Source organism: Microbacterium trichothecenolyticum (assembly GCF_000956465.1).
GTDB classification, from domain to species: domain Bacteria; phylum Actinomycetota; class Actinomycetes; order Actinomycetales; family Microbacteriaceae; genus Microbacterium; species Microbacterium trichothecenolyticum.
Genome location: NZ_JYJA01000038.1, coordinates 57,672 through 173,014, shown reverse-complemented (window position 1 = coordinate 173,014; position 115,343 = coordinate 57,672). Strand labels below are relative to the sequence as shown.

Below are 115,343 nucleotides of genomic sequence, written 5' to 3'. Positions count from 1 at the left end.
CGTAGTTGGCGAGCACCGGCCCGGGTTCCGGGTCGACGAAGAGCCCCGCGGCCCACGAGACGAGCAGGTAGCCGTGCGCCACGCGGCCCGGGAAGAACGGGTTCGCGGCGGCCGCCTCTTCGTCCATGTGTGCGTAGAACAGGTCGCCGGTGAAGTTCGCGAACGTCTCGATGTCGTCGAGCGTCACCCGGCGCAGGGGCGACGCGATCTGGTCGCCGATCGCGAGTTCCGCGAGCGACTTGCGGAACGGGTGACGATCGGAACGGGATGCTGCGCCCTGATGCCACACGCCGGTCAGAGCCGTGAGCATCGCGGGCGAGCCCTGCACCGCGGTCCGCTGCATATGGTGCAGCACCGCGCGGATGCCGCCGAGCTCCTCGCCACCGCCGGCGCGGCCGGGCCCGCCGTGCACGAGGTGCGGCACGGGCGAGCCGTGACCCGTCGACGTGCGCGCGTCGTCGCGATCGAGGAACAGCATGCGTCCGTTGTAGGAGGCGGTGCGGGCCAGCAGCGTCGCGGCGACCGCGGGGTCGGCAGTCGCGACGCTCGTCACGAGCGATCCGCCGCCGCGCCCGACGAGATCGGCCGCTTCATCGACGGTGCGGTAGGCGAGCACGCTCGCCACGGGACCGAATGCCTCGACGTCGTGCACGGCCTCCGGAAGCGCGTCGGCCGCGCCGTCGAAACCGATCACGATGGGCGTGACGAAGGCTCCCTCGGGAGCCGGACCCATCGAGCCGTCGGCGAGCGTCACGTCCGGGGCATCCGTCGTTCCGAGCAGGATCCGGCCGCCCGCGGCCTCGAGCGCACCGACGGCGCGCAGCACCTCATCGCGCTGCGCGAGCGAGACGAGCGGGCCCATCGTGACGCCCTCGGCGTGAGGGTCGCCCACGACGACGCGCTCGGCGATCCTGTCGCGGAGGGCGGAGACGAGCGGCTCGACGGCGCCCGCCGGCACGATGGCGCGCCGGATCGCGGTGCACTTCTGGCCCGCCTTCGTCGTGAGCTCGACCATGAGCTGCCTGACGTACGCGTCGAATTCGGGCGTGCCAGGCACCGCGTCGGGTCCGAGCACCGACGCGTTGATCGAGTCGGTCTCGCTCGTGAACCGGACGCCCGGCGCAGCCTGCTCCCGGAGTCGGGATGCGGTCGAGGCACTGCCGGTGAAGCCGACGAGGTCGCCGAGCCCGAGATGGTCGAACAGCCCGGGAACGGCGCCGCTCACCAGCTGCAGCGAGCCTGCCGGCAGCTGACCGGTCTCGACGAGGATCCGCACCCATGCCTCGGCGACGTAGGCGGTGGGTGTGGCCGGCTTCACGATCGTCGGCACGCCCGCGAGGAACGCCGGCGCGAACTTCTCGAGCGCCCCCCATGTGGGGAAGTTGAAGGCGTTGATCTGCACGGCCACGCCGGGCAGCCGCGTGTACACGTGGCGCCCGAGGAACGAGCCGTCCTTCGACAGCGGCTCGACCGGGCCGTCGAGGTACACCTGGGCGTTGGGCAGCTCGCGCCGCCCCTTCGACGAGTAGGTGAAGAGCACGCCGATGCCGCCGTCCACGTCGCTCAGCGAATCGCGCGTGGTCGCGCCGGCGCGCTTGGACAGCTCGTACAGCTCCGCCTTGCGCGCGGTGAGCGCGATGGCGAACTCCTTCAGCAGCAGCGCGCGCTGGTGGAAGGTGAGGGCGCCGAGGCTCGCCTGGCCGACGGTCCGCGCGTGGGCGATCGCGCCGGCGAGATCGATGCCGTCGGTGCTGACGAGCGTCACGACGTCGCCGGTCGACGCGTCGCGCACTTGCGTCGCACCCGTCGCCGAAGCCGGCGTCCACCACGCGCCGCGCAGGTAGCTGGGGAGGATGCCCGTCGCTGTCCGCTCGATCATCACTGTTCACTCCATTCGTAGAAGCCGCGGCCGGTCTTGCGGCCGAGATGCCCGTCGGCGACGAGGCGCCGGAGCAGTTCCGGGGGCGCGAAACGCTCCCCCAGCCGGCGGTGCAGCTCCTCGGCGATGCCGAGTCGCACGTCGAGGCCGACGAGGTCTGTCGTGCGCAGCGGGCCGACCGGATGCCGGTACCCGAGCTCCATCGCCGCGTCGATGTCGGCGGCCGACGCGACGCCCTCCTCGAGCATGCGGATCGCCTCGAGCCCCAGCGCGACACCGAGCCGGCTCGACGCGAAGCCCGGGCTGTCGCGCACGACGATGGGCGTCTTGCCCAGTGACGCGATCCACACCTCCGCGTCGTCCACGAGCGCGGGGTCGGTGGCGGTGCCGGTGACGACCTCGACGAGCTGCGACGCCGGCACGGGGTTGAAGAAGTGCAGGCCCAGGAAGCGCTCCGGGCGGTCCAAGCCGGACGCGAGGCCATCGATCGAGATCGACGAGGTGTTGGTGGCGAGCGCCGCCTCCGGCGCGAGCACGCGCTCGGCGCGGCCGAGGGCCTCGAGCTTGAGCTCCAGATCCTCCGGGACCGCCTCCACCACGAGGCCGCAGTCCGCCAGAGCCGCAGCATCCGTCGCCGTCTCGATCGCCGCGGCGAGCGCGTCGAACCCGCGGTCGGTGCCGCCGCGCGCGACACTGCGGCGCACGCTCTCGAGAACGCGAGCGGATGCCGCCCCCGCCGCGTCTGCGTCGCGCTCGACGACGACCACGTCGGCACCGGCGAGCACGAACGCGTGTGCGATGCCCGCACCCATGCGCCCGCCGCCGATCACCCCCACCCGCTCAGGCACTCCCGAGGACTCAGCGCGATCCGTCGTACGTCGCTCGCTCGACGACCGGGGGCCGCCGTCCGCCGTGCTCATCACCGCTTCCTCTCCAGGAACGCGGTCATGCGGCGGTCCTTCTCCGGGCTCTCGAAGAGCTGCGCCTGCAGCTCCAGTTCGATCTCGGGGTGCGCGGCGCGCGGGGCGAGGAGCGCCGTCTTCGTGTGGCGGGTCGCGAGCGGATCGTTGCGTGAGATGCGGTCGGCGATCGCGTGGGCCGCGGGGAGGAGGTCGCCCGGCTCGAACAGCGACGACACGAGGCCCCATTCGACCGCGGTGTCGGCATCCAGGATCCGTCCTGTCAGCAGCAGCTCTGCGGCCCGCGCCTCGCCGACGATCTCGGGCAGGCGCCACGTCGCACCCGCGGCCGCGATGATGCCGAGTCCGGTCTCGGGGTTGCCGATCTTGAGGCTCGGAGAGCCGATGCGGATGTCGGCCGCGTAGGCGAGTTCGGCGCCCCCGCCGAGGGCGTAGCCGTCGATCGCCGCGATGACCGGCATCGGCAGGTTGCGCACCCGGGTGAACGCGCGGGTGTTGATGCCCCGGCGCGCGTCGGCCGCCCGACGCTCGCGCAGCTGCGCGATGTCGGCGCCCGAAGCGAACACACCGTCGGAGCCCGTGAGGATGAGCGTGCGCGGCTCGCGCTCGAGCTCGCCGCACAGCTCGTGCAGCCGGTCGATGGTGTCCTGGTCGATGGCGTTGCGCACCTCCGGCCGCGACAGCGTCGCGACGATGCGGTCCTCGCGGCGCTGGATCTTGAGCGGCTCAGGCATCGGCATCCTCTCGGTCCGCTCCGTCGCGGTCACGCGCCCATAATATCTGATCGATCGTTCAGTATTGCCACGTGGTGCGCGGTGTCGAAGTGGACCGGTGCGAGACTGGGCGCATGTCCGCGAGCACCGACGCCTCCCCCGCGCGACGCGGGCGGCCGGGTTACGACCGCGGCCAGGTGCTCGCCGTCGCCGTCGGCCTCTTCAACGAGCAGGGGTACGACGCGACATCCGTCGCCGATCTCGCCTCCCGCCTCGGCCTCACGAAGTCGGCGCTGTACCACCACTTCGACTCGAAGGAGCAGCTGCTCGCCCTCGCCCTCGCCGAGGCGCTCGACAGCCTCGAGGGCGTGCTCGACGAGCCGGAGGGCTCCGCCGGCGACCCGGCCGAGCGGCTCGGCGCGGTGCTGCGCGGAGCGGTGCGGGTGCTCGTCGACAAGCTCCCCTACGTCACCCTCCTGCTGCGCGTGCGCGGCAACAGCGATGTCGAGCGCGCGGCCCTCGAGCGCCGGCGCGCCTTCAACCACCGCGTGACGGCGCTCGTCGCGGAGGCGCAGCGCGCGGGTCAGATCCGCGCCGATGTCGACGGCGCCGTCGCCACCCGCCTGGTGTTCGGAATGGTCAACTCGATCGTCGAGTGGTACCGCCCCGGCGGTCCGGTCGACCGCGAGCGCCTCGCGCACGACGTGGTCGCCGTCGCCCTCGACGGCATGCGCACCCGCTGAAACGGACGGATGCCGCGGCCCGAGCCTGCACAGGGGCTCGGGGCGCGGCATCCGTTTCCGGAAGGTCAGGCCTTGGAGAGGCCGTAGATCGGACTGACGGACTGCTCGGCCTCGTGGTCCGGACCGAGCGGGATGCCGGAGCGGTCGCGCAGGAGCAGCGTCGCGATCAGGCCCACGACGGTCATGCCGGCGAGGTACCACGTGACGGACAGGGTCGAGCCGGTCGCCTGCACGAGGGCCGTCGCGATGGTCGGGGCGAACGCGCCGCCGAGGATCGCGCCGATCGCGTACGAGATCGAGACGCCCGAGAAGCGGATCGATGCCGGGAACAGCTCGGAGTACAGCGCAGCCTGGGGGCCGTACGTGAAGCCGAGGCCGATCGTGAGGATGGCGAGACCGAGGAAGAGCAGCCAGATGCTCCCGGTGTTGACGAGCGGGAAGAGCAGGAACACACCCGCCAGCTGCAGGATCCAGCCGATGATGTACGTCGTGCGGCGGCCGATGCGGTCGGAGATGAACCCGGCGGCCAGCGTCGACAGCAGCCACGTGACCGCCGAACCAGCGACCGCCCACAGCACCGGTCCGCGCTCGAGCGCGAGCGGACCCTCGGGGTTGGTCGAGTAACCCTGGATGTAGCCGCCCGTGGTCATGTAGCCGACGGCGTTGTTGCCGGCGAACACCAGCGCCGCGATGAACACGAGGAGCAGGTGCTTGCGGAAGAGCGTGATGATCGGCATCCGCGCCTTCTCCTTGCGCTCGGCGAGCTCGGCGAAGACCGGGCTCTCCTCGACACGGCGGCGGACGTAGTAGCCCACGAGGATCAGCACGACGCTGAGCAGGAACGGCACGCGCCAGCCCCACACGAGGAACGCATCCCCGGGGGCGATCATCGCCATCAGCGCCATGACTCCCGAGGCGAGCAGCAGGCCCAGCGGCACGCCGATCTGCGGCGAGGCGCCGAACGCGCCACGGCGCTGCTTCGGCGCGTGCTCGACGGCCATCAGGACCGCGCCGCCCCATTCGCCGCCGGCGGAGATGCCCTGGATGATGCGCAGGAGCACGAGGAGGATGGGCGCCGCGACGCCGATCGCCTCATACGTCGGCAGCACGCCGATGAGCGCGGTCGCCGCACCCATGAGGATCAGCGTCCACATCAGCACGACCTTGCGACCGTACTTGTCGCCGAAGTGACCGGCGAGGAACGCGCCGAGCGGGCGGAACAGGAAGCTCACGCCGACGGTGGCGAAGGCGACGATCGCGCTGTTGGCGCCGAGCGGCGCGAAGAACAGCTGGCCGAAGACCAGTCCGACCGCGGTCGCGTAGATGAAGAAGTCGTACCACTCGACGGTGGTGCCGACCACCGTCGCGAACACGACGCGACGTCGGTCCGTGGTGGACGCGATGGTTCCGGTGGGGGTGAACCCTGCTGTGGGTCCTGATGCGCTGCTCATGGTGACTCCTGTGTCGGGGGCTGACGGCGTCGTCGTCGGCGAACCCTTGGGGAATGGTTGCCGGATGCTGGACGATCATATACGATTTCGAATACGACGCAACAGGTCGCTTCGAGTAAGGGAGCTCATGGACGAGATCACGGTCCCCACGCCTTCTCCACACGCCGCTGGCGCGTCGCGCGGAGCCTCCGGGCGCGTGGGCCCAACCGCAGACCGCCGTTTCTCGGCGCTTCCCGGCCGCCCGGGCAAGATCATCGCCATCCACCTCAGCTACGCCTCGCGTGCGGATCAGCGCGGGCGGCGGCCGCAGCATCCGTCGTACTTCTTCAAGCCGTCGAGCTCCGTCGCCGCGTCGGGCGACACCATCGAACGCCCGGAAGGCACCGAGCTGCTCGCTTTCGAGGGCGAGATCGCGCTCGTGATCGGCACCCCGGCGCGTCGCGTCGGCCTCGCAGACGCGTGGGACCACGTCGCCTGGGTGACCGCGGCCAACGATTTCGGCCTCTACGACCTGCGCCAGAGCGACAAGGGCTCGAACGTGCGCTCCAAGGGCGGCGACGGCTACACGCCCGTCGGCCCGACGCTCATCGACGCCCGCACCATCCATCCCGACGCGCTGCGCGTGCGCACGTGGCTCAACGGCGAGATCGCGCAGGACGACACGGCCGCCGGCATGATCTTCCCGCTCGCGCAGCTCGTGGCCGATCTGTCGCAGCACTTCACGCTCGAGACCGGCGACGTGATCCTCACCGGCACGCCCGCCGGCTCATCGGTCGCGAAGCCCGGCGATGTCGTCGAGGTCGAGGTCGATGTTCCCGGCGGCCCGTCGTCGGGACGACTCGTGACGACGGTGTCGCAGGGCTCGGCGGCCTTCGACGCCGAGCTGGGCTCCCTGCCCGCGGTCGACGACCTGCAGCGCACCGAGGCCTGGGGCTCGCGGGAGGCGGCCGGGCTTGCGGCGGGCTCGTCTGCGGAATCAGGAGATCTGGCCGAGGCAGGACGTTTTGAAGCGCAGTCCCCTGTCTCCGCCACATCTCCTGTTCTGGCAGACGCGCTGCGCGCGAAGCTCGAGGCCGTCCCGGTCGCCGGGCTCTCGGCGCAGCTGCGCAAGCGCGGGCTGAACAACGTGCACGTCGACGGCGTGCGGCCGCTGCATCCCGAGGCCAAACTCGTCGGCATCGCCCGCACGCTGCGCTTCGTGCCGAACCGCGAGGACCTGTTCGCGTCGCACGGCGGTGGCTACAACGCGCAGAAGCGCGTGTTCGACGCCGTCGGCGAGGGCGAAGTGGTCGTGATCGAGGCGCGGGGCGAGGCCGGGTCGGGCACGCTCGGCGACATCCTCGCGATCCGCGCGCACGCCCGCGGCGCCGCCGGCATCGTCACCGACGGAGGGGTGAGGGATGCCGCGGCCGTCGCCGCGGTCGGCATCCCCGTCTACTCCGCCGGCGCCCACCCTGCGGTGCTGGGCCGCAAGCACGTGCCGTGGGACGCCGACGTGACGATCGCGTGCGGCGGCACCACGGTCCAGCCCGGGGACGTCATCGTCGGCGACGCGGACGGGGTCGTGGTGATCCCGCCGGGGATCGTCGAGGAGATCGTCGACGCGGCACTCGCCCAGGAGGACGAGGACGCCTGGATCGCCGACCGCGTCGCGGAGGGGCATCCCGTCGACGGACTCTTCCCGATGAACGCCGAGTGGCGCGCGAAGTACGACGCCCGCGAAGGAGACCGCGCATGAGCCCGACCGAAGCCGACACGCTCAGCAAGTCGCAGCAGGCGTACCGCTGGATCAAGGAGCGCATCGCGAACCAGGAGTTCACGCCGGGCTACCGCCTGGTGCTGGGCAGCATCGCGGGCGAGCTCGACATGAGCGTGGTGCCGGTGCGCGAGGCGATCCGCCAGCTCGAGGCCGAGGGGCTCGTCACGTTCGAGCGCAACGTCGGGGCGCGGGTGTCGATGGTCGACGACTCGCAGTACCGGTACAGCATGCAGGCGCTGTCGATCCTCGAGGGCACCGCCACGGCGCTGGCCGCGCGCCGGCTCACGGCCGACGACATCCGCAACGCCCGCCGCATCAATGAGCTCATGATCGAGACGCTCGAGCACTTCGACCCGCGCGCCTTCACGGCGCTCAACCAGGAGTTCCACGCAGCGCTGTTCGAGAAGTGCGCGAACCCGCGGATGCTCGACCTCGTGCACGCCGAGTGGGCGCGCCTCGGGCACCTGCGCGACTCGACCTTCAGCTTCGTGCCCGGCCGTGCCCAGGAGTCGGTGCGCGAGCACGAGAACATCCTCGTGCTCATCGAGACCGGGGCCCCTCTCGGCGAGATCGAGAAGGCCGCCCGGCGCCACCGCTCGGCCACCCTCGACGCCTACATGATCCACGAGCACCCTGACGAGGCTCTGGGCCTTCCAGCGTTCTGACTCGCGGATGCCGCGGGCAGCGGCATCCGTCCCCGACCTCCGACGAAGGAGCAGCAATGACCGACACCACGACAGCCGGCACCACCCGCGAAGCGCAGAGCGCCGGGGCGACGCGGCATGTGCCCGAGGGCCTGCCGAGCCGCATCCAGCACTACATCGACGGCGAGTTCGTCGACTCGGCCGACGGCGACACGTTCGACGTGCTCGACCCGGTGACGAACGAGACGTACGTGCTGGCCGCCGCCGGCAAGAAGGCCGACATCGACCGCGCCGTCGCCGCCGCCCGGCGCGCGTTCGCCGAGGGGCCGTGGCCGCGGATGCTGCCGCGCGAGCGTTCGCGTGTGCTGCACCGCATCGCGGACATCGTGGAGTCCCGCGACGCGCGTCTGGCCCAACTGGAGTCGTTCGACTCCGGCCTGCCGATCACGCAGGCACTCGGCCAGGCGCGGCGGGCGGCGGAGAACTTCCGGTTCTTCGCGGACCTGATCGTGGCGCAGGCCGACGACGCCTACAAGGTGCCGGGGCGGCAGATGAACTACGTCAACCGCAAGCCGATCGGCGTCGCCGGGCTCATCACGCCGTGGAACACCCCGTTCATGCTCGAGTCGTGGAAGCTCGGCCCGGCACTCGCCACCGGCAACACGGTGGTGCTCAAGCCCGCCGAGTTCACGCCGCTGTCGGCGTCGCTGTGGGCCGGCATCTTCGAGGAGGCAGGCCTCCCGAAGGGCGTGTTCAACCTCGTCAACGGGCTGGGCGAGGACGCCGGCGACGCACTGGTCAAGCACCCCGACGTGCCGCTCATCTCGTTCACCGGAGAGTCGCGCACCGGGCAGCTCATCTTCGGCAACGCGGCCCCGTTCCTGAAGGGCCTGTCGATGGAGCTCGGCGGCAAGTCGCCCGCCGTGGTCTTCGCCGACGCCGACCTCGACGCCGCCATCGACGCCACGATCTTCGGCGTCTTCTCGCTCAACGGCGAGCGCTGCACCGCCGGCTCCCGCATCCTCGTGGAGCGCCCGATCTACGACGAGTTCGTGAGGCGCTACGCCGCGCAGGCCGACCGCGTCGTGGTCGGCTACCCGCACGACCCGAAGACCGAGGTCGGAGCGCTCGTGCACCCCGAGCACTACGAAAAGGTCGTCTCGTACATCGAGATCGGCAAGTCGGAGGCGCGCCTGGTCGCCGGCGGTGACCGCCCGGAAGGGTTCGAGACCGGCAACTTCGTGCGCCCCACGGTGTTCGCCGATGTGGCGCCGGACGCCCGGATCTTCCAGGAGGAGATCTTCGGCCCGGTCGTCGCGATCACGCCGTTCGATACCGACGAGGAGGCCCTCGAGCTCGCCAACGGCGTGCGCTACGGCCTCGCCGCGTACGTGTGGACCAACGACCTCAAGCGCGCGCACAACTTCTCTCAGGCCATCGAGGCCGGCATGGTCTGGCTCAACTCGAACAACGTGCGGGACCTCCGCACCCCGTTCGGCGGCGTCAAGGCCTCCGGTCTTGGACACGAGGGCGGCTACCGCTCCATCGACTTCTACACCGACCAGCAGGCCGTGCACATCACGCTCGGCCCCGCCCACAACCCCACCTTCGGAAAGGCGGATGCCGCCGCCCACTGAGGCCGCAGGCATCCGATCCCCCTTCGACCCCACGCAAGGACGCGACATGACCCACCGTGATCAGATGACCCGCACCTCCTCCGGCTTCTACGTGAGCCAGGAGGCGCCGATCCTCTCCGACGACCCGATCCCGACGCCGAGCGTGCCCGCACCCGACATCCTGCGCTGCGCGTACATGGAGCTCGTGGTCACCGACCTGCTCGCGTCCCGCGAGTTCTACGTCGACGTGCTCGGGCTCTACGTCACGGAAGAGGACGAGAACACGATCTACCTCCGCTCGACGGAGGAGTTCATCCACCACAACCTGGTGCTCCGTCAGGGCCCCGTCGCCGCGGTCGCCGCGTTCTCGTACCGCGTGCGCACCCCGGAAGACCTCGACAAGGCCGTCGCCTTCTACGAGGAGCTGGGCTGCCGCATCGAGCGCCGCCACGACGGGTTCACCAAGGGCATCGGCGACTCGGTGCGCGTGACCGATCCGCTCGGCTTCCCGTACGAGTTCTTCCACGCCACCGAGCACGTCGAGCGCCTGTCGTGGCGCTACGACCTGCACACGCCGGGCGAGCTGGTGCGCCTGGACCACTTCAACCAGGTCACGCCCGACGTGCCCCGCGCCGTCAACTTCATGCAGTCGCTGGGGTTCCGCGTCACCGAGGACATCCAGGACGAGGAGGGCACGGTCTACGCGGCGTGGATGCGCCGCAAGCCCACCGTGCACGACACCGCGATGACCGGCGGCGACGGACCCCGCATGCACCACGTCGCGTTCGCCACCCACGAGAAGCACAACATCCTCGCGATCTGCGACAAGCTCGGCGCGCTCCGCCGCTCCGACGCGATCGAGCGCGGACCCGGCCGCCACGGCGTCTCGAACGCGTTCTACCTGTACCTGCGCGACCCCGACGGGCACCGCGTCGAGATCTACACGCAGGACTACTACACCGGCGACCCCGACAACCCCGTCGTCACGTGGGACGTGCACGACAACCAGCGCCGCGACTGGTGGGGCAACCCCGTCGTGCCGTCCTGGTACACCGAGGCCTCGCTCGTGCTCGACCTCGATGGCAACCCGCAGCCTGTCGTCGCCCGCACCGACAGCTCCGAGATGGCGGTCACGATCGGCGCCGACGGCTTCTCGTACACGCGCCCCGGCGAGGACTCGATGCCCGAGTACAAGCAGGGCGAGTACAAGCTCGGCCACCAGCTGTAAGGGGACACGGATGCTGCACCCCGACGACATCGCCCAGATCGCGGCCGACCTGGCAGAGGCCGACCGCACGCACTCGGTGATCCCGCGCATCACGGCGCGGTACCCCGACGCGACGGTCGAGGACTCGTACGCGATCCAGGGCGTGTGGCGCGACCAGAGCATCGCCGCCGGACGCACGCTCGTCGGCCGCAAGATCGGGCTCACGTCGAAGGCGATGCAGCAGGCCACCGGCATCACCGAGCCCGACTACGGAGTGATGTTCGACGACACCGTGTACCGCTCGGGCGCCGAGATCCCCGTCGACCTGTTCTCGAACGTGCGCATCGAGGTCGAGCTCGCGTTCGTGTTGAAGCAACCGCTCGAGGGTCCCGACTGCACCCTCGATGACGCCCTGGCCGCGATCGACTACGCGGTGCCCGCCCTCGAGGTGCTGAACTCGCACATCGAGCTCGAAGGGCGCACCATCGTCGACACGATCTCCGACAACGCCGCCTACGGTGCGATGGTGCTCGGCGATGTCCGCAAGCGCCCCGACGAGATCGATCTGCGCTGGGTCCCCGGCGTGCTCAGCCGCAACGGCGAGATCGAGGAGACGGGGGTCGCCGCCGGTGTGCTCGGCCACCCTGCGACCGGCGTCGCGTGGCTCGCGAACAAGTTCCACCAGCACGGCGCGCGGCTCGAGGCGGGCGAGATCATCCTGGCCGGCTCGTTCACCCGCCCCATGTGGGTGTCGCGGGACGATACCGTCAGGTGCGACTACGGACCCATGGGAGTGATCGAATGCCGCTTCGTCTGAGCCCGACCTTCCGCGACGCCCTCGCGAACGCCGACCGCCCGCTCGCGGGCATGTGGGTGTGCACGGGCTCGCCGCTCGTGGCCGAGATCTGCGCCGGCTCGGGCCTGGACTGGCTGCTGATCGACATGGAGCACTCCCCCAACGGCCTCGAGTCGGTGCTGGCCCAGCTGCAGGCCGTCGCCGCCTACCCGATCACCCCGGTCGTGCGCGTGCCGATCGGCGACGTCGTCACGATCAAGCAGGTGCTCGATCTCGGAGCCCAGAACCTGCTCGTGCCCATGGTGTCCTCGAGGGCGGATGCTGAAGCCGCCGTCGCCGCCGTGCGCTATCCCCCGCGGGGCACCCGCGGGGTGGGCTCCGCGCTCGCGCGCTCGGCGCGCTGGAACCGTGTCGACGGGTACCTCCAAGACGCCGACGAGCACGTCTCCCTGTTCGTCCAGATCGAGACGGCGGCCGGCGTCGAGGCGGCCGCCGAGATCGCCGCGGTCGATGGCGTGGACGGCGTGTTCGTCGGCCCGAGCGACCTCGCCGCATCGATGGGCGTGCTCGGCCGGCAGACGCACCCCGACGTCGTCGCCGCCGCCCACCGCACCTTCGACGCCGTCCGCGCGGCCGGCAAGCCCGCCGGCGTCAACGCGTTCGACCCCGCCACCGCCGACGCCTACCTCGAAGCAGGCGCGTCGTTCGTCCTCGTGGGCGCCGACGTCGCACTCCTCGCCCGCGGCTCCGAAGCCCTTGCGGCCCGCTTCGCCCCCGCCCCTGGCTCACCCGGGGAACGCGCCTCGTACTAGCCGGACCGCTGCAGGCGCAGCGTGTCAAGGCCGCCCGGGAGGCGGTCCGGACGTGTCACGCTGGGGCAATGAAGCGAGACGTCTCCAGCCGCATCGCCCTGAACGTCACCGAACCGGCCGAACTGGTCTTCGCGATCACGGCCTCGACTCACTACTCCCCCGACTCCGAGCACCTCGCCGCGAACGTGGACGGCAGGCCCGTCGAGATCGACGAGCTTCACGATGCCCACGGCACGCGCCTGCACCGGGTCATGGCGCCGGTGGGGGCGTTCGCGATCGAGTACAGCGCCACCCTTCACGCCGGCGATCGCGTGGGTGGCGACGACGATGTCGAGCGGTTCGTCTATAGGCGGCCGAGCCGGTACGCCGAGTCCGACGCGCTCGCACCCACGGCGACCGCCGAATTCCGCGGCATCGAGGGCGCCACCGAGCTCCTCGCCGCCGTCTCGTCGTGGGTCGGCACACGTCTGTCGTACCTCCCGGGATCCTCGCTGCCCACCGACGGCGCCGCGCGCACGCTGCTCGCCCGGCGGGGCGTGTGCCGCGACTACGCGCACCTGTGCGTCGCGCTGCTGAGGGGACTCGGCATCCCGGCGCGTACGGTCGCCGTGTACGCACCGGGGCTGAGCCCCATGGACTTCCACGCCGTCGCCGAGGCGTGGATCGACGGCGCATGGCGGGCGATCGACGCGACGACGCTCGCGCCGCGCTCGAGCCTCGTGCGCATCGCGACCGGCCGCGATGCCGCCGATACGGCGTTTCTCAACGTGTTCTCGGGGCGCGCCGACCTGGTCGAGCTGACGGTGACCGCGACGGCCGACGCACTGCCGGACGACGACGTCACCCAGCTGGTCTCGATCGCCTGAGCCCTCGCGCGCGGAGTCGTTCCACAGGCCCGACCCGACGTGGCACAGTGATGTCATGAAGAAGTGGGTCGTGCGGTTCGCGTCGCCGCTGGTGTTCAACATCGTCGTCCTGCTGGTCGTCGGCTGGCTCACGCCCGCCCGCGTCGGCTGGGCCGCGCTCTGGGCAGGCATCGTGCTGACGGCGCTCGTCATCTGGATCAAGCCGCTCGTCGAGAAGTGGTTCCGCTCGATGGCGGCGAAGTCCGCGAACCAGCGCACCAAGGCCGGCGAGAAGCTCGTCGAGTTCCTGCTGGCCTTCGCCGTCGCGTTCCTCGTCTGGATCGTCACGGTGGTCTTCACGGGAGTCTCCATCGGCGGCGGCATCTTCGGCGCGTTCTGGGGCTGGGTCATCCCGCCGGTGATCCTCCTCATCGGCTGGGCAATCTATGGCGCGATCGACGACAAGGTCGAGACCCACGCGGGCACGCTCCTCGACAAGGCGACCGGTTCGAAGGCTGCGGGAACGGATGCTGCGGCCCCGCCGATCCCCTGCCCCGAGGCATCCGCCGCCCGGCGCGAACTGAACGACGGGCTCACCGACGAGCAGCGACGCATGCTCGACGAACTCGGCAAGGGCTGATTCGGCCCGCCCTGTCGATCCGGGCGGGCGCCGATCGTCATGAGGGTGTCGATACCCCTCCAGAAAGGACGACGCCATGCGATACGCACTCCTCCTCCACTACCCCGAGATGACCCCCGAAGACATGGGCGACGACGCCTGGGGCGAGGGCATGCGCGAGTTCGACGAGTACGCCAAGGCGCTCGACGCGGCCGGCGTGCTCGTGTCGGCCGAGGTGCTGCAGCCTTCGGCCGTGACCACCTCGGTCACCGCGCCCGACGGCACGCTGCGCGTGCAGGACGGACCGTTCGCCGACACCAGGGAGCAGCTCGGCGGCACGTTCGTGGTCGATGTCGCCGACCTCGACGCCGCCATCGGCTGGGCCGGCAAGGCCCCGTCGATCAGCTGGGGCACCGTCGAGGTGCGGCCCAGCGCGACCCGCTTCGAGAACGGCGCCTGGACCCCGTTCGCGAGCTGATGCCGGCCGCATCCGACTCCCTCGCGGTCGCGGAGCGCACCGCGCGGGAGTCGTACGGCCGCATCCTGGCCGTGGTCGCCGCTGCCACGCACGACGTCTCGCTCGCCGAAGACGCCCTCGCCGACGCGTTCGAGCGGGCGCTGCGCACGTGGCCGGACGCCGGCATCCCCGCGAATCCCGAAGGGTGGCTGGTCACCGTGGCCCGCAACCGACTGCGCGACGCCCTCTCGTCGGCGGCCCGCCGTACGGGTGTGCCGCTCGACGAGGGGATCATCGCGGCACGCGCCGACGAGCTCGAGGTCGACGCGCTCAGCGCCCTCGAGCGCGGCGAGGCGATCCCGGACCGCAGACTCGAACTGCTCTTCGCGTGCGCGCACCCGGCGGTCGACCCCGCCGTGCGCACGCCGCTCATGCTGCAGACGGTGCTCGGGTTCGAAGCGGCCGAGATCGCCCGTGCGTTCGCGGTCGAGCCGTCCGCGATGGCCCAGCGGCTCGTACGCGTGAAGCGGCGGATCCGGGACGCCGGCATCCCGTTGCGCATCCCCACCCGCGCCGATATCCCCTCCCGGCTGCTGGCCGTGCTCGAGGCGATCTACGGCGCGTACGCGATCGGCTGGCTCGACCAGGGCGATGAGCCGCGCGAGTCGCTCGCCGATGAGGCGCGATGGCTCGCGGTGCTCACCGCGACCCTCCTCGACGACGAGCCGGAGGCGTGGGGCCTCGCCGCGCTGCTGACCTACGCGCAGTCGCGTGCGCCCGCCCGCGCAGACGTTCCGTGGCCGCCGCTCGACGAGCAGGACCCAGCCGAGTGGGATCGCGCGCTCATCGCGGAGGGCGCCGCTCTGCTGCGTCGCGCCTCGTCGCTGGGGCGACCGCTGGGGCGCTTCCAGCTCGAGGCTGCGATCCAGGCCGTGCACTGCGACCGCGCCCGCACCGGCTCCCTCGACGTCGAGGCGCTCGTGAAGCTGTACCGCGGACTCGTCGCGATCGCGCCCACCGACGGCGCCCGCGCCGCACTGGCCGCCGCGGAGGGACGGCTCGCCACCGGCGCCCCCTCGGCATCGGACGTGTAACAAACCGACCCGCGCGCGCCGTTCCGCCCGGCCCGTCGCCAAGATGGAGGGATCCGCGCAGCGACAGCACGCACGCGCGGACACTCGACTCCTGGAGGCACCCATGTCGCGCCGCATCCGTCTCGTCCGCATCGCCGCCGCCGGCATCGCCGTCGCGGCCCTCGCCCTGACCGGCTGCGCCTCCGGTTCCGCGCCGGCCAGCAGCGAGTCGGCCGCCGACGCGGGCTACCTCACGCCCGGCAAGCTCACCATCGCGACCGGCGAGACGGCGTACGAGCCGTACGTGATCGACGACGACCCCGCGTCGGGTGAGGGGTTCGAGGCAGCGGTCGCCTACGCCGTCGCCGAGGAGCTGGGGTTCGCCCCCGAAGACGTCGAATGGGTGCGGACGAGCTTCGAGTCGGCGATCGCGCCCGGGCCGAAGAGCTTCGACTTCAACATCCAGCAGTACACGATCACCGACGAGCGCAAGCAGGCCGTCGACTTCTCGTCGCCCTACTACGAGGCCAGCCAGTCGGTGGTCGCGTTGAAGGGCGGCGCCGCCGAGGGCGTGACCGACATCGCGGGCCTCAAGAGCCTCGTGCTCGGCGCGATGTCGGGATCCACCAGCGCCACGACGATCGAACAGGCCATCGCGCCCACCACCACGCCGCAGCTCTACAGCTCCAACGAAGACGCGGTCGCCGCGCTCAAGGCGGGACAGATCGACGCCCTCGTGCTCGACACCCCGACCGCCTACACCGCGGTGAACTTCTACATCGACGACTCCTTCACCGTGGGCGAGCTCCCGGCAGCGGGGGTACCCGACCAGTGGGGCCTGCTCCTGGCGAAGGACTCCCCGCTCACCGCGGACGTCACCGCGGCCGTCGACACGCTTCGCGAGAACGGAACCCTCGACGCCCTCGAGGAGAAGTGGCTCGCCGTCCTCAGCGAAGGCGTGCCTCAGCTGCAGTGACCGCGTCCGCTACGTTCGTTCGGTGACCCCGCACCAGCCCAGCGCGCTCGAGCTCGACCGTCGCGCCTACCGGCACCGCCGCTCGCGGCGGTCGGTGCTCATCGCGATCGCGTCGTCGATCGCGTTCGCGGTGATCGTCTGGGCGACGGTCATCAACACCGAGGGCTGGTCGAAGGTCCAGCAGTCGTTCTTCAACCTCGACGTCGCGATCCAGGCGCTGCCGAAGGTGTGGGACGGCTTCCTGATCAACCTGCAGGTCCTCGCCTACTCCGTCGTGACCGTCGCCGTCGTGGCACTCGTGATCGCCGTGCTGCGCACCCTCCGCGGACCGGTCTTCTTCCCGGCGCGCGTGGTCGCGGCCGGCTACACCGACCTCTTCCGCGGCCTGCCCTTCATCATCGTGCTCTACCTCATCGGCTTCGGTCTGCCGACCATCACGAACACGCGCATGCCGGTCGTACTGCTCGGGGTGATCGCGGTGACGCTCACGTACTCCGCGTATGTCGCCGAGGTGATCCGCGCCGGCATCGAAGCCGTCCACCCGTCGCAGCGCCTTGCGGCGCGGGCGCTCGGCCTCGGCTACGTGCAGTCGCTGCGCCGCGTCGTGCTGCCCCAGGCCTTCCGCAAGATCACGCCGCCCCTCATGAACGACTTCATCTCCATGCAGAAGGACGTCGGGCTGATCTCCATCCTCGGCGCGGTCGACGCCATCGCCGCGGCGAGATCCGTCGCCTCGCTCACCTACAACTTCACGCCGTACGTCGTGGCCGGGGTGCTGTTCATCCTGCTCGCGATCCCCACCATCCGGCTCACCGACTGGTACACCGCGCGACTGCGCGAGCGCGAGCAGGCGGGGGCGATCCTGTGACCGCCCTGCTGCGGGCGACCGGCATCCACAAGTCCTTCGGCGAGCGCGAAGTGCTCCGCGGCGTCGACATCGACCTGGCCACGCACGAAGTGGTCGCGCTGATCGGGGCGAGCGGATCGGGAAAGTCGACGCTGCTGCGATGCCTGAACCTCCTCGAGCCCATCGACGACGGGCAGATCTTCCTCGACGACGAGGACATCTCCGATCCGCGCATCGATGCGAACCGCGTACGCGCCCGCTTCGGCGCGGTCTTCCAGAGCTACAACCTCTTCCCGCACCTCACGGTGCTCGACAACGTCACGCTCGCCTCGCGCGTCGTGCACCGCACTCCCCGACGTGAGGCCGAGGCTCGTGCGCTCGAACTGCTCGGCCGCATCGGGCTCGCCGACCTGGCGCGCGAGCACCCCGACCGCCTCTCAGGCGGCCAGCAGCAGCGTGCCGCGATCGTGCGGGCCATCGCGACCGACCCCGAGGTGCTGTTCCTCGACGAGATCACCTCGGCGCTCGACCCCGAACTCGTCGGCGAGGTCCTCGAGCTCGTGCGTCAGCTCGCCGCCGACGGCGCCACGATCCTCATGGCGACGCACGAGATGGCGTTCGCGCGGGATGTCGCCCACCGCGTGGTGTTCCTCGACGCGGGCACGATCGTCGAACAGGGGCCGCCCGCCGACGTCCTTGCGGCCCCGCGCGAACCACGCACCCGGGAGTTCCTCGCCCGCTTCACCGCCTGAGTGAGGCCAGGCCGCGTTGTCCATATCGCGTGATCTCACCGAGCGCACCCGTTATGCGCGCGTATAACGCATCGCCTCGGCGAGATCACGCGATGTGAACGCGGTGGGGTGAGTCAACCTGTTGACTTACAGTGAGTCAACTGGTTTACTCAGTACGTGTCCGACCGCCTGACCTTCACCCTCCACGAGCTCATCGCGGAGATCGACGCGTTCGCCGACACCGCGCTTCAGGCGGGGTGGGGCGTGACGTTCAACCATTTCCAGTTCCTGGCCGTGCTGTACGACCACGAGCCCGTGGACATGACGACGCTCGCCCGCTGCCTCGGCGTCACCAAGGCCGCCGTGAGCAAGCGGGTGCCCGCACTCGTCGAGGACGGCTGGATCACGGCAGCGTCCCAGCCCGGTGCGGGTCGCAGCATCCTGCTCTCGCTCACCCCCAAGGGCACCGCCCTCGTGCGCGATGCCGGCGAGGTGCTCGAGCGCGAGTTCGCCGCGATGCTGACGCACCCGTCACTCGCGGGCGACCCGATCGACGCCCCTCGCATGAACGCCCAGCTCGTCGCCCTCACCGCCTTCATCCAGCAGCAGCCGGCGCCCGGCCCGCGTGCCGTCCACCACCCTCAGGAGACCCTCGCATGAACGCTCCCCGCATCCTCGTGATCGTCGGCACGCCCTTCGCCGGCAGCCTCAACCACTCCCTCGCCAGCTCGTACGCCGACGCCGCGCGCGCCGGCGGCGCCGAGGTGCGGGTCGTGGATCTCGCGAACGACGCCGTGCCGCAGCATCCGTCCGTCCGCGATGAAGTGCGCATGCCCCGCACCGACGCCGACGTTCCGCTCACGCCCGAGGTCGCCGCCTACGTCGCCGACGTCGACTGGGCGGACCACCTGGTGTTCTTCTTCCCACAGTGGTGGGGGTCGCTTCCGGGCGCCCTCAAGACGTGGATCGACCGCGTCTTCGTGCGCGGCTTCGCCTACCGCTACCGCCCGACCGGGCGACTGTGGGACAAGCTGCTCACCGGGCGCAGCGCACGCATCGTCATGACGATGGACTCCCCCGTGCTCTGGAACGCGTGGGTCTACCGCAACGCGCCGATCCGGTCGCTCCGCAACGCCACACTGGAGTACTGCGGCATCAAGGTCCGTGGGGTGACGCGCCTCGCGCAGGTGCGGCACAGCACCGGGGCCGACCGCGAGCGCTGGGTCCGCGGGATGGCCTCGCTCGCAGCGACGGATGCCGAGTCCGTGCGTCCGCGCGAGCGATCCGCGCTCGTCGCGGCCTGAGGTCAGGCGAGCGAGCGCTCCGCGGCCTCGACGACGTTGGTCATGAGCAGCGCCACCGTCATGGGTCCGACGCCGCCGGGGTTCGGCGAGACGTAGCCGGCGACCTCGGCGACATCGGGCGCGACATCGCCGTAGACGCGGGACTTGCCGGTCTCGGGGTCGTCCTCACGGGTGACGCCCACGTCGAGGACGGCCGCACCGGGCTTCACGTCGGCAGCCTGCACGATGTGCTTGACGCCCGCGGCGGCCACGATCACATCAGCCTGGCGGAGGTGATGCGACAGGTCGGCCGTGCCGGTGTGCGTCAGGGTCACGGTCGCGTTGATCTCGCGACGCGTGAGCAGCAGGCCGATCGAGCGGCCGATGGTCACGCCGCGGCCCACGACGACCACGTCCTTGCCTTTGAGGTCGTAGTCGTTGCGCAGCAGCAGCTCGATGACGCCTCGCGGCGTGCACGGCAGCGGCGTCGTGATCGGGGAGTTGACGTTGAGCACAAGGCGCCCGAGGTTGGTCGGGTGCAGGCCGTCGGCGTCCTTCGCGGGGTCGATGCGCTCGAGGATCGCGTCGGTGTCGAGGTGCTTGGGCAGCGGCAGCTGCACGATGTAGCCGTGGCACTCCGGGTCGGCGTTGAGCTCGTCGATGAGCGCCTCGACCTCGGCCTGCGTGGCGTCGGCCGCAAGTTCGCGCTGGATCGAGTTCATGCCGATGGCCTCGGACTCGCGGTGCTTCATCCCGACGTACAGCTGCGACGCCGGGTCGGCGCCGACGAGCACGGTCGCGATGCCGGGCGTGACGCCGCGGTCCTTGAGCGCCGCCACGCGCTCGCGCAGCTCGTCCTTGATCTGGGCCGCAGCCGCGCGCCCGTCGAGCTTATGTGCGGTCATCGTTGGTCTCCTCGTGTGGTCGTGCGCTCTGGGCCTGGGTACCCCGGCCCGCGAGAGTGCAGCTGGCGGACGAAAGGCAGGGAACCACCCACCATCTCGGCGATCAACTGCACTCTCGCGGATCGTGGTCGAGGAGGGGGCGGGACGGATGCCGCGGCCCGGTGCCGGGCCGCGGCACCCGTGTCGACAAGTGGTACCAGACGATGCCGCCGCGGTGCGACGGCGTTCCCGCTCAGTGGCGGAAGTCGGGGTACAGCGGGAAAGCGGCCGTCAGGGCCGAGACGCGCAGGCGCAGCTCCTCGACGTCGGCGCCGGGCTGCAGCGCGAGCGCGATGACGTCGGCGACCTCGGTGAACTCGGCGTCGCCGAAGCCGCGGGTCGCGAGCGCCGGCGTGCCGATGCGCAGGCCCGACGTGACCATCGGGGGCCGCGGGTCGTTGGGGACGGCGTTGCGGTTCACGGTGATGTGGATCTCGTGCAGGAGGTCCTCGGCCTGCTTGCCGTCGATCTGAGCGTTGCGCAGATCGACGAGCACGAGGTGCACGTCGGTGCCGCCCGAGCGCACGGCGATGCCGGCGTCCTTCACGTCCTGCTGCGACAGGCGCTCCGCGATGATGTGGGCGCCGCGCAGGACGCGCTCCTGGCGCTCCTTGAACTCGGGAGTGGCCGCGAGCTTGAACGCGGTGGCCTTCGCCGCGATCACGTGCATGAGCGGGCCGCCCTGCTGGCCCGGGAAGACCGCGGTGTTGATCTTCTTCGCGATGTCGGCGTCGTTGGTGAGGATGAAGCCCGAGCGGGGGCCGCCGATGGTCTTGTGCACGGTCGACGACACGACGTGCGCGTGCGGGACCGGGTTGGGGTGAAGGCCGGCCGCGACGAGACCGGCGAAGTGCGCCATGTCGACCCATAGGGTCGCACCGACCTCGTCGGCGATCGCGCGGAAGGCGGCGAAGTCGAGCTGACGCGGGTAGGCCGACCAGCCGGCGATGATGACCTTGGGCTTGTGCTCGACGGCGAGGCGGCGCACCTCGTCCATGTCGATCGTCGAGGTCTCGGGGTCGACGCCGTACGCGACGATGTTGTAGAGCCGGCCGGAGAAGTTGATCTTCATGCCGTGCGTGAGGTGGCCGCCCTGGTCGAGCGACAGTCCGAGCAGCGTGTCGCCGGGGCGGGCGATGGCGTGCAGCACGGCGGCGTTCGCGGTGGCGCCCGAGTGGGGCTGGACGTTCGCGAACTCGGCGCCGAACAGAGCCTTGGCGCGGTGGATGGCGAGCTCCTCGGCGACGTCGACCTCTTCGCAGCCGCCGTAGTAGCGGCGGCCCGGGTAGCCCTCGGCGTACTTGTTGGTGAGCACCGAGCCCTGCGACTGCAGCACCGAGACGGGCACGAAGTTCTCGGAGGCGATCATCTCGAGGTAGCCGCGCTGGCGGTCGAGCTCGCGGTCGAGCACCTGGGCGATCTCGGGATCGACCTCGGCGAGAGGGGCGTTGAAGAACTGATCGGTCATGCGATCTCCAGACTCACGGCTTTCAGATAGGGGTGTCCCACATCGGCCCAGGCGTGCGGTCGAATGCCGTAGTCGGTCGCTCCCCGGTGGTGGCCCACCTCAACGCCAGTCGCGACACACCGAGCATAACGGAACACGAACCACTAGGCTGAGTCCGATCGCTTTTGTTAGGACTCTTTACATGAATCGTCGACGAGGACGGGCCGTCGCGGCAGCCGTCCTCGCCGCTGCGCTGCTGGCCGGATGCACCCCGGTCGCACAGAATGGAGACACCGTGTCGCTTCCCGCCGTCGTCCCCGCCCCCGTCTCGATCGAGGCCGGGCCCGACGCGCCCTTCCGGCTCTCGTCCGCCACGGCGGTGACCGGAGAGGCGGATGCTGCCGCCGCCCTGTCGGCGATCGTCGAGGCCCGCACCGCGCTGACCCTCGCGAGCGGCGACGGCGCGGGCATCGAACTGCGGATCGACGCGCGTTCGGACGCACCCGAGTCCTACCGGATCGCGGTGGACGAGGCATCCGTCACCGTCACAGGCGCCGACGCGGCCGGACTCTTCTACGGCGTGCAGACACTGGGCCAGCTCATCGCCCGTGACGGCGACGAATGGACGGTATCCCCCGTCACGATCGAGGACGCCCCGCGCTTCGCGTACCGCGGCGTCATGCTCGACGTGGCCCGCCACTTCCACCCCGTCGAGACGGTCAAGGCCTACATCGACCACGCGGCATCGCTCAAGTTCAACGCGCTGCACCTGCACCTCACCGACGATCAGGGCTGGCGCGTCCACCTCGACTCGCGGCCCGAGCTCACCGAGAAGGCGTCGGGAACCTCGGTCGGCGGTGACCCTGGCGGCTTCTACACGAAGGACGACTACCGCGAGATCGTCGAGTACGCGGATTCCCGTCACATGATCGTGGTCCCCGAGATCGACATGCCCGGGCACACGCACGCAGTCGGGCTCGCCTACCCCGAACTGGCCGAGGACCCGAGCGTCAGCGACCACATGCGCGAGGTCATCCGCGACTACGGCGGCGACGAGCCGCGCGCCGGCGCACCGTACGACGGCATGGCCGTCGGGTTCTCTTCGCTGAAGATCCACGACGAGGCGACCTACGACTTCGTGGCGGACATCTTCGGCGAGCTCGCCGCGATGACCCCGGGCCCGTACCTGCACTTCGGCGGTGACGAGTCGCTCTCGACGACCGACGAGGACTTCGCGGAGTTCGTCGGGCGAGCGAGCGAGATCATCTCCGACCTCGGAAAGACGCCCGTGGCGTGGCACGAGGCCGGGGCCGCGGTCGGCATCGCCGACACCACGGTCGGCCAGTACTGGGGGTTCCTCACACCGCAGGAGGGCGCCGCCGAGAAGGCGACGGCGTTCGTCGACAACGGCGCGCAGCTGATCCTCTCCCCCGCCGACGCGATCTACCTCGACATGAAGTACCCGAATGGACCCGAGCTGGGCCTCACCTGGGCGAACGGCCCGACGAGCGTCGAGCGCGCCTACTCGTGGGAGCCGTCCGATGTGCTCCCCGGCGTCGACGACTCCGGCATCCTCGGCGTCGAGGCGCCGCTGTGGACCGAGACGATCCGCACCGCCGCCGACATCGACACGATGGCGTTCCCCCGCGCGGCCGCCGCCGCGGAGGCCGCCTGGTCGCCGGCGACCGGAGCGAGCGACCTGCGCACCTGGGCGTCGTTCCGCCAGCGCGTCGGCGCCCTCGGCCCGCTGTGGACCAGCATGGGCATCGGCTTCCACCCGTCCGACGAGATCCCGTGGGTCACCGAATGACCTCGGCCGAGTGATCCGGAGCACCGCATGGCCACCCTCGTCCACTCCGTCCGCCTGCTGGGCTCCGTATCCGTCGACAGCGACCGCCTCGACGGATGGGCGCTGTTCGACGGCGGCCGCGTCGCGTCGGCCGGTGTCGGCGGCGACCTCCCTCCCGCCGATGAGGTCGTGGACGGCGGCGACGGATGCCTCGTCCCCGGGTTCATCGACATCCACGGCCACGGCGGCGCCGGCGCGAGCTTCGACGACGGCCCGCAGGCCGTGTCCACCGCGCGTGCCGTGCACCGCGCCCACGGCACGACGCGCGCGGTGCTCTCGCTCATCACTGCGCCGATCGACGACCTCGCTGCGCGTGTGGCGATGGTCGCCGACCTCTGCGACGCCGATCCCACCGTCCTCGGCTCGCACCTCGAGGGTCCGTTCCTGGACCCCGGCCACAAGGGCGCGCACACCGAGTCGCTGCTGCGCGCGCCGGACGCGGCATCCGTCGACCGACTGCTCGAGGCGGGACGCGGCACGATCCGCCAGGTCACCCTCGCCCCCGAGCGCCCCGGAGCCTTCGATGCGATCCGGCGCTTCGTCGACGCCGGCGTCGCGGTCGCGGTGGGCCACACGAACGCCGATGCCGACACGACACGACGCGCCTTCGACGCCGGCGCGACGCTGCTCACCCACGCGTTCAACGCGATGCCCGGCATCCATCACCGCGCCCCCGGCCCGGTCGTCGCGGGCCTGCGCGACGAGCGCGTCACGCTCGAGATCATCGCCGACGGCGTGCACGTCGACCTCGAGCTCATCGCGACGCTGTTCGCCGTGGCCGGCGACCGCATCGCGCTCATCACCGACGCGATGGCCGCGGCCGGGTCGCAGGACGGCCGGTACGAGCTGGGCGGCCTCGCCGTGCGCGTGACCGACGGCGTCGCGAGGCTCGAAGAGGGCGGCGCGATCGCCGGCTCGACGCTCACGCAGGACGCCGCCCTTCGCCACGTCGTGGCCGCGGGCGTGCCGCTCGAGGTCGCCTCGCACGCTCTGAGCCGGCAGCCCGCCCACGCGATCCACCGCGGCGATCTCGGCACCCTCGACATCGGCGCGCCCGCCGACGCGGTACTGCTCGACGAGACCCTCGCGGTGCGCCGCGTGTGGGTCGCGGGGCACGACGCCTGAGTACGCCGGCGCGCGCGTGAAAGGCGGGGCCGAAGGTCCCTCCCCCGAGATACCTCCGAGCCCCGCCCTGCCCGCAGGATTCCCGCGGGGGCGGCCGCCGCCGGGCCCCTCATAAGGGCGGCCTGCCACTCTGATGAAAGAGACGTGGAGAACCCCCGTCTATTACGCGAATTCTGGATATTCGCTCAGGACGGATGCCGCGCCCTCACGTCGCAGCCCTGGTCAAATCCGGAGGCGGCGACGACAATGGAGCGAACCACGGTCCGCACCCGGGATCGACGTCGTCGATGTGCGCCGCGCAACTGGGGGGCCCATGGACCACGAGGAAGTGCAGGAGCACGAGACGGACGTCGTCGCTGACGCCGACGCCGATCTCGTCCTGCGGACGAGATCGGGCGACACCGACGCGTTCGCGGAGCTCTGGCGGCGCCACTACCGCGCAGGCGTGACCGTCGCGCGCAACATGACATCGAGCCTCGACGCCGACGACCTCGTGCAAGAGGCGTACACCCGCATCTACCATTCGATCGCGCACGGCGGCGGGCCGACCGGCTCGTTCCGCGCGTACCTGTTCACCAGCATCCGCAACACCGCGGCGGCATGGGGGCGCGCGCGCCGCGAGACCGCGTACGAGGAGCTCGACGGCGTGGAGGATCCTTCGGGCGCCGAGCACGAGAGCGAGGCCGCGCTCGACCGCGGCCTGACGCATCAGGCCTTCCGCAGCCTGCCGACACGGTGGCAGGAGGTGCTCTGGTATTCCGAGATCGAACGCATGAAGCCCGCCGAGATCGCGCCGCTGTTGGGCATGAAGCCGACGGCGGTCGCCCAGCTGACGTTCCGCGCGCGGGAAGGGCTGCGCGAAGCCTGGATCCAGGCCCACCTGCGGTCTGTGGTCGACGGCTCGGACTGCCAGTGGACCATCGAGCGCCTCGGCGCGTACACCCGTCTCAACCTCGGCCGGCGCGACCTCGCGAAGCTCGAGCAGCACCTCGCGCACTGCGTGCGCTGCTCGATCGTCGCGAGCGAGGCCAAGGAGGTCTCGAGCCGGCTGGCGCTCGTGCTGCTGCCCATCGCCCTGGGTGCCGTCGGCACCGCAGGCTACCTCGCGACGGTTCAGGGCGGTGGCACCTCCCTGGTGGCTCTGGCCTCGATGCCTTCGAGCGTGGTGCACAGCACGGTGACCATCGCCCCGGGCGGAGTCGTGGGCGCAAGTGCGGGTGCGAGTGCCGGCGCGAGTGCGGCTGTCGGTGCGGCTGCGACGTCGGCCGGCGTCGGATCGGCGGGGGCGGTCGGCGCAGCAGGGGCGGCGACCGCCGTCGCTTCGTCGGCGGCGGTCTTCGGCACGTCGGCCGTCGCCGGCATCGGCGCGGCCTCCGGACTCGCCGCGGCCGGCCTCTTCGTCGTGAGCGGCGTGGTCGCCGCGGCAGTGATGCTGCCGGCCACGGCCGGCCCCGAACCGGCGCCGACGCCCACGCCGACCGACGAGGTCCTCGCCGAGAACGTCAACGCCCCGGCGCTTCTGCCGGACGACACCGGCGACACCGCGCTCCAGCTTCCGGCCGAGCCGGGTCCCGGCCCGGCCGACGTGCCCGTCGTCCCCGACCCCGCTGCGGGCGACGGCGGCGCAACAGGCGAGGGGACCGCTTCGTCGGCCGGCGGCAAGGCCACGGGCCAGTCCGGCAACGGCAAAGCTCAAGGCAGCACCGGCAACCAGTCGAGCAACAACGGCAACGCACAGGGCGTCGATCGCCTCGCCACCGGCAGCACGGGAGACAACGGCAAGTCGTCGGGCGACAACACCAGCGAGTCCGGAAACAACGGGAACGGGAACGGCAACGGCAACGGCGGCAACACCGGAAACGGCGGCTCGACAGGCAACGGCACCCCCAACGGCAACGGCAACGGCAACGGCAACGGCAACGGCAACGGCAACGGCAACGGCAACGGCAACGGCAACGGCGGCAACACCGGAAACGGCGGCTCGACAGGCAACGGCACCCCCACCAACGGCACCGGCAACGGCAACGGCGGCAACACGGGCGCCGGCACCGGCACCTCGAAGCGGAATGCGAGCCCCCCGAACGGCCTCGGACACGGAGTCGTCGAGCGCATGCCCGCCGCAACGACCACCGAGACGCCCGCGAACGCCCCGGAAGTGGCACACGTGCCCGTCGAGACGGTGCCTGCCGACGGCGGCAACTGACCCCCGCGTCCCGGGTCGCCCGCGACGCTCAGCGCCGGGCCCGCGCACCGGTGCCCGGCGGACGCGCGGAGCATGCCGCCGTAGACTGGAAGCCATGTCCGACACGCCGAACGTCACTCCCGCGCGCCCTGCCGAACCGGCACCGGGAACGCGCGCACCCCTCTCGGCGATCGACGTGATCGCGTTCGTGTGCGAGATCTTCGCGTTCGGCACGCTCGCGCTGTGGGGCTTCACGATGTGGCCGTTCCCGTGGAACATCGTCGCCGGCGTCGGGGCCCCCGTGATCGCGATCCTCCTCTGGGCCCTGTTCGTTTCGCCGCGCGCCGTGTTCGCCGTGCACCCCTTCGTGCGCGCCATCGTCGAGCTGCTCGTCTACGTGTCCGCGACCGCCGCCTGGTGGTCGATGGGCAACGCGTGGATCGGCGTCGCGTTCGGCGTCGTCGCCGTGACCGCGGGGGTCATCGCCGGCCGGCGGCGCCTGTCGTGACCTCGGGCGCCGACGCGCTCGACCAGCTGCGCGCGGCACTCGGCGATCGCGTCGACACCTCCGCGGCCTCGCTCGCCGCCGCGCGCGCCGACAAGTCGGGGCACGCGGCATCCGGTCTCCCCCTCGCCGTCGTGCACGCCCGCAGCATCGACGATGTGCAGCAGACGCTCCGCATCGCCGCGAGCACCGGCACGCCCGTGGTCACCCGCGGCGCCGGCACCGGCCTCGCCGGCGGCGCCAATGCCGGAGACGGGGAGATCTCGCTGTCGGTGCGGGGCATGGACCGCGTCCTCGAGGTGCGCCCCGACGACCTCCTCGCGGTCGTGGAGCCGGGCGTCCTCAACGCCGACCTCAACACCGCGCTCGCCCCGTACGGCCTCTGGTGGGCTCCCGATCCCGCGAGCCGGGCGATCTCGACGGTCGGCGGCAACATCGCCACCGGCGCCGGCGGACTGCTGTGCGCGAAGTACGGCGTGGTGCGCGACGCGGTGCTCGGCGTCGACCTCGTGCTCGCGGACGGTCGGCTCCTCCGCCTCGGCCACCGCACCGTCAAGGGCGTCACGGGCCTCGACCTGACGTCGCTGGTGATCGGGTCCGAGGGGACTCTCGGCGTCGTCGTCGGCGCGACCCTGAAGCTGCGCCGACTCGTGCCCGGCGAGGTCTGCACGATCGCCGCGACGTTCCCCGACGTGCGGACGGCGGCCGAGGCATCGTCCGCCGTCACCGCCTCCGGTGCGCAGCCCGCGATCATGGAGCTGATGGATGCCGCGTCCCTCGCCGCCGTGCACGCGCTCCTGGCGCTCGAGGCGCCGACGCCCGGCGCGGCGCAGCTCACCATCCAGACCGACGGCCCGGCCGCGATCGCCGAGGCCGACGCCATCGCCGACGTGCTCCGTCGCGCCGGAGGCACGGCCGTCGTCTCGCACGACCGCGAAGAGGGCGAGCGGCTGCTGGCGATCCGCCGGTCGATGCACCCCGCCATGGAATCGCTCGGCACAGCCCTCATCGAGGACGTCTCGGTGCCCCGCAGCGCCCTGCCCGCGATGTTCGACGAGATCGCCCGCGTCGAACGCGAGCACGGCGTCGTGATCCCCACGGTCGCCCACGCGGGCGACGGCAATCTGCATCCCAACTTCATCTTCGAGGCCGAGCCCGACGAGTTCGGCGTCGTCGAGGCGCCGGACGACATCTGGGCGGCCGCCGACGACCTCTTCCGCGCGGCGCTGCGCCTCGGCGGCACGCTCACCGGCGAACACGGCGTGGGCGTGCTCAAGCGCCGCTGGCTCGCCGACGAGCTCGGCGAGGATCAGTGGGAGCTGCAGCGGCAGATCACCCGCGTCTTCGATCCCCAGGGCATCCTCAACCCCGGCAAGGTGTTCGCGCGCTGAGCTGACGCGGGAGCCTCAGATGCCCTGCCACTCCGGCTTGTTGTCGTAGGCGTAGCGGTAGTAGTCCGAGCGGGTCAGCTGCGATGCGGCGGCTTCGTCGACCACGATCGTCGCGTGCGGGTGGAGCTGGATCGCCGAGCCCGGCAGCGACGCCGACAGCGGACCCTCGACGGCCCCCGCGACCGCGGCCGCCTTGCCCTCGCCGAAAGCCAGCAGCACGATGTGCCGCGCGCGCAGGATCGTGCCGAGCCCCTGCGTGATGCAGTGCATGGGCACGTCGTCGATCGAATCGAAGAAGCGTGCGTTGTCCCGGCGCGTCTGCTCGGTGAGCGTCTTCACGCGGGTGATCGACGAGAACGACGAGCCGGGCTCGTTGAAGCCGATGTGGCCGTCGGTGCCGATGCCGAGGATCTGCAGGTCGATGCCGCCGGCGTCGCGGATGGCCTCGTCGTACTCCTCGCCGTGATGCTCGATGCCCTCCGGCGTGCCGTCGGGCGTGCGGATGAGCTCGGGGTTGAGACCCAGCGGCTCGACGACCTCGCGCGTGATCACCGAGCGGTAGCTCTCGGGATGAGCGGGGTCGATGCCCACGTACTCGTCGAGCGCGAATCCGCGCACGCGCGAAAGGTCGACGCCCTCCAGCCGCGAGCGCAGCGCCTCGTACACGGGCAGCGGCGTGGACCCCGTCGCGAGCCCCAGGACCGTCTCGGGGTTCGAGCGGACGAGCTCTGCGATGTGGTCGGCGACGAGCGCGCCCGCGGCGGCCTTGTCTTTGACGATGACGATCTCAGCCATGGACCAGTGCTTCCTCTGCGTCGTGTGTGGCGTCGCCCTCCGCACCCACCAGCGCGGCTCCGAGTGCGGCTGCCGGCGAACCCGGCGGCAGCAGCTCGACCCGGTCGGCGAGGTGCAGCGAGCGCATGAACGGGGATGCCTCGGCACTGGCCGCGAGCTCGGCTGCGACATCCGTCATCAGTCGGTCTCCCAACGCCGTCACACCTCCTCCGAGGACCACGATATCGACGTCGACCGTCAGCACCAGCACCCGGATCGCGGCGGCCACGCCGCGGGCGAGCCCGCCACGCAGCTGCCGGGCAGAGGGGTCGCCCGCATCGGCGGCGTCGAAGACGTCGCGCACCGGCAGCGCGGAGCGCTTTGCCCAGCGCTCAGCGATCGCGCCGCCGCCCGCGAAGGCCTCGATGCAGCCGCGCTGGCCGCAGCGGCACAGCGGCCCGTTCGGGTCGACCGAGATGTGGCCGACCTCGCCCGCGGTGCCGCGGGCGCCCCGCCAGAGGACGCCGTCCGAGACGATTCCCGCGGCGATGCCGGTGCCGAGGTTGAGATACGCCATCGAGCCCGGCGCGGGCGCGCCGCCCCTCGTGTGGAGCGCGTGCGCTCCGAGTGCGGCGGCCTTGACGTCGTTCTCGACCTGCACCGGCACCCCCAGCCGGGGCGCGACGGCGGCGGCGAGGTCGAGCTCGTCGACGCCGAGGTTCACCGCGTGCACCACGCGGCCGGTGCCCGGCTCGATCTGACCTGGGATGCCTACCCCGACGGACTGCACGGTGGAGAGGTCGACGCCGGCCTCCGAGCCGAGCGCACGCACGGCGTCGAGGACGGTCTGGGCCACGGCATCCGGTCCCCATCCCGTGGGGATGCGAAGGCGACCCGCGATCTCGCCGTCGGCGTCGACCGCGACGGCGTCGGTCTTCGTCCCGCCGACGTCCAGCCCGACCCTCATCGGCCGACCTCCCCGTGGGAGGCGGCGTTGTCGTCCGCGCGCATCAGCCCTTGACCGCCCCTGCCACCAGACCGCTCGTCATGCGGTGCTGAACGAAGAGGAAGAACACGATGACCGGAACCGCCATGATCGTCGACGCAGCCATGACGAGGGCCCAGTCCGTCGCCTTCGTCGCCTGCACGAAGGCGCGCAGCCAGATGGGCAGCGTGAGCGACTCGGGCCGCGTCATGATGACGAGGGCGAAGACGAACTCGTTCCAGGCCTGGATGAAGGCGAACACGCCGGTCGCGATGAGGCCGGGAGCCAGCAGCGGGAACGTGATGCGCCAGAAGGCGCCCGCGCGGCTGCATCCGTCGATCATCGCAGCTTCCTCGAGATCGGCGGGCACGCCGTTCACGAAGCCGCGCAGCGTCCAGATCGTGAACGGCAGCACAGTGGCGATGTAGACGAAGCTCAGACCGATGATCGTGTTGAGCAGGTACCAGCCGTCGAGCACGCGGAACACCGAGACGATCATCGCTTCTGCGGGGATCATCTGGATCACGAGGATCGCGACGATGAACGATGTGCGGGAGCGGAAGCGGAACCGCGAGACGGCGACCGCGCCGAGGAACGCGAAGACGAGGGTGACCACGAGAGTGATCCCCGTCACCGCGACCGAATTGAACAGCGCGTTGAGCAGGCTGTCGTCGGTGAGGGCCTCCTGGTAGTTGCTGAGCGTGAACTCGTCGGGCCACCAGTGCGGGGTCGTCGAGCGCACGGCCGACGCCGGTAGCAGCGACGTGTTCACCATCCAGTACACGGGGAACAGCGACGAGGCGATCACGACCAGGGCCGCGACGTTCAGGAACACGCGCGAGACGACGCGGCGAGGACGGGCGGTCATGACTCTTCCTTCAGCATCGTGCGGATCCAGTACCCGGAGATCGCGAGGAGGATCACGACGAGGACCACGGAGATGGCGCCGCCGGCGCCGAGGTCGCCCGACGCCATGGACACGCTGTAGATGTAGACGCCGATCGTGTTCGTCTCGGCGCGGACGCCGCCGATCGACTGCAGCGCATAGATCTGCGCGAAGACGCGCAGGTCCCAGATGATCTGGAGGACCAGCAGCACGAGGAGGATGGAGCGCAGGTAGGGGAAGACGATGAGGCGGAACCGCGCGAAGCCTCCCGCCCCGTCCAGGGAAGCAGCCTCGAGCACCTCGTCGGGCACCTGGGACAGCGCGGCGTAGGTGCTGAACGCGACGAACGGGATCGCGCCCCACGTGATGATGATCGCCGCCACGGCATAGAAGCTCGTGGGGTCGATGAGCCAGCTGTGACCGACCCAGTTCTGGCCGGTGATCTGCGTGAGGACGTAGTTGACGAGGCCGTACTGCGTGTCGAAGATCCAGCCCCACACGATGGTGGCGGTCAGCGCGGGCATGGCCCACGCGAGCAGGAGCGACACCGAGACCGCGGTGCGCATGACGGCGCCGAGCTTGGTCATCATGACGGCGATGGCCACGCCGAGGAGCATCGTGGCGACGACGCTCACGACGCAGAGCGCCACGCTGCGGCCGAGCACGGCCCAGAACTCGGGGTCGGTCAGCACGGCGACGTAGTTGTCGATCCCGATGAACTCGGGCGGGGCGCCGAAGATCTGCGCGCGGCCGAACTTCTGGAACGACATGATCACGAGCTGCACCAGCGGCCAGCCGATGAAGACCGCGAGCATGATCAGCGCAGGCGTCAGGAGCGCGAGGGGTGCCCAAGGGAAGCGGCGCCGCTTCGGACGTTCGGGGTCCTGCCGTGACGCGGACGGCGGAGCCGGGGGCGCGGGGGCCTCTGCGGGGACGGTGGTCATGGCGAACCTCCTCTCAAAAGATTGTGTCGAGCCCTGTGCGGGCATGGAACGGGGTGCCTCGCGGCACGAGGCACCCCGTTCAGTGATGTCAGCCGTTCAGGATCGATTCGATCTGCTCGTCGGCAGCGGTGGCGAGCTCCTTGATGTCGCCGCCGTTCGCGATGTTGACGAACAGGTCCTGCATGATGCCCTGCGCCTCGACGTCGGCCCAATTCGGCGAAGCCGGCGTCAGCTTGGCGTTGGCAGCGGCCTCAGCGATGACCGTCGCGAGCTCCGGCGTGGCCGCGGCGACCTTGTCGCCGAGCGAGACGAGCGCCGGGACGAGGCCGTTCTCGGCGAGGATCGTCTGGTACTCGTCGCTCAGCATGATCTCGAGCGCGGTCTTGGCGAGGTCGGGGTTCTTCGACTTCGCGGCGATGCCGACGTTCGAGCCGCCCGCGAACACCTGAGCCGCGCCGCCGTCCATGCCCGGGAGGGCGTAGTAGCCGGTGGTGTCGGCAACGGCGGTCGGCTGCTTGTCCTCGTCGGCGACGATCGACCAGTAGGCCCAGCTCGGAGCCGAGTACGTGGCCGACTGCTCGGTGCGGAAGGGCACCCAACCCTCGGTCTCGTCGCCGTCCTTCGGGGCCAGCGAGGCCTTCGTCATGAGCTCCTGGACCTGCGCGAGACCGGCGAGCGACTCGTCGCTGGACAGCTGCGCGTCCCACTCGTCGCCGTCCTGCACGGCGATCTCGCCGCCGTTCTCCCAGATGAAGGGCAGCGCGTTGTACCAGTCCTTGCCCGGGAAGTAGACGCCCGAGACACCCGGCAGCGCGCCCGCGAGGGTGACGCCGTTCGACACGTACTCGTCGAGCGTGGTGGGCACCGCGACGCCCGCCTGCTCGTACATCGCCGTGTTGTAGAAGACGACGCGGGCGCCCGAGTAGTACGGCGCGGCGTACAGGGTGCCGTCCCAGCTGCCCGCCTCGACGAAGCCGGGGAGGAGGTCGTCGCCGCCGAGGTCGCCCTCGATGTCGGCGAGGCTCAGCAGGGCGCCGCTCGAGGTGAACGCCGGGGCCTGCGTGTTGCCCATCTCGACGATGTCGGGGCTGTCGTTCGACGACAGGCTCGTGGTGAGCTTGTCGACGAGGCCGGTCCACTGCTGTTCCTCGATGACCAGCGTCGACCCGGGGTTCTCGTCCTCGAAGGTCTTCTTCAGGTAGTCGCGGGCGTCCTGCGGCGTGTCGGTGCCGACCAGCCACACACGGATCTCGGCGCCCTCATCGGACGACGAGCCGCCGTTGTCGCTGCCGCCGGCGCAGCCGGCGAGCACCAGTGCCGAGGCGCCGATGAGCGCCACAGCTCCAAGCGTCTTCTTCATGGTGTCTTCCTTCGTTTTTCGGTGTTCTCTTGGTGTTTCGGCTGGGCCGGGTGGCCCATCCGGGGATCGGTTGCTCCGCGGGGAGCGTTCCGTGTTGTTTCGGGATCCGGGGGGATCCCCCGGGGAATCGCGCTGTGTCAGGACACCCCGAGTTGTCCGGACAGGACCATGACGGCCGCGCCGCGCAGGACGATGTCCTGGCCTTGCTCCGTCATCCGCACACGCACGCCTTCGTCGACGGACGGTGCAAGCGTGCGCGCGCGGAGTGTCTCGACGGTCTGCTCCGCAAGGGAGCCGCCGAGGAGTTCAGGGGGGCCGGAGAGGACGATCTCCGACACGTCGAGCGCGCCGACCACGGGTGCCAGGGCGATGCCGAGCCGCTCCCCCGCGTCGCGGAGGATGCCCTCGTGGGCGGCGGGATCGGCTGCCGCGTTCAGCCGCGACGTCAGCGAGGGAACCGAGAGCCAGGCCTCCAGGCATCCGACCTTGCCGCATGCGCACTGCGGGCCGCCGTCGGTGCCGACGGTGACATGGCCGATCTCCCCCGCGGCGAAACGGCTGCCGCGCATGGGCTGGCCTGCCAGCAGCAGCCCGGAGCCGACACCTCGCCCGACCTTGACGAGCAGCACGTCGTCAGGAGCGCCGCCGAACGTGTACTCGGCGAGCACGGCGGCGTTGGCGTCGTTCGCGACGAGGACGGGAACGCCCAGCGCGCCGCGCAGCGCGCCCTCGAGGTCGAAACCGGCCCAGCCGAAGTTGGGTGCCGTGAGGATGACACCCCGATCGTCCACGACACCGGGGGTGCCGACGCCCACGCCAAGCACGGGCGCGTGCGACTCGGCGACGAGCGCGCGGGCGAGTTCGACGACGGTGTCGACGAGAGCGTCGGCGGCGGGGACCGCGACCTCGCGACGCGCGACGATGCCGCCGTCGAGGGTCAGGACGGCGCCGATGAACGTGTCGCTGCCCGACAGGTCGAGCCCGATGATGCGGTGACCGGCGTGGTCGAGGTCGACGAGGATCGCGGGCTTGCCGGGCCCCGAGGCCTCGCGCACACCCATCTCGGCGACGAACCCGTCGGCGATGAGCTCGGCCACGAGGTCGGAGATCGTGACCCGGGTGAGCCCCGTCTCACGCGACAGGTCGGCCCGGCTCATCGCGCCCTGGTGGAACAGGGTCTGGAGCACGAGCGAGCGGTTGTGGCCGCGCGCGTGCTCGGGGAGGACCTTCGCGCCCTGGCGGAGCGTGCGTCCGGGGGCGAATGCACGGGCATTCGTGGTGATGCTCTGCGGCGCGTCGATAATGGAAGGGCCGCGTCGCGCTTCCGTGTTGGGCATGTTTGTTAGTAGACCTTACGAACTAACTTTTCGCAAGTCCCTCACCTCAATTTGAGCGGATGCTTTACAAAACCGTGATCCGCCGTGTTGCGATCGTTACGGAGCCACGCTCGGGATTCGTGCTGTGACCGGCGGTTCGTGCGTGACCAGCCCGTGACCTCGACACCCGGCCGCGTCGCCTACCATGGGTGGAAGCGTTGATCACAGTCGGGGGTGTGGCGTGACGAATCTGGCGACCGAGTCGCAGGCCGGGAAGGCGTCCGGGGATGACGCCGTCCAGGTCGAGCAGGCCGTCGAGGACGAGCAGTCCGCATCGGCGGAGACCGCGGAATCGAATGCCGTGAGCGAGACGGATGCTGAGGCCCCGGCGCAAGCCGAGACGGCCGAGTCCGTCGCGGCTGCGGACGCGGAGGACTCCCCCGCTGACGACGCCGGCGAGGATTCCGAGGCGGAAGCCGAGCCGGAGGCGGAATCGGCGTCAGAGCCTGAGCCTGAGCCCGAGACGGAAGCCGAAGCAGTCGACGCCGCAGACGAGAAGCCCGAAGCTGAGGCAGAGGTCGACGAGTCGGCTGAGCCCGTCGCCGCTGAGGAAGTCGAGCCCGAAGCCGAGCCCGAACCCGTCGACCGAGACGCCGACGACGCCGAGCCCATCGACGGGGCCGAGCCCGAGTCATCCGTCGCCTCCGACACCGATGCCGAGACCGTCGCCGTCGCGACGGCCGTGCTCGCACCCGCGTCCGCGACGGAGCTCGCGCCGACCGCAGACCTCTCCGCCGAGCCCGCGAGCGATGTCGCCACGGCGGCCGGGACCGCGCCGGCCGACGGCTCCCCCACCTTCGCGTGGGCGCCGGCGGAGCCCAAGCCGAAGAAGAAGCGCACCGCGATCTGGGTCAGCGCAGCGGCCGGCGTCGCCGTGGTCGGTCTCGTCGTCTCGTCGCTGGTGCTCATCGCGCCCGGCACCACGGTCGCCGGTGTGCCGGTCGGGTGGCTGACGCCTGGTGCGGCAGCCGACTCCATCGAGCAGCGTCTGGCCGAGACCACGGTCGTGCTCACCGGCGCGGGCGAGGACGCCGAGATCACGGGCGCCGAGCTCGGCGCCGCGGTCGACGCGAAGGCACTCGCCGACGCCGCGTTCGCGCAGCATCCGATGTGGAACCCCACCGCGTGGTTTGCCGCGACCGATGCCGAGATCGAGCTCGACCAGGCCACCGCCGCCGCCGCCCTCCGCGAGGTCGCGCCGCAGCTCTACACCGACCCGACCGACGCGACGCTCGCGTTCGACGCCGCCACCGCGTCTTACGTCGCGACGCCGGCCGTCGCAGGGGCGGGGGTCGACGTGGCCGCCGTCCAGGGCGCCATCCAGGCGGCCTTCGAGGCCGGCGAGACGCGCGTGCAGCTCGACCCGGTCTCCGCCGAGGTCCCCGCCGACATCTCGACCGAGACCGCCGACGCGACCGTCGCGCAGCTGAACGGCATGCTCGACACGGCCGGCTTCTATGTGGGCGAAGAGCGCACGGTGCCGATCGATCGCGCGACGCTGGCAGCCTGGCTCACCGTCGCACCCGACCCCGAGAACGCCGCGTACGACATCACCGCCGACAAGGCGGCGATCCAGGCCGCGGTGGACGGTCTTCCCGCCGCGATCAATCGGCCGGCCGAGAACGGTGCGGTCATCACCAACTCGGCCGGCAAGGTCCTCCGCGAGGAGGCGCCCGGGATCTCGGGCCGCGAGGTCGGCGACACCACGAACTTCGCCTCCGACTTCGCCACGCAGCTGTCCGCCGGCAACGCGGTGTTCGAGACGCCTGTGACCGAGGTCGCGCCCGTCGTCTCCACCTTCGCCCGCACCGTCGAGGTCGACCTCTCCAGCCAGACGGCGACCCTCTTCGAGAACGGCAACGTGGTCGCCTCGTACACGATCTCGTCGGGGCTCTCCGGCACGCCGACGCCCACCGGGCACTTCACCGTGAACGCCTTCACCCGCGTCCAGGACATGGGCGCGCTGTGCTACAACCCGGCCGCGGTGAACAGCTACTGCACGAAGGACGTGCCCTGGATCACCTGGTTCGCACCGGACATCGCGTTCCACGGCGCTTCGAACTTCCGAAGCCGCCTGGGCTTTCCGCAGAGCCACGGCTGCGTGAACATGTGGAACGACGACGCCAAGTTCGTCTACGACTGGACGGCGCGCGGCACCGAGGTCTGGGTCCACGCCTGATCGCGGTCACGCCTCCACGCTCACCCGCCGCCGCGCGGCGACCCCGGCGATCACGAGGGCGAGCCCCGCGACAGCCGTGAGGCACGGCCCGATGATCGCCGGGACCACTCCGGCCGCGTCAGCGGTGAGCGCCGCCCGCAGGAGCGCTGTGGCGGCCGCCGTCGGCAGCGCCGCCGAGATCTGCGCGATGACAGCCGGAACCGTTCCTGCGAGCCCGGCCGCCAGCGCCACGATCGCGATCAGCGCGGCGACGATGCGGCCGGTGGCCCCGAATGCGCCCGCCAGCCCCTGATTCGCGAGGCCGAAGGCCGCGCCGCACAGCATCGCCGACACCACGAACGCGATCCACTCGAGCGGGTTCACGCCCACCGACGTGAGCACAGCGGCACCGACGACGACGCCTTGCGCGGCGCAGACCGCCACGGTCGGAACGACGGCGCGCAGGCCGATCGCGACCGAGCCGGCGCCGCTGAGCAGGCGGGCGGTCGGCACCGCCTGCACGGCGATGGCAGCGACGAGGGCGCCGAGCCACAGCGCGATCATCGTGAAGAGGGGAACGGATTGGATGCCGGTGGCCGGCGTCGCCTGGTCCACCACGACGGGCTCCGCGACGACCACCGACAGTGTGTCGATGTCGTCATCGGTGTAGGTGGGGAGCTGGGTCGACGCGGAATCGAGCCCCGACGACAGCTCGGCGGCGCCGGCGTCGACCTGGGCGGTACCCGCGGCGAGCTGGGCGGCGCCGGACGCCACCTCTCCAGCGCCTCCGCTGGACGAGACTGCACCCGCCGACACCTCGCCGGCGCCCGTCGCGGCGTCATCGATGCCGCCCACGACCCTCGGCAGCGCGGCGGCGAGCGCGTCGTTTCCGACGGCGACGCGGCGCGCGCCGGTCGTGAGATCGCGCAGCCCCGCTTCGGCGGCCTCGAGCTGCCGAAGCGCCTGCGTGGCCCGGTCGCACAGCGTTCCCGGTCCGGGAAGCCCGCACAGTTCGGCGACGACCTCCGCGAAGGCGAGGGTCGCGGCATCCGCCTGTCGAAGCGCCTGGTCCAGCGAACCGGCGACCCGGTTCGCCCCGGCGGCGACGTCCGCGGCCGCACCGGGAAGCGGCTGGGCCGAGGCGTCGAGCTGTGCCAGCCCGGACGCCAGGCCCGCAGCTCCTGCGCTCAGCGATGCGAGCCCTGACGACAGCGCGCTCGCCCCGCCCGAAAGGTCGGCCGCACCCGCCGCCGCCGAAGCCGTACCGTCCGCGACCTGATCCGCTCCCGCGGCCGCCTGGCCGATCTGCTCGGCGATCGTGTTGAACCCGGCGTACACCTGCTGGAGGTATCGGCCGGTGAGCTCCCGGCCGAGGGCCGCGGTCGCGGCCTGCGTCACCGCGCCGGTCAGCGCGGGGTCGAGCCAGGCGGATGCGGGCGTCGTGCGCACCTCGACCACCGCCTGCCGCGCCTGTGCGCCGGGCCCCGAGATCGAGGTGGCGTCGGCCGAGAAGGTCGGGGGGATCCGCACGACCGCCATGTACCGCCCGGCCGCGAGCCCCTCGGCGGCATCCTCGTCGTTGGTGAGCACCCAGTCCAGGCTCGGCGGGTCATCGGTGGTGCCGGCCCCGGGCTGCGCAGGCTCCTGGCCGGCCATCAGTCCCGCGGCGAATTGACGCCCGAGCGGCACGGACCGGCCGTCGACGGTGACGGGCGCGTCGTCGTTCACGATCGCGGCCGTGAGCCGCTCCGGGTGCGACGTGGGTGCGGCGAGCGCCCACGCCAGGATCCCGCCGATCAGCAGCGGCACGATGATGAGACCGATCACCGCCAGGCGGCCGAGCCGCGAGGACCCCGAGGTCGCGCCGAACGCGGCCATCAGTCGGACCCCGCGGGGGCCGCGGAGGCACCACGCGCCGCCACGAGCCTGCGATCGCGGTCGCCGCCGGCGAGTCGCACGACGAAGGGCACCGCGTCGGCGGGCAGCGCCGGCTCGACGTCGACGCTGTCGCGTGCGGCGACCACCATGGCCAGCGACGGATCGGCGGCGCGCGCCGCCGTCAGCTCCGCACGCACGCGCCGCAGCGCCGACGGTGAGCCGACGTCGTCGAGCCCGTCGACGAACACGAGGGCGGGCCCCGAGTCGAGCGCCAGGTCGAGGCCGCCGCCGTTCGGTGGCACGCGCCAGTACGACGTCCGCGCGCGCACGGTGGTGGTGCGGGCCGGCAGCACGAACCCGGCCACCCTGACGCGTCCTTCAGCGAGTTCGGCACGCCCGCACAGCGCGGCGAGCATCGCGCGCCGCTCCGCAGCATCCGCCCCTTCGATCACGAGGATGCCGCCCGACGCGAGCTCCGCGTCCAGCGTGCACTCGTGGGCGTGCGCGCGCGCTCCCTCTGCCGCCAGCGCGAGGTCGCGATCGGGCCAGTCGGCCAAGGCGAGCTCCTCCGCGAGCCCTTCCCCTTCGACATCGAACGACGGCAGCAGGCGGTCCAGCCACGCCGGCATCCACCATGCGTGGTGCCCGAACAGCACGAGCACCGCCGGGATGAGCGTCATGCGCACGAGGAACGCGTCGATCACCACGCCGACGGCGAGCCCGAACGCGATCGGCTGGATGTTGGCATCACCCTCGGGCACGAATGCGACGAACACCGCGAACATGATGGTCGCGGCCGCGGTGACGACGCGGGCGGATGCTGCGAACCCGTCATGCACGGCACGCACCGGCTCGCCGTGGTGCACGTAGTCCTCGCGCATCCGGCTGACGAGGAACACCTCGTAGTCCATCGCGAGCCCGAAGAGCACGCCCATGAGGATGATCGGCATGAAGCTGATGACCGTCCCCACCGATGCGACGTTGAGGGCGTCGGCGAAGACCCCGTCGACGAAGACCAGCGTCGTGAGCCCGAACGCCGCGCCGATGGACAGCACGTAGCCGAGCGCCGCGGTGATCGGCACGACGATCGAGCGGAACACCATGGCGAGGAGCACCAGCGAGAGACCAACCACCAGGATGCCGAACGGCAGCAGCGCGCCGGCCAGCCTCTCCGAGATGTCGATGCCGGCCGCGGTGTATCCCGTCACCGAGAGGTCCACGCCGTACTCGGTCTCGAAGTGGCCGTGCAGGCCGCGCAGCGTCGCGACGAGCTTCGCCGTCGCGACGGAGTCGGGACCGCCCTCGGGGATCACCTGCACGATGCCGGTGTCGCCGGTCTCGTTCGGCGTCGTGAGCGGCACGGACGCCACGCCGTCGACCGTCGCGATCTCCGCCCCGAGGTCGTCCATCAGTCCGACCGGATCCGTGCTCTCGATCACCGACCCCGTCACGAGCAGCGGGCCGTTGTACCCGGGGCCGAAGTGCTCGGCGATGAGGTCGTACGTCTCGCGGCCGGGCTCGCCCTCCTCCATCGATCCCGCGTCGGGCAGGGCGAGGCGCAGGTGCGCCGCGGGGAGGGCGGCGCATGCCAGCAGGCCGACGATCAGCATCACGGTCACGAGCGGCCACCGGGTGACGGTGCGCACCCAGCCGCGGAAGAATCGTCCCGGCGCCCGCGGGGTCTCGGCCGGCACCGCGTGCGCACCCTCCGGGTCGGTCGCATCGCCCGGGGCGGCAGCATCCGTCGCCTCCTCCGCGTCCGCCTCCGCCTCGGCCGGGTCGATGAGCGCCACCTCGGCGTCGTCGAGCGGAGGCTTCTCGCCCTCGTCATCGACGGCGTCGGCCGGCGCCTCCACGTCGACGACGGCCGCAGCATCCGTGTGCCGTGCGGGACGGTACCGTCGCGGCACGACGCGCCATTTCGCGAACGCCAGCAGCGCGGGCGTCAGCGTGAGCGAGACGAGCACGGCGAGGGCGACCGCGACGGCCGCGGCGACGCCCATGGTCGTGAGGAACGGGATGCCCGCGACCACGAGCCCGAGGAGCGCGATGATCACCGTGAGGGCGGCGAACACCACCGCCGACCCCGACGTCGCGATCGCTCGAGCCGCGGCCTCTTCCGGCTCGACGCCCTCCTTGAGCTGGTCCTGATGTCGCGCGAGCACGAACAGTGCGTAGTCGATGCCGACGGCGAGGCCGAGCATGAGGGCGAGCAGCGGCGTGGTCGAGGTGATCGTGGTGAACCGCGTCGCGATGAGCACGATCGACAACGAGGCGCCGACGCCGACGATCGCGGTGACGAGCGGCAGCCCGGCGGCCACCAGCGACGCGAACGTGAACACCAGCACGGCGAACGCGACCCCGATGCCGATCAGCTCGGTGATGCTGATGCCCGTCGAGCTCTGCGAGAAGAGCTGCCCGCCGACCGACACCTCGGAGCCCGTGGGCAGGGCGTCCTGCAGCGCAGCTCCCGCATCCTGCAGTGCCTCGCCGGTCGAGGCGTGCACGGCGGTGCCGCTCACGGTCAGCTGGATCGGCACCAGTGCGGCGTCGCCGTCGGTGCTGATGTTCGCCGACGCCGCCTGGCCGTATGGGGACGTCGCCGACGACACCTGCGGGATCTCGGCGATCGCATCGACGGATGCCTCGACCGCAGCCTCGAAGTCGGGATCGGTCGCCGATCCGCCCGGCGGCGCGACGGCGATCAGCTGCGCCGACCCTCCGCTGACCTGCGGGAACGTGCGGCCGAGCGCGTCGAGCGCCTCCTGGGACTCGGTCCCCGGGATCGTGTACGTGTTGTCGGTGCCTGTGCCCAGCAGCGCCGCGCCCGCGAACAGCGCCATGAGGAGCGCGATCCACACGCCCAGCACCAGACCGCGGGCGCGGAAGGCCCAGCGCCCGAGCGTGTAGAGCGCAGACGACATCGTCTCCCCTTGGACGGGCCGCCCCTCCCCAGCGGCGGTGGCGCCCCCAGGGTAGAGCCGTGCGACCCCGCCCGGCAACAGCCCTGGAGACGACGAAGGGGCGCATGCCGCAGCATCCGCCCCTTCGCGAGTCGGTCGTCAGAGCGCGTCGATGACCTCGTTGAAGGTCTGCGACGGACGCATGACACCGGCGACCAGCTCGGCGTCGGGGCGGTAGTAGCCGCCGATCTCGACGGCCGAGCCCTGCACCGCGAGGAGCTCGTCGACGATCTTCTGCTCGTTCGCGGCGAGCGCCTCGGCCACCGGGGCGAAGGCCGCCGCGAGGTCGGCGTCGGCCTGCTGCTTGGCGAGCTCCTGCGTCCAGTAGAGGGCGAGGTAGAAGTGGCTGCCGCGGTTGTCGATCGTGCCGAGGGCGCGGCCGGGCGACTTGTCGTTCTCGAGGAAGGTGCCGGTCGCGGCATCCAGGGTGTCGGCGAGAACGCGCGCCTTGGCGTTGCCGGCGAAGTCGGCGAGGTGCTCGAGCGACGCGGCGAGCGCGAAGAACTCGCCGAGCGAGTCCCAGCGCAGGTAGTCCTCGGCGAGGAGCTGCTGCACGTGCTTGGGGGCCGAGCCGCCCGCACCGGTCTCGAACAGGCCGCCGCCCGCGAGCAGCGGGACGATCGACAGCATCTTCGCGCTGGTGCCGACCTCGAGGATCGGGAACAGGTCGGTGAGGTAGTCGCGCAGCACGTTGCCGGTCACCGAGATCGTGTCTTCACCCTTTCGCAGGCGGTCCAGCGAGTACTGGGTCGCGGCGGCGGGCGCGAGGATCTCGATCGTGAGGCCGTCGGTGTCGTGGTCGGCGAGGTAGGTCTTCACCTTGGCGATGAGCGCCGCGTCGTGCGAGCGGTTCTCGTCGAGCCAGAACACGGCGGGGGCACCGGTGGCCCGGGCGCGCGTGACCGCGAGCTTCACCCAGTCACGGATCGCGACGTCCTTCGTCTGGGTCGCGCGCCAGATGTCGCCCGGGGCGACCTCGTGTGCGAGCAGCACGTCGCCGGCCGAGTTCACGACCTGGACGGTGCCGGCGGCGGAGAGCTCGAACGTCTTGTCGTGGCTGCCGTACTCCTCGGCGGCCTGCGCCATGAGACCCACGTTCGGGACGGTGCCGATCGTCGCGGGGTCGAGCGGACCGTGCGCGATGACGTCGTCGATCACCGTCTGGTAGACGCCGGCGTAGGACGAGTCGGGGATGACGGCCAGCGTGTCGGCCTCGCCCCCGTCGGCGCCCCACAGCTTGCCGCCGTTGCGGACGAGGGCGGGCATCGACGCGTCGACGATGACGTCGGACGGCACGTGGAGGTTCGTGATGCCCTTGTCGGAGTTGACGTACGACAGGCGCGGGGTGTCGGTCGCCGCGGCGAACGCGGCGGCGATCTCGTCGCCGCCCTCGACGTTCTTGAGGCCCGCCAGGATCGCGCCCAGGCCGTCGTTCGGGGTCAGGCCGGCCTCGGCGATCCTGTCGCCGTAGGCGTCGAAGACGTCGGCGTAGTACGCCTTCACGACGTGGCCGAAGATGATCGGGTCGCTGACCTTCATCATCGTCGCCTTGAGGTGCACGGAGTAGAGCACGTCTTCCGCCTTGGCGGTCTCGAGTGTCTCGGCGAGGAACGCGTCCAGCGCAGCCGCAGACAGGAAGGTGCCGTCGACGATCTCGCCGGGAAGCACCTTGATGCCGGTCTTGAGCTCGGTGGTGGTGCCGTCGGCCGCGACGAAGCGGACCGAGAGCACGTCGTCGGCGGGGATCACCGTGGTCTTCTCGTTCGACTTGAAGTCGTCGTGCCCGAGGGTCGCGACGCGGGTCTTCGAGCCCTCGCCGAAGGCCTTGTTGCGGTGCGGGTGCTTGCGCGCGTAGTTCTTCACCGACAGCGGCGCACGGCGGTCGCTGTTGCCCTCGCGCAGGACGGGGTTCACGGCCGAGCCCTTGATGCGGTCGTAGCGGGCGCGCACGTCCTTGTCTTCGAGCGACTGCGCCTCGTCCGGGTAGTCCGGGATGTCGTAGCCCTGCGACTGCAGCTCGGCGATCGCGGCCTTGAGCTGCGGGATCGAGGCCGAGATGTTCGGCAGCTTGATGATGTTGGCCTCGGGGAGCGTCGCGAGGCCGCCGAGCTCGGCGAGCGCGTCGCCGACCTGCTGCTCGGGCGTCAGGTTCTGCGGGAACGCCGCGAGGATCCGGCCCGCGAGCGAGATGTCGCGCGTCTCGACGTCCACTCCCGCCTGGCGGGTGACGGCCTGCACGATCGGCAGGAACGATGCGGTCGCGAGGGCCGGTGCCTCGTCGGTGTAGGTGTAGATGATGGTCGAGTCGGTCACCAGTCACGTCCTTCTTGCGGGTCGGCGTTCAGCCTATCGCAAGCGGCCGAGATATCTCGACGTCAAGATACTTCGGCGTATGAACACCGTGTTAATCCGACTTCCGGACGATGCCGGATTCCGCCATGGGGGCTAGCCTGTGCTCCATGGGTGATCTGCGACTCGTCGAACTGTCCGCCGCGACCATCGTGGCGGTCAACAATATGTCGCTCAAGCCCGGCCAGGAGGAGTTCCTGTCGCCGGTGAGCTACGGCATCGCGGCGACGGTCGTGAACCCCCAGACGACCTGGCAGCGCGTGGTGGTCGACGGCGAGGAGGTCGTCGCCTTCGTGAGCGGCAATTTCGACCCCGACGATCCGCAGGAGCACTTCCGCTCGGTGCTGTGGCGCATCAACGTCGACGCCGACGACCAGGGCCGCGGAGTCGGGCGGTTCGCCGTCGCGGGGCTGCTCGAAGAAGCGCGCAACCGCGGGATGGACCACGTGAACGTCATCTACGAGGCCGGCGAAGGCGGCCCGCAGGCATTCTTCGAGCGCGTGGGCTTCACACCGGTCGGCGAGACCGAGTACGGTGAAGTGATCGCAGAGATCCGTCTCTGACGCAGAGCCGCACGATCGACCCGAAGACTTCCCCACACAGCGCCCGCCGGGCGCCCAGAGACCGGCGGCGGGGCCTCGAATACCCCTCCCCCATCGAGACCCCGTCGCCTTCTCGGTCCAGGGCGTCGAAACGCTTCCGCGCGACGCGCTAGGGTGAGCGCGTGCCGAGATTCGACCTGTCCCCCGCTGAGCTCGCGGACTACGCCCCCGATGTTCGCGAGCCCGCCGACTTCGATGCCTTCTGGGCCGACACGCTCGCGCAGTCGCGGCGGTGGGATGCCTCGCCCGACGTCGTGCGCCTCGAGACGCCGTACACGCTGGTCGACATCTTCGACGTGACGTTCCCCGGCTTCGGCGGCGACCCGGTCAAGGCGTGGCTGACGCTTCCGGCGGGCGCAGAGGGGCCGCTGCCCGCGGTGGTCGAGTACCAGGGCTACGGCGGCGGCCGCGGTCTCGCCGGCGAGCGCCTCGGCTGGGCCGCCGCCGGCTACGCCCACCTCTTCATGGACACGCGCGGCCAGGGCTCGATGTGGGGCTCGGGCGGAGACACCCTCGACCCGCACGGCACAGGTCCCTCGTCGTCGGGTTTCATGACCCGCGGCATCGAGGACCCCGAGACGTACTACTACCGCCGGGTCTTCACGGATGCGGTGCGCGCCGTCGACGCCATGCGCGCGCTGCCGCAGGTCGACGCCGACCGCATCGCCGTGTGCGGCGCGAGCCAGGGCGGCGGCATCGCCATCGCGGCGGCGGGACTGTCGGACGGCCTCGTCGCGGTCATGCCCGACGTGCCGTTCCTCTGCCACTTCGAACGCGCCGTCGGCCTCACCGGCGACGACCCGTACCAGGAGGTCGTGCGGTACCTCGCCGTGCATCGCGGCCGCGACGAGCGCGTGTTCGAGACGCTGTCGTACTTCGACGGCGTGAACATGGCGAAGCGAGCGGATGCTGCGGCCCTGTACTCCGTCGCCCTCATGGACACCATCTGCCCGCCGTCGACCGTGTACGCGGCGTACAACCGGCACACCAACCCGGCGAAGCAGATCGAGGTCTACACGCACAACGGCCACGAGGGCGGACAGGCGTTCCAGTTCCCGAAGCAGGCCCGCTTCCTCGGCGACCTGATCTAGCTGCGCGCGGCCCTGGTCAGAGGGCCTCGAGGTGGAGCACGAAAGCCTGCACCGGCCACAGCGTCGGCAGTTGCAGGCCGACCTCGGCGAGCAGCGACCCGGGCAGCTCGATCTCGCCGGTGGTGAACCACTCCGGCGCGATCCAGCCGTACTCGGCCGCGCCGATCTCGCGGCGCACCCGCACGCGGTATCGACGGGCTCGGTCGAGCCCGGGCAGGCGCAGGCGCTCGGCACGGGCATCCTCGAGGCTCGCCACCGTCGCGACGACCACCACCGCCGCTTCGTCGGCGACGAAGGCTGTCGCACGCCAGGCGGGATCGCGCAATTCGGGGTGCAGCATCCGTCCGCCGTGGACGATCGGCCGAAGCTCCTTGTACAGCGCGGCGAACCGCGTGATCGCGGCGGTCTCGTCGTCGGCGCACGACAGGATGTCCCACTCGAACCCCGCCGAGCCCAGGAGGCTCGTCGCCATCCGGTACGGCAGCGCGGTGGTGCGCCCCGACGAGTGCGACGTCGTCGGGCCCACGTGCGCGCCGACGAGCTCGGGCGGCAGCAGCAGGCCGGTCCAGCGCTGGATGTCCTGACGTTCCACCGGGTCGTTCGAATCGCTCGCCCACACCCGGTCGGTGACCTCGAGGATCCCGAGGTCGGTGCGCGCCCCACCGCTCGAGCACGACTCGATCTCGAGCGACGGATGCCGCGACGTGAGCTCCGCGATGAGCTCGTAGACAGCCGTCATCTGCGCATGCCCGCCCGGGCGCCCGTCGTGCACGCTCTCGACGAGGTCGCGATTGTGGTCCCACTTGATGAAGTCGATGCCGAGCTCGCCCACGAGCGCGTCGATCTGTCCGAGCACATGGGCGTATGCGTCCGGGTTCGCGAGGTCCATGACGTACTGCCCGCGCCACGAGAGACCCTTCTCGTGGTCGAGGTGGCCGCCGTCGTGGAGCAGCCAGTCCGGGTGCGCACGCGCGACGTCGGAGTCGAGGCTGATCATCTCCGGCTCGAACCACAGCCCGAACTGCATGCCCAGTTCGTGCACGCGCGCCGCGAGCGGGCCCAGGCCGTCGGGCCACACCGTCCGGTCGACGACCCAGTCGCCAAGGCTCGTCGAGTCGTCGCGGCGACCCTGGAACCACCCGTCGTCGAGCACGAACCGCTCGATGCCGACCTCGGCCGCCCGCTCGGCGAGCGCGGTGAGCCGATCGGGGTCGTGGTCGAAGTACACGGCCTCCCACGTGTTGAGCACGAGCGGACGGACGGATGACGGATGCTGCGGCCGCGCCCGCAGCCACGTGTGCACGCGGTGCGCGAAACCGTCGAGGCCCTCGGCCGTGTACACGAAGGCCGCGCGCGGCGCCCGGTACTCGTCGCCGGGCGCGAGGCGGATCTCACCGGGCCGCAGCAGCTCGCCGGCACCGATGAGCGTCACCGCATCGGTGACCCGGTCGACCCGCGTCGTGAGGTCGCTCGACCACGCGAGGTGCACGCCCCAGAGGGCGCCGTGCTGCCAGCGCGGCGCCCCGATCCCGGCGATCGCCGCGACCGGGTTGTCGTGGCCTGGGCGGCCGCGCCGCGTCTGACGCACGGTGGCGCCCGCGGGCATCGGCGTCACGACCGGCCGCTTCTCACGCGTCCAGCGACCGTCGAACGTCAGCAGGGTGTCGGTCGTCGACGGCACCGGAAGCGTCGCCTCCAGCCAGTCGACATCGACCGACGTCGCGCCCGCCTCTCCATCGTGCGCGAGCGCGTGCTGCACCCACACGACACCGCCGGCCTCGATGCCCGCCGTGATCGACAGACGCAGAGCGGATGCCGCATCCCGCGCCTGGACGGTGACCGACCGGTCGTCGGCGTCGATGCCTGTCACGTCCCACCGCGCGTGGTGCACGACGCCGTCGCGGCGCAGCTGCATCCCCGGGCGCCCGGTCCATCCGTCGCCCTCCTGCGGGGACAGCGACACCTGCCACGCCGCGTCGAGCGTGCCCGGCGAGGTCTGTCGGCTCAGCGCCTTCGCGAGCGCGTCGGCATCGGCATCGGTGATCGCGCCGACGGGCGCTCCCCAGTGCAGCACGTGCGGAAGGCCCGGGCCGCGGGCGTCGAGGAGCACTCCGACGCCTTCGCTCTCGAGACGGATGAAGCCGGGGGTCATGCGGTGGTCCTCTCTGCGGGGGTGCGTTCGCCGGTGCCGCGCTCGACGATCCACGTGGGCATCTCGAGCTGACGGGTGAAGCCGGCGGGGTCCTGCATGCGCTCGATGGCGAGCGTCGCGGCGGCCTTGCCGAGCGCCAGCGGGTCGTAGCTGATCACGGTCACCCCGAGCACGTCGGCGGTGTCGAAGTCGTCGAAGCCGACCAGGGCGGTGCCGTCGTCGCCTCGATCGCGCAGCACGCGCAGCGCGCCGACCGTGACGCGGTTGTTGCCGGTGATGATGGCCGTGGGGGCGTCGGGCTGGTCGAGCAGGCCGGCGATCAAGCCGTCGGCGGGAACCGCGAGGTCGTCGGCGAGCCGCTCCCACCGCGACGAGTCGGTGATCCCGTACCCGGCGAGCGCGTCGCGATAGCCGCGCAACCGCTCGGCCTGCGTGTAGACGGACGCCGGGTTGCAGATGTAGCCGATGCGGCGGTGGCCCCGCTCGAGCAGGCGCGTCGTGGCGTCGAACACCCCGCGGTGGTTCTCGAGCACGATCGAGTCGGCCACGAGGTTGCGGGCCGGTCGGTCGATCGCGATGACGGGGGTGCCGAGGTGGCGCTCGCCCTCGAGGTAGGACTGGTCGTCGGCGACGGGGATGAGCAGCAGCGCACCGAGCCGCTGACCGAGGAGCGCGTCGGCGACGCGCTCCTCCCCCTCGGCGGTGTCGTCGGTGGTCGCCACCACGAGCGAGAAGCCGTGGGCCGACAGCTCGCGTTCGATGCCCGCCGCGAGCTTGTAGTAGAACGGGTTGCTCAGCTCGCCCATGATGAACCCGATCGTGTTGGTCGGGCCCCCGCGGCGCAGATTGCGCGCCAGGGGGTTGGGCCGGAAGCGCAGGCGCTTGGCGGCGCCGAGCACGCGCTCGACGGTCTCGGGCGCGACGAGATCGCGGTGGGTGAAGACCCGCGAGACCGTCTTCGAGCTCACACCCGCGAGCCGCGCGACGTCTTCGAGGGTCGCGCGCTGCTGAACCGTCATCGGGCCTCCTTGCCGTGCGGGCTTCACGCTAGCATCACCAGACCACGGATGTCCACGTAGGACATTCCGAAGACATCAGGTCGCGGCATCCGCAATGGATTACGAAATAACCCCAGTTCAGCGCGCATGTTTTGTGGAATCATGTCCGTGGGACAACACAAGACAGCGCTGTCATCTCGTGCTTGCGGAACCGTTTCGAAGATGCGTAGTCTGACCGCGCGACGAACCACGCAACGGTGCGACGACGCGCACCGGCAGTTCAAGGGCGAACCTGACAAGGAGAAATCACATGGCGAAGAAGGCATTGGCGGGCCTCGCACTGCTGGCCACCGCCGCGGTCGCGATCAGCGGCTGCGCGGGAGGCGGCGCGAGCGACGCCGACAACACGATCGACGGCGAGGTCAAGGGCGACATCAAGGTCGTCACGTGGCGCACCGACCTGGTCGAGGACGGCACCTACCAGAAGTACGCCGACGAGTTCAACAAGAAGTACCCCGACGTGAAGGTCACGTTCGAGGGCATCACCGACTACGCGGGCGAGATGCTGACGCGCATGAGCACCACGAACTACGGTGACGTCATCGGCATCCCGGCGATCAAGCCGGAGCAGTACGAGCAGTTCCTCGAACCGCTCGGCGACACCGCCGACTTCGAGGACACCTACCGCTTCCTCCCCGCCGCGAGCTACGACGGCACGCAGTACGGCATCGCGTGGGGCGGCAACGCGAACGGCGTCGTCTACAACAAGAAGGTCTTCGAAGAGGCCGGCGTCACCGCGCTGCCGACGAACGAGGACGAGTGGCTCGAGGCACTGCAGAAGGTCAAGGACAACACCGACGCCATCCCGCTGTACACGAACTACAAGGACGGCTGGCCGCTGACGCAGAGCTTCGGCAACCTCGGCGTCGTCACCGACGACGCGGACGCGCCGATCACGATGGCGGAAGACACCGCGCCGTGGACCGAGGGCACCGACGTCTACGCGATCGACTCGCTGCTGTACGACACCGTCGCCGCCGGCCTCACGGAGGAGGACCCGCTCACCACCAACTGGGAGCAGTCGAAGGTCGACCTCGGCACCGGGAAGATCGCCGCGATGACGCTCGGCTCTTGGGCGATCTCCCAGATGCAGGCCGCGGCCGAGGACAACGGCGCGTCGGCCGACGACATCGGCTACATGGCGTTCCCGGCGAACGTCGACGGCACGCAGCTCGCGGTCATCGGCGGAGATTACAACCTCGCCGTGAGCAAGCACTCCAAGGCCAAGGCAGCCGCCTGGGCGTGGATCCAGTGGGTCGTCGAGGACTCCGGCTACACCGAGGCGCAGGGCATGATCTCCCCCGTCATCGACAAGCCGCTCCCCGAGAACCTGGCCGGCTTCGAGGAGGCGGGCGTCGAGCTCATGGAGATCAACCCCGCCCCCGCCGGCAAGGAGGGCCTCATCAACAACGTCGCCGACGATGCGCAGATCGACCTCTACGGCCCGATCTACCGTCAGAAGCTCGTCGACATCGCGCGCGGCGCCGCCGACGGCGACAAGGACAGCTACTTCGCCGAGCTGAACGAGCGCTGGGGCGCCTCGGTCGAGAAGCTCCAGGGCTGAGCGGACGGGGACGGCAGCGACATGGCCATTGCGACACCCGGTGCGGCGCCGGCGGATGCCCCTGCCGTCCTCTCCGCGCCCCTCCGTGCGCGCCGGTTCGGCGGGGGCTCCCGCCGAACCGGCCGCCGGCGCGGGGGCTCCGCCGGACGGAGCGTCCTCCAGCATCTGACCCCCTGGTTCTTCCTCGCCGCCGCGGTGGGGCTGCTGCTGCTGTTCACCTACTGGCCGGCGGTGAACCTCTTCTACTTCAGCGTGACCGACTGGGACGGCATCGATCTCGAGAAGAACTTCGTCGGGCTCGACAACTACGTCCAGGTCTTCACCGACCCGCGCATCTTCTCGGTGTTCGGCGTCAGCCTGTACTACTTCTTCGCGTCGTTCGCGCAGATGGCGATCGCGATGTACTTCGCCTCGCTCCTCAGCTTCTCGACGCGTTTCTCGAACCTGTTCCGCGGCATCCTGTTCTTCCCGTATCTCATCAACGGCGTCGCGATCGGCTTCGTGTTCCTCTACCTGTTCCAGCCGGGCGGCTCCCTGGACACCGTGCTCAGCTGGTTCGGCGTGACCGACCCGCCACAGTGGCTGGGCAACCCCGACATCGTCAACTGGTCCCTCGCCGGCACCTCGGTGTGGCGCTACACCGGCATGAACTTCGTCCTGTTCCTCGGGGCGATACAGTCGATCCCCCACGAGCTGTACGAGGCGGCCGAACTCGACGGCGCCAGCCGCTGGCAGCAGTTCTGGGCGATCATCTTCCCCGGCATCCGCCGCGTCGTGGGCCTGTCGTTCATCCTCGCCATCGCCGGCAGCCTCAGCGTGTTCGAGATCCCGTTCATCATGACCGGCGGAGCCAACGGATCGGCCACCTTCGTCATCCAGACGCTGCAGACCGCGTTCAGCTTCCGGCAGGTCGGGCTCGCCTCCGCCATGGCCGTCGTGCTGCTGATGATCGTGCTGATCGTCACCTGGATCCAGCGCAAGGTGTTTCCCGACGAGAAGGTCGACCTGACATGACCACCACCGAAGACCTCCGTACGATGCCGCAGCGCACGACCCCGCCGCGCGCGATCCGCGGCCGCTCGCCGCTCGAGCGCCTCCGGGGCGTGAGCGCCACCACGGCGAAGTACCTGAGTCTCGTGATCGCATCGGTCGTGACGCTGCTGCCTCTCTCGGTGCTGCTCTTCGCGAGCCTCAAGACCGCCCCCGAGTACGCGCAGACCGGCCCCTTCGATCCGCCCGAGAACTGGCTCAACTTCGACAACTTCGTCACGGCGTTCACGAGCGGGAAGATGCTCGAGGGCTTCGTGAACACCACGATCGTGCTCGTGGTGTCTCTCGCCGGCACGATCTTCATCGGGACGATGGCCGCGTACGCCCTCGACCGGTTCGCCTTCCGCGGCAAGAAGCTGGTCTTCGGCCTCTTCCTCGTGGCGACGCTCATTCCGAGCGTGACGAGTCAGGTCGCAACGTTCCAGCTCATCAACGGGCTGGGGCTGTACGACACGAAGGCCGCGCTGATCCTGCTGTTCATGGGCACGGACATCATCGCGATCTACCTGTTCATCCAGTTCATGCAATCGATCCCGGTGTCGCTCGACGAGGCCGCGATGATCGACGGCGCGAACCGCTGGACGATCTACTGGCGCATCGTGCTGCCGCTCCTGCGCCCCGCGATCGCCACGGTCGTGATCATCAAGGGCATCGCGGTGTACAACGAGTTCTACGCCCCGTTCCTCTACCTGCCGTCGGAGGGCCTCATCTCCACCTCGCTGTTCCGGTTCAAGGGACCGTTCGGCGCCCAGTGGGAGGTCATCTCGGCCGGCACCGTCCTCGTCATCATCCCCACCCTCATCGCCTTCCTGCTGCTTCAGCGCTGGATCTACAAGGGCCTCACCGCAGGAGCCGTCAAGTGACCTCTTCCCTCTCCTTCCGCCCGATCGACGCGGGGTGGACGCTCCGCGCTGCCGCCGGCCCGGCGCCCGCCGGCTTCGACTCCGCCGTCGCGGCGACCGTGCCCGGATGCGTGCACACAGACCTCCTGGCCGCGGGCCTCATCCCCGACCCGTTCCTCGACGACAACGAATCCGCGCTCGCGTGGATCGGGCTGGTCGACTGGACGTACGCCACGACGTTCGCCTGGACGCCGGATGACGCCGACCGGACGGACCTCGTCTTCGAGGGCCTCGACACCGTGACGACAATCCGCCTCAACGGTCGTGAGATCGGCGCGACGGCGAATCAGCATCGCTCGTACCGGTTCGACGTCCGCGGCCTCCTCGTCGAGGGCGACAACGAGCTCGTCGTCGCCTTCCGGTCGCCGATCAAGTACGCCAATGAGCAGAGCGTCGCGCTCGGTGTGCGGCCGCGGGCGTACGCCCTGCCCAACGATGCGATCCGCAAGTCCGCGTGCAGCTACGGCTGGGACTGGGGCATCGCGACGTACACCAGCGGCATCGTCAAGCCCGTCGGCCTGGAGTCGTGGTCGGTCGCGCGCCTCGCCGGGACACGCGTCGCCGCCACACCCTCGGGCGACGGCGGAACGATCACGGTGGACGTGGAGCTCGAGCGCTCGCGTCACGATCCTGTCATCGTGACGGTGCGTGCCGGCGGGGTGGAGACCTCCGGGAGCTTGGCCGGTGATGACACGTCCGCGACCGTCGCGCTCTCGCTCGCCGAGGTGGAACGCTGGTGGCCGGTCGGGTACGGCGCACAGCCGCTGTACGACGTCGAGGTGGAGCTCGCAGCCGCCGACGGCACGGTTCTCGACCACGCGGTGCGCAGGGTCGGCTTCCGCGACGTGCGGTGGGACACGACGCCCGACGAGTCGGGGACGCCGTTCACGCTCGTCGTCAACGATCAGCCCGTCTTCGTGAAGGGTGTCAACTGGATCCCCGACGACGCACTCACCGTGCGCGTCACTCGCGACCGCGTGCGGCGCCGCTTCGAGCAGGCGCTCGACGCGAACCTCAACCTCATCAGGGTGTGGGGCGGCGGACTGTACGAGTCCGACGACTTCTACGAGCTGGCCGACGAGCTGGGTCTGCTGACGTGGCAGGACTTCCTGTTCGCGTGCGCGGCGTACGCCGAGGAGGATCCGCTGCGCTCCGAGGTCGAGGCGGAGGCTCGCGAGAACATCGCCCGGCTCGCCCATCACGCCTCGCTCGTCCTGTTCACCGGCAACAACGAGAACCTGTGGGGCTACGAGGACTGGGGCTGGAAGCTGCGCCTCGACGGCAAGACCTGGGGCGCGCACTACTACTACGAGCTGTTCCCGTCGCTGATCGCGCAGCTCGCCCCGCACGTGCCCTACGCGCCGGGGAGCCCTTTCAGCCCGGGTCCCGGATGGGACGGGCAGCAGCAGACCGGCCCGCACCCCAACGACGAGCAGCACGGCAGCGTGCACCTGTGGGAGCAGTGGAACCGGATCGACTGGACCACGTACCGTCAGCACACGCCCCGCTTCGTCGCCGAGTTCGGGTGGCAGGGCCCGCCGACGTGGAGCACCCTCACCCGCTCGATCGGCGACGACCCGCTCACGCCCGAATCCCCCGGCATGATCGTGCACCAGAAGGCGGGCGAGGGGAACGTCAAGCTCACGAACGGGCTGCTGCCCCATTTCCGGCTTCCGGAGGACATGGAGACCTGGCACTGGGCGATGCAGCTCAACCAGGCGCTGGCGGTGCGCACCGCGCTGGAGCACTTCCGCTCTTGGGCGCCGCACACGCAGGGCGCGATCGTCTGGCAGCTCAACGACTGCTGGCCCGTCACATCGTGGGCGGCGATCGACGGCGACGAGCGACCCAAGCCGCTGTACTACGCGCTCAAGAACGCCTTCGCGCCGCGGGCTGTGACGGTGCAGCCCCGCGACGGCGGGCTCGCCGCCGTGCTCGTGAACGACACGGCCGAGCCGTGGACCGGGGAGCTCGTCGCGCGCCGCGCCGGGTTCGGGGGCGACGAGCTCGCGCGCTTCGCCACGTCCGTGTCGCTGGCGCCGCGCGAGACGGTCACGGTCGCACTGCCGGCCGACGTGGCGACGGCCGGTGACGTCGCGGGCGAGCTGGTGGTCGCGGGCGTCGACGGCGCGCGCGGCTTCTGGTTCTTCGCCGAGCCCCGCGACTCGGCGCTCGGCGCTGCCCAGGTCGAGGTCCGCACCGAGCCGGTCGCGGGCGGCACGCGGGTCACGCTCACCGCCTCCACGCTGGTGCGCGACCTCACGCTCCTCGTCGACAAGGTCGACCCCGATGCCGTGGCGTCCGATGCGCTCGTCACCCTGCTGCCGGGCGAGAGCACGACGCTGGTCGTGCGTCACGACGGCGACGGGCTCGCAGCATCCGTCCTGTCCGATCCGCGCGTGCTGCGCACCGCCAACGAGCTGGTCGTCGCGTGACCGCCGAGACCGCCCAGGCGCTCGGGCCGTACGTGGCCGGAATGACCTGGGGATGGACGGGCGTGCGCGGAACATGGGCGACGGCCGAGGCATCCGAGTCCCTGCGGCTGATGGCCGACCACGGCGTCAACTGGACCGCGCTGGCGTACTCGGCGCTGCAGGACACCGCGCAGTCGACGGAGGTGCGGTTCCGCGAGGAGCCGACGGTGACCGACGAGGAGATCGTGTGGGCGATCCGCGAGGCGAAGGCGCTCGGACTGAAGGTGTGCCTGAAGCCCGTCGTCAACGTCGCCGACGGCACCTGGCGCGCGCATATCGGGTTCTTCGACCAGGACGTCCCCGGCGAGCCGACATGGGCCGAATGGTTCGCGTCGTACCGGGAGTTCATCGTGCACGCCGCGCGCATCGCCGAGGCCGAGGGCTGCGAGATGCTCTGCGTCGGCTGCGAGATGGTGCGCGCCGACTCCCGCGAGGCCGAGTGGCGCGAGCTCATCTCAGCCGTGCGGGCCGAGTACTCCGGCATCGTGACCTACAACTGCGACAAGTACCAGGAGGACCGCGTCGGCTGGTGGGACGCGGTCGACGTCGTGAGCTCGAGCGGCTACTACCCCATCGACCGGTGGGAGGCCGAGCTCGACCGCATCGAGGCGGCCGTCGCCGCGACGGGCAAGCCGTTCTTCTTCATGGAGGCCGGATGCCCCTCGCGCGAAGGGTCGCCGGACCGCCCGAACGACTGGTCGCTGCCCGGCGCACCCTCCGGTGAGGCGCAGCTGCGCTACTACGAGGCGATGTTCGCCGCGTGCGACGCGCGCCCCTGGGTGCGCGGCTTCATGCTGTGGGACTGGCCGGCGCGGCTCTACTCCCCAGCGCAGGCCGCCGCGAACGACGACTACTGCCCCTACGGCAAGCCGGCGGGCACGTTCCTGCGCGAGGCGTACCTCGCCCGCGCGAGCGATGCGGAGGCGCGGACGCCATGACGGACCGGACGATCACGGGGGCTTCTGCGGAAGCTCCGACGGGTGGACCATCGACGTGGGATGAAGCGATGGCCGGCTTCGGGGGAAGAAGGGGCGACACCCGCATGAGCACAGTACTGGCGATCGATGCCGGCCAGACCGGCATCAAGGTGCGGGTGCGCGGGCACGACCTCGTCTTCCCCGGCATCCGCACGCACGAGCCGCTCCTGCCGCAGCTGGCCGCCGTCGCGCACGCGGCGATCGAGCAGACCGGGGCGGAGGTGTCAGTGGTGAGCGCCGGTGTGTCGGGACTCACGACGCGGGAATCGGATGCCGCGGCCTTCCTCGCCCGCATCGACGACCCCGCCGTCCGCCAGGTGATCCTCGCGCATGACTCGACGACGTCGTTCCTCGGGGCGCTCGGCGACACCCGTGGCGCGGTGGTCGCCGCCGGAACGGGTGTGGTCACGCTTGCCGTGGGCGCGGAGCACGTCGCGCGCGTCGACGGGTGGGGCTACCTCATGGGCGATGCCGGCAGCGGCTACTGGATCGGCCGCGAGGCGCTCGACGCGGTCATGCGCGAGTTCGACGGCCGCGGCCCCGCGACGGCGCTGCGTGCGGTGGCCGAGGAGCGGTGGCCCGACCTCACGCAGGCGTACATCCACCTGCAGTCCGACCACGACCGCGTGAGCGTCGTCGCCTCGTTCGCCGCGCACGTCGCCCGCCTGGCGACGGACGGCGACGCGGTGTCGCAGCACATCACCGTGCGCGCGGGTGGCGAGCTCGCCCACAGCGTCGAGACGGCGCTGCGCCGGGTCCGCTCCGACGAGCCCGACGAGCACTTCGCCGCGTGCGCCATCGGCGGGGTCTTCCGGTCCCCTCAGCTGCGCGAGGCCTTCGCCTCGCACATCGCCGCGAGCGGATTCGACGTCACGCTCGTCGAGCCCCGCGGCCACGGCATCGACGGCGCGGCCGCCCTCGCGGGCCTCGCGCCGCAGCATCCGCTCGCCCACGCCGTGTCGATCGCCCACGCCTGAGGCCCTTCGCCTGCCCCGCTTGCACAGGTCGACCGGGCTTCTACAGGAGATCCGTGCCGACTTCGCTCCTGCAAGACCCCGGTTGACCTGTTGGAGCGGGAACGAGCGAAGGCGCGCAAGACGGATGCCCCGGCCCTGTGTGGACAGGTTGGCCGGGGCATCCGGGGTCGAGCGTGGTGAGGTGGGCTACACGAGCGACTCCCGCCAGGCGGCGTGGAGCTGCGCGAACTTGCCGGTGCCGCCGATGAGCTCCTCGGGGGTGTCGTCCTCGATGATCTCGCCGTGCTCCATGACGAGCACGCGGTCGGCGATCGCGACCGTCGACAGCCGGTGCGCGATGATGATCGCGGTGCGGTCGGCCAGCAGCGTCTGCAGGGCGTCCTGGATCTGGCGCTCCGACGGGATGTCGAGCGACGCGGTCGCCTCGTCGAGGATCAGCACCGCCGGGTTCGCGAGGAAGGCCCGCGCGAACGAGATCAGCTGGCGCTGCCCCGCCGACACCCGGCCGCCGCGCTTGTTGACGTCGGTGCCGTAGCCGTCGGGGAGAGCCTGGATGAAGGCGTCCGCTCCCACCGCGCGCGCCGCGGCCTGGATCTCGTCGAGCGTCGCGTCGGGCTTGCCCAGCGCGATGTTGTCGGCGACCGTGCCGCTGAACAGATAGGCCTCCTGCGTGACCATGACGATCGCACGGCGGAGGTCCTTCGGGTGCAGGTTGCGCAGATCCACGCCGTCGAGCGTCACCGCACCGCGGGTCGGGTCGTAGAACCGCGACACGAGCTTGGCGAGCGTCGACTTGCCGGCACCGGTCGTTCCGACGAGCGCGATGGTCTGACCGGCCGGGATGTCGAGCGAGAAATCCGGAAGGATGACGCGGTCCTGCGAGTACCCGAACAGCACGTCGTCGAACCGGATGTGGCCCTTCGCCGCCCAGAGATCGACCGGGTTCTTGGGGTCGGGAACCGTCGGCTCCTCCTCGAGGACGCCCGACACCTTCTCGAGGGCCGCCGTCGCCGACTGGTACGAGTTCAGGAAGAACGCGACCTCCTGCAGCGGCGAGAAGAAGTTGCGGACGTACAGCACCGCCGACAACAGGAAGCCGATCTCCATCGCACCGTCGACGACACGGATGCCGCCCCACGCGATCACGATCGCGAGGGTGAACGACGCCACGGCCATGAGCCCGGGCTCGAATGTGCCGAACAGGCGGATCGAGCGCATGTTGACGTCGCGGTAGTCCAGCGCGAGACCGCCGAACTCCTCGTCGTTGCGCCCCTCCTTGCGGAAGGCCTTCACGGCGCGGATGCCCGTCATCGACTCGACGAACTTCACGATGACCTTCGCGCTGATGACGCGCGACTCGCGGTAGACGAGCTGCGAGCGCGTGTAGAACCAGCGCATCAGCAGGAAGAGCGGGATGCCCATGAACGTGAGGATCAGGCCGGACTGCCAGTCCACCAGGAACAGCGCGACCAGCGTGAACGCACCGTAGAGGATGCCCGAGACCAGCTCGTTGAGGCCTCCGTCGAGGAGCTCGCGGATGGTGTCGAGGTCGCTCGTCTGGCGCGAGATGATGCGACCCGACGTGTACGACTCGTGGAACTCCAGGCTCAGACGCTGCGTGTGCAGGAAGATGCGCTTGCGGAGGTCCAGCATGATCGCCTGCGTGAGGCGCGCCGCGACGACGACGTACCACCCGATCAGGGCCGCGCCGCCGAGAGCCGTCACGAGGTAGACGAGGACCACCACGATCGTCGGCGCCCAGTCCATGCGCTCCACCGCGGCCGGCAGCGCGTTGTTGATGCCGATACCGATGAGCCACGGCCCCGCGACGCGCAGTGCAGTCGAGACGACGAGCACGACGCCCGCGAGGATCAGCTGCCCGCGCACCGGCGTGATGAGCGAGCCGAGGAGGCGCAGCGAGCGCTTGCGAATCGCCTTGCTCTCGTCGCGCGTGTAATCGGAGCGGTCTTCGCCGCTCGTTCCGGTCACCGTGGTGCTCACAGGGTCACCTCCCACTCCTGGTCTTCCTGTCTCGCCCTGAGCCGGGCTTCTTCCACCTCGAGACTCGAGATCACGTGTCGGTAGTGCTCGCTGGTGCGCAGCAGCTCCGAGTGCGTGCCGACCGCGGTCACGCGGCCCGCCTCGAGCAGCGCCACCCGGTCGGCCAGCGTGACCGTCGAGGGGCGGTGCGCGACCACGAGAGCGGTCGTCTCGTGCAGCACCTCGCGGAGCGCGTCCTCGACGAGAGCCTCGGTGTCGACGTCGAGCGCCGACAGCGGGTCGTCGAGCACCAGCACGGCGGGCCGGGCCGCGACGGCGCGCGCGAGCGCGAGGCGCTGACGCTGACCGCCCGAGAGGGACAGGCCCTCCTCGCCGATGATCGTGTCGACGCCGTCCGGCAGGTCGTCGACGAACGACGCCTGTGCCACGTCGAGCGCCTCACGCATCACGCGCTCAGCCTCCTCGCTGCCGGGCACGAGGTCCTCCCGCCCCAGCAGCACGTTGTCGCGCACCGACTGGGAGAAGAGGGTCGCGTCCTCGAACGCCATGCCGACGTGCCGGCGCAGCTCGGCGAGCGTCAGATCGCGGACGTCGACGCCGTCGAGCGTCACGCGCCCGCCGGTCACGTCGTAGAGCCGCGTGGGCAACGTCGTGAGGGTCGTCTTGCCCGAGCCGGTGAGGCCCACCAGCGCCATCGTCTCGCCCGGCCGCAGCACGAGGTCGACGCCGTCGAGCAGGTCGCGCTCGCGCTCCGCGGCATCCTGATACCGGAAGTGCACGCCCTCGAACGCGAGCTCGCCGCGCGGCTTCTCGATGGTGGTCGGCTCCTCGGGGTCGACGATCGTGTTCTGCTCGTCGAACACCTCGAAGATGCGGTCGGTCGCGGTGCGCGCGTCGAGCAGGAACGAGAACAGGAAGCCGATCGACTCCATCGGCCAGCGCAGCACCGTGGCCATGGCGAAGAAGGCGATGAGCTCCGCGCCCTGCAGCTGACCGATGGCCGTCAGGTAGATGCCGGCGCCGAGGCACAGCGCGAAGGCGATGTCGGGCAGCAGCACGAGCCAGAACCAGATCCAGCCCACCGCGCGGGCCTTGCTCAGCTCGGTCTCGCGCAGCGTCTCGGCCTGTCGCGTGAACTTCTGCAGCGCGTGCTTGCCGCGGCCGAACGCCTTGAGCACGCGGATGCCGTGCACGCTCTCCTCGACCGAGGTGGCGAGGTCGCCGGCCTGGTCCTGCGACTGGCGCGCGAGCGTGCCGTAGGACTTCTCGAACCTGTATCCCGCGTACCAGAGGGGAGCGGACGTCACGAGGAAGATCGTGCCGAGCGCCCAGTGCCAGCGGAACAGCAGCGCCGTGCCCACGACGATCGTGATCACGTTGACGACGAGCAGCACGAGACCGAAGGCGAGCCATCGGCGCAGCATGCTGATGTCCTGCATCATGCGGCTCAGCAGCTGCCCCGACTGCCACCGGTCGTGGAACGCGACGGGCAGGCGCTGCAGGCGGGAGTAGAACGTCTGGCGCAGCTCGTACTCGACCATGGTCGCGGGGCCGAGCACGAACCAGCGACGGAGCCAGACCATGAGGGCCTCGGCGAGGCCCAGCGCGAGGATCGCCGCGGCGCCCCACCCGATCATGACGATGTCGCCGGAGGCGATCGGACCGCCGACCACCTGCTCGAGCACGAGCGGGATGGTCAGCGCGAGCAGGCTGGCGACGAGCGCGCTGGCGGCACCCATCACCAGACGCGGAAGCACGGGCTTCGCGAACGGGAGGAGCCGGGCGAGGGCTTTGAAGGTGGACAGTTCGGACCGTTGCGGCTGTTCTGATCGCTCAGGAAGGGCGGTGGTGGTCATGATCCTTGTGGGGGTGTTGCGGTGACCCGTCGTCGGGTCGCGTGGCGAGAGCGCGATGTGGGAGCGCTGTCATGAGGGAAGAGCTTGTTCGGGAGGAACGCTCGGGGGGACGGCGGTATGCCGAATCCGGCGGGGCCGGCAGGTGCGAGGAGCGGATTACCCCTGGACGCGGGGACGCGGCAGCCGGGAGACGGTGCGCGGTCCCGCGAGACGGAGGACGAAGGCGGTCTTCGCGGCGATGGCGGCCTGATACATTTCGTCCTCCTTGGGCTCAGCGGAAAGGGCTGCGCACTCCGCTAGGTCGTAGCGGCGCGACAGCCCTCCAGCATATATCTGGGAATTCTCTGAATGCAACAACCGCTTTCCGGTCCCCCGGAAAGCGGTTGAAGCGGGCGATTCAGATGAGCGCGGGCACCGCCGCCTCGCGCTCGAGCAGTCGCTGCTTGACGGGCAGCCCCCACGCGAACCCGCCGAGCGTGCCGTCCGTGCGCAGCACCCGATGGCAGGGCACGAAGAGCGCGGGAGCGTTGCGCGCGCAGATGGATGCCGCGGCCCGCACCGCACTCGGAGACCCGAGCTCGACGGCGAACTCGCTGTACGTCAGCGGTCGGCCCGGCGCGATCCGCCGCAGCGCCGACCACCCGGCGAGCTGCATCGCGGTGCCGTGCTGCGAGACCGCGACGTCGTCGATGGCGGCGAGGTCCCCGCCGTAGTAGGCGGCGACGGCGGCCGCGGCATCCGTCTCGCCCTTCTCCACGGATGACGGGCGCACGCGGTCCGCGAGACGCGCGAGGATCGCGTCGGCGTCGGCGGTCCACCCCGAGGCGAGAACGCGCCCCTGGTCGTCGGCGAGGATCGTGAACGCGCCGTCGGGGGTGTCGAGGGTCTGGATGGTGGCGGTGGTCATGACATGCCTCCGGTGGTGAGGGACGGGGTGGGGACGATCGACGCCGCACCCCCGCGCGGTACGGCGGATTTCGGCGGGACGGCGCGCCACAGGTGAGCGGTGAGGTAGCTGCGCCAGGGGGCGGTGCGGGCCGCCCACGCGTCGAGGGCCCGAGCCTCGGCCGGAAGGCCGACCGCGGCGGCCCCCGCGCGCACGGCGACGTCGCCCGGGAGGAAGACGTCGGGGTCGGCGAGCACGCGCATGCGCACGTAGTCGGCGGTCCAGGGGCCGATGCCGGGCATGGCGAGAAGAGCGGCGCGCTGCTCGGCGGCATCGTCGCCCGCGGTGAGAGTGAGCGAGCCGTCGGCGAGTGCCGCGGCGGCTCCGGTGATGGCGCGGATGCGAGCCGCGGGACCGCGGAGCACCTCGGGTCCGCGTTCGGCGATGGCGGCCATCGTCGGGAACAGGCGGGCGAGGGCAGGGCTCTCGCCAGCGCCGGCGCCCGGCGACAGCATGCCCGCGAAGGCGGGGGCCTCCTCGCCGAGTGCGGCGGTGAGCGCGGTGAGAGCGGTGCGCGCGGCGACGACGGTGATCTGCTGCCCGACCATCGCCCGGACCAGCATCTCGTGCGGGTCGGCGGCGCCCGGAACCCGGATGCCCGGTAGCGCCGCCACGAGAGGAGCGAGCTCGGGATGCCCCGACAGCGACTCGTCGACCGCGTCCGGGTCGGCGTCGAGGTCGAAGAGGCGGCGTGCTCGCGTGACGAGCGTCGAGAGGTCGGCGAGGGTCGTGAGCGCGGCGCGCAGCCGCACCCGCCCGACGTCGTCGAGGCGGAGCTCGAACCAGGCTGGGCCCTGGGGCAGGCGCAGCGTACGGGCGAAGCTCGACGCCGTCGCCGCCTCGGCGCCCGAGATCGCGCGTGCGGCCATCCAGGAGAACAGGCCGGGCGCATCCAGCGCGCCGCGGTGCGGCAGCGCGAGGTCGATCGTCACCCCGGGCGCCGAAGCGGCCGGGCCCTCGTGCCGGGAGACGCGACGCCGCGCGCGCAGTTCGAGCGGCGGCATCCCGAACACCTCCCGGATGGTGTCGTTGAACTGGCGGACGCTCGCGAACCCGCTCGAGAACGCGACGTCGGCGGCGGAGAGATCGGTGCCGACCAGCAGCATGCGTGCCGTCTGCGCGCGGTGCGCGCGACTGAGGGCCAGCGGCCCCGCGCCGAGCTCGGCGGTGAGAAGGCGCGTGAGGTGGCGCGGCGAGTAGCCGAGGCGCCGCGCCAGTCCGGGGACGCCCTCGCGCTCGACGACGCCGTCGGCGATGAGACGCATGGCGCGGCCGGCCGTGTCGCCGCGGAGGTTCCACTGCGGCGAGCCCGGCGCCGCCTCGGGCAGGCACCGCTTGCACGCGCGGTAGCCGGCCTCGTGCGCGGCGGCGCTGGTCGGGAAGAACGTGACGTTGGAAGGCTTCGGGGTGCGCGCAGGGCAGCTCGGGCGGCAGTAGATGCCGGTCGAGCGCACCGCTGTGACGAACTGCCCGTCGAAGCGGGCGTCGCGCGAATCGATCGCACGGTACCTCTCGTCGAACGTCATGGCCAGGCTCATGCCCCTAGCCTGACACGCTCCCCCGACATCGGCTCGCGGAAATCGGACACGGCTGTCGGTGACGATGCGGCGTGCGGATGACGATGAAGCGCTCGACGTCCGCCCGCTCCGCTCACTCGAGCCTCAGCGCCATTCGAACGTGATCAGCGCCTTCAGCGCATCCAGCGCGTCGGAGGACAGCTGAGGGTACTTCTCACCCACTCGGGTGGCGACCTCTGCACCCCAGACCCAGAGGCCCTGATCGCCGGGTTCCTCGCGATCGACGGTCGCGACGATCGCGAGTACCTCGCGACGAAGGTCGTCGTCGGCGATGCGATCGGGATGACGCCCGGGGATCGCCGTGTCGGTGTCGTAGCCCACATAGGTGATCACGGCGCTGCTCAGGGCTTCGTCGATCATGTCATCGCCTTTCGAACAGGGAACGCATGCCGCCGGTCGCGGGATCGATCGCGATGATCTGAGACACGTTCGGGTTGCTCTTCAGCGCGTCGAACTCGTACTGGAGCCAGACCGCATCCGGCCGAATGTTGCGACCGAGAACGACTCGTACAATACCCTGCGCAGATTCCGCGTACTTGCGAGAGACCTCACCCCACATCGCCTGCACCTGAGGGTCCTCGGACCATCGAGGCATCTTGATGCCGTTCTCGCTGAGATACAGCTCCAGCGTGGTGGCTCCCTTCCCCTGTGCGAGTCCGGTCGCGAGGTCCGAGCTGCCGACGTAGGGCCTGCCGGTGGGGTTCGGCATCTCGGTGCGACCCGTCCAGAACAGCTGCGAGTCGGGCTGGGTGTTGAACGTGATCTGAGACATGTCGGTCCATCCCTGGGGTGGGTCGGGAGTCTGCGCGCCCAGCGCTCCGGTGACATCGACGTAACCCTGTTCGCCGCCCCAGGAGAGAGACATGTCCGCTTGCGGCGGCTCGATCGCCAGCGGTCCGGTGGGCTTGGCCTCGGCCTCGACGCCGAGGGCAGGCACGTGGTCGCCGCCCGGGTGCTCCGCGGTCGTTGCATTCGCGTCGGGCCCCAGCGGCGAGTCCGACGCGGTGGAGTCCGCCGTGATGTCGACGGCGTCGCTCGCACCGTCCGCCCCCGCAACGTCGCCCCCGAGGTCGTCGAGCTGACGGTCGATGTCGGCGTGCAGGTCGTCGAACTGACGATCGATGTCGGCGTGCAGGTCGTCGAACTGACGGTCGATGTCGGCCTGCAGGTCGTCGAACTGACGGTCGATGTCGGCCTCGAGCTCATCGAACTGACGCGAGATGTCGTCGGCGGTCGTCGGCGTGTCCGCTGCGGTGTGCGGCGCCGTCGGGGCATCGGTTCCGGAGTGCGGCGTCGCGGGCGCGTCGGTCCCGCTGTGCGGCGCCGCCGGCAGGTCTGCGCCGGCGCCGGCGTCACCCACGTGCGGCGCCGTCGGCAGGTCTGCGCCGCCGCCGGCGTCACCCACGTGCGGGGTGACCTCGATCGTCGGAGACTGCGGCGCCTCGCCGTCGGGGATGCGGATGCCGCCGCCGTCGCCGCCGCCGCTGCCGCCGGCGTCGCTGCCGCCGGTCACCTGGGGGCCGTCGTAGTCGGGACGCGTGCCGCTGCCGCCGTCGCCGGCTCCGCTGCCACCGGTGTCGCTGCCGCCCGTCACCTGGGGGCCGTCGTAGTCCGGCTGCCGGCCGATGCCGCTGCCGTCACCGGCGCTCGGGCCGTCCGAGCCGCCGATGCGCGGCCCCTCGGCGTCCGGTGTGCGGACGCTGCCGCTGCCCGGATCGGCGGCGTGCGCGGTGTCGCCCCGCCGGCCGCGGATCGAGGTGCCCGCGCCGAGGAGTCCCCCGCCCGCGCCGCTGATGAGCACCTGGCGGATGTCGATGCCGTCGCCGTTGAGCAGTCCGTTCGACGCGCCACTGGATGCACCGCCGAGCCCGCCTGCCAGCGCCTGCACCGCGACCCGCTGCCCGTACTTTCCGAACGCCAGCGCGACGGTGTCGGTGACTGCGCCACCGACGAACCCACTGCCCATCGCGACCAGCAGGTTCGCGTCCCTGCCCTTGACCAGCAGTTCGGACGAACCTGCCGCGAGGGTGCCTGACGAGACGCTGATCACGATGCGGGCCGTCCGCTGGAAGCGGTTCGCGAGCGGCGCGATGCGCGCCGTGATGGCCGCCAGCCGCGCGACGATCCGCGCCGCCGTGCCCGACACCTTCATGAGGAAGGTGACGATCCGCTGCGCGACGAGGATGATGCGGGCGGTGATGCCGCCACCCGCGACGACGGCGCTGGCGCCGAAGGTGAAGACGCTGAGGGCCGCGCCGATCGCGACGGTGGCCGCGATCTCGATCGCGAGCTGCACCAGCATCTGGATGACCTCGCGGTGGGCTTCCTCGACGTCGGCCGCGTACTCTCGGCACAGGTCGCCCACCTCGGAGATGTCGGTCGCGGCGGCCGAGACGTCGGTCGCGAAGTCGCCGACCTCGGAACGGAGCTTGGCGAGCTCGATGCTGTTGAGGCCCGTGAGCGCGTCGTCCGCCTGGCGGATCTCGGTGGCGAGGGCCCTGACATCGCGCTCGACGCCGTCCCACGTCGTGCCGGCGCTGCGCAGCTTCGCGGTGTCGGCGTTCGGCCACATCATGCCGACGAAGTCCTTGACGACATCCCACGCGTCCGGGGTGTCGTCGCTGCCTCCGAAGGCCGACGGCGGCGCCCCGACGGAGACGGGCGTGCGCGCCGGGCGGACCGTGAACGCGCCGCCGGCGGGCTTGCCCCCGGCCGCCTCTTCCGCGGCGGCGTGGTTCCAGCCGCTCTGCATGATGGCGCGGTCCATCGTGTTCGCGAGCACCGCGATGTCTGAGAGCGCCTGCAGCGCGTCGCGCGCCATGTCGTCGTACCCCTGTGCGAGCTGCTCGCCGCCGGGGTCGTCTCCGGCCATCCGGGCGTACTGGCCCAGGGAGCTTCTGGCGTCGGACAGCCGGCTCGCGGCGGACTCGCTGATCGCGCGGAACTCGTCGGCCGCGGCGATGTACAGCGTCGGGTCGATTCTTCTCTGGTTCACAGGCTGGCCCACATCGTCTGGGTGTCGGTCTGCGCCGTCTCGTACGCCGTGGCGGCGTCGCCCGCCCACGTCTTCAGGTCCTCGGCGAAGGCGCGCAGCGACACGGCTCCGACCTGCCAGGTCTGCACGCGGGTGAGGAACTCCACGCTGGCGACGCCCGACCACTGCCCGGTGGCGGCAGCCGTGGCGCCCGCCGCGTGGGTCTCGAGGTCGGTGCAGTACTCGACGAGGTTCGACAGGGTCGTCTCGAGCTCGCGCAGCTGCGCGATGTCGAAGGTGTGCCGGCTCATGCCCTGCCCCCCGTCCGGCGTGCGTCGACGCGCGACGAGCGGGACGCGGCGGTCAGGCTCGCCTCCGTGCTCGCGTAGCCCGCTTCGGCGCCCTGCAGCCGCGCGACGATGTCGGCGAGCGCCGCACGGGTCGTCGCCGCGCCGGCGAGCCAGTCGGCCCACGCCGTGGCGAACTCGTCGGACGCGTCACCCGTCCACGACGCCCCGACGACGGAGTTGACGGATGCCGAGACCTGGGCCACTCGCGCGTCGAAGTCCGCCAGGGCGGCGGCCATCGACGCCGCCGAGTACCCGAGCGCCGGGGTCGATACCGAGAAGTGCGCCACGACTGCGCTCCCTTCGCGTCACCGCCCCCGCGGGGGCGGTCGGACCGGGCGATGCCCGGCCCTTCACGGACAGGTCAGGCGCGGAAGCTGTTCGAGATGTTGTTCTCGGACTCTTCGTAGGCCAGGGCGGCCTTCGACAGCTGGTCGCTGATGCCGTTGAGGGACTCCTTCAGCTGCAGGCCCGCCGCATCCCACTGCTCGTACAGCTCGTTGAACGACTGCGAGGCCGCGCCGCCCCAGTCGCCTGCGATCAGGCCCTGGACCAGGGACTTCAGGTTGCTGAGCTGCGACTCGATCGACGTGGCGCCCGACGCGAGCTGGTTCGCGACGCCCGAGAGCGACTCAGAAGTGACCTTGATGTCCGCCATGGGATCCTCCGTGGGTGGGGGGCGGTGTCCGCCCGCGTGAAACGTTCGGTCTCATCCTGACATGCACCGCGACAGGTGCCATGGGGACAATTCCCCATGGCTGATCTCGGACGCCGTGCACGGGCGTCAGGAGACGGTCAGCCTGTCGCCCCGGCCCATCTGGAGCGTGGCCTGCGCCACCGTGCCGTTGTCGGCGGTGAAACGGAAGGGAACGCTGTTGAGGGCGGTCGCTGCGCGCAGCGCCTCGCGGACCTGATCGCACTGCTCCCGGTCGAGGGCGACATCGAGGTTCAGCACGACGGCGCCGTGGTCGTGCATTCCGAGGTCGAGCGACGCGACGCGCGGACCGCTTGCCGCGGCGCGCACGGACCGCATGTCGTGCAGGCCGATGACGACGGAGTTCAGCGAGCCGCCGGTGTGGTAGGTGAGCGTGCGCAGCCGGCGTGCGAGGCCCTTGCCGTCGTCGATCGTGGCCCGGTTGTCGGACACGACGACACCGAGCGTCTGCGCCCACGCGAGGGGCGGCACGCCGGCCAGGCGTATGCCGGCGGCATCCACCTCGATGAACACGCCCTCCACCGCCAGCGTCTTCAGGACGCGTCGGCGCGTGATGAGGCCCAGCCCGACGTTGCCCAGCATCACGACCAGCAGGATCGCGAGCAGGACGTACGTGACGGCGCGGCCGATGCCTGACGCGAAAAGCCCGACCATGACCGCGAGCACCGCGACGCTGATGCCGCCCGTCACCAGCAGGTAGCGCGTGTTGCGCTTCAGCGTCGCCGTCAGCTGCACGCGTTCGACCTCGAGCCGCAGGGCGCGGCCGGACTGGATGAACTGACGCCACGGATCGGCAGAGATGTCGGTCACGGTGTCTCCTCGTTGATCACGCCACGTCGACGATCACATCGCCCAGGGCGAGCCGGTCGCCGGCCGCCAGCTCGAACGGCACGTCCCGGACGAGCGGATGCCTCTGCCCGGCGCGCACGACGACCGTGCCGTTGCCCGATCCCGGGTCGGTGGCGATCGTGCCGCCGTCCGGGCGCGTCTGCACCACGAGGTGCACGCGCGACATGGAACGCGAAGGGTCGATGACCTCCACCGGCACTCCCCCGCGCTGCGCCGCCCCGGCCCCGGGCTGCCGCCCCAGGACCAGCACACGGTCGATGGGGATTCGGGCTCCCCCCGGAAGCAGGAGCGCGAGCGGCGACGCGGCGGACGCGGGCTGCGGCGTCCGCAGCGGGCCGGGCGCGGGAGCCGCTGCGGGAGCACGTGTGGCAGCGGCCGGGGACGCCGGGATCGGCGTGGGCGGCGCTGCCGGCGCCGCTGCAGGGTGCTCTGCCACCGGACGCGCCCACGCCGGTACGTCGGGCAGCGGAACAGGCGGCAGCTCGACCGGCGCCCCTGCGGGGGCCGGGGCATCCTGCCGCCGCCCGCCCGTGGTGGGGAAGGGGGGCGCACCCTGCGGGCGCGGGGCGTCGCCGACGATGATCTGCCCGCACGCGGGACAGAACATCGTGTTCGGCCGGACGGCCTCGCCGCAGAAGCGGCAGTGGGTGGTCATGTGCGAGATCCTCGAGATCGCGAGAGGTGCGGCGCGGCCGTGCCCGATGCGCGGCGGGCCGGATTCCACAGTAGACGCTTCGCCCGGGCGGCGGCTCGCGGCATCCGTTCGCCCTCGGTCACACGCGCAGGTCCGGCACCTGCACCGCGCGGTACTCGCCGCCGAGGAACAGCACGCCGCTGCCGGGGCCGCCCCGGCCGACGAGGTGGCGGGGCAGCTGCGCGCCGAACACCTGGGTGCCGATGATCGACGTCGGCGGCGACAGCACGATCCCCGCCCGGCCGCGCTTGGCGTCCGAGACCGGACCGGACACGGCGGTTCCGGCGGCATCCGCGGCGATCGAGACCACGAATCGAAGCCGAGACCGTGCCGCGACGAACGCGCGCTCCAGCGCCGAGTCGCGGATGGACTCCGCGTCGTCGATGACCGCCGTGAGCACCTCGGCGCCCGTCAGCACGGCCTCGATCTCCGTCGCGTCCGAGGCGGTCGTGAGCACGGGCGTGCCGTGGGATGCCGCCACCTCGGCCAGCACGGAGCCTGCCGCGGCGACCACTGTCATGCGCTGACCCGCCCAGGCGAGCTGGTGCGCGATGAGAGCCAGGGCGTCGGTCTTGCCGCTGCGGCGATCGCCGACCACGACGAAGCCGCCGGTGCCGGGCCAATCGACCGTGAAGCGCGACAGCGTGTCCCCTCCGACGCCGACGATGGGCGCCTCGGGCATGTCGGGTGCCGCGACCGGCAGGGCATAGGCGCGCGACAGCCCGATGTGGGTGGGAAGCGGGTCGACGCGCAGCGGCGCGGGAAGCTCGGCGAGCTGCGGGAACCGCGCGAAGTGCGCCGCGACGTGCTCGACCGTGCCCCGCAGTGCGCCGGTCTGCGCCTCGCCGCTCGTGTCGGCCGACAGCACCGCGATCTGGCCCTCGGCCCCGGTCGGCCCGAACAGCACGCGGCCCGGCGGCATCTCGGGGGCGATGTCGCGGACCATGATGCCGGCGGCACGGTAGTCGTTGACGTCCCGCATCGGCAGCGCGTACTGCGTGTCCATGAAGCCCGCGATCTTGTCCGACGGCACGGCGCGATCGGCGGTGATCACGACGCGGATGCCGACGGCGGGGCCCTCGCGCAGAAGGCGCATGACCTGGTCGCGGACGGCGAGCATCTCGTCGGGCGTCATCGATGCCGCCAGGCGCTCCCAGCCGTCGATCACGACCACCGCGTACGCGAGGGCGTCGCGCGACGACGCCTGCCGGCGCTGCTCGGCGATGCTGCCGACGGCCGCCTGGGCGAGGACGCTCTGGCGGCGCGACAGCTCCGTCCCGAGACGCCCGAGCAGGCGCGGCAGGCGTTCGGCGTCCTGGGGAGTGACCACCGCGCCGGTGTGCGGGTCGGCCGCCAGCGGCAGGAGCGCGCCGTTGCCGTAGTCCACGACGTACAGGTGGAGGTCGGCCGGGGTGAAGCGGAGGATCGCCTGCGACACGACGGTCCGCAGCGCCGTGGTGCGGCCGGACCGGCTGCCGCCGAAGAGGAGCAGGTGCGAACCGTCGTGGATGCTCCACAGCAGCGGCTCCTGGCGCTGCTGCGCCGGGACGTCGGCGAGGCCGAGCACGACGGCGCCCTCGGGCGCGGCGTTCTCGTCGAAGCGATCGAGCGGCAGCACCTCGGGAAGGGGCATGAGCCAGGGCGACGGGCTCTTCGCGATCCCGAGGATCGCGGCCGCCTGCGTCGCCAGCTGCACGAGCGCGCGCAGGTCGGTGTCGTCCTGGTCGGGGCGGTGCACGCCGGCCTCGGCCGCAGCCGGGAACCGCGGCGGGAGGCCGAGCGTCTGCCACCCCACCTTGGCGACGGGCGGCAGCACGCGCGCCGACCGCTGATGGCCGACGCGGAGGGCGGCCACGCGCGCGGTCTGGAACGCGACAGGCGACGCGTCCAGCCCGGCCCGGACGTACCCGCGGCCGGGCGATCCGGCGGGGATGAGCGCGGCGTCGGGTGTGCCGATGACGTCGGCCGAGTCTCCCCGGTCCGTCACCCGCAGGGCTACACGGAGGTTGATGTTGGACTGCATCTCGGGCGTGATGACGCCCGACGGCCGCTGGGTCGCCAGCACGAGGTTGACGCCGAGCGAGCGGCCGACACGGGCGATGCGGACGAGACCGGTGATGAAGTCGGGGAGCTCCGTCTTCAGCTCCGCGAACTCGTCCACGACGATCATGAGACGCGCGAGGCCGAGCCGGGCCGCGGCATCCGGATCCTTCTCCCACGCGGCGTCGACATCCTTCGCGCCGATGTCGTCGCGGAGCACGCGCTCGCGCCGCTTGAGCTCCGCGTCGAGCGACGCGAGGGCGCGCTCGGTCTCGCGGGCGTCGAGGTTCGTCACCATGCCGACGGTGTGTGGGAGCCGCGCGCAGTCGGCGAACGCCGACCCGCCCTTGTAGTCGATGAGGACGAAGTTGAGCGCGTCCGGGCGGTTGGCGAGCGCGAGCGAGACCACGAGGGTCTGCAGGAACTCGGACTTGCCGGAGCCGGTCGTTCCGGCGACCAGGGCGTGGGGTCCGTCGGCGGCGATGTCGATCGCGAACTCGCCCTCGGTCCCGGCGCCGATGACCACGTAGGACTGCCGCGGCACCAGCTGCCACTGCTCGGCGATGGGGCGCGCGTCGTCGAGGTCGACGCCCATGAGCTCGGTGTATCGCACGCTCGACGGCAGGGTCGCGTCGTCGCCCACGCCGCGGACGTGCTCGATGGGACACAGCGCCCGGGCGACGTCCTCGGCGTAGGCGGTGGTGACCTGGTCGACCAGCACCGGCGCGAAGTACTCCTCGGCCGTCTCGACGCGACCGAGCAGGGGGTCGGCACCGTCGACGGTGATGACGGATGCCGCCTCCTCGGGCAGCCTCGTGCGGTCGGAGTCGATCGCGATGACGTGGATGCCGAACTGGGCGCCCTTCTCGAGGATCGTCACCATGCCCGGGAGCATGCGGTAGCGGCGTGCTCCGTCGACGACGACGATCAGCTGTGCGTCGGACCGGCGGTCGCCGCCCGAGCGCATGCGAGCCTCGAGGAGCGCCCCCGCCTCGCGCAGCCGCTCGCGGCGGGTGAGGTCGGTGTTGCCGATGAGGGCCACAGGACCGGCGCCGGGCTGCACGTGCGGCAGCCACTGCACCCATGACCACTCCGCATCCTGCTCGTGGTCGCACAGCACCATGAGGTGCAGGTCTCGCGGCGAGCGCAGCGTGGCGAGTCCCGTCACGATGGACCGGGTGATCCCGCCTGCGACGTCCGCCGGGCCGGAGATCGCGAGCGGGCCGGCGGAGAGGTCGACCGACACCGGCGAGGGCGACGTGCCGACGCGCCGCTCGGAGGTGCGCTCCTTCTGCGGACCGCCTTCGAAACGGACGTCGAGGGGCACGTCGGCGACACCGACGCGCACCCTGAGTGAGTCCTCGTCGCTGCGGCGGCGCTCCCACAGCCGGGCGAGCGGCCGTGTGGCGATGTCGCGGATGAGCACCGGATCCAGCGCCCGGTACCAGGCGTCGAGTCGCTGCGATCGCACGAGGTCGGCGATGCGCGTGCGCGCGGTCGCGATCTCAGCCGCCCATTCCGCCTCGGTGCGCTCCCCCTTGCGCCGGGCGAGGCGCTTGTTCGCCATGAACGAGCCCACGACCATCACCGGCGACGCCGCCGCCATGATGAGCATGATCGGCCGCTGGAAGACGATCGCGAGCGTCACGCCCAGCACGATCGGCACAATGGCCGACAGCCACGGCAGAGGCGAGGCGTCGGTCTCGGCGGGCTTGTCGCCCGGGAGCTGGACGACGGGCGTCGACGACGGGGTGCGGATGCGCGAAGGCCGATTGAACGCGCGGGCGCCGAGCTCGTCCACGGTGATGTCGGCGTCGGATGCCGGCGCCATGCCGATGCGCACCACGCTGCTGCCGAGCTGCACGAGGTCGGCCGGAACGATGCGCACCGGGCCCTCGGCCGGCTGACCGTTGACCAGCACCTGCGCGGACGGATCGCTCGGTTCGACGATCGCCGACAGCGGCTGGAAGGTCCCGTCGGCGGTGTACCCGCCGGTCGCCGTGATGGTGACCTGGCGGGGAGCCAGATGCGGGTCGGCGACCACGACGTCGCCGCCGGTCTCGCGCCCCACCGACACCGGCCGGTCGGGCTGCAGCGGCACCGCCTCGCCGGCGAAGGCGCCGGCGACGAACTCCAGCCGGAGGCGACCAGGCGAGATCACCTGCGGCGAGGCATCCGGCACCACCTGGCCGCTGCGCAGCCCTGATCCGGCGAGCGTCTCGACGGCATCGGCCGAGGGGGCGAGGATGGCCGGATCGACCTGCAGCGATTCGGCCAGCTCCGAGACCGTCGTGGCCTCGTCGACCTTCACCACCCACGAGTCGGTGGTCGCGGATGAGTGCCGATCGGCGATCGTCAGGCGCAAAGTCATGGCGTAGGCACTTCCTGGAGGATGCGGGACAGTCGGGACAGCACAGTCGCGCCGTCGTCCTGATCGGAGGCCGGCGCAGGAACGCTGATTCCGAGCGGACTCGTCTGCGACCAGTCGAGCGGTATGGGAGAGACCGGTAGTACTGCGTCCGCGGCGTCGCCTGTGAACGTGACGCTCCCGACGGCCTGGTGACCGCGGCCGTCGACGACGCGGAAGGAGAGCTGGTCTCCGGGTAGCGGGTCCGCGGGTAACGAGACGACGCCGTCCGCCCCGCACGTCCCGCCGACGACCGTCGCGGAGCAGGAGAAGGAGAGGTCCTCGCCCCACGCGAGGTCCGTGAGGTCGACCGAGCGGGTGGGTGCCGAGCCCACGTGCAGGGCCCGGGGCGCAGCACCCGGAGCCGTCGCGACCATGCTCACGGTCACCTCGGCCGTCGCGATCTGGCCGGCGTCGTCCTCGACGGAGAGCTCGACCGTCACGTCGCCCGGCGCGCCCGAGCGCACAGCGAGATGCGTCGGCCCGACACCCGCGTGCGCCGTGTCGGGCGACACCGCCTCCACGCGCACGGAGGAGGTCCCGGGGCTGCAGAGCGTGCACGTGATGCCCAGGAGCGAGAGCGGGATCAGCACCTGGCTGCCCGCCGCGAACGGGGCGTCCACCCGGGGTGTCGTGATCTCGGGCGCCGGCGGCGGGGCGAGGGCGACCCGATAATTCACAACGGTGCGCGTGGCCCCGGAGACCAGTGTGACCGGCAGGACGCGCTCACCCCACGCGGGGTCGTACGCCGCCACCGTCAGTGTGATCCCCGCCGGCTCGCACGTGATCTCGAAACCGTCGCCGGCCGGCAGCGCGCCGCAGTCGACCGTGACACCCTCCGCGACGGGCAGTTCACCCGGCTCGCCGTACGGGATCTCGATGAGCGCGGAGTTCGCCGCCTGCGCTTCGTCGGTCTCCTCGGCGGACGGTGCGGCGGATGCCGCAACCGGCACGAGCGCGGTCGCCACTGCCAGGGTCACCGCACCGAGCACCGCCGTCGGTCTGCGGAACATGGGACTCCAGGGGCCGGGGGCGGCGGACGACACTATAGTAATCGGGTGCCCGCACCGGACCCGGGCACCCGACGACGCCGGAAGCACATGACCGACAACCCCTCGATGCGCCGCCTCCACCGCCAGTCGGCGACGCCGGAGCCGGCCCAGGTGCTCACTGTCGACGCGGACCGGCCGGCCACCGATGCGATCCCGCTCGCCACGATGTCGCGCCCGCCGCGTCGCCCCACCGCGATCGTGACCGCCGCGCCCGTGTTCGCACCGGCACCCGTCGAGGTGCCCCCCGCCGGCCACGGCCCGGTGCGCGTGGGCTGGGAGGCCGGGCGTGCGAGCCTGGCCACCACTCCCGGCCCGATGCGGCCGCTCGAGACCAGCGCCGACATCCTTCCCGAGCTCAACGAGGCCGTCGAGAAGCCGCGGCCGCTGTGGCGGCACCCGGCCTCGCTCGTCTCGATCGGCACGACATTGGTGGCGCTGACCGCCCTCGGCGCGTTCCTCGTGATCGGCATGCTCAATCCCGCAGCCGCGGCGTCCGGCCTCACCCTCACGGTGGGCTCCGACAACGTGCGCGCCACCTGGGCGGGCCCGGATGTGCCCTACCAGCTCCTCGTGGTGGGCGGCCCGGGCGGTGAAGTCGTCGACGTCTCGCAGCTCATCACCGGCGAAGAGGCATGGATCCCCGTCTCGGCAGGCCTGATCGACGACCGGTCCTGCGTGGTCGTCCGCCCCGCCTCGGCGACGGAGGAGCCCGTCACGCTCGACGCCGACGCGGTCGCGGCGCAGGGTGCCTCCTCCGCGTGCGTCGCGGATGCCGCCGCGGCCGGCGCCCCGGCCGATGACTGAGCGCCGCCTCGGCGCGGCGGTGACGGTGGTCGCCTCGCTCCTGCTCGTGACCGGCTGCGCGAGCGCCCCTGCAGAGCCCGTGCCGACGCCGACGTGGGTCGATCTCACCGGCTACGATCCCGAACGCGACGCCAACGGCCTGTCGCTCCTGGCGCCGGCCGACGCGCGCACGCAGATCCTGGCGGATGCCGCCACCGCCGACACCTCGATGACCGCGACGTTCCGCGATGCGTCGGGTCGAGTGCTCGACGTCGCCTTCACGGGCAGCGCGCAGCGCTTCAGCGCCGAGGTGGCGGTGGACGGCGGGACGACGTCGATCGTCGTCGACGGTGCGCGGGCGGCGGTGATTCCCTCGGACGCGATCGCCGCGGACGCGGGCCTCGAGGCGGGCGCCGTCGCGTGCGTCGCCGCGACGGACGCGCTCATCACGCGCTGGTATCCGCTGCTGGACCCGGCCGCGTTCATCGCCGACGCGACGGCGGACGCCTCAGGGCTGGGAGCGCCTGCGGATGACGCGATCGAACTGCTGCTGGGCGAAGACGGCACCGCCGGCGTGCTCCGGGCGAGCACGACGGGGCCCGCCCTGCCCTTCGAGCTGATCCGCGCGGACGAAGCGGGGTCGGTGCACGCCCTGTTCAGCGGCTGGGGAGACGCCGAGCCGGTCGCGCTGCCCGCCGCCTGCTGATCACCAGCGGGGCTGACCGGCGCACGCGGTGCCGAGCCGGTGCAGGCCGGCCTGCGGGTCTGCGAACGCCGCCCAGACCCCGCGGGCGTCGCCGCGCTCGGCCGCCTCCGCCATCTCGGTGAGCAGGCGCGGCGCCGCCGCGGTCCACGCCACGTAGTCGGCCTGGTCGATCCCCGTGCTGCCGCGCTCCGCGACCCGCCGCACCTCGGCGGCGAGATCCGCCACGCGGGCGAAGGCATCCGCCCCGCCCGCCTGGCACTCGATCGCGGCCGCCATCAGGTCGACCACGGGCTGCGCGAGGGTCGCGCAGCGATCGGCCAGTGCGTCCGTCATCCGTCGGCGTCCTCTCTCGGATCAGTGGAAGAAGTGACGTTCGTTCGTGAAGAACATCGTCACGTTCGCGGCCTTCGCGGCGGCGATGACCTCGTCGTCGCGAACCGAGCCGCCCGGCTGGACGATGGCCGCGATGCCCGCGTCGAGCAGGATCTGCGGGCCGTCCGCGAACGGGAAGAACGCGTCGGATGCAGCGACCGACCCGGCGGCGCGGTCACCGGCGCGCTCGACCGCGAGGCGGCACGAATCGACCCGGTTGACCTGCCCCATGCCGATGCCGACCGTCGCCGAGTTCTTGGCGAGGACGATCGCGTTCGACTTGACCGCGCGGCAGGCCTTCCAGGCGAAGATGAGGTTGGTCATCTCCTCGTCGGCCGGACGCTCGCCCGACACCAGCTGCCAGTCCTTCGCGACGGACTCGATGTCGTCCGGGAAGCGGTCGGCGTCCTGCAGCAGCAGACCGCCCGAGACCAGGCGCACGTCCATGCGCTCCTGCTGCCAGTCGGCGGGCAGCTGCAGCAGGCGCAGGTTCTTCTTCGCCTTGAAGACCTCCAGCGCCGCAGGCTCGAACGAGGGCGCGACGATCACCTCGGTGAAGATGTCCTTGAGGTTCTCGGCCATCTTGAGGGTCACCGTGCCGTTGGCGGCGATCACGCCGCCGTACGCCGACACCGGGTCGCACTCGTGCGCGCGCAGGTGCGCGCTGGCGATGGGGTCGAGGGCGTTGGGCGCCGTCACCGCGATGCCGCAGGGGTTCGCGTGCTTGATGATGGCGACCGCGGGCTTGACCATGTCGAACGCGGCACGCAGGGCGGCGTCGGCGTCGACGTAGTTGTTGTACGACATCTCCTTGCCCTGGAGCTGGATCGCCTGGGCGATGCCGTGACCGCCGTTGCGGGTGTAGATCGCCGCGCGCTGGTGCGAATTCTCGCCGTAGCGGAGGGTCGCGAGGCGCTCGGCCTTGATCGTGAGGTGTGCCGGCAGGGCCTCTTCGAGGAGCGTGCCCTCGGTGAACCAGGTCGCGACCGCGCGGTCGTACTCGGCCGTGTGCGCGAAGGCACGGGCCGCGAGCTCGCGACGCTGCAGCAGCGTCGTGCCGCCGGCGCGGACCGCGTCGATGACTGCCGGGTACGACGACGGCGAGACGACGATCGCGACGTTGGCGTAGTTCTTCGCCGACGCGCGCACCATGGCGGGTCCGCCGATGTCGATCTGCTCGACGACGTCGTCGCCCTGCGCGCCCGAGCGCACGGTCTCGACGAACGGGTACAGGTTCACCACGACGAGCTCGAACGGGGCGATGTCGAGCTCGGCGAGCTGACGCTCGTGGTCCTCGAGGCGGAGGTCGGCGAGGAGGCCGGCGTGCACGCCAGGATGCAGCGTCTTGACGCGGCCGTCGAGCGACTCGGGGAAGCCCGTCACGCTCGCGACGTCGGTCACGGTGTAGCCGGCCTCGCGCAGCAGGGTCGCGGAACCACCCGTCGACACGATCTCGACGCCGGCGGCGGCCAGCGCCTCGCCGAGCGCCAGCAGGTCGGTCTTGTCGCTCACCGACACGAGTGCGCGGCGCACCGGGACGACATCGCGGGGGCGGTACAGGGCGGGGTCGTGGCTCGGTCCGGCCATGCGGGTCTCCTCGGTGGGGGTGGGGGTCAGAGCTGGGCGCTCGCGGACACCGCCGCGAGGTCGAGGTCGCCGGTCGCGACGCGGCGCACCACGTCGATCAGGAGGCGCCGCTCGACGGGCTTGATGCGCTCGTGCAGGGCGTGCTCGTCGTCACCGGGGAGCACCGGCACGCGCTCCTGGGCGAGGATCGGCCCCGAGTCGACCCCGTTGTCGACGATGATGACGCTGGCCCCGGTCTGCGCGACGTCGGCGGCGAGCGCATCGCGCACGCCGTGCGCACCGGGGAACTCCGGCAGGTACGCCGGGTGGGTGTTGATGATGCGAGGCGACCACGCGTCCACGAGGTCCGCCGGCAGCAGGCGCATGAGACCGCTCAGCACGACGAGGTCGGGCCGCCAGACGTCGAGCTGGGCGCCGAGCTCGGTGCCCCACTCCTCGCGGCTCGCGAACTGCGCGAACGGCACCATGAACGTGGGGATTCCGTACTCCTCGGCGTGCGCGAACCCGTCGGCCTCGCGATCGGCGCCGACGACGACGACGCGGGCGGGGAACTCGGGATCGGCCGCCGCGTCGAGCAGAGCGCGCAGGTTCGAGCCTGTGCCCGAGATGAGAACGGCGACCGTGAGCACCAGGTCAGTCTACTGGGAACCGTTCCCCTCCCCCGGCGGCGCCGACCGGGGCAGCTCGATGGGTTCCGTCGTGGCTTCCGGTGCGACGCCACCATCGGTGCCGGGCAGCGGCGCCGGCCGCGATCCGCGCGCGGGAGGGGACGGATGCGGCTGCTCGGCGTCCTCCGTGGGCGCCGCGCCCGATCGCCGGGCCGTGAACGCCGCGACCGCGGCGAACGCCGCCGCCTCCGGCGGCTCCGCGTGCGGGTCGTCGTCCGCCGTCGCCGGCTCGACCGCGGCCGCGCCGAGCGCGGGGTTCTGCGCGGCCGAGTGGCGGCCGTCCGCCGCACGCGGCGACAGCAGCAGGATGGCCGCACCGAGCAGCACCTCGAGGCCGACCGCCAGCCCGACGGGACCGGCATCAGGCCCGAACTCGGCCAGCCGCCCGGGTCCGAGCGATCCCGACGCCGCCCAGGCGAGCAGCGCCGCGGCGCCGCCGGAGAGCAGCGCGATGCCCGCGGTCACGACGAGACGGGCCGCGATCGGATCCTCCGCCGCCTCCAGGTGGTCATCGAGATGCCCCTCGGCGCCGGGCTCCTGCGTGGCCGACCCCGACAGCAGCCCGCTGAGTGCCGCCGTCTTCCCGGCATCGAACCGCGACGACGCCGGCCCGGCCGACGGCGCAGGCTGCAGCATCCGTGTGCGGGAAGGTCCCCCGGCGTGCAGGAGCCGCGATCGCGCGATCCACCCGGCGAGCGCGCCGAGCGCGATCGGCAGCAGGGCGAGCAGCAGCAGCCACGATGTCGTCGACTCGGGCACAGCGCCGAGCGCCGGCAGACCCGGGATGACGCCGACCTGGGTTCCGGCGGGCGAGACCGCCGTGCCCGTGCCGACGGCGAAGCCGGGTCCGGCGACGAAGCTCATCCCCCACACCGCGAGCGTCGGCACGTAGGCGAGCTGGACGAGCGTGATGACGGTGGCGCCGATGGGGTCGACATCGCCCGCCTGGAACAGGGCGACGATCTGCCCCGCCCGGGCGAACAGGGCGACGGCAGCGACCGCGGCGCCGACGCCGACGAGTCCGAGCACGACGACGGCGGTCCCGCGCGCGATGAGCGCGGGCACCTCGCCCCAGTCGTGCGGCGCCGACTCGATGCGGTCGCGCAGGCGCGCGATCGCCCCGGACCCCGCCTCCGACCACTCGGTCACGATCGCCGCGACGAGGGCGGGCAGGACGAACAGGAGCGTCGGCACGAGGATCGCCTGCCACGTCTCGGCGCTCGCGACGCCGTTGGCGCCGCTCAACGCGGCGCCGGTGCTCACCAGCGCGAACACGGCGCTCGAGGTGAGCACCCCGGTGAGCCACGCGTCGGCGTGCGAGGCGCGGGCACCGGAGCGGGCGGCGAAGATCGCCGTGAACCCGGCGAAGGCCAGCGGGGCGAGGGAGAGGACGAAGGATGCCGCGCCCGCATCGATCCCGGTCGCAGCGAGGTAGTCGGGCGGCAGCGCGATGCTGAGCGGCACGAGGTTGCCGAGCTGCCATACCGACACCGCCGACGGCCACAGCACGCCCCAGTCCGCGCCGCCGCCGAATCCGAACACCCACAGCAGGGTGAGCGGAGCGAGGGTCACGGCAAGGCCGACGGCCGCCGCGATGACGGCGTCGACGGAGGCGAGGAGGGCGACGATGAGGCGATGCATGCGCCATCGACCCTACTTCGGCGCACCGCCCGGGCCAGGGTGCCCGCGCGCGGGGTCGAGGCATCCGTCCAGCGAATCCTCAGGTTGGGGCGGGAGCGACTAACGTTTCACATCGGAGGTCCCCCCACATGAGCACAGCCGAGTCCACGGCATCCAACGCCCCCGACGAGACCGAGAACACCGAGACCCCGGAGCCGAAGAACGGCTTCGACAGGTTCTTCGAGATCACCAAGCGCGGATCGACGATCCCTGCCGAGATCCGCGGCGGTGTCGTCACGTTCGTGACGATGGCGTACATCGTCATCCTGAACCCGATCATCCTGTCCAGCGGCACGGATGTCGCCGGTGACACCCTCGGGTTCACACAGGTCGCCGCGACCACCGCGCTCACCGCCGGTGTGATGACGGTGCTGTTCGGACTGGTGACCCGCCTGCCGTTCGCGTTCGCGGCGGGCCTGGGCATCAACTCGTTCCTCGCCGTCTCGGTCGTCGGGCAGGTGACGTGGCCCGAGGCGATGGGTCTCGTCGTCATCAACGGTCTGATCATCGTGCTCCTCGCGGCGACGGGCCTCAGGCGAATGATCTTCGATGCCGTGCCGATCCAGCTGAAGCTCGCCATCACGGTGGGTATCGGGCTCTTCATCGCGTTCATCGGCTTCGTCGACGCCGGCTTCGTCACCGCGACCGGCGCGTCCTCTCCCCCCGTGGGTCTGGGCGTCAACGGCTCGGTTGCGACGGTGCCGACGCTGATCTTCGTGTTCACCCTGCTGCTGACCGGCATCCTGGTGGCCCGCAAGGTCAAGGGCGGCATCCTGATCGGCCTCGTCACCGGCACGGTCGTCGCGGTGATCGTCGAGGCGATCTGGAACATCGGCCCGAAGTTCTCCGGCGACGACCTCAACCCCGGCGGGTGGGGCCTGTCGGTCCCCGAGCTGCCGTCGTCGCTCGTGAGCGTGCCCGATCTGTCGCTCGTCGGCCAGGTGTCCTTCGGCTCGTTCGAGCGCATCGGCGTGCTCGCCGCGCTGATGCTCGTCTTCACGCTCGTCTTCACGAACTTCTTCGACGCCATGGGCACCATGACCGGTCTGTCGAAGGAGGCCGGTCTCGCGAACGAGAAGGGCGACTTCCCGCGCATCAAGTCGGCGCTCATCGTCGAGGGCGTCGGCGCGGTCGCCGGTGGTTTCACGTCCAGCTCGTCGAACACGGTGTTCATCGAGTCGGGTGCGGGCATCGGCGAGGGCGCCCGCACGGGCTTGGCGAACGTCGTGACCGGTGGCCTCTTTCTCGTCGCCATGTTCTTCACGCCGCTCGTGTCGATCGTGCCGACCGAGGTCGCGGCATCCGCTCTGGTCATCGTCGGTGCGCTGATGATGTCGCAGATCCGCTTCATCGACTTCTCGGACTTCTCGATCCTGCTTCCGGTGTTCCTCGCCGTCACGGTCATGCCGCTCACGTACTCGATCGCGAACGGCATCGGCGCGGGGTTCATCTCCTGGGTCGTCGTGCGCTCGCTGTCGGGCAAGGCTCGCGAGATCAGCCCGCTGCTGTGGATCGTGGCGGCCGGCTTCGTGCTCTACTTCGCGCGCGGACCGCTCGAGACCCTGCTCGGCTGAGCACTCGATTCACGGACGGAAGCGGATGCCTCGGCTCGAGGCATCCGCTTCCGTCTTTCAGCGCAGCGGAGTCCAGCCGGGCGGAAGGGGTCCGTCGATGTCGGCCCGGTCGCGGTCGACCGCGGCGGACCAGCCCTGCGCAGCATCGACGGCGTCGAAGCCGCCGCGTGCCACGCGGAAGCCGACGTCGTCGTGGTGCATGCGCGGGGCGCCGCCGCGGCGTGTCGACGCGCGCACGCTCCACGCGTCGTCGGCGAAGCCGCCGCCTCGGAAGACGCGGTAGTCGGCGTAGCGGGCGGGGTCGAGCAGGTCCCAGGTCCACTCCCAGACGTTGCCGAGGGTGTCGAAGAGGCCGTTGAGGTTGGGCAGCTTGCCGCCGACGTTCTGCGGGGCGCCGACGCCGTCGGCACCCGTCCACGCGACCTCGGCGAGGAGGCCGTAGTGCGGGCCCGTGGAGCCGGCGCGACAGGCGTGCTCCCACTCGGCCTCGGTGGGAAGACGGAAGCCTTCGGCGTCGACGTGCCACGTGACATCCTCGCCGTCGAACGAGTACGCGGGGTCGAGCCCCTCCCACTCCGACGCCGCGTTGCAGAATCGGATCGCGCGCAACCAGCTGACGTCGGTCGCGGGGCGGCGCGGGTGCGACGCAGGCTCGCCCAGCAGCTCCGCGAGCTGCTCCTGCGTGACCGCGTACACGCCGATCTCGTAGGGCTCGAGCTCGACGCTCCAGCGCGCCTTGCGGCGGGCGTCGTGCAGGGTGACCGTTCCGCCGGCGATGCGGGCGAGTTCGATGTCGGTCACCGCGGAAGTATCCCACGCGGCGGGAGCGTGACGATCGCTTCACGGTACGCGCCGCCGCGCACCCGGCTCGGGAAGCCCTCCGCGGAAGGGCCGCTGCAGCGTTTCGCCGAATCAGGCCTCGCGGGGCTCGAGGACGAAGATCGCGATCTGCCGGTCCGTCTTCGACTGATAGCTGTCGTAATCGGGCCACACGGCCGACGCCCGCGCCCACCACTCGGAGCGCTCATCGCCGGTGAGCTCACGCGCGGTGTAGTCGCGCTTGACGTCGCCGTCCTGCAGCTCGACATGGGATTCACGGCGCATGTTCGCGGCCCACTTGGGTTCGTCGGGCGCACCGCCTTTGGAGGCCACGACGGCGTACCGGCCGTCGTGCTCGACGCGCATGAGCGCGGTCTTGCGCAGCGCCCCGGTCTTGGCCCCGACCGTGGTCAGGACGATGATGGGCACCCCGCGCAGCGTGTTCGCCTTGTCGCCGTTCGACGCCTCGAACGCCTCCGCCTGCTTGCGGGCCCAGTCGGACGTGGACGGCTTGTACTCTCCGGTCAGCGGCATGCCACCAGCGTAAGCCGCCGTCGCCGGGCCGAGGGCGACGCCCCTTATCGTCGAGGTATGCCCAACATCAGAGTCGAACTCCTCCCCGGTCGCACCGTCGATCAGCGCCGTCGCTTCGCCGAGGAGGTCACGCGGGCCGCCGTCGAGGCGCTGGGCGCCCGGCAGCAGGACGTGCGCATCATGTTCGAGGAGGTCGCCGCAGACTTCGTCGCGAACGGCGGCGTGCTCGCGAGCGAGGACGCCGACCGGGCCGGACAGGTGTCGCGGTTCGGCGGCACCGCCCTCTGACGCCCCGGCATCCCGCCGGAGGAGGCTGCGCCCCCAGCTCGAAACCCGGAGAAGGCGCACCTCAGGCCGCAGGGAGCTGGGCCGCCAGCCGGAACCCGAGAAGCCGGTGTTCGCCTCAGGCCATGCGACGGCGGCGCAGGGCCAGGAGCAGCAGGCCGGCGAGCAGGAGCCCGAGGCCGGTCAGCAGCACCGCCGGAATCCCCTCGGAGCCCGTCGCCGCGAGGCCGCCGTCGCCTGCCGTCGCGCCGCCCTGACCGGTGGCGCCGCCCGCGGGCTGTCCCGGCTGCTCCGGCTCCTCCGGCTGCCCGGGCTCTTCCGGGGTGTCGACGGGTGCGTTGATGTAGACGTTGCGCGCGACCGCCCCGTCGAACAGCACATCATCGCTGACCACCGTGTGGCTCACCGTCTCGACGACCATGCCCGGGCCCGGCTCGTTGCTCGGCGCCGCGGTCAGCAGCGACGGGAACGGGTGCGGGGCTGCCGTGGGCAGCAGGCGGACGATCACCGTCCTCGGTCCGGTCTCGCCGATCTCGAAGATCAGCACGACCTGGTCGTGGAAGGTCAGGCCGCCGTCGATCGAGACCTGCGCATACGGGATGCCGCCGCCGTAGGCCGCCGAGATCGTGATGTACACGCGTGCCGTCGCCGGCGCGGAGAGCGCGATCGTGTAGCTGTCGGTCTCTTTCACGCCGCTGTGCAGCGTCGTGGTGCCGTCCGACTCGACGATGATGACTTCGCCGGCGCCAGGCACGACCGGCGGCACGGGGATGACGAGCGGCACGGGCGGCACGGCATCCTCCGCGATCAGCACGACCGGGGCGGGCAGGACGACCGGCGCGGCCACGAGCGTCGGCAGCGACACGTGGTACAGCTTCACGAGCAGCCCCGCCCCGACGAGCGACGTCAGCGCGAGCGCGAGCCCGGGCGGGGCGCTCGACGCCAGCACCTGAACGGTCGAGGCGCCCGCCCCGCCGTCCAGCGACAGGAAGCCGTTCTGGCGGTAGCCTCCGGCGAGGAGCCGAACGGCCAGCAGGCGGAACACGTCGGCACCCGTCGTCGCCTCGATGCGCAGCTCGGCCGCGTGGCCGTTGATGACGAACCGGTCCGCTCCCTCTCCGCCGTAGAGGACGGCCGGGAAGCTGATGCCGGCGCTCGCGTTGCCGAACTCGGTCTCGACGGTGCCGAATGCGCTGCCCGGCTGCACGTTCGGCTCGATCCGCGGCGTCGCGAAGAACTGGCCGACGACGAACGTGTCGTCGCCGTCGCCGCCGTGCACCGAGGTGATGGTGCTGTTGTCGTCGAACACGAAGACGTCATCGCCGTCGTATCCGTTCACGGTGAGGCGCGCGTTCACGCCCTCGTCGTACGCGATGCTCTCGACGGTGCCGGTCGCGAGGTTCAGCTGGGCGACGAACGCGGCACGGCGCGCATCGGGGTGCTCGGCGATCGCCGCCAGAGCACGGAAGAGGAAGAGGTCCGCGGCATCCGTCCCGTCGATCGTGAGTGTGTCGAGGCCGGTGCGCGCCCCGCCGCCCCGCACCACGATGCGATAGTCGTGACCGACCGCGTCCTCGCCGCCCCACGTCTGGATGCGGAAGTCGTTGTCGCCGCCGTTGCCCCACAGCACGAGCGCGTCGCGCACCTCGGTGCCGGCGAAGTCGTCGCCGGGCGCCGCGATGTGCGTGCCCGTCATGGTCTGCAGCCGCCAGACCTCGAACGTGTCGTCGCCGTCGACGATGAGCGGGTCGGCCGGGTCGTCGCCGAACGCGACGGTGTGACCGCCGAGGAACGCCTCGAAGAAGAGGAAGTAGTCGTCGCCCGCCGCGCCGACGACCTCCAGGGGCCCGTGGACCTCGGTGCGGTCGAACAGGAGCATGTCGTCGCCGCCGTCGCCGAAGACGAACAGGCGTCCGTTCACGACTGTCGCGTCGAAGAGGAAGACGTCGTCGCCGAGGCCGCCGGACATGCGCGTCGGTCCGCCGGTGACCGTGCCGCCGAAGTACAGGAAGGATCCGCCGTCGAGCGCGGACGACTTGCCGAACGAGGCGCGGATCGTCACGGTCGAGCCCTCGATGAGGGTGAGCAGCGGCGCGACGACGTCCTGGCCCACGAGCAGCGTGACGTCGTCGCCGGCGACGATCCGCCCCTCCGTCATCGTGACGAGCTCGTCGATCGTGCGGCCCTCGGTGAGGACGAACACGCTCTCGTCGTCACCGCCCGCGACGAACGGCACCGTGAGCCGCACGTCCCCGGTGGACGCCTCGGCACGCAGCACCAGCAGCGATCCCGACGCCTCGGTGAGGTAGATCCCCGTCGGCGGGACGAGGATCACCGCGTCGCCCGGGAGCGACAGCGCGTACAGGCGCGAGCCGGTTCCGGTGTCGACGACGAGGTCTGCGGACCGGTCGAGGCTGTCGGCGCCGATCGTGCCGCCCACGGCGATGAGGTCGATGTCGCGTCCGGCGACGCGTACGACGCCGGTCGGGGCGTCCGCGTGGATCCCGCCCGCTCGGGTGCGCAGCGCGACGTCGGCGGTGAGCGACTGAACGAGGGCGGCGTAGAGGGTGCCGGCCACCTGGTCGAGGAGGACATCGCCCGCGGCGAGCGCGATCACCGAGCCGCGTGCCGACAGCGACGAGCGGATCTCGAGGAGGTCGGGAGCGGTGTCGGTGGGGTCGGTTCCGGTCGGATCGACGTCCGCTCCGCCGATCCGGCCCGACACGAGGCCCGCGATCAGGACGAGGTTGCGCCCGGCGACGCGCGGCGTGCCGTCGTCGATCGTGCCCTCGTCGAGGATGGACGCGGTGTTCTGCAGGGTCTGCAGGTACACATCGTCCGCCGTCGAGGTGATGGTGCCGACGCGCAGATCGGCGATCGTCTCGTAGTCCTCGATGAAGCCGTTCGTGTAGAGCGTGATCTCTCCGTCGCCGTTCTGCGCCGAGTACTGCTGCGCCGGGAACCGCATGCTGAGCAGCGTCGCGTCGACGTTCGAGAAGGCCACGAACGAGATGTCGGTGGCGGTGGACAGATGCCGCACCACGATGTCGTCGCCGGCGCTCAGGTCGCTGAACGTGTACGCGCTGTCGGCGAGCTGGTTCACCGTGCCCCAGGCGACGAGGACGGGGTCGTCGAAGCCGCCCCACGGGCCCGGGTCGGGGTGGAAGTAGGTGTGGTACTGGCCGGTCGGCGGAACCGTCGTGTTCGACGGCGGGTGCGTGACGTTCACCTGCACCCAGTACGACGACATCACCGGGACGTCGGAGCCGTAGAGCGAGTCGTGGACGAGGAGATCGATGTCGTCGCCGGCGTGGATCGGTCCGAGCACCGGCGTGAAGGCGGTGCCGGCGTACGGCGAGCCGATGGGCATCCGCGCGACATAGGTGAGGTCGAGGACGACGTCGTCGCGGGCGTCGGCCAGCAGTTCCACGAGGCGCGTGGGGTCGACGTCGTCGACGAGGTAGTCGCTCTGGACGAGGACGACCGGGATCGGGAGGCGCACGGGGATGCCGAACAGCGTGAAGCTCGCGCCGATCGTGCCCTGGTTCGCCTGCAGCTGGGCGATGTTCGTGCGGATGCTGCCCGTGCCCTGCGCCCAGATGTCGCCGTGCTCGTTGATCACGCGCGTGGTGCCGATCGGGTTGTCGATGGAGCCGGCCAGGATGATGTCGGGAGTGCCTGGGCCGTCCCAGTTGGCGATGTCGACGAACGTCGGGATGAAGATGGGCCGGCCGATGTGGAAACGGAAGGCCGACGAGTCCTCAGCCTGCACGTTCACCGTCGCCCCGACGTCGTCGAGGTTCGCCACGCTGATCCCGTTCACCCGCAGCAGACGGCCGGAGTAGTTGTGCAGGCGGACGAAGTCGAAGGTGTTCTGCACCTGCAGCGTTCCCTGGTCGCCCGTGAGGGTGCCGACCTGCGATCCGGCCGGGTTGTTGATGAAGTACGTCGCAGAGCCGCCGCCGTTGTTCTCGATCGGGTCGACGACGATCTCCCGACCCTCGGGGATGGTCTGGCCCAGGATGTAGACGGTCCCGAGGTCGTCGCGCACGGTGACCGCGTACTTCTTGATGATCTTCCCGGAGCCGTCGACCACGAGCGTCGGGTTCGGCGCGTGCAGCACCACGTCCGCGTTCCACTCGATCCAGCGGTGGCGGTTGTCGTCGGCGCTGTTGTCGTCGCCGCCGAAGTCGATGAAGCCGCCGCCCGTCGAGGCGCGCGGGTCGACGACCACCAGCAGGTGCAGGGCCTCGACGCGGAGTGTCGCGGTTCGGATCCGCACCCCCGCCTCGCCCGTCACCGACGACGTCGCGTTGTAGCGCACGATCGCGTCGGCGTCGCTGTCGCCGCCGAAGCATCCGCACGTCGCCCGGGCGTCGGCGACGAGCCGCACGTCGAGGTGCTGCGCCCGCACGGTGACCGTCTGGTAGCCGATGATCTTCGCACCGCTGACGAGGTGCACGTGCGCGTTCGAGTTCAGCGTCACCTCGGAGCGGGCGTCCGAGTCCTCGAACGCGCCGTCACCGTTGGAGCGGTTGTGGTCGAGCAGACTGGTCGACACCATCTGCGCCTCGAGGGCGACGTTGTCGGCCTCGAGGTGCGCGGCCCCGCCCACCGTCAGCGTCGTTTCGTTGTTCGCGACGATGTGGCACGGGTCGCCGCCGCAGTCGCCCGACGTGGAGCTGCCGGCGAACGATCCGCCTGACGCGCCGGCGCGGAGCTCGGACTGCATCGCGGTGGACGACGACGCCGTGATGTCGTTCCACGCGGTGATGCGGCCGTCGAGCGTCACGTGCGACGTGGTTCCGAGGTCGGCGCGCGTCTGGGCCTCGGTCCCGTGGCCGAAGCCGCCGGCATCCGAGTATGCGTAGGCGTTGCCGCTCGCGAGCGTCAGCGGATCGATCGTGACGCTGCCGCCCGTGCTCGCCAAGTCGCTTCCTGGCCGCACCGAGACGTTGGTCGTCGCCTGGGCGCTCACCACGGCCCGCGCGTGGGTGATCGAGATGAACCCGAGTCCGCCCGAGGTGCCGTCCGCCACCGCCGCGGCGGTGTTGAGCGCGTGCACGCCGATCTCTCCACCGGCGACGATCTGCACGCCGTCGCCGATCGTGAGATCGAGGTGGGCATCGACGTCGACACGGGGACGGGTCGAGCCGACCTGGATGAAGCCGCCGCCGTCGCCTGCGACCTTCGCCTCCGAGTAGGTCCCCGAGGGAAGCGACGGCGCCATCGTGGCGACCTGCAGGTGCTGAGTGCCGCTGCCCGCCGCGGTCAGGTCGACGACGAGCTCTCCGCCGCCGAGGGCCGGCCCGAGGTCGACGACGGCCGGGACGAAGCGGCTCGTGCCCACACTGCCGTTCGCCGCGAGCGGCCGGTTGATGCAGACGCCCAGCACCTGGATGAGCTTCAGGCCGAACGAGGTCGCGGACGAGTTGCACACCTCGTACACTCCCCCGTTCTGCAGGCCCGCGATGGGCTGCTGACCGGGTGCGAAGAGCTGGTGGATGACTGCGCGGCCGCTCTCGGAGATGTCGGGAGCGAGGCCGAGCGCGGTGACGGGGATGAGGCCACCGCCGCCGTCGTCGCAGGTGCCGAGCGCGTGGCACTGGCTGTCGGCGAGCTGGATGCGGTTGCCGTCGACGCGGATGACCCAGTAGGTGGTGTCCTGCGCGATCCCGCCGAGGGCCCCGCCCGTCGAGCGGTACACGACGGCGTCGCCCGTCTGCAGACCGTGCTCGCGCACCGCGATGACGTTGTTGTCCTCGACCTGGAACGTCGGCGGGCTGCCCACCTGCACCGGGCTGCCCTGGGCGTCCACGACGATGTCGACGCGGGTGCTGTAGAAGGACGCCCGCGCCGCCGGCGCGATGTACTGGACCATCTGGCCGTCGCTGTAGGAGTTCGCGGCGACGATCAGCCCGTTCGCGGCGTCGACGTCGCCGCCGTCGAACTCGACGGGGGCGGCCGGGGTGTCGGCGTCGATCAGCTGGATCCGGAAGTCGTCGAGCACCCGCACCCGGTACGCGTGGCCGTTCACGAGTCCTGCCACGCCGAACCCCGCCGCCGTGTAGTAGACCCGCTGCCCGTCGACGAACCCGTGCTGGCGGGTGAACGTGATGATGTCGCCGGCCGGGTCGACCTGGGCGGCCTCGAACGCGGCTCCCAGCTGGATCTGCGTCGGCGAGACGACGAGCACGCCGTACTTCGCACCGTCGGTCATGCCGCCCACGGCAGTGCCCCCGCTGCGGTCGTACCGCACCGTGGCCGAGTCGTCGAGCGTGTGCGCCCCGGAGAGGGTGATCGTGTTCGACCCGAGGTCGACGCCCGTCACCGCGTCGAACGCGTAGACCGGCGGCGGCGGCGGCGTCGCCGAGTTCTGGTGCGCTGTCAGCGTGACGCCGCCCCCGGCCCGCAGCGTCGTGCCGTTCGCGACCGAAAGGCGCACCGTCGGGAACGTCTCGGCGAGCGCGCTGTTGGACGAGACCGCGAGCGCCGCCGCCGAGAAGTTCTCGGCGAACGACCGCGACACCGGTTGGGCTGCCGCACGCACGTCGATGGCGCCGCTGACGACGATGGGCGTTCCGGCGCCGACGATCGCCTCGGCGACCGGACGCACCCGGGCCCACGCGGCCCCGGAGTCGATCGTGATGGCGCCGATGGCGGTGCTGGCGAGCTTCGCCGTCGCCGAGTCGGACGTCACGGCGTGGACCCCGAGCGATGCGGCCGTCGCGACGGTGGCCGCGAAGTGCGCGAGCGTGGACGAGTCGACGAGCGCCTTGGGCTCGGCGACGCCCACGGTGATCGCGCCGCCGTTGACACCGCCACCGGCCGCCGTCGCGGCGTTGGTCGCGGTGGCGTCGACCGAGATCGCTGCGGCGGGTGCGTGCACCGTCGCCCCGTCGTGGACGCGGGCTCGCGTGACGGCGGTATCGGTGATGAGCGCCTCGGCGCTGGAGATGCTCACCGCGATGACACCGAGGGCGATGCTGCCGGAGGTCGCCGAGACCGACCGGTTCGCCGTCGCCTTGACGGCCAGCGACGTTCCGCCGATCTGGCGCGGCGCGGCATCGGCCACGGCGGCGGCGGCGACGCGGGCCGTCGGCACAGACACCCCGACGACGAGCAGCCCGCCCGAGACCAGGTCGCTCTTCGCGGTCGCCGACGACGTCAGCGCGGTCTCGACGAGGACGGCGCCGGTCGTCGCCAGCACTCCCGTTCCGTACCGCGACGAGACGGCTGCGGAGCCGAAGACCTCGGCGTCGACCACCGAGCCGGTGATGCCGACGAGGGCGATGCCGACGGCCTCGATCGTCGCGTCGGCCTTCGCGTTGCCGACGGCGCGGACCGAGACGCCCGTGGACTCGATGAGGGTGCCGTCGAAGGCCGCCGTGACCGGGGCTCCGATGATGGCTTGCGCGACGACGACGCCCGCCTTGACCGCGCCGCCGCCCGCGCTGTCGATGCCGGTGAGCGCGTGCGTGCCGTCGCGGCTCTCGGCGACGACCGACACCGCGCCCGTCGCGGCGAGCGTCACGCCCGAGGCCACGGAAGCCGTGGTGGCCGCCGACTCGGCGATCGTGGCGGCGGCGACCGTGCCGCTCACGCCGATGATCGCGATCGATGTCAGCTCGGCGGTCGCGTCGACGGCATTGCGCGACGACGCGCTCACCGCGAACGACGTCGACGTCGCGGGACCTGCCGTGAACGACGCCCGGGTCGCGGCGGCGACCGTCGCGCGCGGGAGCAGGCCGTTGATGTCGAGCCCGGCGACCGTGATCTTCTTCATGTCGGTCGCGGCGGTGTTCGCCGACCACGCCGTCACGGCGACCGCGCCGTTGCCGCCGCGGACGTCGGCGGTTCCGGCGGCGACCTCGGCGGTGATCCCGGCCGCATCGGTGACGATCGCCAGCGCCGTGCCGAAGCCGCCGTTGTAGAGGCCGGCCTCGACGTAGGCTGCCGACGCTGTCGCGAGATTGGTGCCGCGGGCCTCGACCGTGAGCCCGTTGCCGACGAGGCCGGCGCGGAGCTCGGCACGCGTGGCGGCGGCGATCGTGGCGCTGATGACGCGGACGTTGGCGTTGATGAGGCCGATGGTCGCGGCATCCGAGTCCACGTCCGCCGTGTTGGCCGCCTGCGCGACCAGCGTCGTCGCGCCGTTCGACCAGACCGGGGAGAAGATCGAGGCCCGGGTCGTCGCCGAGGCCGCGATCTCGGACTCGGCGTAGGCGACACTCACCTGCAGGATGCCGCCGAAGCCGGCGGTGAAGGTCTCGGCCGCCGCGCGGTTGACGGCGGTGCTGCGCACCTCGACCGCGCCGGAGCCCCCGATGACGCTGTACACCTCGGCCGTCGTCCCGCCGCGCAGGTACGCCGTCGCGACGTAGCCGCCGCCCGAGACCAGGCCACCGGAGCCCGCGGTGATGCTCGCGCTCGCGACGTTGCCCGAACCGCCGTCGGTGAGGATGCGCGAGCGTGCGCCGACGAGACCGCTCGAGAACACCGTGCCGAGCTCGATGACCGCCCGCACCACCGCGGCCGAGGCCACCTCGGCGCTCGCCTCGACGCCCTGGCCGCTGCCGAGCAGGCCGATGCCGACCACGAAGGCCTTCGCGAGCGCCTGGTTCTGACCTTCCGCGTCGACGGTCAGCGATCCGGATGTCGCGACATCGGCGCGGAAGATCGCCTCGGTGCGTCCGGTGACGAGTGCCTCGGGGTTCATGAAACTGGCCGAGACGGCCGAGAGGCTGCCGCCCGGTGTGTACGCGTCGGCGCGGTTGCGCGAGGTGGCCCGCATCGCGATGGCGCCGCCGGCCGAGATCCACGAGCCGTCGACGGCGGTCGCCGTCGTCTCGCGCGTGACGGTGGCGTGGGCGAGCGTGACTCCGATGGCGACGGCACCGACCTGCACGTTGACGGTGTCGGCGTCGATGACGTTGCGAGCGTCCGCGATGATCGTCGCCCCGCCGCTCACGTACGCGACGCCTGCGAAGTCCGCCGCCGTGCGACCGGTGATGTCGGCGATCGCGCCGGCGCCGGTGCCGCTGCCGGCGAGGCCTACCGACACCGAGAACGCGGTGACCGGCACCGAGATGTCGGAGACCGAGGTCACGCGCAGTCCGCCGGCCGGGGCGCCGGCCGCGCCGATGTGGACCGCGCCGATGCGGCCGACGGTGTCGCCGCGCACGTCGGCGGTGGCCACCGACGCGCCCGCCGCCGCGAGGGCGATCGCAAGGCCGAGCGAGAGGGGGCGGACGTCGCGGTCGGCCGACGCGTCGGCCGAGACGATTCCGCCCGCCACGGGGACGATCACGCCGTCGTCGATGTGCGCGGTCTGCCGCGCGTCGGTGTCGAGCACGAGGATCTGACCGCCGACCGAGACCGCGCCGACCTGGCCGGTGAAGGCGATCGCCTCGGCGCCCTCGCCGTAGGTGGCGCGCACCGCGACGTCGCCGCCGGCGCGGATGGTCGTGCCGGTCGCCACGCCCGCGTCGACCGTGGAGCGGAGGGTGGCGACGAGGACGGATGCGCCGACCGCGACGACGCCGCCTGTCGCGGATCCGGCGAGGCCGAAGTACGTGTCGCGCGCGTCGGCCGTGACCGACACGGAGCCGCCGGTGAGGATGAACGCCCCGACGCCGATGCGGCTCGTGGTGCCCCGCAGCGGCGGGGGCGACGAGAAGGCGCTGGAGGCGAGCGTGGTGCCGGGGGCGGCCGCCGCGACTCGCGCTCCGGCGGCGTCGATGCCGGCCTGCTTGCGCTGCGCGGTGTTCGTGCCCGACGAGTCGTTCGCGCCGCCGAGGATCGACAGGTACCCGTTGGAGCCGGTGCCCGACGCGTGCTGGTCGGCCTGGCTCTGCGGCGTGCCGTCGGACGACGACAGCGCGTCCTTCTGGCCGCTGCCGTCGTCGTAGCTGCCGGTGGGCTGACCGCCGGCGGTCCACACCGACACCGACGCGGTGACGCCGACGGCGCCGCCGCCGGCGCTGACGGCGTACGTCTGGATGTGTCGCACCGACAGCGCCTGCACGCGCAGGTGCGAGCTGGCCTGGATCGAGGCGTAGTCGCCGATGATCGCGTTCGCGGCGACGTCCACGACGCCGATGTCGACGCCGCCCGCGACGCCCACGAACCCGCCGGCGACACCGCCGCCGATCGTGAAGGTGTCGGTGAGGTCGGTGGCGGTCACCGACACGCTCTGCGGCGCTCCGGCGCCGGCGCGGTCGCCGTTCACGAACGTGCGGTCGCCCGCGGCGCTCTCGATCGCGGCGACCGTCGTGCCGCGGATGAGCGTGACGTTCACCGCACCCGAGACGCCCACGAAGCCCGCGCCGCCCGAGATCGCCATGCCGAACACGCGCTGGCTCGAGGAGGCCAGCACGGCGAGGCCCGACTGCCCGGCGGCCGGGAAGGTGTCGCCGCTGATCGTGCCGAGCGGGATGCCGCCGAGCGACCAGCCGCGCGCGGCACGCGCGTCGACGATGCCACCGACACCGATGGTGGCGGCGGTGTCCTTGACGGCCGACACCACGACCACGCCGGCGCCGACGCCGACGAACCCGACGCCGAGTCCGCCCGAGACGGTGGTGAACCCGGTGCGGTCATCGGCGGCGACGAGGATGTTGTTGCCCGCGTCGAGCGTGACGTGGCGGCCGACGCGCCCATGCGTGTGCGTGTCGAGCACCACCGCGGCGACGGCCGCGGCGACACCTGCGACACCCGCGCCCAGTGCGGCGGCGATCGCCGTGATCTCCTGGCTGCCGACGGCCGAGAGGAGGATGTCGCCCGCTGCGCGCACGATGGCGTCGTCGGCGATGGTGGCATCGACATCGAGCGTGACGATGTCGACGGTGGCGTTGGTCGCGACCCCTGCCATGCCGCCGCCGACGGCGGCCGACACCATCAGCTGGCGGAACACGCCGCCGGCGGCGACGGTGACCGACTGCCACGGAGCAGCGCCGTCGTTCAGGTCGTTCACCCGCGCCAGGCGGCCGATGAAAGCGTCGGTGTCGGCGGTGACGACGTTGACGTTGCCCGCGACGCCGACGCCGGCGGTGGCAGCCACGGCGGCGCTCGCACCCACGGCCAGGATCTCGTCGCTGTTGTTCGCGACGACCGCGACGCCGTAGATCGCGCCGGTGCGCGGAGTGAGGACGCGGATGCCGGTGATCTTGGCGGGGTCGCCGGGTGACTGCATCCCCTGCCGCACGAAGCTGTGCGCGCGGCCGGTGGCGATGGCCGGGTCGAGGTCGATGACCGCGAACGGCGTGCCGCTGCAGCCGGACGCGGCCGGGTCTGCCTGGCACTTGGTGCGAGCGAGCTGGAAGCTGTGGGGGCCGGTCACGACGACGTAATACGTCTCGCCGTCGACGAGGCCGCCGATCGGCGCTCCGCCGTTGGCCGTGTAGGTCACGGCGTCGCCGGTGACCAGCGGGGTGGCGGAGTTGTCGGCCTTGTCCCTGGGCATGTCGTACGGCAGGTTGACGGTGTTCGAACCGCCGTCGACATCGCTCGACGGCGTCAGGTAGGGCGCGATGCGCTCGGGCACGGTGGCCTGATCCGTCGGGAAGATGCGGTGCGACTGTCCGGGTCGGGCGGGCGACGCGAGTGCGATCGGGGCGCCGCCCGAGGTGGCAGTCAGGCGCAGGCGGGTCGGGAACGCCGCGTCGACGATCGCGAAGTACGCGGCGCCGGGCGTCAGGCCGATGATGGCCTGGCCGCCGCCGGTCTCGTACGAGACGCGCTGCCCGTCCTCGATGCCGTGGACGTAGCCGAGCTCGAGCTGGTCGCCGCCGATGATGGCCGTCTGCGGGTTGAACCGGGTGTCGATGTAGTCCACGTCGTAGCCGCCGAGCGCGCCGGTGAGGCCCGAGCCGCCTGCGAGGGCCGTCACGCGCGACAGGTCGCCGATGAAGGCGGTGGTCGTCTTGTTGAGCACCGGCACGGCCGCCGTGAGTCCCACCGAGGCGGTGCCGCTCACGGCGACCGAGCCCGCGACGACGTCCATCGACAGCACCTCGTCGGCCGCGATGCGCGCACTGCCGCCGGCGACGACGACGGCACGGGATGCCGCGCACAGTGCCTCGCTCGGGACCGCTGCGCTGCACACCTCGCCGACGAACGCCTTCGTGACGATCGTGTACACCGACACCGTCGCGTTGGCCGAGACCGCCGCCGTGCCGCCGACGCTGCCGCCGGCCGCGACGCTCGTGACCTTCTCGCCCGACGTGGCGTCGACGGTCACGTCGCCGCCGACCGTGACGAGGGTCTGCGGTGCGATCCACGCCTGCGTGGACTTGTCCACGACCTGCACGTCCGCACCGAGACCGACGCCCGCGGTGCCGCCGACGGCGAGCTGACCCGCGATGCCCCGCAGGGTGGTGTCGTCGGAGGCGGCGATGCGCACGCCGGCCGAGCCGCCCGGGGCGACGCCGTCGACGGTGACGCTGCGGTCGAGGTGTGCGTGGGTGGTGTTGTTCTGCACGCCGACGGTCGCCGCCCCTGCGAGGCCCGCGGTGCCTCCGACTCCGCCGCCGACGGCGACGAGCCACAGGTCCTCGCTCTGCGTGGCGGTCAGCGAGAGGCCGATGCCGCCGCGGGCCCACAGCTCGGCCTCCGGTCCCGCGAAGGCGTCGACGATGCCGGTGCGCACGAACACGACCGACGAGAGACCGAGGCCGGCGGTGCTGGCTGCACCGATCGCACCGGCGAACAGGGTCATGGTGACGGGGTCGGCGGCCGAGATCGTCATCGAGCCCCGCGCGCGCAGCGCGGTGGGCGTCTCGGCGGTGCTGTCGACGAAAGCACGGGTGCCCGGCGCGGCCGCCCCCTGGTTCACGACGAGCACGACGAACGAGCCTGCGATGCCGGCGTCCGACGCCACGCCGCCTCCCGCGACGACCTGCGTGAACTTCTCCCCCGCGGTCGCCATGACCCACACGGACCCGCCGAGGTCGGCGGTCACGCCGCGGCCGACGGACGCCCGCACGTCCTTGTTGTGCACGCCGACGATGAGGGCGAAGCCGACGCCGGCGCTCCCGGTGCTCGCGCCGAGGGCGCCGGCGACGTCGACGAATTCGGTCTGGTCGGAGGCGGTGAACGACAGGTCCTGGGCCGCAGCGCTCGCGATGCCCTGGTTGACCGACGCGGCGTCGCCCAGCCACGCACGGGTGGCGCGATTCACGACATCGACCACGAGGGATCCGCCGACCCCCGCGTCGCCGCCGCCGAGCGCCGCGCCGAGGGCGACGCCCGTGAACGCCGGCAGCTCGATGAGCGGCACATCGGGAGCCGCGAGCGGGACGAGGGATGCCGTGGCCCGTCCGATGATCGCGCCGCCGGCTCGGATGGTGGTCGGGCTCGCGAAGGTCGAGTCGATGTGGGCGAGCGTCGTGGACTCGACGAACTGGACCACGATGCCGGCGCCGACCCCGCTGCCGTTGGTGGTGAGGGCGGCGGAAGCCGCGAGACCCTGCAGGCCCATGGGGTGGGACGCGTCGAGCGAGATGCCGCCGGCGACGACGAGCGTCGATCCGCTCCCGATGACCGCCTCGTTGACGAGGATGAGCACCTGCACGGCGACCGAGCCGGCGACCGCCGCATCGCCCTGGCCGGCGGCCGCGGCGATCGCCCACGCCTGGAAGTCGTTGCGCGCGTCGGCCGGTGTGAGTCCCGTGACCGCGACCGACCCGGCCGTGACGTCCGCGCCGGCGCCGATCGATCCGCGGTTCGTGACCGTCGCGACGTTCAGCCCGACGGCGGCGCCGACGGTGTTCGTGTCGTTCTCGATGCTCCACGAGGTTCCGAGGGCCTTGGCCGCGGCATCCGTCTCGTTCGAAGCGAGCACCGCGAAGACGCCGTCGACGACGATCGTGAGGCCAGGCACGACGGTCGCCAGACTGTCGACCGTGATCCAGTCGACGGCGACGGCCGCGGCGACGCCGACGCCGTCACTGGACTGGCCGGACTGCCCGCCCGCCTGGCTGTTGCCCTGCGCGACGCTGTCGCTCGACGAGGGAAGCGTGCCGCCGAAGCCGCTCGTGGCCGGCGTGCCGCTGAGCTGCTGCTGCGCCTGCTGGTCGGCGTTCCCGTCGTCGCTGCCGCTCTCGGACCCGCCGAGCGTGCCGCGTGCGCTGGCCTTGGCCGAGGCGCTCGCGTGCAGCTCGCTCGAGGCGACGAGCCACAGGGCGCCGGCGGCGATGTCGCGGGCCACCGTGGCCTGCACGTCGATGTCGACGACGTTCACGACGATGATCGCACCGATCGCGACGCTGCCGCCGGCGGCATCCGCATCGCCTTCGACAGTGACCGAGCCGGAGTGGGTCGCGCGCACCATGACCGTGCCGGTCGCGACGAACGGTCGCGGTCCGGGGGTGCCGATGCGGGCCAGCACCACCGGCAGCACGACGTTGATGCCGACCGCAGGGCTCACCGCCGTGCCGCCTTCGGAGCCCGCTGCGACCTCGTTCAGCACGGCGTCGGCGTGGTCGGCCCGGACGGCGATGTCGGCTCCGCCGGTGACGTCGGCGCCGTGCTCGATCTCGGCGCGCGTCACGTCGTCGGAGATGACGTTGATCGCGACGGCCGCCCCGACCCCTGTGCTCGAGCCGCCGCCGTTCGCGTCGGCCTTCGCCTTCGCGGTGTCGGTGCGGCGGTTCTCGGCGGCGACGAGCACGTCGCCGGTGCCGAAGTCCACGCGTGCACTCGACGGGATCCACGCCTCGGTGCTGTCGAAGACGATGTTGAGGGCGACCGCTCCGGCGACGCCCACATCGTCGGAGCCCGCCCCGGCGTTCGCGATCGTCGAGAAGTCGTGAGTGGCGTCAGACCCCAGGGTCGTCATGAGCGCGGCGGCGGTGAAGCCGTTCGCGGCGATCACGGCGTCCTCGCCCACCCATGCGTTGTCGACGAGGAACACCAGGTTCAGCGCGACCGCGGCGCCGACGCCGGCGTCGTCGTGCGCGAGCGCGGTGCCGTTCGCCTCGGCCTTGCTGTCGACCTGCGCCGATGAGATGAGCCAGACGTGGCCGCCGGCGGTGAGCACGAGGGCGTCGGGCAGCCACGCCGTGAAGCTGACGTCGGAGATCGTGAGCGCGACCGCTCCGGCGACCGAGACGCCGCCGTCGCTCGTCGACGCCGAGGGGCTGTCGCTGTTCTGCACGCCCGCCCCGCCCTGGCCGAGGCTGGCGGTGTCCGCGTAGTCACGCTGCTCCTGCACCTGACCGTCGACGCCTCCCGACGGCGCGTCGCCGCTCGACTCACCGGGGGCGCCACTGGCCGATGCCGCCGCGGTCGCGCTGTTGAGCGAGGAGCCGGTCGCCGAGAATGCCATCCAGCCGCCGGACGTGATGCTGCGCCGCGTCGTCGCGAAGACGCTGTCGAACGCGAAGTTCAGCGCGATCGCGACGCCGACGGCGGCGTCGCCGGCGTCGGTGGCCACAGCGCCGGCGGTGGTGCGAGCGGCGGTGTGCTGCATCGCCGAGACGAGGACGTTCCCGGTGACGACGATCGGCCCCGACGCGAGCGAGCCGATGACGGCGGTGGTGCTGACATCCGACACGGTGATCGCGATCGACGGGGTCACGGTCACATCGCCGCCCTTGGCGCCCATGCTCGCCTCGGTGGTGGTGCGGCTGATCGACGACGCCGCGACCGTCAGGTCCTTCGCGCCGGTCAGCGACACCTCGTCGTCGAGGCGTGCGTGCGTGTCGCTGGTGACGAGCGCGAGGGCGAAGGACACGCCGACCCCGGCGTCGCCGGTCGAGACGACGCCTTCGCCGGCCGCGAGGGCCTTGACCGTCGTGTCGATCTTGCTGCCGGCGCCGACGGTGGCGTCGCCGCCGGTCAGGATCACGGTCCCCGAGACCGCCGCGAGGGTGTCGAACCACACCAGCCCGAGCGCGACGGAGCCGGCGACCGAGACCTTGCCGCCGCCCGCCCCGGAGGAGGCGACGGCGCGGATGGTCGACGTGTCGTCGGAGCCGTCGGTCGTGATCGTGGCGAGCACGGCGAGCGCGCGGGCGCGGAGGGTCAGCGTGGCGGGCACGCCCGAGCGGTTGACGACGTCGACGTACGTGATCGCGACACCGGCGCCGATCGCGGCGTCGCCGCCCCGCGAGGCCGACCCGTCGCCGCCGGACGCGGCGTCGGTGTTCTGCGACGACGCGAGGGTTGCGGTGCCGGCGGCGGTGATGTCCGACACCGGGGTTTCGACGATCGAGCGCGCCCACACGGTCGCGATGACGATGCCGATGGCAGCAGCGACGTTGACGGGGCCGGAGCTCGTCTCGGCGTTCGGCGTCTCGGCGCCGCCCGACCCCTCGACGCCGTGGTCGCCCGCGACGTGGTCGGCGTGGTCGCGCTGCCCGGTGACCTGCTCGTCGACCCCGGTGCCTGCGGCGCCGCCTTCGTTTGCGGGGTCTCCGGTGCCGGCGTCCTCGTCGTTCTCCGGCGCGCCCGCCGCGGAGGCGGCGGCCAGCGCGCTCGAGCGCGACCAGCTGAAGGCCTGCATCGTGAGGTCACCGCCCGCGGTGGTGTTGCGTCCGAGCATCGCCGTGACGGTGTGGTTGGCGATCGTGAGCGCCAACCCGACGCCCACTGCGGCGTCGTCGGAGGCGATGGCGGCGGCCGAGGCCGAGTTCTCGGCGGAGGCGTGCTGCGTGGCGCGGATGAGCACGTCACCGGTGGTCGCGAGCACGCCGGCGCCGATGCGGGCGAGGGTGGTGATGTTGGAGAGCACGATCGCGACGGCCGGGGCGATCGCGACCCCGCCGCCCTTGGCGCCCATGCGCGCCTCGGTCGTCGTCGCGTCGACCGCTTCGGCCGTGAGGCCGACGTCGCGGGCACCGGTCACCGCGACGTCGTCCGCGATGAGCGCGGACGTCCGGTGGGTGTCGAGCGTGAGGGCGAAGGATGCGCCGACCCCCGCGTCGCCCGTGCCGCCGGCGCCGTCCCCCACCGGCAGGGCGGTCACGGTGCCCGCGACCGCGCTGCGCGCGAGGAGGGCGACATCGCCGCCGGTGAGCACGAGCGTGCCGTAGACAGCCGCGAGCGTGTCGGTGGTGACGATCGCGACGGCGACCGAGCCGGCGACCGACACGTTGCCGCCGGCCGCTCCGGACGAGGCCGCGGCGCCGAATGTGGAGGTCGCGTCCGAGCCGTCTGCGGTCACAGTCGCCGACAGCGTCACGTCGTGCGCGCGGACCGTGAGGGTCGCCGGCACGGTGGCCCGGTTGATCGTGCTCGAGAGAGTGAGCGCGACGCCGGCCCCGATCGTGGCGTCGCCGTCGCCGGCCGCCGACCCGTCGCCGCCCGAGCGGGCGTCGGTGTTCACGCTCGATGCCAGAACCACCGCGCCCGCCGCGGTGATCGACGACACCGTCGGCTCGACGACTGTCTCGGCGCGGACCGTCGACACGACGATGCCGACGGCGGCTGCGACGCTGACCGGCCCGTCGCTCGTCTCTGCGCTCGGGTTGTCGGCGGCGCCGGAGCTCTCGCCGCCGTTCGCCGTCGAGACGTCGTCGGCGTGGTCGCGCTCGCGCTGCGCGAGCTGGTCGACGCCGGTCCCCGAGTCCCCGCCGGGGTTGCCCGGATCGCCGGAGTCCTCGTTCTCGGGCGCGCCTGCCGCAGACGCCGACGCCAGTGCGCCCGACGCCGAGATGCTCGAGGCGCGCACCACGACGTCGGCGCCCGCCGCGACGTTGCGGGCGAGCGCGCTGGTCGCGCCGTGGTTCGCGAGGGTGAGCGCGAGGGCGACGCCGATCGCGGCATCCACAGCATCCAGCACCGCCGACGACGCGGTCGTGGCGGCGGAGGCCTTCTGGGTGGCGGTCATCGTGAGGCTGCCGGCGATGTTCAGGATGCCGGTGCCGATGCGCGTCCACGTCGTGACGTTCGAGAGGGTCACCGCCACGGCGGGTGCGAGCGCCACGTCGCCTCCCTTGGCGCCCATGCGCGCTTCGGTGACGGCGGCGTCGGTGGCCGTGGCGGTGAGGGTGACGTGCCGTGCGCCGGTGAGGCTCACGGCGTCCGACACCTCGGCGCTGGTGCGGTCGGTGATGAGGTTCAGAGCGACGGAAGCGCCGATTCCGGCGTCGCCGGTCGCGACGACGCCGTCGTCATGGGGCAGCGCCTTGACGGTGCTCGAGACGGAGCTGGCCGCGGTGAGCGCGGTGTCGCCGCCGGTGAGGACGACCGTGCCATCGACCCCCGCGCGCGTGGTGTGGTTCACCACCGCGAGTGCGAACGAGCCGGCGACCGAGATCTTTCCGCCGCCGGCGCCCGAGACGGCCTGGGCGCTCATCGTCGCGGCGGTGTCGGCTCCGTCCGCGGTGACCGTCGCCGTGACGAGCAGGTCGTGCGCCCGGAGCGTGAGCGTCACCGGCACGTCGGCCGTATTCGTCACGTTGGCGAGGGTCAGCGCGACCGCCGCGCCGATGGTCGCGTCGCCGTCGCCTGCCGCCGACCCGTCGGCCGATGATGTCGCGTCGGTGTTGGCGCTCGCGGCGAGCGCGACCGTGCCGGCCGCGGTGACGGCCGTGACGACCGGCTCGATGACCGTGCGGGCCCGCACGGTCGAGATCGTGATGGCGATGGCGGCGGCGACGTTCACCGGACCGTCGCTGGACTCGGCCTGCGGGGCCGCCTGGTCGCCGGAGTCGTCGCCGCCGTTGGCCGTCGCGACGGCGTCGGCGTGGGCCCGCTCGCTCGCCGCGAGCTCGTTGACGCCGGTGCCCGAGGCGCCGCCCGGGTTGGCCGCGTCGGCGGAGTCCTCGTCGTTCTCGGGGGCGCCCGCGGCCGAAGCGGCCGACGTGGCCGACGACGCCGAGATGCTCGACGCCTTCAGCGACACGTCGGCGCCCGCGGTGACGCCTCGGCCGAGGCTGCTCGTGACGACGTGGTTCGCGACAGTGAGGGCGAGCGAGACCCCGATCGCGGCATCCGCGGCTCCCAGCACCGACGAGGACGACGTCGTGGCGGCGGCGGCCTTCTGCGTCGCGGCCATCGTCAGGCTGCCGGCGATGACGAGGGTGCCTGTGCCGATGCGGGTCGTCGTGGTCACGTTCGACAGGGTGATCGCGACCGCCGGGGCCAGCGCGACATCGCCACCGGCGGCGCCCATGCGCGCCTCGGTCACGCCCGCGTCGGTCGCGGTCGCTGTGAGGGTGACGTGACGCGCACCCGTGAGGCTGACGCCGTTCGCGATCTCGGCGGTGGTCCTGTCGGTGATGAGGTTGAGGGCGACGGATGCCCCGAACCCGAGATCGCCCGTACTCGTGACACCCTCGCCGGCCGGCAGCGCCTTGACGGCGCTCGACACGCTGCTCAGGGCGGTGATCGCGGCATCGCCGCCCGTGAGGGCGACAGTGCCGTCGACGCCCGCGCGCGTGGTGTGGTTGACGACAGCGAGGGCGAACGAGCCCGCCACCGAGACGTCGCCGCCACCGGCCCCGGCGACCGACCGGGCCGAGATGGTAGAGGTCTGGTCGGCGCCGTTCGCGGTCACCGTCGCTGAGACGATGAGGTGCTGGGTCGTCACGGTCAGCGTGGCCGGCACGGTCGCCCGGTTCACCGCGTCGACGAGGGTGATGGCGACGGCGGCTCCGATCGTGGCGTCGGATCCCTGCGACGCCGAGCCGTCGGCCGACGACGCGGCGTCGGTGTTGGCCGAGCTGGCGAAAACCGCGGTGGCGCCCGCGCTGACCGACGATACTGCGGGCTCGACGAGGGTCTCGGCGCGCACGGTGGCGAGGGTGATCGCGACACCGGCGGCGGCGTTCACCTCCCCCTGCGACGACTCCGCAGCGGGGGTGGTCGCAGCGCCCGCGCCTTCGCCCCCGTTCTCGGCCGAGGCGACGTCCGCGTGGGTGCGCTCGGCCTCGACGGCGTCGGCGACGCCAGAGCCCGAGCTTCCGCCGCCGCCGGCGGACTCCGGGGCACCGGCGGCAGAGGCCGTTGCGGTCGACGCCGACGACGAGATGCCGATGGCGCGCAGGGAGACGTCGGCCCCCGCGGTGACGCTGCGGCCGAGCGCGCTCGTGACGGTGTGGTTGGCGATGCTGAGGGCGAGCGCGACGCCGATGGCGGCATCCGCCGCGCCGGCGACCGCAGACGAGGCGGTCGTCTGCGCCGACGCGGTCTGGGTGGCGGCCATCGTGAGGCTGCCCAGCAGCGACAGCGACCCGGTGCCGACGCGGGTCCAGGTGGTGACGTTCGAGAGCGTCACCGCGACGGCGGGCGACAGCGCGACATCGCCGCCCTTCGCGCCCATGCGGCCCTCGGTCACCCCCGCGTCGGTCGCCGTCGCAGCGAGTGTGAGATGCCGCGCACCGGCGAGCGTGCCGCCGTCGGCGATCTCGGCGCTCGTCCGGTCGGTGATGAGGTTCAGTGCGACGGATGCCCCGAACCCGAGGTCGCCGGCGTCGGTGACCCCGTCTCCCGCGGGGAGAGCCGAGACCGTGCTCGACACCGTGCTCGCGGCGGTGAGTGCGGCGTCGCCACCGGTGAGGGACGCGGTGCCGTCGATCGCCGCACGCGTGGTGTGGTTCACGACCGCCAGGGCGAACGATCCCGCGACCGAGACGTCGCCGCCGCCGGCGCCCGACACGGAGCGGGCCGAGATCGTGGCGGTCTCGTCGGCGCCGTCCACGGCGACCGTGGACGAGACGATCAGGTCGTGCGCGGTGACGGTGACGCCCGTCGGAACGCTCGCGCGATTGACGACATTCGCGAGGGTGATCGCGACGGCCGCGCCGATCGTGGCATCGGATCCCTGCGACGCGGATCCGTCGGCAGCGGTGGACGCGTCGGTGTTCGCCGCACTGGCGAGCATCGCGGTGCCGCCGGCCATGACCGTGACGGCGGACCCGACGACCGTCTCGGAGCGGACGGTCGCGAGCGTGATGGCGACGGCTGCGGCGGCGTTGACGCCGCCCCGCGAGGACTCGGCCTTCGGCGCCGTGGCGGTGCCGGCGCCGGCGCCGCCGTTGGCGGTCGAGGCCGAATCGGCGTGCGCGCGCTCGGCCGCGACCGCCTGGTCGACGCCGGCGCCCCCTCCCCCGCCTCCGCCGCCGCTCTCGGGCGCGCCCGCGGCCGAGGCGGCAGCCGTCGCCGACGTGACCGAGATGCTCGATGCGTTCAGGCTGACGTCCGCGCCCGCCGAGAGCGACCTGCGCAGCTCGGCCACCACGGTGTGGTTCGCGATCGTGAGCGCCAGACCGACACCGACACCGGCGTCGCCCGCACCGAGCACCGCCGCCGACGCCGTGGTCGAGGCGGCGGCCTTCTGCGTCGCGGTCGAGGTGAGCGAACCGCTCAGCGAGAGCAGCCCGCCCGTGCCGATCCCGGTGGTCGTCGTGACGTTCGAGAGGGTCACGGCGACGGCCGGCGACAAGGCGACGTCGCCGCCCGCGGCGCCCATGCGCGCCTCGGTGACGGCGGTGTCGGCCGCGGCGGCGCTCAGCGTCAGGTGCCGCGCACCGGTCACCGTGGCGCCGTTCGCGAGGTCGGCCGTCGTCTTGTCGGTGATGAGGTTCAGAGCGACGGAGGCCCCGAACCCGAGGTCCCCGGCGCCCGTGACCCCGGCGCCTGCGGGAAGCGCCGTGACCGTGCTCGACACGGCGGCGGCCGCCGTCAGTGCCGCGTCTCCGCCCGAGAGGGCGACCGTGCCGTCGATCCCCGCGCGCGTGGTGTGGTTCACCACGGCCAGCGCGAACGACCCGGCGACCGAGACGTCGCCGCCGCCCGCGCCGGCGACCGACCGCGCCGAGACGGTCGAGGTCTGATCGGCTCCGTCGGCGGTGACGCCCGCCGAGACGATCAGGTCGTGAGCGTTCACGGTCACGCCGGGGGGCACGGACGCCCGGTTCACCACATTCGCCAGGGTGATCGCGACGGCCGCGCCGATCGTGGCATCGGATCCCTGCGACGCCGAGCCGTCAGCCGAGGACGCGGCATCCGAGTTCGCACTGGACGCGAGCATCGCCGTGCCGCCCGCCGTCAGCACGACGCCGGCCGCGACGGAGGTCTCGGCGGCCATCGTCGCAAGCGTGACCCCGACGGCCGCGGCGGCGTTGACGCCGCCCTGCGAGGACTCCGCAGCGGGGGCCGACGCGCCGGCGGCCGAGGCCCCGCCGTTCGCCGCAGAGGTGGACGACGCGTGCGAGCGCTCCGCCTCGACGGCCTGGTCGACGCCGGGGCCGGCCCCTCCCCCGCCCCCGGGGTCACCGGGAGCCCCAGCCGCAGACGCGGCGGCAGTCGACGACGAGGACGAGATGCCGAAGGCCCGCAGACTCGCGTCCCCGCCCGCGGTGACGTTGCGCGACAGGGCCGCGATCACCGTGTGGCCGCTCACCGTGAGCGCGAGTCCGACACCCACGCCCGCGTCGCCGGCCCCGAGCACGGCGGCCGACGCGGTCGTCGCCGCGCGGGCCTTCTGCGTCGCGGTGGCCGAAAGGCTCCGTGCCAGGCTGATCGGCGCGCCGGCGCCCAGCACGACCGCCGTGGCGACCGTCGACAGGGTGACCGCGACGGCCGGCGACAGCGCCACGTCGCCGCCGGACGCGCCCATGCGGGCCTCGGTCACGGCCGCCGAGTCCGCCGCGGCGGAGAGGGTGAGGTCGCGGGCGCCGCTGATCGCGGCTCCCGAAGACACTTGTGCGCTCGTGCGGTCGGTGACGAGGTTGAGGGCGACGGATGCCCCGACCCCGAGATCGCCCGCGTCGGTGACGCCGGCGCCTGCCGGCAGCGCCGACACGGTGGAGGTAACGACGCTCGCGGCGCTGACGACGACATCGCCGCCCGTCAGCGCGACGTCTCCGTCGAGCGCGGATAGCGCGGTGTGTGCGACGACCGCGAGCGCGAACGACCCCGCGACCGACACCTTGCCGCCGCCTGCTCCTGCGACCGACCGCGCGCCGAACGCGGAGGCGGTGTCGGCACCGGCGGGCTGCACACCCGTCTGCAGCGTCAGATCGTGCGCGGCGACCGAGGCGCCGACGGGCACGATCGCGCGGTTCACGACGTCGGCGAGCGTCAGCGCCACGGCGGCGCCGATGGTGGCGTCGGCACCCTGCGACGCCGATCCGTCCGCCGCCGACGTGGCGTCGACGTTCGCGAGCGAGGCGAGCGAGACGAGGCCGGCCGAGGTCACCGTGATGCCGCTCGCGAGACGCGATTCGGCCCGGGCTGTGGTGAGCGTCACCGCGACGGCGGCGGCCGCGTTCACCCCTCCCTGAGACGATTCGGCCTTGGGGGCGGCGGCCGGGCCGCTGGCGGCACCCCCGTTGGCCGTCGCCACGCCGTCGGCGTGCGAACGCTCGGCGGCGACGGCCTGGTCCACTCCGGTTCCCGCCGCTCCGCCGGGGTTGCCGGCGTCGCCCGAGTCCGCCGGGTTCTCGGGCGCGCCACCCGCCGAGGCGGTGGCGCTGGACGTGGCGGTGGACGTGAGGAACGTCGCCAGCGTCACCGCGCCGGCGGCGTTGAGGCTGCGGGCGAGTTCGGTGAGCGACGAGTGGTTCGCGATCGCGATCGCGACGGCGAGGCCCACCGCGGCATCGCCGGCGGCGAGCGCTGACGACGACGCGGTCGCCGTCGCGGTGGCCTCCAGGACCGCATCGAGATCGACGGCCCCCGCGACCGTGACCAGCGCACCCGTGCCGATCCGCGCGGTCGAGGCGATCGTGGAGAGCGCGACGGCGACGGCAGGCGACAGCGCGACGTCACCCCCGGCGGCGCCCATGCGCGCCTCGGCCGATGTGGAGCTGCGGCCCGAGGCCAGCAGGGTGACCGACCCGGCTCCGGTGACGGCCGCGTCGTTCGCGATCTCGGCGGTCGTGCGCGACGTGACGATGGCCAGTGCGACGGATGCCCCGATTCCGAGGTCTCCGGCATCCGTCACGCCCGCTCCGGCCGGCAGAGCCGCGACGGCGGTCGTCGTGCGCGTCACCGCGTCGGAGGTCAGCGCGCCGCCGGTGAGAGCGGCGGTGCCCTCGACCCCGGAGCGCACCGTGTGGTTGACGATCGCCAGAGCGAACGACCCGGCGACCGAGACGCTGCCGCCGCCCGCCCCGGCGACGGAGCGCGCGCCGAAGGCGGAGGCGTCGTCGCCGTCCGTGACGACGGTCGCCGTCGTCGTGAGCGCCCGCGCGGCGATCGTCGCGCCGACGGGTACCACCGCGCGGTTGACGACGTCGGCCAGGGTGATCGCGACCGCCGCGCCGATGGTGGCGTCGGAGCCCTGCGACGCCGACCCGTCGGCGGACGAGGCGGCATCGGTGTTCGTACCGGTGACCAGGCTCACCGTGCCGCCCGAGGTCAGCACGACGCTGGAGGCCAGCGCGGACTCGGCGCGCACGTCGGCGAGCGTGACGGCGACGGCAGCGGCGGCATTGACGCCGCCCTGCGACGACGACGCGCTCGGCGCCGCGGCGCTGCCCGCTCCCGCCCCGCCGTTCGCCGCCGACGCCGCCGACGCGTGGGTGCGCTCGGCCTCGACCGCCTGGTCGACGCCCGCCCCGCCGCCACCGCTGCTGGAATCTTCGGGTGCGCCTGCGGCGGACGCCGATGCGGTGGAGCTGGAGGACGAGACGCCGGTCGCCTGCAGCTGGGCCCCGACGGCCGCCGAGGCGCTGCGGGCGAGCGCCGCGGTGACCGTGTGCTGCGAGATCGCCAGCGCGAGCGAGAGCCCGATGCCGGCGTCGCCCGCGGCGAGCACCTGCGAGGAGGCGATCGCGGCCGCCGTCGCGCGCTGTGTTGCCGTCTCGCCGAGCGAACCGCTCAGGGTGAGGAGCGCACCCGTGCCGACGCGCGCGCTCGTCGTGACGGTGGACAGCGTCACCGCCACGGCGGGCGCCAGGGCGACGTCACCGCCGCGGGCGCCCATGCGCGCCTCGGCGGTGGCCTCTCCGCGCCCGTCGGCCGAGATCGTGAGGTCCCGCGCCCCCGACAGCCCGCCGCCGTCGGCGAGCTCGGCGACCGTCGACTGCGTCACGAGCGCCAGCGCGACGGCCGCGCCGACGCCCAGGTCTCCGGCGCCGGTCACTCCGACTCCTGCCGGCAGGGCCGCCACCGTGGTGACGGTGCGGCTGCCGGCGCTCACGATCGCGTCGCCCGCTGCGAGCGCGGCCGAGCCCGCGATCGCGGCGCGCGTCGTGTGGTTGACGACCGCCAGCGCGAACGAGCCCGCGACCGACACCTTGCCGCCGCCCGCGCCGGCGACCGCGCGTGAGCCGGAGGTCGAGACGCCGTCACCGCCGGGGGCCGAGGCATCCGCGCGCACCTGGAGGCTCACGGCCGACACGGATGCCCCCGCGCCGAGCTCGGCGAGGTTGTGCACGGTGGCGAGCGTGATCGCGACAGCGGCGCCGATCGTGGCGTCGGCGCCCTGCGACGCCGACCCGTCAGCCGACGAGGAGGCGTCGGTGTCGGCACGCGAGAGCAGGGTCACGGCGCCCGCCGAGGTGACGACGACACCGGGGCTCAGCTGGATGCTGTTGGCGACGGTCGCGAGAGTGACCGCGACCGCTGCGGCGGCGTTGACACCGCCCTGCGACGAGGAGGCGCTGGGCGTGCTCGCGGCGCCCGTGCCGGCTCCGCCGTGAGCCGTCGAGGCGGCACCCGCGTGTGCGCGCTCCGCGGCGACGGCGTCGTCCACGCCCGATCCGGCGGCACCGCCCGGGTTGCCCGGGTCGGACGAGTCGGCACCGTTCTCGGGCGCTCCGCTCGCGGACGCCGTCGCGGTGGACGTGGATGCCGACAGCACGCGGGCCTCGAAGACCGCGCTGGCCGCTGTCGCGCTGCGGGCGAGCTGGACGGCGCTCGAGACACCCGCGATGGTCAGCGCCAGCGACAGGCCGACGCCGGCGGTGCCCGCGCCGAGCACGATGGCGCCGGACGTGCTCGAGGAGATCGAGCGCTGCGAGGCGAAGAGCGACAGCGCGCCGGTCAGCGTGGTCGCGGCGCCCGAGCCGATGCGGGCGATGGTGGTGGGAGTCGCGAGGGTCACGGCGACCGCGGGCGCCAGGGCGACCTTGCCGCCCGCCGCGCCCATGCGGGCTTCGCTGCGCACCTCCGCGTCGCCCGTCGCCATCACGGTGAGGTCGGTGGCGCCGGCGAGGCTCGCCCCGTCGGCGAGCTCTGCGCGGGTCCCGGCGGTGACCGCCGCGAGCGCGAACGAGGCGCCGAGACCCAGGTCTCCGGCATCCGTCACTCCCTGCCCGGCCGGCAGCGCCTTCACCGAGGCGGCGAGCACGCTCGCGGCGCTGATCGCCACCGCGCCGCCGACGGTCGCCGTCCCCTCGAGCGCGGCGCGCACGTCGTGGTTCGCGATGAGGATCGCGACGGAACCTGCCACCGAGACCTTGCCGCCGCCGGCGCCGGCGACCGACTCCACGGTGAGGCGCGACACCGGGTCCCCCGGCTCTTCGAGCGCGCGCGCGGCGATCGTGAGCTGTCCGGCGACGATCGTCACCCCGGCGGGCACGATCGCTGTCGCGTCCGCGTCGACGAGGGCGAGGGCGACCGCCGCACCGATCGTGGCATCGGCGCCCTGCGAGGCCGAGCCGTCGGCGCGGACCGTCGCATCGGTGTCGGCAGCGGTGTCGAGGCGCACGAGCTGGGTCGCCGTCACGGTGATGCCGGGTGCGAGATCGACGCTCGCGCCGATCGTCGCGACGAGGAGCGCGACGGCGGCTGCGGCGTTGACCCCGCCCTGCGACGTCTGGGCGGCGGGCGCCGCGGCGCTGCCGGTGCCGGCGCCGCCGTGCGCGCCCGAGACGGCATCCGCGTGGTCGCGTTCGGCCGTGACCGCGGCGTCGACGCCGTTGCCGGCGGCCCCGCCGGGGTTGGACGCGTCGCCCGAGTCCGCGGCGTTCTGCGGCGCGCCGGCGGTGGACGCGGTGGCGTTCGCGGTCGCGTCCGACGTGGCGTGCGACATCAGGTCGACCTGCCGGGCGGTGAGGCTCCGAGCGAGAGCCGTTCGGGTCGCATGGTTCGCGAACGTCAGCGCCACGGCCGCGCCGATGCCGGCATCGCCTGCCCCCACGACGATCGCGCCGGCAGTGGACCCTGCGGTGGCCTTCTGCACCGCCGCGACCTGTACGGCTCCGCTCGCCGTGATGAGGGAACCCGCCCCGATGCGGGCGAGCGTCGACACGTTGGAGAGCGTCACGGCGACCGCGGGGACGACCGCGACCCCGCCGCCGGAGGCACCCATCCGCGCCTCGGTGGTGGAGGTGCTCGTGCTGCTCGCGAGAACGGTGAGGGCCGTGACCCCGGGCAGGTCGCCGCCGTCGCCCACTCCGGCGCGGACGGCCACCGTCACGAGCGCGAGCGCGACCGCGGCGCCGAGACCGAGGTCGCCCCCGTCGGTGACGCCCTGACCGGCGGGCAGTGCGGCGACGTTGGTGGCGGAGTCCGCTTCGGACGAGACGGTGACCGCCCCGCCGCCCGCGACCCCGTCCACCGTTGCCGTCGTGATGCGGTCGACGATCGCCAGCGCGAGGCTGCCCGCGACCGAGACCTTGCCGCCCCCCGCACCGGCGATCGAGCGGGCGCCCGTCGTCGACGTGGTGTCGGCGCCGTCGGCGGCCGTCGCGGCCCGGAGGGTTGTGGTGGGTGCGGTGACACTCGCGCCCGCCGCGATCGCGGCGCGGCCCGTGAGCGTGGCGAAGGTCAGAGCGACGGCGGCGCCGATGGTGGCATCCGTGCCCTGCGACGCCGAGCCGTTCGCGTCGGAGGCGGCATCGGTGTTCTCTCCGGCGGTGATCGCGACGGCGCCGCCCGCGGTGACGATCGCACCCGGACCGACGGATGCCTCCACCGCCGCAGTGACGATGGTCACGGCCACCGCGGCGGCGGCGTTGATCCGGCCCTGCGAGGTCGAGGCGCTGGGTGTGGCCGCGGTGCCCGATCCGGATCCGCCCGCCGCCGTGGCGACGCTGCCGGCGTGGTCGCGCGCCCCGGACACGGCCGCGTCGACGCCACCGCCTGCCGCACCGCCCGGGTGGGACGCATCCCCCGAGTCAGCCGGGTTCTGGGGTGCGCCCGCCGCGGACGCGCCCGCGGCGGACGTCGAGGATGAGACCGAGGCCGCACCGAGGGTCACGGCCCCGCCGAGCGTCGCGCTGCGGCCGAGGGCGGCGCGCGCCGTGTGGGTCGACACCGTGATCGCGAGGCCCAGCCCGGCAGCGGTGCCGGCCGACGTGCCGGTCGCCGCCCGCGCCTCGGTCGAGGACGTCGCTCGCTGCGCGGCACTCACGAGAAGAGCGCCCGTCATGGTGATCGCGGGGCCGGCGCCGATTCCCGCCGCGGTGGAGACGGACGACAGGGTGACCGCGACGAAAGGGGCCACCGCGGCGTCGGCGCCGCGCGCCGCACCCTGGGCGACGGCGGATGCGGCATCCGCGGTGCTCGCGGTGATGCTGATGTCGTCGGCACCGGTGACCGTGGCGCCGTCCCCGATGGCGGACCGCGTGTGGTGGTCGACGCTGGTGAGGGCGAACGCGGCGCCGAGGCCCGTGGTGGGCGTTCCCACCCCGGCATCGGCCAGGAGCGCCCGGGTCTGCGCCTGCGCTGCCGACGAGGCCGAGATCGTGAGCGATCGATCGGCGCCGGTCAGGTTCACGGCCGAGCCGGTGGCCAGTCCCGCGGAAGCGCTGAGGACGATGACCGAGATGGCGACGGATCCGGCGACTCCGAGATCGCCTCCGGATCCCTGCCCGGCGGTGGCGGTGGTGGTGAAGCGGTGCGAGGCGTCGGATGCGCCTGCCGCGTTCTGCGGGGCGATGCCCGCGATGAGCTGGAGCGTGTCAGCGGTGATGCTGGTGGAGGGGCCGACCTCCGCGCGGACGGTGACATCCGCGAGGGTGATCGCGACGGCCGCTGCGATCGTGGCATCGCTCGGAGGGCCGCGGGTCGCGGGCGAGCCCGTCGCCGTGGACGCGGCCGACAGATTGCCGAGCGCCTCGAGCCTCACCGTCGGCGCGACGAGGGCGATGCCGGACACCGACGCGTCGGCGCTGAGCTGGTGGATCGTGAGGGCGAACGCGGCCGTCACCGTGACGTCGCCTTGCGGCGCGCTCGGTGTCGGGATCGGCGTCGAGCCGCTGCCGCCGGTGCCGTCCCCCGCCGCGCCCGCCGCCGGAGCCACGCCGTCGGCCCACGTGCGGGCGTCGGTCGCCTGTGCCGCAGGCGTCTGCGCCGACGGCGAGCCGTCGGCGGGTGCGCCGGTCGCCGACGCCGACGCGGTCGTCGCCGACGACGCCATGCCGACCGCCTTCAGCAGGATCGCCGCGGCGGTGAGGTCGCGCGCCAGCTCGGAGCGGACGGCGTGGTCGGCGAAGGTCAGGGCGATCACGGTGGAGACGGCGGCGCCGTCCTCGGCGCTGACGTTGCCGGTCGCCGTCGTCACCACCGGCGCCACCTGGGTCGCGGTCGAGCGGTATGCGCCCGTGAGCACGAGCGGCGAACCGCTGCCCAGCCGCGCGAGCGTCGTGACGTTCGAGATGTTGACGGCCATGACCGTCGAGACGGCGGCGGACGAGGCGACGCCGCCCTGCGCCTCGGCCGTCGCGGGCGACGTCGACTGCGCCGCCAGGGTCAGGTCGGCCGCACCCGTGAGGGTGGCGCCGTCGCCGACCTCGGCGATCGCACGGTCGTTCGCGACGTTGAGCGCGATGCTGGCGCCGATGCCCGTCGTGGCGCCGGCGATGGTGCCGGGGAGCGCGCGGGCGATGGTGTCGTTGTCGCCGGTCGCGGCGAAAGCGAGATCGGCTCCGGGAGCCGTCACGGTGACGCCGGCGAGGATTGCTGCTCGCGTGAGGAAGCTCGCGACGTTGACGGCGAGCGCGCCCGCGGCTCCGACGACGGACGCGCCGCCCGCGCCCGACACCGACTGAGCGCGGTACTCGTTGACGCCGGCGGCGGTGCGCGGCGCGGCGGTGGCGGATGCCGTGACCCCCGTCGCCGTGAACGCGACGTTGCCGATGCGGGCCTCCGTGCGGGCGCCGGCGAGGTTGACCGAGACGCCGACCCCCACGCCGGTCGCGGAGCCGCCGACGGCCGAGCCGTCGGCCTCGGTCACCGCAGACCCGGACGAGATCGCGGCGACGGTGACGCCGGAGCCGCCGGCTGTCACCGCGAGCGGCGAGGCGCCCCCGACCGAGGCGACGGTCTCCTGGTCGAGGTCGGAGAAGGCCAGCGCCCCCGCGACGCCGATCGAGCCGCCGGGGGCCGAGGCGAAGCCGCCCGGCTGCGACGCGGTCGCGGTGGTCGCGCTGGGCGATGTGCCGTTGGCCGTCGCGCCGCCGGGGCTCGCGGTCGCCTTCGTGAGGAGCGTGTGCGTCGAGTCGGCGGTGACGGTGAGCGCACCGCCCGAGACGATGCCGGCCGGCGCCGTGCTGTCGATCTCCGCAGAGGTGCGGGTCGTCGCATCCGTCGTCGCGATCGCCGCGCCCGCCGTCGCCGCGGTCGCGTCCGCCGTGGTCGTCGCGGTCGTCACCGTCTTGGCCGAGAGGCTGACTGCGCCGCCGGCCTGGACCGAGGAGGTGCCGGTGATCCGGGTGACGGCCGAGTTGTCGATGGTGGCGTGGGCGACGGCCGCGTCGATCGCGGCATCCGTTCCCGTCCCCGTCGAAGTCGTGACCAGGCTCGCGGTCGACGAGCTCGAGAGCGATACCGCCCCCTGCGCCTCGATCCGTGAGGCACCGGCCAGCTGCACGAGCGCCGCGGCGACGCTCTCGCCGAGCGCGAGGCCGATTGTGGCGCCGGCGTCCGGGGTGTTGACCGCGGTGGCCGTCGCGCTGACGCTGCCCCCGCGGACGATCGCGTCGGTGAGGATGACCTCGGCCCGCGCCGGGGTGTCGCCGGTGGTGGTCGATGTCGCGGTGAGCGTGACGTCCGCGAGGCCGGCGTCCAGGACGCCGCCCGCGCCGATCAGGACGCGCGTCGCCTCGAAGCGGAACGTGACGCCGTGGAAGGTCAGGACTCCCACGATGCGGATGGTCGCGCCCTTGCCGGTGCCCTTGACGATGAACGAGCCCAGCGGCCGCACCGAGTGCGACTCGAAGGCGTTGGCGAGGCTGCGGACGAGGATGTAGCCGACGTTGGTCGTGTCGGCCGAGACCTCGATCGTGTCGTCGTCGGTCGCGTCGGCGAAGTCGAAGTCGGTGACGTCGGCCGGGCCCACCGGCTCGAGGCCGTCGTAGACGATCGTGCTGCCGCCGACCACGATCGAGCCCGACTGGGAGCCGGTCGGGCGCGACGTCATCGCCGAGTGGGCTCCGCTGAAGCGGAGCACGTCGTAGCCGCCGGCACCGCCGTCGACCCGCCCGATGCCCCCGCCCGGTGCCACCACGAAGTCGTCGCGGTTGCCGGCGGCGCCCTGCAGCACGTCGAAGCCCGAGAAGCGCTGGCCCGCGACGGTGCCCGTGCGGACCCCGTCGATCTGCCAGGTGGTGTCGGCCGCCGGACCGCGCAGCACGTGACCGCCGCCGACGGCGACGAGCTGGCCGACGCCCGAGAACGCGACGGCCCCGACCGAGCCGGC

Annotated in this window: 71 protein-coding genes and 1 riboswitch (2 of these 72 cut by a window edge); of the genes, 34 read left to right on the top strand and 37 right to left on the bottom strand. The window is 72.1% G+C overall.

Annotation, left to right across the window (positions count from 1 at the left end; all coding sequences use genetic code 11):
- The 3 genes in view from paaZ to RS82_RS15005 are tightly spaced (each overlapping or abutting the next) and all read right to left on the bottom strand, a layout consistent with a single transcriptional unit that may run on beyond the window.
- Positions 1–1,879, bottom strand: the 5' portion of a protein-coding gene (gene paaZ, locus RS82_RS15015; RefSeq protein WP_045300872.1) for a phenylacetic acid degradation bifunctional protein PaaZ. It extends 254 nt beyond the left edge of the window; only the first 1,879 of its 2,133 coding nucleotides appear in the window; it begins with the start codon at positions 1,877–1,879; its stop codon lies beyond the left edge, outside the window.
- Positions 1,879–2,799, bottom strand: coding sequence for a 3-hydroxyacyl-CoA dehydrogenase family protein (locus RS82_RS15010; RefSeq protein ID WP_084695681.1), 921 nt, complete (start codon positions 2,797–2,799; stop codon positions 1,879–1,881). Before RS82_RS15010 ends, paaZ begins: the two co-directional genes overlap by 1 nt.
- On the bottom strand, positions 2,799–3,533 hold the full coding sequence (locus RS82_RS15005) for an enoyl-CoA hydratase/isomerase family protein (protein WP_157005619.1): 735 nt from the start codon (positions 3,531–3,533) through the stop codon (positions 2,799–2,801). Before RS82_RS15005 ends, RS82_RS15010 begins: the two co-directional genes overlap by 1 nt.
- Before the next feature lie 113 nt (positions 3,534–3,646).
- Between RS82_RS15005 and RS82_RS15000 the strand changes: the two genes are divergently transcribed.
- Positions 3,647–4,255, top strand: coding sequence for a TetR/AcrR family transcriptional regulator (locus tag RS82_RS15000; RefSeq protein WP_045300870.1), 609 nt, complete (start codon positions 3,647–3,649; stop codon positions 4,253–4,255).
- 65 nt (positions 4,256–4,320) lie between these two features.
- On the opposite strand, the gene RS82_RS14995 is transcribed toward RS82_RS15000, so the two are convergent.
- Positions 4,321–5,706, bottom strand: a complete 1,386-nt coding sequence (locus tag RS82_RS14995) for an MFS transporter (protein ID WP_045300868.1) — start codon at positions 5,704–5,706, stop codon at positions 4,321–4,323.
- Between the two features lie 196 nt (positions 5,707–5,902).
- On the opposite strand from RS82_RS14995, the gene RS82_RS14990 reads away from it, so the two are divergent.
- The 15 genes from RS82_RS14990 to RS82_RS14920 all read left to right on the top strand — a co-directional run bounded on the left by RS82_RS14990 (position 5,903) and on the right by RS82_RS14920 (position 19,392).
- Complete coding sequence (locus RS82_RS14990; RefSeq protein ID WP_045300867.1) at positions 5,903–7,444, top strand: fumarylacetoacetate hydrolase family protein; 1,542 nt, start codon at positions 5,903–5,905, stop codon at positions 7,442–7,444.
- Positions 7,441–8,130: a GntR family transcriptional regulator gene (locus tag RS82_RS14985; protein ID WP_045300865.1), complete on the top strand. Its 690-nt coding sequence runs from the start codon at positions 7,441–7,443 to the stop codon at positions 8,128–8,130. The genes RS82_RS14990 and RS82_RS14985 overlap by 4 nt, the downstream gene beginning before the upstream one ends.
- A 56-nt stretch (positions 8,131–8,186) precedes the next feature.
- Positions 8,187–9,746 (top strand): 5-carboxymethyl-2-hydroxymuconate semialdehyde dehydrogenase, encoded by a 1,560-nt coding sequence (hpaE, locus tag RS82_RS14980; protein ID WP_045300863.1) that lies wholly within the window; start codon positions 8,187–8,189, stop codon positions 9,744–9,746.
- 46 nt (positions 9,747–9,792) lie between these two features.
- Positions 9,793–10,953 (top strand): 3,4-dihydroxyphenylacetate 2,3-dioxygenase, encoded by a 1,161-nt coding sequence (hpaD, locus tag RS82_RS14975; protein WP_045300861.1) that lies wholly within the window; start codon positions 9,793–9,795, stop codon positions 10,951–10,953.
- Between the two features lie 10 nt (positions 10,954–10,963).
- On the top strand, positions 10,964–11,749 hold the full coding sequence (locus tag RS82_RS14970) for a 2-keto-4-pentenoate hydratase (protein WP_045300860.1): 786 nt from the start codon (positions 10,964–10,966) through the stop codon (positions 11,747–11,749).
- A complete protein-coding gene (locus RS82_RS14965) occupies positions 11,734–12,540 on the top strand; it encodes an aldolase/citrate lyase family protein (RefSeq protein WP_045300858.1) in 807 nt (268 codons plus the stop codon). Before RS82_RS14970 ends, RS82_RS14965 begins: the two co-directional genes overlap by 16 nt.
- A 68-nt stretch (positions 12,541–12,608) precedes the next feature.
- Entirely contained in the window at positions 12,609–13,406 is a 798-nt protein-coding gene (locus tag RS82_RS14960) for a transglutaminase-like domain-containing protein (protein ID WP_045300856.1), read from the top strand.
- A 55-nt stretch (positions 13,407–13,461) separates the two neighbouring features.
- Positions 13,462–14,025 carry a hypothetical protein gene (locus RS82_RS14955; RefSeq protein WP_045300851.1) on the top strand — a complete coding sequence of 188 codons (564 nt, stop codon included), beginning with the start codon at positions 13,462–13,464 and terminating at the stop codon, positions 14,023–14,025.
- A gap of 76 nt (positions 14,026–14,101) precedes the next feature.
- Entirely contained in the window at positions 14,102–14,482 is a 381-nt protein-coding gene (locus RS82_RS14950) for a YciI family protein (protein ID WP_045300849.1), read from the top strand.
- On the top strand, positions 14,482–15,555 hold the full coding sequence (locus RS82_RS14945; protein WP_045300847.1) for an RNA polymerase sigma factor: 1,074 nt from the start codon (positions 14,482–14,484) through the stop codon (positions 15,553–15,555). The genes RS82_RS14950 and RS82_RS14945 overlap by 1 nt, the downstream gene beginning before the upstream one ends.
- Before the next feature lie 103 nt (positions 15,556–15,658).
- The gene (locus RS82_RS14940) at positions 15,659–16,510 is read left to right on the top strand and encodes an ABC transporter substrate-binding protein (protein ID WP_045300845.1); all 852 of its coding nucleotides are present in this window, start codon (positions 15,659–15,661) and stop codon (positions 16,508–16,510) included.
- A gap of 22 nt (positions 16,511–16,532) precedes the next feature.
- Positions 16,533–17,378, top strand: coding sequence for an amino acid ABC transporter permease (locus RS82_RS14935; protein ID WP_045300842.1), 846 nt, complete (start codon positions 16,533–16,535; stop codon positions 17,376–17,378).
- A complete protein-coding gene (locus RS82_RS14930; RefSeq protein WP_045300840.1) occupies positions 17,375–18,109 on the top strand; it encodes an amino acid ABC transporter ATP-binding protein in 735 nt (244 codons plus the stop codon). Before RS82_RS14935 ends, RS82_RS14930 begins: the two co-directional genes overlap by 4 nt.
- A gap of 156 nt (positions 18,110–18,265) precedes the next feature.
- The gene (locus RS82_RS14925; protein ID WP_045300839.1) at positions 18,266–18,748 is read left to right on the top strand and encodes a MarR family winged helix-turn-helix transcriptional regulator; all 483 of its coding nucleotides are present in this window, start codon (positions 18,266–18,268) and stop codon (positions 18,746–18,748) included.
- A complete protein-coding gene (locus RS82_RS14920) occupies positions 18,745–19,392 on the top strand; it encodes an NAD(P)H-dependent oxidoreductase (RefSeq protein ID WP_045300838.1) in 648 nt (215 codons plus the stop codon). Before RS82_RS14925 ends, RS82_RS14920 begins: the two co-directional genes overlap by 4 nt.
- 2 nt (positions 19,393–19,394) lie before the next feature.
- Here RS82_RS14920 and RS82_RS14915 read toward each other — a convergent pair whose 3' ends face one another.
- Complete coding sequence (locus tag RS82_RS14915; protein ID WP_045300837.1) at positions 19,395–20,276, bottom strand: bifunctional methylenetetrahydrofolate dehydrogenase/methenyltetrahydrofolate cyclohydrolase; 882 nt, start codon at positions 20,274–20,276, stop codon at positions 19,395–19,397.
- A 232-nt stretch (positions 20,277–20,508) separates the two neighbouring features.
- The gene (gene glyA / locus RS82_RS14910; RefSeq protein ID WP_045300835.1) at positions 20,509–21,783 is read right to left on the bottom strand and encodes a serine hydroxymethyltransferase; all 1,275 of its coding nucleotides are present in this window, start codon (positions 21,781–21,783) and stop codon (positions 20,509–20,511) included.
- A 38-nt stretch (positions 21,784–21,821) separates the two neighbouring features.
- A riboswitch (ZMP/ZTP riboswitch) is annotated at positions 21,822–21,906 on the bottom strand.
- Between the two features lie 151 nt (positions 21,907–22,057).
- Between glyA and RS82_RS14905 the strand changes: the two genes are divergently transcribed.
- The 5 genes from RS82_RS14905 (at position 22,058) to RS82_RS14885 (ending at position 28,814) form a co-directional block, all read left to right on the top strand.
- Entirely contained in the window at positions 22,058–23,572 is a 1,515-nt protein-coding gene (locus RS82_RS14905; protein ID WP_045300833.1) for a family 20 glycosylhydrolase, read from the top strand.
- 27 nt (positions 23,573–23,599) lie between these two features.
- Positions 23,600–24,736 (top strand): N-acetylglucosamine-6-phosphate deacetylase, encoded by a 1,137-nt coding sequence (gene nagA / locus RS82_RS14900; RefSeq protein ID WP_045300831.1) that lies wholly within the window; start codon positions 23,600–23,602, stop codon positions 24,734–24,736.
- A 313-nt stretch (positions 24,737–25,049) separates the two neighbouring features.
- Positions 25,050–26,939, top strand: a complete 1,890-nt coding sequence (locus tag RS82_RS20780) for a sigma-70 family RNA polymerase sigma factor (RefSeq protein ID WP_052676864.1) — start codon at positions 25,050–25,052, stop codon at positions 26,937–26,939.
- Between the two features lie 94 nt (positions 26,940–27,033).
- Positions 27,034–27,426 carry a YrdB family protein gene (locus RS82_RS14890; protein ID WP_045300829.1) on the top strand — a complete coding sequence of 131 codons (393 nt, stop codon included), beginning with the start codon at positions 27,034–27,036 and terminating at the stop codon, positions 27,424–27,426.
- Positions 27,423–28,814, top strand: coding sequence for an FAD-binding oxidoreductase (locus RS82_RS14885; protein ID WP_045300827.1), 1,392 nt, complete (start codon positions 27,423–27,425; stop codon positions 28,812–28,814). Before RS82_RS14890 ends, RS82_RS14885 begins: the two co-directional genes overlap by 4 nt.
- A gap of 15 nt (positions 28,815–28,829) precedes the next feature.
- Here the strand turns inward: RS82_RS14885 and RS82_RS14880 are convergent, their stop codons facing one another.
- From RS82_RS14880 to RS82_RS14855, 6 genes are all read right to left on the bottom strand, one after another.
- Positions 28,830–29,609, bottom strand: a complete 780-nt coding sequence (locus tag RS82_RS14880; RefSeq protein WP_045300825.1) for a glucosamine-6-phosphate deaminase — start codon at positions 29,607–29,609, stop codon at positions 28,830–28,832.
- Positions 29,602–30,555, bottom strand: a complete 954-nt coding sequence (locus tag RS82_RS14875) for an ROK family protein (protein WP_045300823.1) — start codon at positions 30,553–30,555, stop codon at positions 29,602–29,604. The genes RS82_RS14880 and RS82_RS14875 overlap by 8 nt, the downstream gene beginning before the upstream one ends.
- A 43-nt stretch (positions 30,556–30,598) precedes the next feature.
- Positions 30,599–31,441, bottom strand: coding sequence for a carbohydrate ABC transporter permease (locus tag RS82_RS14870; protein ID WP_045300821.1), 843 nt, complete (start codon positions 31,439–31,441; stop codon positions 30,599–30,601).
- Complete coding sequence (locus RS82_RS14865; RefSeq protein WP_045300819.1) at positions 31,438–32,403, bottom strand: carbohydrate ABC transporter permease; 966 nt, start codon at positions 32,401–32,403, stop codon at positions 31,438–31,440. Before RS82_RS14865 ends, RS82_RS14870 begins: the two co-directional genes overlap by 4 nt.
- An 88-nt stretch (positions 32,404–32,491) precedes the next feature.
- A complete protein-coding gene (locus RS82_RS14860) occupies positions 32,492–33,763 on the bottom strand; it encodes an extracellular solute-binding protein (protein WP_045300817.1) in 1,272 nt (423 codons plus the stop codon).
- A gap of 137 nt (positions 33,764–33,900) precedes the next feature.
- On the bottom strand, positions 33,901–35,100 hold the full coding sequence (locus RS82_RS14855) for an ROK family transcriptional regulator (RefSeq protein ID WP_045300815.1): 1,200 nt from the start codon (positions 35,098–35,100) through the stop codon (positions 33,901–33,903).
- Positions 35,101–35,320: 220 nt separating this feature from the next.
- On the opposite strand from RS82_RS14855, the gene RS82_RS14850 reads away from it, so the two are divergent.
- The gene (locus tag RS82_RS14850; protein ID WP_045300813.1) at positions 35,321–37,318 is read left to right on the top strand and encodes a L,D-transpeptidase family protein; all 1,998 of its coding nucleotides are present in this window, start codon (positions 35,321–35,323) and stop codon (positions 37,316–37,318) included.
- A 6-nt stretch (positions 37,319–37,324) separates the two neighbouring features.
- Here RS82_RS14850 and RS82_RS14845 read toward each other — a convergent pair whose 3' ends face one another.
- The 3 genes from RS82_RS14845 to RS82_RS14835 form a co-directional block, all read right to left on the bottom strand.
- Positions 37,325–39,175 carry a YhgE/Pip domain-containing protein gene (locus tag RS82_RS14845; RefSeq protein ID WP_045300811.1) on the bottom strand — a complete coding sequence of 617 codons (1,851 nt, stop codon included), beginning with the start codon at positions 39,173–39,175 and terminating at the stop codon, positions 37,325–37,327.
- Positions 39,175–42,099 carry an MMPL family transporter gene (locus RS82_RS14840; RefSeq protein ID WP_052676863.1) on the bottom strand — a complete coding sequence of 975 codons (2,925 nt, stop codon included), beginning with the start codon at positions 42,097–42,099 and terminating at the stop codon, positions 39,175–39,177. Before RS82_RS14840 ends, RS82_RS14845 begins: the two co-directional genes overlap by 1 nt.
- Before the next feature lie 138 nt (positions 42,100–42,237).
- Positions 42,238–44,451 (bottom strand): NADP-dependent isocitrate dehydrogenase, encoded by a 2,214-nt coding sequence (locus tag RS82_RS14835; protein ID WP_045300808.1) that lies wholly within the window; start codon positions 44,449–44,451, stop codon positions 42,238–42,240.
- A gap of 146 nt (positions 44,452–44,597) precedes the next feature.
- On the opposite strand from RS82_RS14835, the gene RS82_RS14830 reads away from it, so the two are divergent.
- Together RS82_RS14830 and RS82_RS14825 are read left to right on the top strand one after the other, a co-directional pair.
- On the top strand, positions 44,598–45,050 hold the full coding sequence (locus RS82_RS14830) for a GNAT family N-acetyltransferase (protein WP_045300806.1): 453 nt from the start codon (positions 44,598–44,600) through the stop codon (positions 45,048–45,050).
- A gap of 161 nt (positions 45,051–45,211) precedes the next feature.
- Entirely contained in the window at positions 45,212–46,180 is a 969-nt protein-coding gene (locus tag RS82_RS14825) for an acetylxylan esterase (RefSeq protein WP_045300804.1), read from the top strand.
- A 16-nt stretch (positions 46,181–46,196) separates the two neighbouring features.
- Here the strand turns inward: RS82_RS14825 and RS82_RS14820 are convergent, their stop codons facing one another.
- The gene (locus RS82_RS14820; protein ID WP_045300802.1) at positions 46,197–48,332 is read right to left on the bottom strand and encodes an alpha-galactosidase; all 2,136 of its coding nucleotides are present in this window, start codon (positions 48,330–48,332) and stop codon (positions 46,197–46,199) included.
- A complete protein-coding gene (locus RS82_RS14815; RefSeq protein ID WP_045300800.1) occupies positions 48,329–49,351 on the bottom strand; it encodes a LacI family DNA-binding transcriptional regulator in 1,023 nt (340 codons plus the stop codon). The genes RS82_RS14820 and RS82_RS14815 overlap by 4 nt, the downstream gene beginning before the upstream one ends.
- Before the next feature lie 289 nt (positions 49,352–49,640).
- Between RS82_RS14815 and RS82_RS14810 the strand changes: the two genes are divergently transcribed.
- From RS82_RS14810 to RS82_RS14785, 6 genes are all read left to right on the top strand, one after another.
- Positions 49,641–50,954 carry an ABC transporter substrate-binding protein gene (locus RS82_RS14810; RefSeq protein ID WP_045300798.1) on the top strand — a complete coding sequence of 438 codons (1,314 nt, stop codon included), beginning with the start codon at positions 49,641–49,643 and terminating at the stop codon, positions 50,952–50,954.
- A gap of 21 nt (positions 50,955–50,975) precedes the next feature.
- Positions 50,976–51,968 (top strand): carbohydrate ABC transporter permease, encoded by a 993-nt coding sequence (locus RS82_RS14805; protein ID WP_045300796.1) that lies wholly within the window; start codon positions 50,976–50,978, stop codon positions 51,966–51,968.
- Positions 51,965–52,867: a carbohydrate ABC transporter permease gene (locus RS82_RS14800; protein WP_045300794.1), complete on the top strand. Its 903-nt coding sequence runs from the start codon at positions 51,965–51,967 to the stop codon at positions 52,865–52,867. The genes RS82_RS14805 and RS82_RS14800 overlap by 4 nt, the downstream gene beginning before the upstream one ends.
- The gene (locus RS82_RS14795; protein WP_045300792.1) at positions 52,864–55,341 is read left to right on the top strand and encodes a glycoside hydrolase family 2 protein; all 2,478 of its coding nucleotides are present in this window, start codon (positions 52,864–52,866) and stop codon (positions 55,339–55,341) included. The genes RS82_RS14800 and RS82_RS14795 overlap by 4 nt, the downstream gene beginning before the upstream one ends.
- Positions 55,338–56,318, top strand: coding sequence for a glycoside hydrolase family 113 (locus tag RS82_RS14790; protein ID WP_425411895.1), 981 nt, complete (start codon positions 55,338–55,340; stop codon positions 56,316–56,318). Before RS82_RS14795 ends, RS82_RS14790 begins: the two co-directional genes overlap by 4 nt.
- Before the next feature lie 104 nt (positions 56,319–56,422).
- Positions 56,423–57,334: an N-acetylglucosamine kinase gene (locus tag RS82_RS14785; RefSeq protein ID WP_045300790.1), complete on the top strand. Its 912-nt coding sequence runs from the start codon at positions 56,423–56,425 to the stop codon at positions 57,332–57,334.
- A 186-nt stretch (positions 57,335–57,520) separates the two neighbouring features.
- On the opposite strand, the gene RS82_RS14780 is transcribed toward RS82_RS14785, so the two are convergent.
- From RS82_RS14780 to RS82_RS14720, 13 genes are all read right to left on the bottom strand, one after another.
- Positions 57,521–59,335 (bottom strand): ABC transporter ATP-binding protein, encoded by a 1,815-nt coding sequence (locus RS82_RS14780; protein WP_045300788.1) that lies wholly within the window; start codon positions 59,333–59,335, stop codon positions 57,521–57,523.
- Positions 59,332–61,191, bottom strand: a complete 1,860-nt coding sequence (locus tag RS82_RS14775; RefSeq protein WP_045300786.1) for an ABC transporter ATP-binding protein — start codon at positions 61,189–61,191, stop codon at positions 59,332–59,334. Before RS82_RS14775 ends, RS82_RS14780 begins: the two co-directional genes overlap by 4 nt.
- 397 nt (positions 61,192–61,588) lie before the next feature.
- The gene (locus RS82_RS14770) at positions 61,589–62,098 is read right to left on the bottom strand and encodes a methylated-DNA--[protein]-cysteine S-methyltransferase (RefSeq protein WP_045300784.1); all 510 of its coding nucleotides are present in this window, start codon (positions 62,096–62,098) and stop codon (positions 61,589–61,591) included.
- Positions 62,095–63,675 (bottom strand): DNA-3-methyladenine glycosylase 2 family protein, encoded by a 1,581-nt coding sequence (locus RS82_RS14765; protein WP_045300782.1) that lies wholly within the window; start codon positions 63,673–63,675, stop codon positions 62,095–62,097. Before RS82_RS14765 ends, RS82_RS14770 begins: the two co-directional genes overlap by 4 nt.
- A 123-nt stretch (positions 63,676–63,798) precedes the next feature.
- Positions 63,799–64,074, bottom strand: coding sequence for a hypothetical protein (locus tag RS82_RS14760; RefSeq protein WP_045300781.1), 276 nt, complete (start codon positions 64,072–64,074; stop codon positions 63,799–63,801).
- A 1-nt stretch (position 64,075) separates the two neighbouring features.
- Complete coding sequence (locus RS82_RS14755) at positions 64,076–66,709, bottom strand: WXG100-like domain-containing protein (RefSeq protein ID WP_045300779.1); 2,634 nt, start codon at positions 66,707–66,709, stop codon at positions 64,076–64,078.
- Positions 66,706–66,999 (bottom strand): hypothetical protein, encoded by a 294-nt coding sequence (locus RS82_RS14750; protein ID WP_045300777.1) that lies wholly within the window; start codon positions 66,997–66,999, stop codon positions 66,706–66,708. Before RS82_RS14750 ends, RS82_RS14755 begins: the two co-directional genes overlap by 4 nt.
- Positions 66,996–67,325: a WXG100 family type VII secretion target gene (locus RS82_RS14745; RefSeq protein WP_045300775.1), complete on the bottom strand. Its 330-nt coding sequence runs from the start codon at positions 67,323–67,325 to the stop codon at positions 66,996–66,998. Before RS82_RS14745 ends, RS82_RS14750 begins: the two co-directional genes overlap by 4 nt.
- 74 nt (positions 67,326–67,399) lie before the next feature.
- A complete protein-coding gene (locus RS82_RS14740) occupies positions 67,400–67,693 on the bottom strand; it encodes a WXG100 family type VII secretion target (protein ID WP_045300773.1) in 294 nt (97 codons plus the stop codon).
- A gap of 126 nt (positions 67,694–67,819) precedes the next feature.
- Positions 67,820–68,560: a hypothetical protein gene (locus RS82_RS14735; protein ID WP_045300771.1), complete on the bottom strand. Its 741-nt coding sequence runs from the start codon at positions 68,558–68,560 to the stop codon at positions 67,820–67,822.
- 16 nt (positions 68,561–68,576) lie between these two features.
- Entirely contained in the window at positions 68,577–69,254 is a 678-nt protein-coding gene (locus RS82_RS14730) for an FHA domain-containing protein (protein WP_157005617.1), read from the bottom strand.
- Between the two features lie 118 nt (positions 69,255–69,372).
- Positions 69,373–73,704: a type VII secretion EssC family protein gene (locus tag RS82_RS14725; protein ID WP_084695676.1), complete on the bottom strand. Its 4,332-nt coding sequence runs from the start codon at positions 73,702–73,704 to the stop codon at positions 69,373–69,375.
- The gene (locus RS82_RS14720) at positions 73,701–74,753 is read right to left on the bottom strand and encodes a hypothetical protein (RefSeq protein WP_045300767.1); all 1,053 of its coding nucleotides are present in this window, start codon (positions 74,751–74,753) and stop codon (positions 73,701–73,703) included. Before RS82_RS14720 ends, RS82_RS14725 begins: the two co-directional genes overlap by 4 nt.
- A gap of 45 nt (positions 74,754–74,798) precedes the next feature.
- On the opposite strand from RS82_RS14720, the gene RS82_RS14715 reads away from it, so the two are divergent.
- Together RS82_RS14715 and RS82_RS14710 are read left to right on the top strand one after the other, a co-directional pair.
- Positions 74,799–75,596, top strand: a complete 798-nt coding sequence (locus RS82_RS14715) for a hypothetical protein (protein WP_157005615.1) — start codon at positions 74,799–74,801, stop codon at positions 75,594–75,596.
- On the top strand, positions 75,589–76,281 hold the full coding sequence (locus RS82_RS14710) for a hypothetical protein (protein WP_045300764.1): 693 nt from the start codon (positions 75,589–75,591) through the stop codon (positions 76,279–76,281). Before RS82_RS14715 ends, RS82_RS14710 begins: the two co-directional genes overlap by 8 nt.
- Here the strand turns inward: RS82_RS14710 and RS82_RS14705 are convergent, their stop codons facing one another.
- The 4 genes from RS82_RS14705 to RS82_RS14690 are packed head-to-tail and all read right to left on the bottom strand — an operon-like array spanning position 76,282 to position 80,549.
- Complete coding sequence (locus RS82_RS14705; protein WP_045300762.1) at positions 76,282–76,614, bottom strand: hypothetical protein; 333 nt, start codon at positions 76,612–76,614, stop codon at positions 76,282–76,284.
- A gap of 21 nt (positions 76,615–76,635) precedes the next feature.
- Entirely contained in the window at positions 76,636–78,240 is a 1,605-nt protein-coding gene (purH, locus tag RS82_RS14700; RefSeq protein WP_045300760.1) for a bifunctional phosphoribosylaminoimidazolecarboxamide formyltransferase/IMP cyclohydrolase, read from the bottom strand.
- 26 nt (positions 78,241–78,266) lie between these two features.
- Positions 78,267–78,869, bottom strand: a complete 603-nt coding sequence (gene purN / locus RS82_RS14695; protein ID WP_045300758.1) for a phosphoribosylglycinamide formyltransferase — start codon at positions 78,867–78,869, stop codon at positions 78,267–78,269.
- A gap of 9 nt (positions 78,870–78,878) precedes the next feature.
- Positions 78,879–80,549 carry a cell division protein PerM gene (locus RS82_RS14690; protein WP_211255944.1) on the bottom strand — a complete coding sequence of 557 codons (1,671 nt, stop codon included), beginning with the start codon at positions 80,547–80,549 and terminating at the stop codon, positions 78,879–78,881.
- Positions 80,550–80,677: 128 nt separating this feature from the next.
- On the opposite strand from RS82_RS14690, the gene RS82_RS14685 reads away from it, so the two are divergent.
- Complete coding sequence (locus RS82_RS14685) at positions 80,678–82,162, top strand: NCS2 family permease (protein WP_045300756.1); 1,485 nt, start codon at positions 80,678–80,680, stop codon at positions 82,160–82,162.
- A gap of 57 nt (positions 82,163–82,219) precedes the next feature.
- Here the strand turns inward: RS82_RS14685 and RS82_RS14680 are convergent, their stop codons facing one another.
- Positions 82,220–82,963, bottom strand: coding sequence for a formylglycine-generating enzyme family protein (locus tag RS82_RS14680; RefSeq protein WP_045300754.1), 744 nt, complete (start codon positions 82,961–82,963; stop codon positions 82,220–82,222).
- A 111-nt stretch (positions 82,964–83,074) separates the two neighbouring features.
- The gene (locus RS82_RS14675; protein WP_045300752.1) at positions 83,075–83,515 is read right to left on the bottom strand and encodes a nitroreductase family deazaflavin-dependent oxidoreductase; all 441 of its coding nucleotides are present in this window, start codon (positions 83,513–83,515) and stop codon (positions 83,075–83,077) included.
- Positions 83,516–83,572: 57 nt separating this feature from the next.
- On the opposite strand from RS82_RS14675, the gene RS82_RS14670 reads away from it, so the two are divergent.
- Positions 83,573–83,803 (top strand): tautomerase family protein, encoded by a 231-nt coding sequence (locus tag RS82_RS14670; protein ID WP_045300750.1) that lies wholly within the window; start codon positions 83,573–83,575, stop codon positions 83,801–83,803.
- Between the two features lie 115 nt (positions 83,804–83,918).
- Here the strand turns inward: RS82_RS14670 and RS82_RS14665 are convergent, their stop codons facing one another.
- Positions 83,919–115,343: the 3' portion of a hypothetical protein gene (locus RS82_RS14665; RefSeq protein WP_157005613.1), read on the bottom strand. It continues 1,320 nt past the right edge of the window; the window shows 31,425 of its 32,745 coding nt (coding positions 1,321–32,745); its start codon lies off the right edge, out of view; its stop codon occupies positions 83,919–83,921.

What these genes read in the sequence shown, in the direction of transcription:
- RS82_RS15010 (WP_084695681.1), bottom strand. Translation starts at nt 2,799, where the DNA reads ATGAGCACGGCGGACGGCGGCCCCCGGTCGTCGAGCGAGCGACGTACG.
- RS82_RS15005 (WP_157005619.1), bottom strand. Translation starts at nt 3,533, where the DNA reads ATGCCTGAGCCGCTCAAGATCCAGCGCCGCGAGGACCGCATCGTCGCG.
- RS82_RS15000 (WP_045300870.1), top strand. Translation starts at nt 3,647, where the DNA reads ATGTCCGCGAGCACCGACGCCTCCCCCGCGCGACGCGGGCGGCCGGGT.
- RS82_RS14995 (WP_045300868.1), bottom strand. Translation starts at nt 5,706, where the DNA reads ATGAGCAGCGCATCAGGACCCACAGCAGGGTTCACCCCCACCGGAACC.
- RS82_RS14985 (WP_045300865.1), top strand. Translation starts at nt 7,441, where the DNA reads ATGAGCCCGACCGAAGCCGACACGCTCAGCAAGTCGCAGCAGGCGTAC.
- hpaE (WP_045300863.1), top strand. Translation starts at nt 8,187, where the DNA reads ATGACCGACACCACGACAGCCGGCACCACCCGCGAAGCGCAGAGCGCC.
- hpaD (WP_045300861.1), top strand. Translation starts at nt 9,793, where the DNA reads ATGACCCACCGTGATCAGATGACCCGCACCTCCTCCGGCTTCTACGTG.
- RS82_RS14970 (WP_045300860.1), top strand. Translation starts at nt 10,964, where the DNA reads ATGCTGCACCCCGACGACATCGCCCAGATCGCGGCCGACCTGGCAGAG.
- RS82_RS14965 (WP_045300858.1), top strand. Translation starts at nt 11,734, where the DNA reads ATGCCGCTTCGTCTGAGCCCGACCTTCCGCGACGCCCTCGCGAACGCC.
- RS82_RS14960 (WP_045300856.1), top strand. Translation starts at nt 12,609, where the DNA reads ATGAAGCGAGACGTCTCCAGCCGCATCGCCCTGAACGTCACCGAACCG.
- RS82_RS14955 (WP_045300851.1), top strand. Translation starts at nt 13,462, where the DNA reads ATGAAGAAGTGGGTCGTGCGGTTCGCGTCGCCGCTGGTGTTCAACATC.
- RS82_RS14950 (WP_045300849.1), top strand. Translation starts at nt 14,102, where the DNA reads ATGCGATACGCACTCCTCCTCCACTACCCCGAGATGACCCCCGAAGAC.
- RS82_RS14945 (WP_045300847.1), top strand. Translation starts at nt 14,482, where the DNA reads ATGCCGGCCGCATCCGACTCCCTCGCGGTCGCGGAGCGCACCGCGCGG.
- RS82_RS14940 (WP_045300845.1), top strand. Translation starts at nt 15,659, where the DNA reads ATGTCGCGCCGCATCCGTCTCGTCCGCATCGCCGCCGCCGGCATCGCC.
- RS82_RS14920 (WP_045300838.1), top strand. Translation starts at nt 18,745, where the DNA reads ATGAACGCTCCCCGCATCCTCGTGATCGTCGGCACGCCCTTCGCCGGC.
- RS82_RS14915 (WP_045300837.1), bottom strand. Translation starts at nt 20,276, where the DNA reads ATGACCGCACATAAGCTCGACGGGCGCGCGGCTGCGGCCCAGATCAAG.
- glyA (WP_045300835.1), bottom strand. Translation starts at nt 21,783, where the DNA reads ATGACCGATCAGTTCTTCAACGCCCCTCTCGCCGAGGTCGATCCCGAG.
- nagA (WP_045300831.1), top strand. Translation starts at nt 23,600, where the DNA reads ATGGCCACCCTCGTCCACTCCGTCCGCCTGCTGGGCTCCGTATCCGTC.
- RS82_RS20780 (WP_052676864.1), top strand. Translation starts at nt 25,050, where the DNA reads ATGGACCACGAGGAAGTGCAGGAGCACGAGACGGACGTCGTCGCTGAC.
- RS82_RS14890 (WP_045300829.1), top strand. Translation starts at nt 27,034, where the DNA reads ATGTCCGACACGCCGAACGTCACTCCCGCGCGCCCTGCCGAACCGGCA.
- RS82_RS14880 (WP_045300825.1), bottom strand. Translation starts at nt 29,609, where the DNA reads ATGGCTGAGATCGTCATCGTCAAAGACAAGGCCGCCGCGGGCGCGCTC.
- RS82_RS14875 (WP_045300823.1), bottom strand. Translation starts at nt 30,555, where the DNA reads ATGAGGGTCGGGCTGGACGTCGGCGGGACGAAGACCGACGCCGTCGCG.
- RS82_RS14870 (WP_045300821.1), bottom strand. Translation starts at nt 31,441, where the DNA reads ATGACCGCCCGTCCTCGCCGCGTCGTCTCGCGCGTGTTCCTGAACGTC.
- RS82_RS14865 (WP_045300819.1), bottom strand. Translation starts at nt 32,403, where the DNA reads ATGACCACCGTCCCCGCAGAGGCCCCCGCGCCCCCGGCTCCGCCGTCC.
- RS82_RS14860 (WP_045300817.1), bottom strand. Translation starts at nt 33,763, where the DNA reads ATGAAGAAGACGCTTGGAGCTGTGGCGCTCATCGGCGCCTCGGCACTG.
- RS82_RS14855 (WP_045300815.1), bottom strand. Translation starts at nt 35,100, where the DNA reads ATGCCCAACACGGAAGCGCGACGCGGCCCTTCCATTATCGACGCGCCG.
- RS82_RS14845 (WP_045300811.1), bottom strand. Translation starts at nt 39,175, where the DNA reads ATGGCCGCGTTCGGCGCGACCTCGGGGTCCTCGCGGCTCGGCCGCCTG.
- RS82_RS14840 (WP_052676863.1), bottom strand. Translation starts at nt 42,099, where the DNA reads ATGTCGTCTGCGCTCTACACGCTCGGGCGCTGGGCCTTCCGCGCCCGC.
- RS82_RS14830 (WP_045300806.1), top strand. Translation starts at nt 44,598, where the DNA reads ATGGGTGATCTGCGACTCGTCGAACTGTCCGCCGCGACCATCGTGGCG.
- RS82_RS14820 (WP_045300802.1), bottom strand. Translation starts at nt 48,332, where the DNA reads ATGACCCCCGGCTTCATCCGTCTCGAGAGCGAAGGCGTCGGAGTGCTC.
- RS82_RS14815 (WP_045300800.1), bottom strand. Translation starts at nt 49,351, where the DNA reads ATGACGGTTCAGCAGCGCGCGACCCTCGAAGACGTCGCGCGGCTCGCG.
- RS82_RS14810 (WP_045300798.1), top strand. Translation starts at nt 49,641, where the DNA reads ATGGCGAAGAAGGCATTGGCGGGCCTCGCACTGCTGGCCACCGCCGCG.
- RS82_RS14805 (WP_045300796.1), top strand. Translation starts at nt 50,976, where the DNA reads ATGGCCATTGCGACACCCGGTGCGGCGCCGGCGGATGCCCCTGCCGTC.
- RS82_RS14800 (WP_045300794.1), top strand. Translation starts at nt 51,965, where the DNA reads ATGACCACCACCGAAGACCTCCGTACGATGCCGCAGCGCACGACCCCG.
- RS82_RS14785 (WP_045300790.1), top strand. Translation starts at nt 56,423, where the DNA reads ATGAGCACAGTACTGGCGATCGATGCCGGCCAGACCGGCATCAAGGTG.
- RS82_RS14775 (WP_045300786.1), bottom strand. Translation starts at nt 61,191, where the DNA reads ATGACCACCACCGCCCTTCCTGAGCGATCAGAACAGCCGCAACGGTCC.
- RS82_RS14770 (WP_045300784.1), bottom strand. Translation starts at nt 62,098, where the DNA reads ATGACCACCGCCACCATCCAGACCCTCGACACCCCCGACGGCGCGTTC.
- RS82_RS14765 (WP_045300782.1), bottom strand. Translation starts at nt 63,675, where the DNA reads ATGAGCCTGGCCATGACGTTCGACGAGAGGTACCGTGCGATCGATTCG.
- RS82_RS14760 (WP_045300781.1), bottom strand. Translation starts at nt 64,074, where the DNA reads ATGATCGACGAAGCCCTGAGCAGCGCCGTGATCACCTATGTGGGCTAC.
- RS82_RS14750 (WP_045300777.1), bottom strand. Translation starts at nt 66,999, where the DNA reads ATGAGCCGGCACACCTTCGACATCGCGCAGCTGCGCGAGCTCGAGACG.
- RS82_RS14740 (WP_045300773.1), bottom strand. Translation starts at nt 67,693, where the DNA reads ATGGCGGACATCAAGGTCACTTCTGAGTCGCTCTCGGGCGTCGCGAAC.
- RS82_RS14730 (WP_157005617.1), bottom strand. Translation starts at nt 69,254, where the DNA reads ATGACCACCCACTGCCGCTTCTGCGGCGAGGCCGTCCGGCCGAACACG.
- RS82_RS14725 (WP_084695676.1), bottom strand. Translation starts at nt 73,704, where the DNA reads ATGACTTTGCGCCTGACGATCGCCGATCGGCACTCATCCGCGACCACC.
- RS82_RS14720 (WP_045300767.1), bottom strand. Translation starts at nt 74,753, where the DNA reads ATGTTCCGCAGACCGACGGCGGTGCTCGGTGCGGTGACCCTGGCAGTG.
- RS82_RS14710 (WP_045300764.1), top strand. Translation starts at nt 75,589, where the DNA reads ATGACTGAGCGCCGCCTCGGCGCGGCGGTGACGGTGGTCGCCTCGCTC.
- RS82_RS14705 (WP_045300762.1), bottom strand. Translation starts at nt 76,614, where the DNA reads ATGACGGACGCACTGGCCGATCGCTGCGCGACCCTCGCGCAGCCCGTG.
- purH (WP_045300760.1), bottom strand. Translation starts at nt 78,240, where the DNA reads ATGGCCGGACCGAGCCACGACCCCGCCCTGTACCGCCCCCGCGATGTC.
- RS82_RS14690 (WP_211255944.1), bottom strand. Translation starts at nt 80,549, where the DNA reads ATGCATCGCCTCATCGTCGCCCTCCTCGCCTCCGTCGACGCCGTCATC.
- RS82_RS14685 (WP_045300756.1), top strand. Translation starts at nt 80,678, where the DNA reads ATGAGCACAGCCGAGTCCACGGCATCCAACGCCCCCGACGAGACCGAG.
- RS82_RS14675 (WP_045300752.1), bottom strand. Translation starts at nt 83,515, where the DNA reads ATGCCGCTGACCGGAGAGTACAAGCCGTCCACGTCCGACTGGGCCCGC.
- RS82_RS14670 (WP_045300750.1), top strand. Translation starts at nt 83,573, where the DNA reads ATGCCCAACATCAGAGTCGAACTCCTCCCCGGTCGCACCGTCGATCAG.